General features: G+C 71.6%; 107 protein-coding genes (2 of these 107 only partly in view). 44 read left to right on the top strand and 63 right to left on the bottom strand.

The window, feature by feature from the left end; translation table 11 throughout:
• On the top strand, positions 1-432 hold the 3' portion of the coding sequence (locus ABZT74_RS23110) for a peroxiredoxin (protein ID WP_355865290.1). Its footprint begins 123 nt before the window's first position; the window shows 432 of its 555 coding nt (coding positions 124-555); the start codon falls outside the window, past its left edge; it ends in the stop codon at positions 430-432.
• A 6-nt stretch (positions 433-438) separates the two neighbouring features.
• Positions 439-972, top strand: coding sequence for an alkyl hydroperoxide reductase (locus ABZT74_RS23115; protein WP_355865293.1), 534 nt, complete (start codon positions 439-441; stop codon positions 970-972).
• Between the two features lie 104 nt (positions 973-1,076).
• Here ABZT74_RS23115 and ABZT74_RS23120 read toward each other — a convergent pair whose 3' ends face one another.
• The 4 genes from ABZT74_RS23120 to ABZT74_RS23135 all read right to left on the bottom strand — a co-directional run bounded on the left by ABZT74_RS23120 (position 1,077) and on the right by ABZT74_RS23135 (position 6,238).
• On the bottom strand, positions 1,077-2,546 hold the full coding sequence (locus ABZT74_RS23120) for an AI-2E family transporter (protein WP_356437693.1): 1,470 nt from the start codon (positions 2,544-2,546) through the stop codon (positions 1,077-1,079).
• Positions 2,547-2,682: 136 nt separating this feature from the next.
• On the bottom strand, positions 2,683-3,408 hold the full coding sequence (locus ABZT74_RS23125; RefSeq protein WP_164372028.1) for a transglycosylase SLT domain-containing protein: 726 nt from the start codon (positions 3,406-3,408) through the stop codon (positions 2,683-2,685).
• 410 nt (positions 3,409-3,818) lie between these two features.
• On the bottom strand, positions 3,819-5,144 hold the full coding sequence (locus ABZT74_RS23130) for a PhoH family protein (protein WP_355865302.1): 1,326 nt from the start codon (positions 5,142-5,144) through the stop codon (positions 3,819-3,821).
• Between the two features lie 320 nt (positions 5,145-5,464).
• Positions 5,465-6,238, bottom strand: a complete 774-nt coding sequence (locus ABZT74_RS23135) for an isoprenyl transferase (protein ID WP_355865305.1) — start codon at positions 6,236-6,238, stop codon at positions 5,465-5,467.
• Between the two features lie 733 nt (positions 6,239-6,971).
• Between ABZT74_RS23135 and ABZT74_RS23140 the strand changes: the two genes are divergently transcribed.
• Positions 6,972-7,307: a DUF192 domain-containing protein gene (locus tag ABZT74_RS23140; protein ID WP_356437696.1), complete on the top strand. Its 336-nt coding sequence runs from the start codon at positions 6,972-6,974 to the stop codon at positions 7,305-7,307.
• Between the two features lie 301 nt (positions 7,308-7,608).
• On the opposite strand, the gene ABZT74_RS23145 is transcribed toward ABZT74_RS23140, so the two are convergent.
• The 15 genes from ABZT74_RS23145 to ABZT74_RS23215 all read right to left on the bottom strand — a co-directional run bounded on the left by ABZT74_RS23145 (position 7,609) and on the right by ABZT74_RS23215 (position 21,039).
• Positions 7,609-8,376 carry a class I SAM-dependent methyltransferase gene (locus ABZT74_RS23145; protein ID WP_356437699.1) on the bottom strand — a complete coding sequence of 256 codons (768 nt, stop codon included), beginning with the start codon at positions 8,374-8,376 and terminating at the stop codon, positions 7,609-7,611.
• 78 nt (positions 8,377-8,454) lie between these two features.
• A complete protein-coding gene (locus tag ABZT74_RS23150; RefSeq protein ID WP_356166300.1) occupies positions 8,455-9,330 on the bottom strand; it encodes an LLM class flavin-dependent oxidoreductase in 876 nt (291 codons plus the stop codon).
• A gap of 40 nt (positions 9,331-9,370) precedes the next feature.
• Positions 9,371-10,012 carry an OmpA family protein gene (locus ABZT74_RS23155; RefSeq protein ID WP_356437702.1) on the bottom strand — a complete coding sequence of 214 codons (642 nt, stop codon included), beginning with the start codon at positions 10,010-10,012 and terminating at the stop codon, positions 9,371-9,373.
• Between the two features lie 2 nt (positions 10,013-10,014).
• Positions 10,015-10,605 carry a hypothetical protein gene (locus ABZT74_RS23160; RefSeq protein WP_356437705.1) on the bottom strand — a complete coding sequence of 197 codons (591 nt, stop codon included), beginning with the start codon at positions 10,603-10,605 and terminating at the stop codon, positions 10,015-10,017.
• Between the two features lie 15 nt (positions 10,606-10,620).
• Positions 10,621-11,232 (bottom strand): pilus assembly protein TadG-related protein, encoded by a 612-nt coding sequence (locus tag ABZT74_RS23165; protein ID WP_356437849.1) that lies wholly within the window; start codon positions 11,230-11,232, stop codon positions 10,621-10,623.
• Entirely contained in the window at positions 11,229-11,432 is a 204-nt protein-coding gene (locus tag ABZT74_RS23170) for a hypothetical protein (RefSeq protein ID WP_356437708.1), read from the bottom strand. Before ABZT74_RS23170 ends, ABZT74_RS23165 begins: the two co-directional genes overlap by 4 nt.
• 102 nt (positions 11,433-11,534) lie before the next feature.
• The gene (locus ABZT74_RS23175; protein ID WP_356437711.1) at positions 11,535-12,266 is read right to left on the bottom strand and encodes a response regulator transcription factor; all 732 of its coding nucleotides are present in this window, start codon (positions 12,264-12,266) and stop codon (positions 11,535-11,537) included.
• Positions 12,259-13,638 (bottom strand): histidine kinase, encoded by a 1,380-nt coding sequence (locus ABZT74_RS23180; RefSeq protein ID WP_356166309.1) that lies wholly within the window; start codon positions 13,636-13,638, stop codon positions 12,259-12,261. The genes ABZT74_RS23175 and ABZT74_RS23180 overlap by 8 nt, the downstream gene beginning before the upstream one ends.
• The gene (locus ABZT74_RS23185) at positions 13,638-14,528 is read right to left on the bottom strand and encodes a DUF5936 domain-containing protein (protein WP_081219137.1); all 891 of its coding nucleotides are present in this window, start codon (positions 14,526-14,528) and stop codon (positions 13,638-13,640) included. Before ABZT74_RS23185 ends, ABZT74_RS23180 begins: the two co-directional genes overlap by 1 nt.
• A gap of 13 nt (positions 14,529-14,541) precedes the next feature.
• Positions 14,542-15,483 carry a type II secretion system F family protein gene (locus ABZT74_RS23190; protein WP_356166312.1) on the bottom strand — a complete coding sequence of 314 codons (942 nt, stop codon included), beginning with the start codon at positions 15,481-15,483 and terminating at the stop codon, positions 14,542-14,544.
• 28 nt (positions 15,484-15,511) lie between these two features.
• A complete protein-coding gene (locus ABZT74_RS23195; protein WP_356437714.1) occupies positions 15,512-16,852 on the bottom strand; it encodes a CpaF family protein in 1,341 nt (446 codons plus the stop codon).
• Positions 16,853-16,870: 18 nt separating this feature from the next.
• Entirely contained in the window at positions 16,871-17,251 is a 381-nt protein-coding gene (locus tag ABZT74_RS23200) for a TadE/TadG family type IV pilus assembly protein (protein ID WP_356437717.1), read from the bottom strand.
• Between the two features lie 239 nt (positions 17,252-17,490).
• Positions 17,491-19,110 (bottom strand): AAA family ATPase, encoded by a 1,620-nt coding sequence (locus ABZT74_RS23205; protein ID WP_356437720.1) that lies wholly within the window; start codon positions 19,108-19,110, stop codon positions 17,491-17,493.
• A 153-nt stretch (positions 19,111-19,263) separates the two neighbouring features.
• Entirely contained in the window at positions 19,264-19,977 is a 714-nt protein-coding gene (gene cpaB / locus ABZT74_RS23210) for a Flp pilus assembly protein CpaB (RefSeq protein ID WP_081219132.1), read from the bottom strand.
• 180 nt (positions 19,978-20,157) lie between these two features.
• Positions 20,158-21,039, bottom strand: a complete 882-nt coding sequence (locus tag ABZT74_RS23215; protein ID WP_356437723.1) for a hypothetical protein — start codon at positions 21,037-21,039, stop codon at positions 20,158-20,160.
• Between the two features lie 378 nt (positions 21,040-21,417).
• Between ABZT74_RS23215 and ABZT74_RS23220 the strand changes: the two genes are divergently transcribed.
• The 3 genes from ABZT74_RS23220 to ABZT74_RS23230 all read left to right on the top strand — a co-directional run bounded on the left by ABZT74_RS23220 (position 21,418) and on the right by ABZT74_RS23230 (position 25,115).
• Positions 21,418-23,106, top strand: a complete 1,689-nt coding sequence (locus tag ABZT74_RS23220) for a glycoside hydrolase family 18 protein (RefSeq protein ID WP_356437726.1) — start codon at positions 21,418-21,420, stop codon at positions 23,104-23,106.
• Positions 23,107-23,255: 149 nt separating this feature from the next.
• Complete coding sequence (locus tag ABZT74_RS23225) at positions 23,256-23,768, top strand: SigE family RNA polymerase sigma factor (RefSeq protein WP_356437729.1); 513 nt, start codon at positions 23,256-23,258, stop codon at positions 23,766-23,768.
• A gap of 99 nt (positions 23,769-23,867) precedes the next feature.
• Positions 23,868-25,115 (top strand): hypothetical protein, encoded by a 1,248-nt coding sequence (locus tag ABZT74_RS23230; RefSeq protein ID WP_356437732.1) that lies wholly within the window; start codon positions 23,868-23,870, stop codon positions 25,113-25,115.
• 8 nt (positions 25,116-25,123) lie between these two features.
• Here the strand turns inward: ABZT74_RS23230 and ABZT74_RS23235 are convergent, their stop codons facing one another.
• Positions 25,124-26,443 carry an Nramp family divalent metal transporter gene (locus ABZT74_RS23235; RefSeq protein ID WP_356437735.1) on the bottom strand — a complete coding sequence of 440 codons (1,320 nt, stop codon included), beginning with the start codon at positions 26,441-26,443 and terminating at the stop codon, positions 25,124-25,126.
• A 299-nt stretch (positions 26,444-26,742) separates the two neighbouring features.
• On the opposite strand from ABZT74_RS23235, the gene ABZT74_RS23240 reads away from it, so the two are divergent.
• On the top strand, positions 26,743-28,113 hold the full coding sequence (locus ABZT74_RS23240; RefSeq protein ID WP_356437738.1) for a M14 family metallopeptidase: 1,371 nt from the start codon (positions 26,743-26,745) through the stop codon (positions 28,111-28,113).
• A 69-nt stretch (positions 28,114-28,182) separates the two neighbouring features.
• On the opposite strand, the gene ABZT74_RS23245 is transcribed toward ABZT74_RS23240, so the two are convergent.
• The 5 genes from ABZT74_RS23245 to ABZT74_RS23265 form a co-directional block, all read right to left on the bottom strand.
• Complete coding sequence (locus ABZT74_RS23245; protein ID WP_356437740.1) at positions 28,183-28,947, bottom strand: hypothetical protein; 765 nt, start codon at positions 28,945-28,947, stop codon at positions 28,183-28,185.
• Between the two features lie 87 nt (positions 28,948-29,034).
• Positions 29,035-30,513 carry a gluconate:H+ symporter gene (locus tag ABZT74_RS23250; protein ID WP_356166337.1) on the bottom strand — a complete coding sequence of 493 codons (1,479 nt, stop codon included), beginning with the start codon at positions 30,511-30,513 and terminating at the stop codon, positions 29,035-29,037.
• A 142-nt stretch (positions 30,514-30,655) separates the two neighbouring features.
• Entirely contained in the window at positions 30,656-31,066 is a 411-nt protein-coding gene (locus ABZT74_RS23255; protein WP_355865364.1) for a RidA family protein, read from the bottom strand.
• A gap of 7 nt (positions 31,067-31,073) precedes the next feature.
• A complete protein-coding gene (locus tag ABZT74_RS23260; RefSeq protein WP_355865367.1) occupies positions 31,074-31,829 on the bottom strand; it encodes an IclR family transcriptional regulator in 756 nt (251 codons plus the stop codon).
• Positions 31,826-32,887 (bottom strand): sugar kinase, encoded by a 1,062-nt coding sequence (locus tag ABZT74_RS23265; protein WP_356437852.1) that lies wholly within the window; start codon positions 32,885-32,887, stop codon positions 31,826-31,828. The genes ABZT74_RS23260 and ABZT74_RS23265 overlap by 4 nt, the downstream gene beginning before the upstream one ends.
• A 223-nt stretch (positions 32,888-33,110) precedes the next feature.
• Here ABZT74_RS23265 and ABZT74_RS23270 point away from each other — a divergent pair, with 223 nt between their 5' ends.
• Both ABZT74_RS23270 and ABZT74_RS23275 read left to right on the top strand, forming a co-directional pair.
• Positions 33,111-34,388, top strand: a complete 1,278-nt coding sequence (locus tag ABZT74_RS23270) for an amino acid deaminase (protein WP_355865370.1) — start codon at positions 33,111-33,113, stop codon at positions 34,386-34,388.
• Positions 34,389-34,404: 16 nt separating this feature from the next.
• Entirely contained in the window at positions 34,405-36,033 is a 1,629-nt protein-coding gene (locus tag ABZT74_RS23275) for a D-aminoacylase (RefSeq protein WP_356437742.1), read from the top strand.
• A gap of 18 nt (positions 36,034-36,051) precedes the next feature.
• Here ABZT74_RS23275 and ABZT74_RS23280 read toward each other — a convergent pair whose 3' ends face one another.
• Together ABZT74_RS23280 and ABZT74_RS23285 are read right to left on the bottom strand one after the other, a co-directional pair.
• Positions 36,052-36,936 carry a serine protease gene (locus ABZT74_RS23280; RefSeq protein ID WP_355865376.1) on the bottom strand — a complete coding sequence of 295 codons (885 nt, stop codon included), beginning with the start codon at positions 36,934-36,936 and terminating at the stop codon, positions 36,052-36,054.
• A gap of 136 nt (positions 36,937-37,072) precedes the next feature.
• Positions 37,073-38,836 (bottom strand): P-loop NTPase fold protein, encoded by a 1,764-nt coding sequence (locus ABZT74_RS23285; RefSeq protein ID WP_356437745.1) that lies wholly within the window; start codon positions 38,834-38,836, stop codon positions 37,073-37,075.
• A gap of 248 nt (positions 38,837-39,084) precedes the next feature.
• On the opposite strand from ABZT74_RS23285, the gene ABZT74_RS23290 reads away from it, so the two are divergent.
• From ABZT74_RS23290 to ABZT74_RS23315, 6 genes are all read left to right on the top strand, one after another.
• A complete protein-coding gene (locus ABZT74_RS23290) occupies positions 39,085-40,296 on the top strand; it encodes a pyridoxal phosphate-dependent aminotransferase (protein ID WP_356437748.1) in 1,212 nt (403 codons plus the stop codon).
• A 126-nt stretch (positions 40,297-40,422) separates the two neighbouring features.
• A complete protein-coding gene (locus ABZT74_RS23295; protein ID WP_355865385.1) occupies positions 40,423-40,842 on the top strand; it encodes a hypothetical protein in 420 nt (139 codons plus the stop codon).
• A 256-nt stretch (positions 40,843-41,098) separates the two neighbouring features.
• Positions 41,099-42,172 (top strand): substrate-binding domain-containing protein, encoded by a 1,074-nt coding sequence (locus ABZT74_RS23300; RefSeq protein WP_356437751.1) that lies wholly within the window; start codon positions 41,099-41,101, stop codon positions 42,170-42,172.
• A gap of 12 nt (positions 42,173-42,184) precedes the next feature.
• Positions 42,185-43,357, top strand: a complete 1,173-nt coding sequence (locus ABZT74_RS23305; RefSeq protein ID WP_355865390.1) for a toxic anion resistance protein — start codon at positions 42,185-42,187, stop codon at positions 43,355-43,357.
• Positions 43,354-44,898 (top strand): VWA domain-containing protein, encoded by a 1,545-nt coding sequence (locus ABZT74_RS23310; RefSeq protein ID WP_356437754.1) that lies wholly within the window; start codon positions 43,354-43,356, stop codon positions 44,896-44,898. Before ABZT74_RS23305 ends, ABZT74_RS23310 begins: the two co-directional genes overlap by 4 nt.
• Positions 44,885-45,493 (top strand): hypothetical protein, encoded by a 609-nt coding sequence (locus tag ABZT74_RS23315; protein WP_355865396.1) that lies wholly within the window; start codon positions 44,885-44,887, stop codon positions 45,491-45,493. Before ABZT74_RS23310 ends, ABZT74_RS23315 begins: the two co-directional genes overlap by 14 nt.
• 70 nt (positions 45,494-45,563) lie before the next feature.
• Here the strand turns inward: ABZT74_RS23315 and ABZT74_RS23320 are convergent, their stop codons facing one another.
• From ABZT74_RS23320 to ABZT74_RS23350, 7 genes are all read right to left on the bottom strand, one after another.
• On the bottom strand, positions 45,564-46,730 hold the full coding sequence (locus ABZT74_RS23320) for a hypothetical protein (protein ID WP_356437756.1): 1,167 nt from the start codon (positions 46,728-46,730) through the stop codon (positions 45,564-45,566).
• Positions 46,727-47,533, bottom strand: coding sequence for a PP2C family serine/threonine-protein phosphatase (locus tag ABZT74_RS23325; protein ID WP_356437758.1), 807 nt, complete (start codon positions 47,531-47,533; stop codon positions 46,727-46,729). Before ABZT74_RS23325 ends, ABZT74_RS23320 begins: the two co-directional genes overlap by 4 nt.
• A 26-nt stretch (positions 47,534-47,559) precedes the next feature.
• Positions 47,560-48,321, bottom strand: a complete 762-nt coding sequence (locus tag ABZT74_RS23330) for a hypothetical protein (RefSeq protein ID WP_356166366.1) — start codon at positions 48,319-48,321, stop codon at positions 47,560-47,562.
• 17 nt (positions 48,322-48,338) lie between these two features.
• Positions 48,339-49,481, bottom strand: a complete 1,143-nt coding sequence (locus ABZT74_RS23335; RefSeq protein WP_356437760.1) for a hypothetical protein — start codon at positions 49,479-49,481, stop codon at positions 48,339-48,341.
• 115 nt (positions 49,482-49,596) lie between these two features.
• Positions 49,597-50,061, bottom strand: a complete 465-nt coding sequence (locus tag ABZT74_RS23340) for a hypothetical protein (protein ID WP_356166372.1) — start codon at positions 50,059-50,061, stop codon at positions 49,597-49,599.
• Positions 50,048-51,034, bottom strand: a complete 987-nt coding sequence (locus ABZT74_RS23345; RefSeq protein WP_356437763.1) for a serine/threonine-protein kinase — start codon at positions 51,032-51,034, stop codon at positions 50,048-50,050. Before ABZT74_RS23345 ends, ABZT74_RS23340 begins: the two co-directional genes overlap by 14 nt.
• A gap of 221 nt (positions 51,035-51,255) precedes the next feature.
• Positions 51,256-53,073 carry a phosphoenolpyruvate carboxykinase (GTP) gene (locus ABZT74_RS23350; protein WP_356437766.1) on the bottom strand — a complete coding sequence of 606 codons (1,818 nt, stop codon included), beginning with the start codon at positions 53,071-53,073 and terminating at the stop codon, positions 51,256-51,258.
• A gap of 324 nt (positions 53,074-53,397) precedes the next feature.
• Between ABZT74_RS23350 and ABZT74_RS23355 the strand changes: the two genes are divergently transcribed.
• The 3 genes from ABZT74_RS23355 to ABZT74_RS23365 all read left to right on the top strand — a co-directional run bounded on the left by ABZT74_RS23355 (position 53,398) and on the right by ABZT74_RS23365 (position 55,834).
• Entirely contained in the window at positions 53,398-54,111 is a 714-nt protein-coding gene (locus tag ABZT74_RS23355; RefSeq protein WP_356437768.1) for a hemolysin III family protein, read from the top strand.
• Between the two features lie 330 nt (positions 54,112-54,441).
• Positions 54,442-55,104 (top strand): TetR family transcriptional regulator, encoded by a 663-nt coding sequence (locus ABZT74_RS23360; protein ID WP_356437771.1) that lies wholly within the window; start codon positions 54,442-54,444, stop codon positions 55,102-55,104.
• 4 nt (positions 55,105-55,108) lie between these two features.
• Entirely contained in the window at positions 55,109-55,834 is a 726-nt protein-coding gene (locus ABZT74_RS23365; RefSeq protein WP_356166382.1) for a Mut7-C RNAse domain-containing protein, read from the top strand.
• Positions 55,835-55,858: 24 nt separating this feature from the next.
• Here ABZT74_RS23365 and ABZT74_RS23370 read toward each other — a convergent pair whose 3' ends face one another.
• On the bottom strand, positions 55,859-57,898 hold the full coding sequence (locus ABZT74_RS23370) for a thioredoxin domain-containing protein (RefSeq protein WP_356437773.1): 2,040 nt from the start codon (positions 57,896-57,898) through the stop codon (positions 55,859-55,861).
• Between the two features lie 195 nt (positions 57,899-58,093).
• On the opposite strand from ABZT74_RS23370, the gene ABZT74_RS23375 reads away from it, so the two are divergent.
• Positions 58,094-61,297, top strand: coding sequence for a tetratricopeptide repeat protein (locus tag ABZT74_RS23375; RefSeq protein ID WP_356437775.1), 3,204 nt, complete (start codon positions 58,094-58,096; stop codon positions 61,295-61,297).
• Between the two features lie 72 nt (positions 61,298-61,369).
• Here the strand turns inward: ABZT74_RS23375 and ABZT74_RS23380 are convergent, their stop codons facing one another.
• Positions 61,370-61,666, bottom strand: a complete 297-nt coding sequence (locus ABZT74_RS23380; RefSeq protein ID WP_356437777.1) for a hypothetical protein — start codon at positions 61,664-61,666, stop codon at positions 61,370-61,372.
• A complete protein-coding gene (gene mca, locus ABZT74_RS23385; protein ID WP_356166395.1) occupies positions 61,659-62,540 on the bottom strand; it encodes a mycothiol conjugate amidase Mca in 882 nt (293 codons plus the stop codon). Before mca ends, ABZT74_RS23380 begins: the two co-directional genes overlap by 8 nt.
• A 151-nt stretch (positions 62,541-62,691) precedes the next feature.
• Here mca and ABZT74_RS23390 point away from each other — a divergent pair, with 151 nt between their 5' ends.
• Entirely contained in the window at positions 62,692-63,093 is a 402-nt protein-coding gene (locus ABZT74_RS23390; protein WP_356437779.1) for a DUF4307 domain-containing protein, read from the top strand.
• A 210-nt stretch (positions 63,094-63,303) separates the two neighbouring features.
• Positions 63,304-63,801 (top strand): transcription elongation factor GreA, encoded by a 498-nt coding sequence (gene greA, locus ABZT74_RS23395; protein WP_355865447.1) that lies wholly within the window; start codon positions 63,304-63,306, stop codon positions 63,799-63,801.
• A gap of 97 nt (positions 63,802-63,898) precedes the next feature.
• On the opposite strand, the gene ABZT74_RS23400 is transcribed toward greA, so the two are convergent.
• From ABZT74_RS23400 to ilvA, 3 genes are all read right to left on the bottom strand, one after another.
• Entirely contained in the window at positions 63,899-64,756 is an 858-nt protein-coding gene (locus tag ABZT74_RS23400; protein WP_356166398.1) for an ABC transporter permease, read from the bottom strand.
• Positions 64,753-65,757, bottom strand: a complete 1,005-nt coding sequence (locus ABZT74_RS23405) for an ATP-binding cassette domain-containing protein (RefSeq protein WP_355865451.1) — start codon at positions 65,755-65,757, stop codon at positions 64,753-64,755. Before ABZT74_RS23405 ends, ABZT74_RS23400 begins: the two co-directional genes overlap by 4 nt.
• 177 nt (positions 65,758-65,934) lie before the next feature.
• The gene (gene ilvA, locus ABZT74_RS23410; protein ID WP_356166400.1) at positions 65,935-67,164 is read right to left on the bottom strand and encodes a threonine ammonia-lyase; all 1,230 of its coding nucleotides are present in this window, start codon (positions 67,162-67,164) and stop codon (positions 65,935-65,937) included.
• A gap of 165 nt (positions 67,165-67,329) precedes the next feature.
• On the opposite strand from ilvA, the gene ABZT74_RS23415 reads away from it, so the two are divergent.
• The 3 genes from ABZT74_RS23415 (at position 67,330) to ABZT74_RS23425 (ending at position 68,824) form a co-directional block, all read left to right on the top strand.
• Positions 67,330-67,836, top strand: coding sequence for a MarR family transcriptional regulator (locus ABZT74_RS23415; protein ID WP_355865455.1), 507 nt, complete (start codon positions 67,330-67,332; stop codon positions 67,834-67,836).
• A gap of 239 nt (positions 67,837-68,075) precedes the next feature.
• Entirely contained in the window at positions 68,076-68,579 is a 504-nt protein-coding gene (locus ABZT74_RS23420) for a sigma factor-like helix-turn-helix DNA-binding protein (RefSeq protein ID WP_355865613.1), read from the top strand.
• On the top strand, positions 68,576-68,824 hold the full coding sequence (locus tag ABZT74_RS23425) for a hypothetical protein (RefSeq protein ID WP_355865457.1): 249 nt from the start codon (positions 68,576-68,578) through the stop codon (positions 68,822-68,824). The genes ABZT74_RS23420 and ABZT74_RS23425 overlap by 4 nt, the downstream gene beginning before the upstream one ends.
• Before the next feature lie 12 nt (positions 68,825-68,836).
• Here ABZT74_RS23425 and ABZT74_RS23430 read toward each other — a convergent pair whose 3' ends face one another.
• Complete coding sequence (locus ABZT74_RS23430; protein WP_356437781.1) at positions 68,837-69,991, bottom strand: cystathionine gamma-synthase; 1,155 nt, start codon at positions 69,989-69,991, stop codon at positions 68,837-68,839.
• Between the two features lie 232 nt (positions 69,992-70,223).
• Here ABZT74_RS23430 and ABZT74_RS23435 point away from each other — a divergent pair, with 232 nt between their 5' ends.
• The 3 genes from ABZT74_RS23435 (at position 70,224) to ABZT74_RS23445 (ending at position 72,717) form a co-directional block, all read left to right on the top strand.
• Positions 70,224-71,342, top strand: coding sequence for a hypothetical protein (locus ABZT74_RS23435; protein WP_355865463.1), 1,119 nt, complete (start codon positions 70,224-70,226; stop codon positions 71,340-71,342).
• Between the two features lie 101 nt (positions 71,343-71,443).
• Positions 71,444-72,124 (top strand): peptide-methionine (S)-S-oxide reductase MsrA, encoded by a 681-nt coding sequence (msrA, locus tag ABZT74_RS23440; RefSeq protein WP_356437785.1) that lies wholly within the window; start codon positions 71,444-71,446, stop codon positions 72,122-72,124.
• An 11-nt stretch (positions 72,125-72,135) separates the two neighbouring features.
• Positions 72,136-72,717 (top strand): hypothetical protein, encoded by a 582-nt coding sequence (locus ABZT74_RS23445; protein ID WP_356437787.1) that lies wholly within the window; start codon positions 72,136-72,138, stop codon positions 72,715-72,717.
• 53 nt (positions 72,718-72,770) lie between these two features.
• Here ABZT74_RS23445 and ABZT74_RS23450 read toward each other — a convergent pair whose 3' ends face one another.
• A complete protein-coding gene (locus ABZT74_RS23450) occupies positions 72,771-72,980 on the bottom strand; it encodes a hypothetical protein (protein WP_356437789.1) in 210 nt (69 codons plus the stop codon).
• A gap of 52 nt (positions 72,981-73,032) precedes the next feature.
• Complete coding sequence (locus ABZT74_RS23455; RefSeq protein WP_356437791.1) at positions 73,033-73,728, bottom strand: hypothetical protein; 696 nt, start codon at positions 73,726-73,728, stop codon at positions 73,033-73,035.
• 210 nt (positions 73,729-73,938) lie between these two features.
• Here ABZT74_RS23455 and ABZT74_RS23460 point away from each other — a divergent pair, with 210 nt between their 5' ends.
• Positions 73,939-74,598, top strand: a complete 660-nt coding sequence (locus ABZT74_RS23460) for a hypothetical protein (protein WP_356437794.1) — start codon at positions 73,939-73,941, stop codon at positions 74,596-74,598.
• A gap of 12 nt (positions 74,599-74,610) precedes the next feature.
• A complete protein-coding gene (locus ABZT74_RS23465) occupies positions 74,611-75,432 on the top strand; it encodes a phosphotransferase (protein WP_356437797.1) in 822 nt (273 codons plus the stop codon).
• 41 nt (positions 75,433-75,473) lie between these two features.
• On the opposite strand, the gene ABZT74_RS23470 is transcribed toward ABZT74_RS23465, so the two are convergent.
• Positions 75,474-76,079, bottom strand: a complete 606-nt coding sequence (locus ABZT74_RS23470) for a hypothetical protein (protein ID WP_356437800.1) — start codon at positions 76,077-76,079, stop codon at positions 75,474-75,476.
• 83 nt (positions 76,080-76,162) lie between these two features.
• On the opposite strand from ABZT74_RS23470, the gene ABZT74_RS23475 reads away from it, so the two are divergent.
• Positions 76,163-76,756 (top strand): DUF4291 domain-containing protein, encoded by a 594-nt coding sequence (locus tag ABZT74_RS23475; protein ID WP_356437802.1) that lies wholly within the window; start codon positions 76,163-76,165, stop codon positions 76,754-76,756.
• 67 nt (positions 76,757-76,823) lie between these two features.
• On the opposite strand, the gene ABZT74_RS23480 is transcribed toward ABZT74_RS23475, so the two are convergent.
• Entirely contained in the window at positions 76,824-77,447 is a 624-nt protein-coding gene (locus tag ABZT74_RS23480) for a hypothetical protein (protein WP_356437805.1), read from the bottom strand.
• A 127-nt stretch (positions 77,448-77,574) separates the two neighbouring features.
• Here ABZT74_RS23480 and ABZT74_RS23485 point away from each other — a divergent pair, with 127 nt between their 5' ends.
• A complete protein-coding gene (locus tag ABZT74_RS23485) occupies positions 77,575-78,492 on the top strand; it encodes a DUF5829 family protein (RefSeq protein WP_356437855.1) in 918 nt (305 codons plus the stop codon).
• 108 nt (positions 78,493-78,600) lie between these two features.
• Here ABZT74_RS23485 and ABZT74_RS23490 read toward each other — a convergent pair whose 3' ends face one another.
• A complete protein-coding gene (locus tag ABZT74_RS23490) occupies positions 78,601-79,683 on the bottom strand; it encodes an aldo/keto reductase (RefSeq protein WP_356437807.1) in 1,083 nt (360 codons plus the stop codon).
• A 233-nt stretch (positions 79,684-79,916) separates the two neighbouring features.
• Here ABZT74_RS23490 and ABZT74_RS23495 point away from each other — a divergent pair, with 233 nt between their 5' ends.
• Entirely contained in the window at positions 79,917-80,861 is a 945-nt protein-coding gene (locus ABZT74_RS23495) for an AraC family transcriptional regulator (protein WP_356437857.1), read from the top strand.
• A gap of 156 nt (positions 80,862-81,017) precedes the next feature.
• On the opposite strand, the gene ABZT74_RS23500 is transcribed toward ABZT74_RS23495, so the two are convergent.
• Positions 81,018-82,058: an NAD(P)-dependent alcohol dehydrogenase gene (locus ABZT74_RS23500; protein ID WP_356437809.1), complete on the bottom strand. Its 1,041-nt coding sequence runs from the start codon at positions 82,056-82,058 to the stop codon at positions 81,018-81,020.
• Between the two features lie 182 nt (positions 82,059-82,240).
• Here ABZT74_RS23500 and ABZT74_RS23505 point away from each other — a divergent pair, with 182 nt between their 5' ends.
• Entirely contained in the window at positions 82,241-83,155 is a 915-nt protein-coding gene (locus tag ABZT74_RS23505) for a helix-turn-helix transcriptional regulator (RefSeq protein WP_355865490.1), read from the top strand.
• 52 nt (positions 83,156-83,207) lie between these two features.
• On the opposite strand, the gene ABZT74_RS23510 is transcribed toward ABZT74_RS23505, so the two are convergent.
• The 5 genes from ABZT74_RS23510 to ABZT74_RS23530 form a co-directional block, all read right to left on the bottom strand.
• Positions 83,208-83,978 carry an antibiotic biosynthesis monooxygenase gene (locus ABZT74_RS23510; RefSeq protein WP_356166431.1) on the bottom strand — a complete coding sequence of 257 codons (771 nt, stop codon included), beginning with the start codon at positions 83,976-83,978 and terminating at the stop codon, positions 83,208-83,210.
• 69 nt (positions 83,979-84,047) lie between these two features.
• Positions 84,048-84,731 (bottom strand): ABC transporter ATP-binding protein, encoded by a 684-nt coding sequence (locus ABZT74_RS23515; protein ID WP_356166433.1) that lies wholly within the window; start codon positions 84,729-84,731, stop codon positions 84,048-84,050.
• 35 nt (positions 84,732-84,766) lie between these two features.
• Positions 84,767-86,236 (bottom strand): ABC transporter permease, encoded by a 1,470-nt coding sequence (locus ABZT74_RS23520; protein WP_355865499.1) that lies wholly within the window; start codon positions 86,234-86,236, stop codon positions 84,767-84,769.
• A 222-nt stretch (positions 86,237-86,458) separates the two neighbouring features.
• On the bottom strand, positions 86,459-87,736 hold the full coding sequence (locus ABZT74_RS23525) for an Ig-like domain-containing protein (protein WP_356437811.1): 1,278 nt from the start codon (positions 87,734-87,736) through the stop codon (positions 86,459-86,461).
• A gap of 208 nt (positions 87,737-87,944) precedes the next feature.
• On the bottom strand, positions 87,945-88,289 hold the full coding sequence (locus ABZT74_RS23530; protein ID WP_355865505.1) for a hypothetical protein: 345 nt from the start codon (positions 88,287-88,289) through the stop codon (positions 87,945-87,947).
• A gap of 110 nt (positions 88,290-88,399) precedes the next feature.
• On the opposite strand from ABZT74_RS23530, the gene ABZT74_RS23535 reads away from it, so the two are divergent.
• Both ABZT74_RS23535 and ABZT74_RS23540 read left to right on the top strand, forming a co-directional pair.
• Positions 88,400-88,744 (top strand): hypothetical protein, encoded by a 345-nt coding sequence (locus tag ABZT74_RS23535; RefSeq protein WP_356437813.1) that lies wholly within the window; start codon positions 88,400-88,402, stop codon positions 88,742-88,744.
• Between the two features lie 65 nt (positions 88,745-88,809).
• Complete coding sequence (locus ABZT74_RS23540; protein WP_355865510.1) at positions 88,810-89,562, top strand: DUF2625 family protein; 753 nt, start codon at positions 88,810-88,812, stop codon at positions 89,560-89,562.
• Between the two features lie 83 nt (positions 89,563-89,645).
• Here ABZT74_RS23540 and ABZT74_RS23545 read toward each other — a convergent pair whose 3' ends face one another.
• From ABZT74_RS23545 to ABZT74_RS23565, 5 genes are all read right to left on the bottom strand, one after another.
• Positions 89,646-91,370, bottom strand: coding sequence for a DEAD/DEAH box helicase (locus tag ABZT74_RS23545; protein ID WP_356437815.1), 1,725 nt, complete (start codon positions 91,368-91,370; stop codon positions 89,646-89,648).
• Positions 91,371-91,505: 135 nt separating this feature from the next.
• Complete coding sequence (locus ABZT74_RS23550; protein ID WP_028803001.1) at positions 91,506-91,709, bottom strand: cold-shock protein; 204 nt, start codon at positions 91,707-91,709, stop codon at positions 91,506-91,508.
• 237 nt (positions 91,710-91,946) lie between these two features.
• Positions 91,947-93,485 (bottom strand): histidine ammonia-lyase, encoded by a 1,539-nt coding sequence (gene hutH / locus ABZT74_RS23555; protein ID WP_356437859.1) that lies wholly within the window; start codon positions 93,483-93,485, stop codon positions 91,947-91,949.
• A gap of 103 nt (positions 93,486-93,588) precedes the next feature.
• The gene (locus ABZT74_RS23560; RefSeq protein ID WP_355865517.1) at positions 93,589-94,743 is read right to left on the bottom strand and encodes a sensor domain-containing diguanylate cyclase; all 1,155 of its coding nucleotides are present in this window, start codon (positions 94,741-94,743) and stop codon (positions 93,589-93,591) included.
• Between the two features lie 62 nt (positions 94,744-94,805).
• Positions 94,806-95,645, bottom strand: a complete 840-nt coding sequence (locus tag ABZT74_RS23565; protein ID WP_356170905.1) for an enoyl-CoA hydratase-related protein — start codon at positions 95,643-95,645, stop codon at positions 94,806-94,808.
• Between the two features lie 954 nt (positions 95,646-96,599).
• On the opposite strand from ABZT74_RS23565, the gene ABZT74_RS23570 reads away from it, so the two are divergent.
• Complete coding sequence (locus tag ABZT74_RS23570; RefSeq protein ID WP_356437818.1) at positions 96,600-97,304, top strand: hypothetical protein; 705 nt, start codon at positions 96,600-96,602, stop codon at positions 97,302-97,304.
• Between the two features lie 50 nt (positions 97,305-97,354).
• Here the strand turns inward: ABZT74_RS23570 and ABZT74_RS23575 are convergent, their stop codons facing one another.
• Positions 97,355-98,737 (bottom strand): adenylate/guanylate cyclase domain-containing protein, encoded by a 1,383-nt coding sequence (locus ABZT74_RS23575; RefSeq protein ID WP_356170911.1) that lies wholly within the window; start codon positions 98,735-98,737, stop codon positions 97,355-97,357.
• Positions 98,738-99,459: 722 nt separating this feature from the next.
• Positions 99,460-100,326 (bottom strand): biotin--[acetyl-CoA-carboxylase] ligase, encoded by an 867-nt coding sequence (locus ABZT74_RS23580; protein ID WP_356170915.1) that lies wholly within the window; start codon positions 100,324-100,326, stop codon positions 99,460-99,462.
• 135 nt (positions 100,327-100,461) lie between these two features.
• Between ABZT74_RS23580 and ABZT74_RS23585 the strand changes: the two genes are divergently transcribed.
• A complete protein-coding gene (locus tag ABZT74_RS23585) occupies positions 100,462-102,063 on the top strand; it encodes an acyl-CoA carboxylase subunit beta (protein WP_355865532.1) in 1,602 nt (533 codons plus the stop codon).
• Between the two features lie 32 nt (positions 102,064-102,095).
• Positions 102,096-102,305 carry an acyl-CoA carboxylase epsilon subunit gene (locus ABZT74_RS23590; RefSeq protein ID WP_355865535.1) on the top strand — a complete coding sequence of 70 codons (210 nt, stop codon included), beginning with the start codon at positions 102,096-102,098 and terminating at the stop codon, positions 102,303-102,305.
• A 9-nt stretch (positions 102,306-102,314) separates the two neighbouring features.
• On the opposite strand, the gene ABZT74_RS23595 is transcribed toward ABZT74_RS23590, so the two are convergent.
• Positions 102,315-103,454, bottom strand: a complete 1,140-nt coding sequence (locus ABZT74_RS23595) for an SGNH/GDSL hydrolase family protein (RefSeq protein WP_356437821.1) — start codon at positions 103,452-103,454, stop codon at positions 102,315-102,317.
• Positions 103,455-103,657: 203 nt separating this feature from the next.
• Here ABZT74_RS23595 and ABZT74_RS23600 point away from each other — a divergent pair, with 203 nt between their 5' ends.
• Together ABZT74_RS23600 and ABZT74_RS23605 are read left to right on the top strand one after the other, a co-directional pair.
• Positions 103,658-103,786 carry a hypothetical protein gene (locus ABZT74_RS23600; protein ID WP_266616068.1) on the top strand — a complete coding sequence of 43 codons (129 nt, stop codon included), beginning with the start codon at positions 103,658-103,660 and terminating at the stop codon, positions 103,784-103,786.
• A gap of 64 nt (positions 103,787-103,850) precedes the next feature.
• Entirely contained in the window at positions 103,851-104,471 is a 621-nt protein-coding gene (locus ABZT74_RS23605) for a nucleoside triphosphate pyrophosphatase (protein ID WP_355865541.1), read from the top strand.
• Between the two features lie 27 nt (positions 104,472-104,498).
• Here ABZT74_RS23605 and ABZT74_RS23610 read toward each other — a convergent pair whose 3' ends face one another.
• Positions 104,499-105,059, bottom strand: a complete 561-nt coding sequence (locus ABZT74_RS23610; protein ID WP_356437824.1) for a hypothetical protein — start codon at positions 105,057-105,059, stop codon at positions 104,499-104,501.
• A gap of 354 nt (positions 105,060-105,413) precedes the next feature.
• Here ABZT74_RS23610 and ABZT74_RS23615 point away from each other — a divergent pair, with 354 nt between their 5' ends.
• Both ABZT74_RS23615 and ABZT74_RS23620 read left to right on the top strand, forming a co-directional pair.
• On the top strand, positions 105,414-107,186 hold the full coding sequence (locus tag ABZT74_RS23615; protein WP_355865547.1) for a biotin carboxylase N-terminal domain-containing protein: 1,773 nt from the start codon (positions 105,414-105,416) through the stop codon (positions 107,184-107,186).
• A gap of 720 nt (positions 107,187-107,906) precedes the next feature.
• Complete coding sequence (locus ABZT74_RS23620) at positions 107,907-108,452, top strand: helix-turn-helix domain-containing protein (protein WP_356437861.1); 546 nt, start codon at positions 107,907-107,909, stop codon at positions 108,450-108,452.
• 56 nt (positions 108,453-108,508) lie between these two features.
• Here the strand turns inward: ABZT74_RS23620 and ABZT74_RS23625 are convergent, their stop codons facing one another.
• Positions 108,509-109,477: a DeoR/GlpR family DNA-binding transcription regulator gene (locus ABZT74_RS23625; RefSeq protein ID WP_355865550.1), complete on the bottom strand. Its 969-nt coding sequence runs from the start codon at positions 109,475-109,477 to the stop codon at positions 108,509-108,511.
• A 167-nt stretch (positions 109,478-109,644) separates the two neighbouring features.
• Positions 109,645-111,093 (bottom strand): NAD(P)H-quinone dehydrogenase, encoded by a 1,449-nt coding sequence (locus tag ABZT74_RS23630; protein ID WP_356170927.1) that lies wholly within the window; start codon positions 111,091-111,093, stop codon positions 109,645-109,647.
• Positions 111,094-111,199: 106 nt separating this feature from the next.
• Here ABZT74_RS23630 and ABZT74_RS23635 point away from each other — a divergent pair, with 106 nt between their 5' ends.
• Together ABZT74_RS23635 and ABZT74_RS23640 are read left to right on the top strand one after the other, a co-directional pair.
• The gene (locus tag ABZT74_RS23635) at positions 111,200-111,637 is read left to right on the top strand and encodes a gamma-glutamylcyclotransferase (protein ID WP_355865556.1); all 438 of its coding nucleotides are present in this window, start codon (positions 111,200-111,202) and stop codon (positions 111,635-111,637) included.
• 150 nt (positions 111,638-111,787) lie between these two features.
• A protein-coding gene (locus tag ABZT74_RS23640) for a purine-nucleoside phosphorylase (protein ID WP_356170933.1) crosses the window boundary here: on the top strand, positions 111,788-112,051 show its 5' end (the start). Its footprint extends 561 nt past the window's final position; only the first 264 of its 825 coding nucleotides appear in the window; the start codon lies at positions 111,788-111,790; its stop codon lies beyond the right edge, outside the window.

The following is a 112,051-nucleotide window of genomic DNA, read 5'->3' on the forward strand; positions in this document are numbered from 1 at the left end:
GCGTGGCCCAAGGACTTCACCTTCGTGTGCCCCACCGAGATCGCCGCCTTCGGCAAGCTGAACGACGAGTTCGCCGACCGTGACGCCCAGGTCCTCGGCTTCTCCGGCGACTCCGAGTTCGTGCACCACGCCTGGCGCAAGGACCACGCCGACCTGCGTGACCTGCCCTTCCCGATGATGGCCGACTCGAAGCACGAGCTCATGCGTGACCTCGGCATCGAGGGCGAGGACGGTTTCGCCAAGCGTGCCGTCTTCATCGTCGACCAGAACAACGAGATCCAGTTCTCCATGGTGACCGCCGGCTCCGTCGGCCGTAACCCCAAGGAGGTCCTGCGGGTCCTCGACGCTCTCCAGACGGACGAGCTCTGCCCGTGCAACTGGACGAAGGGCGAGACGACCCTCGACCCGGTCGCCCTGCTGGCCGGTGAGTGATCTTCCATGGCTCTCGACGAACTGAAGTCCGCCATACCGGACTACGCCAAGGACCTGCGCCTGAACCTCGGTTCGGTGATCGGCAACAGCGACCTCCCGCAGCAGCAGCTGTGGGGCACGGTGCTGGCCTGCGCGATCGCCTCGCGTTCGCCGCGCGTGCTGCGTGAGCTGGAGCCCGAGGCGAAGGCCCAGTTGTCGCCCGAGGCGTACACGGCCGCCAAGTCGGCCGCCGCGATCATGGCGATGAACAACGTCTTCTACCGCACGCGGCACCTGCTCTCCGACCCGGAGTACGGGACGCTGCGCGCCGGTCTGCGGATGAACGTCATCGGCAACCCGGGCGTGGACAAGGTCGACTTCGAGCTGTGGTCGCTCGCCGTCTCCGCCGTCAACGGCTGCGGACAGTGCCTCGACTCGCACGAGCAGGTGCTCCGCAAGGCGGGCGTCGACCGGGAGACGATCCAGGAGGCCTTCAAGATCGCGGCCGTCCTCCAGGCCGTCGGCGCCACGCTGGACGCCGAGGCCGTACTCGCCGAGTAGTCCTCGCCTCGCACAACGCTCAGGGCCCCGCTCACCACGACGGTGAGCGGGGCCCTGAGTGGTTTCCGTGCCGCCTCCGGTCGCCGGAGGCGGCACGGGACTTCCTACGGCGTGAGGCTCTTCGCCGGTGACGCGTCGAGCGCCGTGGCGCCCCGCGGCTCGGGAGAGTGCCGCAGACCCGCCTCATGGGCGTACGAACGCAGGTACGTGACAACGGTGTTGGTGACCGCGACCAGCGGGACCGCGACGACCGCTCCGCCGATGCCGGCGATCATGCCGCCCGCCGCGACCGACAGGACCACCGCGAGCGGGTGGACGCGCACCGCGCGGCCGAGGATGAACGGCTGCAGGACATGGCCCTCGATCTGCTGGACCGCGAGGACCACCGCGAGGGTCATGAGGGCGGTGAACACGCCCTGGGTGACGAGGGCGACGACGATTGCGAGGGCTCCGGAGATCACCGCGCCCACCAGCGGGATGAACGCGCCGAGGAAGATGAAGACGGCGAGCGGGACGGCCATGGGGACGTCGAGGAAGTAGATACCCAGGCCGATGAAGATGGCGTCGATCAAGGCGACTATCACCGTGCCCCGCACGTACGCCGTGAGGGTGCGCCAGGCGCGCGGGCCGGCACCCGCGACTCCGGGGCGGGCGGCGGCCGGGACGAGCTTGAGCGACCACTCCCAGATCCGCTTGCCGTCGTAGAGCAGGAAGAGCGTCGAGAACATCGTCAGGAGGATGCCGGTGAGGCCCTCGACGATGACCGTCACGCCCTGCAGTCCGGCCGAGGTGATCTGATCGGTGTTCGCGCCGACCGCCTCGCGGAGGTTCTTCGCTATCTCGTTGATCTGCTTGTCCGTCACGTGGAACGGGCCCTTGAGGAGCCACTTGCGCAGCTCGTCGATGCCGTCCTGGATCTGGCCGGAGAGGTTGTCGATGTTCTCCTGGACCTGCCAGACCACGAACCAGCCGATCAGACCCATGATGACGAAGCCGAGGATCGCCGTGAGCGCGGTGGCGAGGCCGCGCGGTACCCGGTGATGCGTGAGCCGGGCCACCGTCGGCTGGAGCAGCGCGGTGATGAGGAGCGCGGCCACGAAGGCCAGCACGACGAGTTGCACGGCGCTGATGACGCGCATCAGCACCCAGACGGTGCCGGCCAGGATGAGCAGCCGCCAGCCGGCCTCGGCGGCGACGCGCACGCCCCACGGCACCGCGAGCGCTGGGTCGGGACGGGGCGTCAGCGCGTACGAGGCCGGTGCGGACGTCTTCTCGGTGGCGGGGCGGCGAGCCGGCGGCGCGGCCGGTTCACGGTCCGCCGCCGGGTGTTCGGGGGTGCCCAGGTCGTCCAGGACGTCCAGGTCGTTCAGGTCCTCCGGGGAACCGGGCGTTTCCGGCGTGTCGGGAACCGGTCCGTCCGGCTTCTCGACGGAAACACGCACTGCGGACCGGTCCTGAAGGTCGGGGGAGCCCTGTGACTCCTTCTCGACCTCGGCCCGGCGTTCGTCCAACCGCTCTCCCAGCTCGGTGAGTCCTGCGCCGAGCCTGCCGAGCCACCCTGGTACTCGCGACATGATGCGTCCTTTTCCCCCGTTGCTCCCCACCACTCCCCCCAGGAGTCCTCGGATCCGACCGTACATGGCCGAAGCCCCTCCCCCTATGACGGGGAGGGGCTTCGAAAGGTTGAGCGCCCGACGTGGAGCGGGGGACTCAGTACCAGCTGTTCGCCTGCCAGAACGACCACGCCTCACAGGGGCTGCCGTACCGGCCGTTCATGTAGTTGAGGCCCCACTTGATCTGTGTGGCCGGGTTCGTCTGCCAGTCGGAACCGACGGACGACATCTTGGAACCGGGCAGAGCCTGGAAGAGACCGTAGGCACCGGAGGAGGCGTTGACCGCCTTGTAGTTCCAGCTGGACTCGTGGTTCACGATGTTGCTGAAGCACTGGAACTGCCCGCTCGGCACCATCTGGCGAGCCATCGCCTGGATCTGCGCGACGGAGTACGAGGACTGGACGCTGAAGGTGGTCGCGTCGCGCGTCGCGGAACGGCTGGCCTTCTCCGCCGCTTCCTTGCGCTCCTTGGCCTCCTTCTCGGCCTTCGCCGCCTTCTCCGCGGCCTTCTGCTTGGCCACGGCGTCGTCGGCCGCCTGCTTGCGGGCGGATTCCTCCGCGTCCTTCTTGGCGCTCGCGTCCGCGGCGATGGCCTGCGCGTCGGCCTGCTGCGTCAGGGACGCGGTCTGCACCTGGGCCTGCTGACCCGTGGGGATGTCCGCGAGGAGGGTCGAGTCGCTAGCCGTCGCCTCGGCGTCGATCGAGGGCTGAGCGGTGCTGCCCGAGGCAACTCCGACGACGCTTCCAACGGCGGTGACCGCGGTGGCCGAAGCCACTGCGAATCCCCGGACCGAAATCCGGCTCACACGGTTTCCTTCCAGCATCGCCCGCTTAGGTGACCCTCGCGGACGCAATCGTGCCCCTCGGCGCTGGCCTCCCAACTGCGGGGTCACGGGAGGCACGGGCCCGGTGGGCAACTCCCGCTCGGGGAGCGCCGCGTGGTGCACGGGCGGCATACGACGGCTTTATGGAGTTCTGAGGTTCCGGTGGTGCCATACCGCTGGGGGTACAGATGTGTCGTATGCGGGGCCTGACAGGAGTGAGACTCTAGCCGTATCCAGATGCCGCAAGGCAATTCCCCGTCGCGTGTGAAAGCTCACACCTCGTTTGCGGCCGATGTTTTCAGGAAACGGGCGCGCAGCAGGACGCCGCCCGGCTAGGCTCCTTCGCCTTTGCCGGACGGCGCCAACCAGCGTGTATCCACCACCCTTTGACCAGGTGGGGACAGTCGGGATCAGATCTGCCCGTCCTCCAGCATTTCGGTCACGAGTGCCGCAATCTGGGACCTCTCCGAACGATTCAGCGTGACGTGCGCGAAGAGCGGGTGGCCCTTCAACTTCTCGACGACGGCGACCACTCCGTCGTACCGCCCGACCCGCAGATTGTCCCTTTGCGCCACATCGTGGGTCAGAACGACCCGGGAGTTGGCGCCGATCCGGGACAGGACCGTCAGCAGGACGTTCCGTTCCAGGGACTGGGCCTCGTCCACGATCACGAACGCGTCGTGCAGGGAGCGTCCGCGGATGTGCGTGAGCGGCAGGACCTCCAGCATGCCGCGCGCCGTGACCTCCTCGATGACCTCGCGGCTGGTGACCGCGGAGAGCGTGTCGAACACCGCCTGGGCCCAGGGGCCCATCTTCTCGGACTCGGATCCGGGCAGATAGCCGAGCTCCTGCCCGCCCACCGCGTACAGCGGCCGGAAGACCATCACCTTCTGGTGCTGGCGGCGTTCGAGGACGGCCTCCAGGCCCGCGCAGAGCGCGAGCGCGGACTTGCCGGTGCCGGCCCGGCCTCCCATCGACAGGATCCCGATGTCCGGGTCGAGCAGCAGATCCAGCGCGATGCGCTGCTCCGCGCTGCGGCCCTTGATGCCGAACGCCTCGCGGTCGCCGCGCACCAGCCGGACGTTGCCGTCGGGGGTGACGCGGCCGAGGGCCTTGCCCCGCTCCGACTGGATCGTCAGGCCCGTGTGCACGGGCAGGTCGGCCGCTTCGGGGACGTAGACGTGCCCCTCCTCGAAGAGGATGTCCACCTGTTCGCCCGGCAGGGTCAGTTCGGACATTCCGGTCCAGCCGGAGGAGCCCGTGATGGCCAGCTCCGCGCGGTACTCCTCGGCGAGGAGGCCCACGGAGGAGGCCTTGATCCTGAGCGGCAGGTCCTTCGAGACGACGGTGACGTCGAATCCCTCGGCCTGGAGATTACGGGCGACGGCGAGGATGCGGGAGTCGTTGTCCCCCAGGCGATACCCGCTGGGCAGGACGCTGGGGTCCGAGTGGTTGAGCTCGACGCGTACGGTCCCGCCGAGCTCCCCGACCGGAATCGGGGAGTCGAGGCGGCCGTGCCGGACCCGGAACTCGTCGAGCAGGCGCAGTGCCTGCCGGGCGAAGTAGCCGAGTTCGGGATGGTGCCGCTTGGCCTCCAGCTCCGTGACCACGACGATCGGGAGCACCACTTCATGCTCGTCGAAGCGGCTCAGGGCGTTGGGATCGGCCAGCAGGACGCTGGTGTCGAGAACATAGGTGCGCCGGTCAGGCGTGCGGCGCTTTGTGCTGGTCACCACGGAAGGACGTACCCCCTCGGATGAGGTCGGGGAGCGACGGAGGAGATCTGGACCGGTCTCGGGCACCGATGCACGGGCCGAAAACCGGCCCTCCGCTTCGTCCGTACTGACCGCACGGTCGGGCTGGTGCAAAGGGCCTCCCGGGCGGACGGCCCCGTGCCGTCCGCTGAGATACGACACCCGTGGTTCGGGCGTCGACCTGCAAGCGTTATGCCCTCGAACGCGCCAAGCCATGCAGCCGGACCGGACGGCGCGTGCGTTAACTCCTGATGACGTACGCGCCCCGGGGCCCCCACCGCCTCATCGCGGGACCCCGGAAATCAGCCGCCGTAGCGCCGGTGTCGCGCCGCGTAGTCGCGCAGCGCGCGCAGGAAGTCGACCTTGCGGAAGGCCGGCCAGAAGACTTCACAGAAGTAGTACTCGGAGTGGGCCGTCTGCCAGAGCATGAAGCCGGACAGCCGCTGTTCCCCGCTGGTGCGGATCACCAGGTCGGGGTCGGGCTGGGCACCGGTGTAGAGGTGCTTGCCGATCAGGTCGACGTCGACGGCCTCGGCCAGCTCCTCCATCGAGGTGCCCTTGTCGTCGGCGTCCAGGATCATCGCGCGGACGGCGTCCGCGATCTCCTGGCGTCCGCCGTAGCCGATGGCGACATTGACCACTATCCCGTCGACGTGAGCCGTGGTCTCCTCGGCCTCCTTGAGGGCCGACTGCATCTGCGAGGGCAGGATGTCCGGCGTGCCGACGTGGTGCACCCGCCAGCGGCCGTCGGCCGCGAGAGTGCGCACGACGCCCTCGATGATGCCGAGCAGCGGAACGAGTTCCTCCTGCGGGCGGTCGAAGTTGTCGGTGGAGAGCAGCCACAGGGTGACGACCTCGACGTCCGTCTCGGAGCACCAGCCGAGGAACTCCTCGATCTTGTCGGCTCCGGCACGGTGGCCCTGGGCGGTGGTGGAACCCGCCGCCTTCGCCCAGCGCCGGTTGCCGTCCATGATGAGCCCGATGTGCTTGGGCACCTGGTCGTGGTCGAGGTGGCCTTCCACCCTGCGTGCATAGAACCTGACCAGCAGACGGCGCAGGTTGTCGCGCAAGGTCACGTGTTGTCAGCCCCTCCGTGCGGGTGGGACAGGCGCGCCCGAGCACAGTCCCTGTCCAAATGGCGGTCCCCCGGGGCGAAGCCTACCCCCGTGAAACATGGGCTCCGTCAAAGGGTGTCAGAGACCTGACAGTGCGGGCGAGCGAGCGGACCCGTGCGCTCCAGTTGCGGCGGCGGGGGCCTTGGGGGAGTTCGGACGCCACCCCCGGAAGCCGTGCCGGGAGGTTCGGGACGCCGGCGCCCGGGACCGGGTTCCACCGCCCGGGGGACGCCCGGACTCGCGCGAGGGAGCAGGTGGGGGACGGAACGTCGCACAGGGCGGCACTGCGTCACCGAATTTCCCGGCATCCACCGGCGCCTCGCCACGGGGGCGCACGGGGGCGCCCGCCGGGCGGGGCGACGCGGGCACAAAAAACGGGCCGGTCCGTGGGGGGGAGACGGACCGGCCCGAGGGGGGGTTTCCACCATAACCCTTCGTAAGTGATGCTGCGTGCATCCGCGTGCCACAACTACTCTCCGGAGTCGCCCGACGACGCCACGATGAGTGCGGAACCATCGATTCCGGGCGTGATCATGGCCGAATTCCAGCTGATTCAAAGGGAATCGCGGAGGATCGGTGGAGATCCAATGGGTTCGGAGCCGATTGAGGGGGAGCACCCCGATGCGCGGCGACGTACTCCGGGCGGGTGACGGGTGTGGCGTACTCCCTTGACGCCGTCGCTACCTTCGCAGCCATGACGACCTTCACGACGGAGCGAACGTCCGAGCCGGTGCCGCTGGAACGGGCCGCGACGGCGCGAGCCCGGCGGCGCGGACTGCTCGGACGCGACGGGATCGAGGGGGCGCTGCTGCTGGCTCCGGCGAACTCGGTGCACACGCTGGGGATGCGGTTCCCGATCGATGTCGCCTATCTGGACCGCACGTCACGGGTCCTGGCGGTGCGCACGATGCGTCCGGGGCGAGTGGGGCTGCCGCGACCGCGAGCCCGGGCGGTCCTGGAGGCGGAGGCCGGGGCGATGGAGCGGTGGGGCGTTCGACGCGGGGTACGGGTCGTGGTCCAGGACGGCTGATGTCACGTCACTCCACGAAGGCAGCACCGCGCAGCCCCCTCCACTGCGCGGTGCCACACGCGCAGCTTTGCTCACGCGAATTACCTTGGTCTGAACTTACGTCAGGCGAACAGCCCAGGCGAGCCACTCTCGATAACGATGTGGAAACCCTGTGCAGATCCGCCGGCCGACGCTCGGCACCCACCCCGCACCTCGTCCGCCATCCGGACGGTCATCTCATACTGAGTGCCCTTCATTGGGGTGTTTTCGGTCAATCCTCGCGCGGGGGTCGCGATCCCCTCTTCTCGCGCGGTCCGGCGGCCTAGTCCGGCTTGCGTGCCTCGATCAGGAAGCGGCTGCTGTGGGCGACGAACGGACCCCGCGCCTCGATCTGTCGGTGCAGGGCGCGTAGTTGGGGCAGGTGGGCCTCGACCGTGAACCCGGGGACCATCCAGATCACCTTGCGCAGGAAGTGCACGACGGCGCCGATGTCACGGAACTCGATGCGCAGCCGCTCCGAGCGCAGGTCGACGACTTCGAGCCCGGCGGCTTCGGCGGCGACGCGGGCGACCTCCGGGTCCCGGCTGCCGCGGACCTCCTCCGGCAGCGGGCCGAGGAAGTACTCGACGAGTTCGAAGACACTGGCCGGCCCGACCTGCTGGGAGAAGTAGGTGCCGCCGGGACACAGCACGCGGGCGACCTCCTCCCAGTGGGTCTCCACCGGGTGCCGGCTCGTCACCAGATCGAACGCACCGTCCGCGAACGGCAGCGGCGCCTCCTCCGGGGACGCGACGACCACGGCACCGCGGGGGTGGAGCAGCGCGGTCGCCTTGCGGACGTTCGGCGGCCAGCCCTCGGTGGCGGCGGTGAGCGCGGGCAGCGTCGGGGCGGAGTTGAGCACTTCGCCGCCGCCCGTCTGGATGTCGAGGGCGGCCCGGGCACGGCCCAGCCGCTCCCCCATCGCCCGCGCGTACCCCCACGAGGGCCGCTCCTCGGTGGCCCGCCCCTCGAACCAGGAGAAGTCCCAGCCGTCGACGGACGCGGCCTCGGCCTCGGCGACGAGGTCCTCGAAGGTGCGTGTGGTGCTCATGGGCGCATTGTCGCAACGGGCAGGACGGGCGGCGACGGGTTTTCGCCGCCCGGACATGCCGGCGGCTGGTGAAGGCGCTCAGGGGACCAGGGGGCGTACCCGCTCGGCGGCGAAGCGGACGAAGCCCTCGGGGTCCGGTTCGTCGGCGGTCGGCTGGAGGACCACGGTGTCGGCGCCCGCGTCCGCCACCCGCCGGACGGCTTCGGCGACGGCTTCCGCGTCACCCGCCACGCCATGCCCCGGCACGGGGTCCTCGCCGTTGGCGGCCATCTCGGCGCGCAGCCGGGCGGTCGCGTCGGGTCCGGTCGCGGCGTGGAGATAGACGATCACCCGGTGCCGTCCACCCGTCCGTCCGGCCGCCTTCCGTCCCTCCTCGATGAGACCTCGGGCGTGCCGCACCCCGTCGAGGGTGGTCGAGGCGGTGAGGACGGTGCCGTCGGCGGCCTCCCCGGCGAGCCGGAGTGTCCGGGGGCCGGTGGCGCCGGTGAGGACCTCGGGTGCCGATGCGGGCGGCCAGTCGAGGGCGACCTCGTCCAGCTTCACGTAGCGCCCCTGCCTCGACACGCGCTCGCCGTGCAGCAGGGCGCGCAGCGCGTCGAGATGTTCGCGCAGCAGCGTCAGGGGCGACTCGGCGCGTGCTCCGACCTGTTCCATCCAGTCCTGGACGCCGTGGCCGACCGCGACGGCCACGCGTCCCGGGAACAGCCGGTGCAGCGTGGCGGCTTCCATCGCCGTCACGGCGACGTTCCGCAGCGGGACCGGGAGCAGGCCGACGCCGACCTTCAGGCGCTCGGTCCAGGCGAGGGCGGCCGCCGCGGCGGAGACGCCCCCTTCGAGGAAGCAGTCCTCCCACAGCCACAGTTCGTCGAGCCCCGCTTCGTCCGCCGTACGCGCCACGGCACGGAGCCGCTCGGGGGGCAGTTGCGGCCGGAAGACAACACCGAGTGAGGTCATCCCGCATTCCTACCGACCGCGCGTTCCCCCGACAACCTTTTCAGGACTTGTCGCCGGCCGAACCCCTCGGGAAGGTCACCTCCACGCGCCGGTTCTTGCGGCGGCCCTGCTCCGAGGTGTTGTCGGCGATCGGGTAGTCCTCGCTGTAGCCCCGCACCTCGAACGTGATGTCCGTGTCCGACGAGCCGAGCGCGGCGGCCAGCCGGTCGTGGACCTGCTCCGCGCGGTTCTTGGACAGCGTCAGGCCGTGCGCGTACGAGCCGAGGCTGTCGGTGAAGCCGAAGACGCGGACGGTCGTCGCGTGCTGGGCCTTGATCTCGTCCGCGATCGCCTGGATACGGGACTGGGCGTCCGGGTTCAGCTTCGAGCTGTCCTTCGGGAAGAGGACCTCCGCCTGGAGCGCGAACGTCACGTCCGCGTTGGTGTCCTCCCTGCGCTCCTCGCCTCCCAGATCCTCCACGACCGACTTGATGTCCAGCACCTTGGCACCCGCGAGCGTGGCACCGTCGGCGAGCTTGAGCCCGGGGCTGTTGGCGTCGACGTCGGGGGGTGGGGAGGTGGTGACGCTGCCGGGCGGGGCGCTGGGGTCGTCGTCGGCGTGTGCGGGGCCCCCGGCAAAGACGAGGGTGGCCAGCACTGCCAGAGCCGTGAGGGTACGGGCGCTGCGAGGAGTGGCGGCCATGGCTACTCACCCTCGGCGAGGTCGACGGACGTCGGGGGCAGGGCGCCGACCTGGAAGCTGACCGTGTCCGTGCCGTCCGGCGGAGCGGGGAACTGCGCGAACCACGATGCCGTGTCCCCGGGCCTCAGCCGCGAGAACTTCGTGCAGAGGCACCGACCCGAGGTGTCCCGCAGTACGAGGTACTTCTTCTTGCCCTTCTCGTCGACAAGGCTCGCACCCGACAGAGAGCCGCCGTTGCTCGCCAACTCCGTCTCATTGCTCTGCCAGTCGGCGCCGAGCCAGGAACTGCTTCCGCCGTTGGTGACCTGCCCCGCCACCGTCACAAAGCCGCCCTGATCGCGCTGGGCGGAATTGATGGTGACGGTGATGTCGCCGTCCTTCGCCGTCGCCAGAACCTTGTCCGCGGAGGGCGACGACGACTCTTTGCTCCCGCCGTCGTCCTGGCTGGCGGTGGGCGACGAAGCGGGCGAACTCTCCTGCGACTTGTCGTCGTCGCCGCTTCCACCGCAGCCGGCCACCGTGAGGAGCAGCCCAGTCGTGATCGCCACCGCGGTCATTGCCCTGCGGCCCATCATGGCGTGCCGGAGATCCATCGGTACGGCTTCCTCTCACTCGGCCAGATGCACTGAGAACAGCACATTCGCGTCCGGCAGGTCATCCGGATTGAAATCTCCGGGGTCGATGTTCACGATCCGCCCGTCGCAGTCCAGCTCGACGGGCTTCGTGGGGTCCGAGTCCGGGGCGAAGTCGCAACGCGGTTGGATGACAGCCACGGCGTGCGCCTGTGCGTGCTTGCTCTCCGTGCCGGGAATGATCGAGTCGCCGACGGTGTAGTTGGTCCGGATGCCCACCCGGTAGCCGGGAAAGCCGTCCGAGACCGTGGGCTGTGCGCCACCCTCAACGGTCGAGTCGTTCTCGGAGGCCAACTGTTGAGCGGCTGCCGTGGCTCCGGCTCCCTGCGGTCCCTGGAGCCCCGTCAGCCAGTCCAGCCAGGTGTCGTCCTGGCCCACGGCGGCCTTAAGGCCGTCCATCAGTTCATCGCGGGCGTCCTGCGCGGCAGCCAACGCAGCAGCGTCCGCCGCGGTTTGAGCTCCATTGCGGGCGGACGCTGCTTGGGCGAAGGCAAAGAAGGCGAACGCGGCGAAGAGCAGAATCCCCGTCAGCCAGATGTAGATCGGGAGAGTCTGCCCTCGATCACCGCGGAGGAGGAGCGGGGTCAGCCGCCGCCGACCACTCGGTCCACCGCGTCGCCGATCGCACCGGAGATCAGGCCGTCGAGGCCCAACTGGTCGATCAACGTGAAGATCCCCGCGATGATGATCATCAATCCCGCGTACTCCACGAACCCCGCTCCCGCGTCCCGGTTCGTGTCCCGCATGCGGGAGATCACGGTTCGTGTCCACATGGCGAACCTGCTCATCGGCACTGCCCTCCCACCCGACGCGACTAACGACCCGTGCACCGTACGTGAGAAGGCCCTTACTCCGGGTGGGCCCAGGGGCCCAACTTCCGGGCCGGGGAGTCATCGGCCCCACCCCTCGTGGGCCGTGCCCAGCCAGTGGGCGATCGCTTCGCTGCGCGAAGAACTGTGCAGCTTCGCGAAGATGCGGTTGATGTGATTCTTGACGGTCTTCTCGGTGATGAAGCAGGTGGCGGCGATCTGGCGGTTGTTCATGCCGGCGGCGATGAGGTCCATCACCTCCACCTCCCTCGAACTCAGGCCGAAATCCGGATGGTTGGGGGCGCGGCGGTGAAGTCCCGCCACCACTGCGGGCCGAGCTTCCGACGACTGTCCCACAAACGGTTGCAGGTGCGAAGAGAATGGCTCTGGTTGGTAGGAAACTCCGAGTGAATCCGGGACAGCGGAGCGGCCGTCGCGGACGTCCCGTACGGCGGAGATCAGTTCGGCCGCCGTGAACTCGCCATGGACGAGATAGCCCGCCGCGCCCTTGCGTAGGGCCTCCGCCACCACCTCGGGTTCACGGCTGTAGGTGAGCATCATGACCGGGGCGATCCTGGTCAGTTCGGGCAGGGCCGTGAGGCCGTCGGTGCCGGGCATGCGGACGTCGAGGAGGACCACGTCGGGTGTGTGGCGCAGGGCGCAGGCCAGCGCCTCCTGGCCGTCACGGGCCGCCGCGACCACCACGGTGTCGGGGTGCGACTCCAGCAGCGCGGTCAGTCCGGCCCGGACGACGGGATTGTCGTCGGCCACGAGGACGCGCAGGGGCGGGCCGGGAAGTGCCTGGTCAGGCATGTGCGGCCTCCTCTTGGTTGGTGGGGGGAGCGAGGCGTGCGGCCTCGCGGAGGGGAACGGTGAGGCGGATCTCGGCGCCTCCCTGCGGGGCCCGGTCCAGCGCGAGCCGGCCCCCGACGCAGGCGGCCCGCTCCGTCATGCCGAGCAGGCCGAAATGGCCGGATCTCGTCCAGGTGGCGAGCAGGGCCGGGGTGGCGGCCTCCGGGAGGCCCGTTCCGTCGTCCTGCACGCGCACCGAGAACTCGTGCTCGGCGACGCCCACTTCGACGGCGGCCCGGGTCGCGCCGGCGTGACGGTGGGTGTTCTCCAGGGCCTCGGACACGATCGCGAGGACGTGGTGGGCCGCCGCGCAGGGCAGGACCGGGGCGCTGCCCCGGTGCCGTACGGAGACGGGGATACGGGTCCGGGTCTGGAAGTCGGCTGCCAGGGAACGTAGTTCGGGCAGGAGGTCGGTGTCCGGGGCCGTGAGGTCGGTGTGGCGGCGCAGGTCCGACAGGAGGGTGCGGGACTCGGTGGCGGCGCGCCGCGCGGCGCCGGCCACGACGGTCGCCTGACGTCGCAGTGCCTCCGGGTCCGCGGCGTCCGCGGAGCCGGCGAGGGCGTCGGCGGCGAGCGCGAGGCCGTGCAGGGTCTTGGCCACCGAGTCGTGCATCTCGCGTGCCAGGCGCGCCCGTTCCGACTCGACGGCCTCGGCGACGGCGAGCCTGCTGGTCGCCTCCGACAGCGCCTGGCTCGCGGTGCCGAAGCGGAACATCAGGTTGCGCAGGGTGACGCCGATGATGCCCGCGCCGACGCAGAAGCCCGCGATGAGCAGGGTGTTGGCGCCGGCTCCGGGCCGGTGTTCCCAGGCCCGGAACACCGTGAGGAGCACGATGAACTGGAGGCCGGTGAAGACGCCCGCGCCGCGCCAGCCGTAGAGGAGGCCGGAGAGGAGCGGGGTGCAGACCGTGGCGTAGGCGAGGGGGGAGGCCGGGGACGCGGTGAGGAGCAGGACCGCGCCGAAACCGAGGTCCAGCGCCATCAGACTCGGGTGGGCGAGGAGGCGGGGGCCGAAGCGGTCCCAGTCCCGGAGCATGGCGTAGGAGCCCATGACGCCGAGGACGGCCGCGGCGAGGACGGCGTAGCGCGCGAGGCCGTCCGTCGCGTTCGTCATCGCGAAGGGCGCGCCGACGGCGATGGCGGCGAGGCGGACGCCGAAGGCCTGGCGGCACAGCGCCTGGAGCGCGTTGAGCTGGAGGCGGATGCCGCCGGGTGCGGGGACGTCGTCGGCGAGGTAGCCGGTGCCCCGTGCGCGGCTTCGTCCGGTGCGGGGGAACGAGCCGCGCCCGAGCGGGCCGGCGGTCTTCGCGAGGCGGCGCAGGATGCCGTTCATCAGCGCCCCAGGATCGAGCCGAAGTTCGTTCCCGAGCCCAGGAACATGCCGGTGGCGATGAGGATCATCGTCGCGGGGAGCATGAAGACGAGGGTGACCATCGTCGCCTTGGGGATGGTCTTGGCGGCCCGGCGGCGGGCGTTCTGGGCGTCGGTGCGGCGCATGTCGGTGGCGAGCTGGATGAGGGTCTCGGCGATCGGTGAGCCGAGTTCCTCGCCCTGCTGGAGGGCCGAGACGAACTGGGCGACCTGCTCGGAGGAGTTGCGCCTGCGCAGCTCGTCGAAGGCCTGCCGGCGGCTGACGCCCATGTCCATCTGGCGCAGGGTGATGCGCAGTTCGTCGGCCCAGGGTCCCTCGTACTTCTCGGCGACCCGGTCGAGCGCCTGGCGGAAGCCGAGGCCGGCGGAGACGACGACCGCGAGGACGTCCAGGAAGTCGGGCAGGGTGCGGTCGATGACGTCCTTGCGTTCGCGGACCGCCTGCCAGATCAGGGCGTCGGCGGCGACCAGCCCGAAGGCCAGGGTGAGCACGGCGAACAGGAGCTGGCCGTTGGAGAGGAAGACCAGACCGAGGACGACGCCGAAGATGCCGTACACCGCGCGGCGGGCCGCGTAGCGGTTGAGCGTCAGGCCGCCGGGGTTGCCCGCCATGTCGATGCGGCGGCGCTTGGCGTCCACCCGGCGCGGGCCCATCAGGCGCAGCACGGTCGGCGCGAAGCGCATGCCGAGGCGGTCGACGGCCGAGTCGGCCGTGGAGACACGGGTGCCGCCGACCTCCAGGGCGAGCTGGAGGTCGCTGGGGAGCTTGGCGTCGGCGCGGATCATCCGGACGCCCAGGAGGACGCCGGCGACGGCCGCGCCCATCAGGACGGCGAGCAGCAGCGGCAGCATGGTGACCCCTCCCTCACACTTCGATCTTGCCGAGCCGGCGGATGACGAAGAAGCCCACGGTGTAGAGGCCGAGGGCCAGCAGGACGAGTCCCTGGCCGAGCGGGGAGCCGGTGACGCGGGCGAGGGCTCCCTCGTTCGAGGAGTTGATCAGGACCAGCGAGCCGATGCCGAGGAACGGGACGGTGAAGGCGGTCGCGTTGACCTCAGAGAGCATGGTGCGGACCTCGCGCCGGGTCTCCTTGCGGTCCTCCAGGGTCTGGGTGAGGTTGCGCAGGGAGTTGACCACGGAGCCGCCCGCCTTGTTGGCGAGGACGAGCGTGGTGACGAGGACGATCAGCTCGCGGGAGGGCAACCGCTCGGACAGCTCGCCGAGCGCGTCGTCGATGGTACGGCCCAGCATCAACTGGTCGGCGACGTGGGCGAGTTCCTCTCCGGCCGGGGCCTCCAGCTCCTCGGCCGCCATAGCGAGTGCCGTGCGCAGGGCGAGGCCTGCCGCGGTGGCGTTCGCCAGCAGGCGTGCCACGTCGGGGAGTTGGCTGATGAATGCCTCGATGCGCTTCTGGCGTTGCCAGTTGAGGAAGACGGCCGCGCTCCACACGCCGAGGACGGCGGCGATCGGGCCGAAGAAGGGGGCGAGGGAGGCGGCGGCGATCAGCCAGAGGGCGACGACGACGAGGGCGACGTAGGTGAAGAACTCCCCCGCCGTGAGGTCGAGTCCGGTGGCGGAGAGGCGGAGGTGGATCGCGCGGCCGAGCCGGGTGCGGCGCAGCCTGCGGTCGACACCCGCGAAGCGGCGTACCCGCCCGGCGGCGGTGCGCAGCGGGCCGCCGCCGGAGAGGCGGTCGACGAGCGCCTGGCGCTGGGCGCGGCCCGAGGCGTACGTGTGCACGCCGGCGACGGCGAGTGTGCCGCCGAGGACGGTCCCGCCGAGGGCGAGGAGGGCGGGGTCGTTCATGGCAGCCTCCCTTCGGAGGTGGGCGGGGTCATCCGATGGCCTGCCGGGTGGTGAGGACGTCGATGGCCTCGGTGACGCCGAAGGCGGGCGGCAGCGGCTCGTTGGCGACGTACAGCTTCTCGGCGACCGAGCGCGGCAGCGGGAGGTGCTCGAAGTGGCCCCGGACGACGCGGTCGGGGCCCACGGGGCGGGGCACGAACCGGGTGACGGGACTGACGCGGAACTGTTCGCGGCCGTGCGAGACGAGCAGGGCGATCTCGGTGACCTTGCGGGAGCCGTCGGCGTGACGGGAGAGCTGGACGACGACCTCGACGGCGGAGTTGATCTGGTCCTTCAGCGCCTCGAAGGGGATCTGCACCTCGGACATGGAGCCGAGGGTCTGCAGGCGCATCAGGGCGTCCTCGGCCGAGTTCGCGTGGACGGTGGCGAGCGAGCCGTCGTGGCCGGTCGACATGGCCTGGAGCATGTCGAGGGTCTCGCCGCCGCGGACCTCGCCGACGATGATGCGGTCGGGGCGCATGCGCAGGGAGTTGCGGACCAGGTCGCGGATGGTGATCTGGCCCTTGCCCTCCACGTTCGGGGGCCGCGATTCGAGGCGGATGACGTGTTCCTGCTGGAGCTGGAGTTCGGCGGAGTCCTCGATGGTGATGATGCGCTCGTGGGACGGGATCAGTCCGGAGAGCGCGTTCAGCAGGGTGGTCTTGCCGCTGCCGGTGCCGCCGCTGACGATGACGTTGAAGCGGGCCCGGACGAAGGCGGCGAGGAGCATGAGCATCTGCTCGTCGAGGGAGCCGAGGCCGATCAGTTCGGGGAGCGTGTAGGCGCGGGGGAAGCGGCGGATGGTGAGGGTGGGGCCGGTCAGGGCGAGCGGCGGGATGATGACGTTGACGCGCTCGCCGGTGGGCAGCCGGGCGTCCACCATCGGGTTGGACTCGTCGACGCGGCGGTTGACCGTCGAGACGATGCGTTCGATGGTCTGCATGAGCTGTTCGTTGGACGCGAAGCGCAGCGGCAGCTGTTCGACGCGGCCGGCCCGCTCGACGAAGATCGAGTCGGGGCCGTTGACCATGATCTCGGTGATCGAGGCGTCGGCGAGGAGCGGTTCGAGGACGCCGAGTCCGAGGGCCTCGTCGACGACCCGGCGGATCAGCTGGGAGCGTTCGGCGGAGGAGAGGACCGGGCCCTCGCGGCTGATGATGTGGCCGAGGACGCGTTCGAGGCGGACGCGGCGTTCGGCCGCGGCCAGGCTGGACATCTCCGCGAGGTCGATCTCCTCCAGGAGTTTCGCGCGGTAGACGGCGACGAGGTGTCCGTCCTCACGGGCGGGTCCCCCCTCGTCGGGGGTCGCGATGCGGGAACGCAGGCTCATGGTGTCGGCTCCTCCCGGTCAGTCGTCGGTGGGCATGGTGGCCGTGCGGGACAGGTCGTAGCCGCCGAACAGCGGGATGAGGCCGGGGACGTGGACCGTGACCGTCGCGGTGGTGAGGTCGGCCCCCTGGGCGGGTGCCACCTGAGGGTCGAGCCAGCCGCTGACGGCGGCCTGTCCGGCCGCGGCGCCGTCGCCGCCCTGGGAGGCGACGCGCGCTGCGGCCCGCGCCCCGGAGCCGGCCTGGTTGGCGCCGTACCCGATGAGACCGAGCTGGATCGTCGCCATGCCGATGAGCAGCAGGATGGGCAGGAATCCGGTGAACTCCAGGATGGAGACGCCCCGGTCGTCACGGAGGCGGCGGGTGCGCCGGCCGTGGCCGGGGGTCGGGGCCACGCTCACGGCGGGGGTCCGACGGGTGGCGCGGGACGCCGGGGCGGCGGTCCTGTCCTGGCACGCTGCGGCGCCGCGGGGGCCCCGCCCGGAGCGGCGGGCGCCCGCCGCGCGGCCGATCCCGGCTCGGCGTCGGCCGGTACCGCGCGGCGCGCGGGCCGTGCCCGGACCGCCCGGCGCGCACTGCCCGCTTCGGAGTCCGGGGCGGAGGTCGAGCCGGATCCGTGGTCGTCGTCGCAGGAACGTCCTCATCCGTCGTCCCCTTCCAGTGCCGCGCCCGCCGTGCCCTTCACGTGGAAGCCCGCGTCGAAGCCGGGGAAGAACAGCGGCACGTCGACCTCGACGGTGGCCTTCATGACCGGGCCGGCCGGGGCGCAGCCGATGCCCGCGCCCTGCCAGGCGCCCGGGAGGTGCCTGCTGCCCGCCGCAGCGCAGGCGCCGCCGACGTCGCCGTTCACCGCGTACGCGGCGGTCGCGGCCCGTGCCGCCTCGTCGGCGGCGTTCCCGGCGAGGGAGTACGAGTAGCCGTACAGCACGCACTGCCACAGGATCGTCATGACGACGAGCAGCAGCGGGAACATGCCCGCGAACTCGAGGGTGACGGCTCCCCGGTCGCCGCCCCGGCGGCGCAGGCTGAGCGCGCCCCGGTCGGCCACCGGTGCCTTGCGCCGCCGGCCGCCGGCCCCGCCCTCCTGGGGGACCACGAGGCCCAGTTCGCCCGCCAGCGCCCACAGGGCCTGCTTGACGGTCGAGCGGGCGTCCAGGTCCTGGAGCCGGCCCGCGTCGACGACGGCCTGGAGTTCCTTGAAGGCGGCGGGGACGCAGGCGCGGGCGACCTTGGTGCCGGTGACGCGTTCGACGAGGGACGGCTGGATCTCCGTACCGCGGGCGAAGCGGTTGACGACCGTGGTGGTCTCCTCCGCCTTGCGGATCTGGAGGCGGTCCCACATACGGACCATCCGCTTGGCCGCACGCACGGCGACGACGTCGGGGGTGACCAGGAGCAGCGCCACGTCGGCCAGTTCGACGGCGGCGGCGGTGGCCGAGTTCATCTGGGAGCCGCAGTCGACGACCACCACGTCGTGCCGGGAGCGCAGGGCGCCGAGGACCTGGCGGGTCACCCGGTCGGTGACCTCCTCGCCGCGTTCGCCCTCGGCGGGGGCGAGCAGCAGGGCGACGCCGCTGTCGTGGGTGTAGACGGCGTCCTGGAGGACGCGCGGGTTGATGTCGGTGATGGCGGCGAGGTCGGCCACGGATCGGCGGAACTGCACGTCGAGGTAGGACGCCACGTCGCCGGACTGGAGGTCCAGGTCGAGCAGCGCGACGTCGCGTCCGGACGCCTGTGCCGCGAGGGCGAGTTGGACGGCGGTGACGGTCGCGCCGACGCCGCCCTTGGCGCCGGTCACGGTGACGACGGTGCCGCCGGGGCCCGTGTACAGGGCGGGTGCGCCGCTGTGCAGGTGGCGGCGCATGCCGGCGGACCAGGAGGCGGCGGCCTGGACGCGTTCGGCGAGGGCGTCGTAGCCGAGGGGCAGGCCGATGATGCCGCGGGCGCCGGAGTCCATGGCGGCGGTCAGGACACCGGTGCTGGTGTCGGCGGTGATGAGGACGACTCCGACGGCGGGGAAGCGCATCACCAGGTCGCGGATCAGGTCCAACGCCGGTACGGGCCCGATGCGTTCGTGGACGAGGACCACTTCGGGCAGTTCGTCCAGCGACTCGGCGGCCAGCCGGGCCAGCGTGTCGAGGAGGGCCGTGGAGTCGGGTACCGGCGGGGCGGGCTCGGCGTCGGCGAGCTGGCTCAGCAGGGTGGTGAGGGCGCGGGCCGAGTCGATGTCGCCGACGGCGGAGAGGATGCGGACGGTCATCGGCCCAGCTCCTCGTCGACGTGCCGCGCTCCGGGCCGCGGGGCCTGTGCGGCGCGCGTCCGCGGCGCCGGCCGCGGGCCGTGGTCCGTACGCGTGGGCCTCGGGCGGGGACTCCGGCAGCGCCCCGTGGGCATGGAACTCATGCGCGGCCTCCTACTTGTCCTCGTCGAGGGTGTACGTACGGTCGCCCGGCGCGACGGCCGCGTCGGAGCCTCCCGCGACCAGGGCGAGCCGGACGTGTTCGGCGAACGACTCGGCGTAGGCGACGCGTTGGGCGTCCGCGGTGCCGAGCGCGAAGGTGATGGGGACGGCCTGGTTGGCGTTGTTGCGCCGGTCGGAGCTGGACTGGCCGGGGTCGAGCGCGGTGAGTTTGCCGACGTCGATGACGCGGGCGTTCTCGACGATCACCTTGGACTGGTCGACGCCCTTGTCGTTCTCGGCCTTGAAGGTGGCGTAGATGTTGACCCGCGAACCGGGGTTGATCTTGCCCGCGACGCCGGTCGCCGCGTCGATCATGATGGCGATCTCCTGCTGCCCGGCGGCCAGTCGGGGCCGTTCGACGATCATGTCGGCCTGGAGCAGGGAGCCCTTCTCCAGCTGGGTGACGGCGATCTTGCCGCGGATCTGCGAGAGGCTGGTGACGGCGGTGGACGACAGCCAGCGCTCCGGCATCGAGATCTTCTCGAACTGGTCGGCCGTCAGCTCCTTGTAGGGCGCGATGTCGTCCTTCAGGCGGTACGCCGTGACCTCCGGGCCGACCTTGGAGTTCACGTCGCGGATCACCGAGAGGACTCCGGCGAAGGCGCCGAGGGCGCACAGGACCGAGAGGACCAGCAGGATGACGCCGCGGCGCTGGCGCGAGTTCACTGAATCTCACCTCGTGGAGCGGGACCGGGGACGGGACCGAGCTGTCTGTTCTGCCAAGGTGCCGGGGGGTGTGCCCCGGGGTGGTACAGCATGCTCCGGACAACCTCGATCTGCGGGGGACGGCGGGGTCGTGCGGTGGTGCCTGGTGCTGTTCTGATGTGCCCGGTGGTGCGGAGGGGCCTAGGTGACGCCCCGGGGAAGGGCGCGCACCGAGGAGGCTGCCCGCACGACGGTGGCCGGAAGCTCCTGTGCGGAGGGCGGTGGCAGGGGCGCGGCACAGAACCCGCAGCGGTCACCGATGAGTTCGAGGCCGCACCAGTGGCACTGCTCGCGCCGGACGGACGAGACGAGCTGGTGGAGCACGGAGACGTCGTGCAGTCCGGCGGCGAACTCGACGAGGCGCGACGTCCCCCACCAGCGGGCGGATTCGGCGGGCAGCGGGACGGTCGCGGCGCCCTGGACACGCCAGGCGGGGGCGAGGGTCTCGGTGACCCAGTCGGAGGGCGCCTGCCCCGCCGCCGAGAGCAGCCGGGTTCCGAACTCCGGTCTGGGCAGATCCTGTTGGCCGACCCGGACGATCTCGGGACGCGGGTTGGCAAGGACCGCGAACTGGGCTCCCGGCACCCACGACTTGGCGTGCGAACCGAGGGTGACCGGAACGCGGTCGAGCTTGGCGACCGAACCGAGCAGGGCGCCCGCGTAGATGTAGTGCGCGAGCAGTCGGGCGGCGGAGGCCAGCACGCCGGGACTGAAGTCGCACACGGACAGCTGGCGCAACTGCTGGGCGAGCAGGGCGATTCCGAGCGGCGGGAGGTCGAGCCCGAGGAGCGCGATGCGGTCGCTCTCCAGGACCGAGCGGACCGTGCGCAGCCGCTGGGTGACGGCGCCCTCGGCGGAGGACGGGTACAGCGCGATGACGTATCCGTGCTGCTCGATGAGGGCGTGCATCCCGGTGAGGGAGTCCTCCAGGGTGTCCAGGGGCTGGACGACCGCGGGCGGGGTCTGCCGGTCGTGCGGTGGGAGCACCAGGTCGGGACTGGTGACGGCTATCGCGGTCGGCACGCTGCACACACCCCGTTCGCTGGGGCGGGGTGGTCAACCACCGCCTCAGATCGCCCCTTTTATCGCCATGGAGCATCACGGACGACCTCGAACGGCCTCAGATCGTCACGGTGACGTCCTCTTGCATCAGCACCATATCCACGGCATGGCCCGCTCAACACCGAATCAGCGAGATCATCTCACCGAAGGTGCGGGAGTGATCAACGGAGAGTAAGACGCGCGTGGGGCAACTCAACTGCCTGACAGGGGTGTTGGGCGCTCCAGAGGTCTTGACAACCGGATTGGTCTGGACCAACTTGTATCCACCGGCGGTGGCCACCGTTCCGATCCCCCTCCCCCACCTCTCCCCCGGAGGACCCAGTGGACCGCGTCACCAGAATGCCCAGGCGGAGATGGGCGGGAACCCTCGCCGCCGCCGTCACCGCGTCCGTCCTGTCCCTCACCGGTCTGGCCGGCCAGGCCCAGGCCGCGGACGTCAACAACGCCAAGAACGGCGGTTACGAGTCCGGCCTGAGCAACTGGACGTGCTCTGCGGGCAGCGGCGCGACCGTCTCCTCGCCCGTGCACGGCGGCTCTGCCGCGCTGAAGGCCACGCCCGCGGGCCAGGACAACGCGCAGTGCACGCAGTCCGTCGCCGTCAAGCCCAACTCGACCTACACGCTGAGCGCGTGGGTGCAGGGCGGCTACTCCTACCTGGGCGCGACGGGCACGGGCACCACGGACGTGTCGACGTGGACCCCGGACTCCTCGTCCTGGACGCAGCTGAAGACCACCTTCACCACGGGCGCCTCGACCACGTCGGTGACGGTCTACACGCACGGCTGGTACGGGCAGGCCGCCTACTTCGCGGACGACCTCTCGGTCCTCGGCCCCGACGGCGGCGGTGGCGGTGACCCGGCTCCCACGGTTCCGGCGGCCCCCGGCGGCCTGGGCGTGTCCTCCACGACCTCCTCGTCCGTCTCCCTCGCCTGGAACACGGTGTCGGGCGCGACCGGCTACAACGTGTACCGGAGCGGCTCCAAGGTCCAGTCGGTGACGGGGACCTCCGCGACCGTCTCCGGGCTCGCCGCGTCGACGGCTTACTCGTTCCAGGTCACGGCCACCAACGCGGCCGGTGAGTCGGTGAAGTCGTCGGCGGTCACCGGGACGACCACCGCGTCCTCGGGCGGCGGTGGCGGGGGCAGCGTGCCCGCGCACGCCGTGACCGGCTACTGGCAGAACTTCAACAACGGCGCGACCGTCCAGAAGATCTCCGCCGTGCAGTCGCAGTACGACATCATCGCGGTCGCCTTCGCGGACGCTACGACCACGCCCGGCGCGGTGAGCTTCACCCTCGACTCGGCCGGCCTCGGCGGCTACACCGTCGACCAGTTCAAGGCCGACATCAAGGCCAAGCAGGCGGCGGGCAAGAAGGTCATCATCTCCATCGGCGGCCAGAACGGCACGATCTCGGTGAGTGACTCCGCGTCGGCCACCAACTTCGCCAACTCGGTCTACTCCCTGATGCAGACGTACGGCTTCGACGGCGTCGACATCGACCTGGAGAACGGCCTCAACGCCACCTACATGTCCCAGGCGCTGCGGTCGCTGTCCGCGAAGGCCGGCTCGTCCCTGGTCATCACGATGGCCCCGCAGACCATCGACATGCAGTCCACGTCGAACGGCTACTTCCAGACCGCCCTGAACATCAAGGACATCCTGACCGTCGTCAACATGCAGTACTACAACAGCGGTTCGATGCTCGGCTGCGACGGCAAGGTGTACTCGCAGGGCTCGGTCGACTTCCTGACGGCGCTCGCCTGCATCCAGCTCGAAGGCGGCCTTGCCCCCTCGCAGGTCGGCCTCGGCCTCCCCGCCTCCACCAGCGGCGCCGGCAGCGGTTACGTCTCCCCGACCATCGTGAACAACGCCCTCGACTGCCTGGCCAAGGGCACCAACTGCGGTTCTTTCAAGCCCTCCAAGACCTACCCGGGCCTGCGCGGCGCGATGACCTGGTCCACCAACTGGGACGCGTCGGCGGGCAACGCCTGGTCCAACGCGGTCGGCCCCCACGTCCACGCGATGTAACCCCGCCCCCACCGCCCGACACCCCTGACGCACCGCCCTTCCCCTTCACCCCGCTCCCCGCTTCCGTGGGGGGCGGGGTGAAACATTTCCGGGGCCCGGCGCATCGAGTAGGTGACGGCGTCGAGTTCACAGTCACCCGGGGGAGTCGGATGAGAAAGGATCAGGTGGACGCGTACGCGGAGTTCGCCGGTGCCCGGGCCGGACATCTGTACCGGTCCGCCTGTCTGCTGACCGGTGGGGACATCCACCTGGCCGAGGACCTCGTGCAGGAGGCGCTCGGACGGATGTACGTCAACTGGGGGCGGGTGTCACGCAGCGACAACCCGGCGGCGTACGCGCAGACCGTGCTGACCCGTACGTTCCTCGCGCACCGGCGGCTGCGCAGCAGTTCGGAACGCGCGACGGACGTGTTCCCCGACCTTCCCGACCCGGCCGGCGGTGGCGACACACCGCTGCGGCTCACCCTCGTCGAGGCGTTGCGCCGGCTGCCCCCGAAGGACCGGGCGGTGGTCGTCCTGCGCTACTGGGAGGACCGCAGCGTCGAGGAGACGGCCGAGGTGATGCGCACCAGCTCCGCCGCCGTCCGCACCCGCAGCGTCCGGGCGCTGGCCCGGCTCCGCACCGTCCTGGGCGGCAGCCTCAGCGAACACGCGGCTCCCTGAGCGGACCACCCCTCACCGCCCGCCTTCCCTCCTGGCTCTTCACCTCGTCGGCTCCTCACCTCCTCGCTTCCTCACCTTCACCGGAAAGGCTGGTTCCCCATGCCCACCGACGACCTTCCCGTCGACGACCTCCTCGAGGAGCGGCTCGGCAACGCCCTGCACCGGGCCGGCAACGGATTCGACCCCGACCGGCGGTCACTGGCCGCGAAAGGCGAGGCGCGGGGACGCCGCCTTCGGTCACGCCGCCGGATCGCGCTGACCGGGAGCGTCGCCGGGATCGCCCTCGTCGGGGTCGGCGGCGCACTGCTGATGCCCCGCACGGACGAGGGACGGGCCCCGGCGGCCACGAGCACCTCGAAGATCCGGACGGAGAAGCACGGCCGGGGGATGTCGGCCGCCGACATGATCCGCGCCCTCGAAAAGACGCTCCCCAAGGGCACGTTCAGCGATGAGGCGGGCCGCCCGAGCGATGATCCGCTGGGCCCGTACGCGTACGCCGTCCACGACGACGGGCACGGCAAGGCGGCCGTCTCGGTCGCGGTGAACCTGGTGGACCCCGCGAGCCCGCAGGCCGTGGAGGCGGTCACCTGCCCGGACCGGAGCTCCGCGGGCTACGACGCGTGCCACACCAGCACGCTGGGGGACGGCTCACGCCTGATGATCTTCCGGGGCTACGAGTACCCGGACCGGCGCGCCGACACGAAGTACTGGTACGCCCAACTCCTCACCCCGACGGGCCGGCAGGTCAACGTCTCCGAGTGGAACGCCGCCGCCGAGAAGGGGAGCCCCGTCACCCGGCCCGAACCGCCGCTCTCTCCGGCCGGGTTGAAGCGCGTGGCGACGGCCGCGGTGTGGCGCAAGGCGGCCGAGGGGCTGCCGAAGCCGCGCGACACGAGCGACCCGACGACGACGTGGCGCACCCCTGCCGACGGGGAGGCCGTCCTCGACACACTGGTCTCGCTGCTGCCCGCGGACGTCACCGTGGCGTCGCGGGGAGACGACGACCAGGAGTACGCGTGGGTGATCGTCGACGACGGCGAGGGCCGCAGCCTCGTGCAGATCAACGTGCAGCCGAACATGGGTGACGTGGAGGGCCAGTTGTTCGGCGGCGCGGAGACCCTGCCCGACGGCACGGAGGTCGTCACGAAGAAGGCCCCCGGCGAGAAGGGCGGCTCCGGCGTCGAGATGTGGACGGCCGACACGATCCGGCCGGACGGCCTGCGCGTGGTGGTCTCCGCGTTCAACGCCGACCGGCAGGACGCGGCGGCGACCCGCCCGGCCCCCGCCCTGACCCTGTCCGAGCTCAGGGCGATCGCGACCAGCGCGAAGTGGCGGAGCCTCTCGTAGCGGCTCCGCTAGAGGAAATCCGCCCACGGCTGGTCCCAGACCTGCTTGACGCACAGGACCAGGAACAGCACGCCCGCGAGCACGAGCATGGCGTTGCTCAGCGGCCCGTTGCGCCACTCACGCGGCGTGCGGGCCGAGTTGAGTAGGCGGAGCAGGGTCAGCGCGAGGAAGGGCAGGAAGGCCGCGCCCAGCACCCCGTACAGGATCACCAGGCGGAACGGCTGGCCCTGGAAGAGGAGGACGATGGGCGGGAAGGTCAGCCACAGGAGGTACCCGCGGAACGCCCAGGACCGGTCGTGCCGGCCCGCCGCGACCTCCTCGCCCCCTTCCCGGCCGCCGGCGCGGTAGTGGGCGACGAAGTCCGCGAACATCAGGCTCACGCCGTGCCACACCCCGATCAGCGAGGTGAACGAGGTGGCGAAGAACCCGATGAGGAAGAACTTCGCGGTCGCCGTGCCGTACTCGGCCGCCAGGATGTCGCCGAGCTGGATCAGCCCCTTGTCGCCGCTCGCGATGGCCACCTGGGAGGAGTGGAGCATCTCCGCGCCGACGAAGAGCATCGCGATCACGAAGATGCCGGTGGTGGCGTAGGCGACCCGGTTGTCGAGCCGCATGACCTTCATCCAGCCGGTGTCGGTCCAGCCCTTGGCGTTGACCCAGTAGCCGTAGGCGGCCAGCGTGATGGTGCCGCCGACACCGCCGATCAGGCCGAGGGTGTTGAGGACGGAGTCCTTCTCGTCGGGCAGGACGGGGAGCAGGCCCGCGAAGGCCTGCGGCAGGTTCGGCGTGACCCGGATCGCCAGGTACACCGTCACCACGAACATGACGCCCACCAGGACGGTCATGACCTTCTCGAACACCGCGTACCTGTTGAACCAGACGAAGACGAGGCCGACCAGCCCGCAGGCGACGCCCCACCACTGGAGGTCCATGACCTCGGGGAACAGGGCCTGGAGGGGCAGCGCGCTCGACGACATCGCGGCGGCGCCGTAGACGAAGCCCCAGACGACCACGTAGACGACGAAGAAGTACGTGGTCCAGCGGCCGAGGCTCGCCCAGCCGTCGAAGAGGGTGCGGCCGGTGGCAAGGTGCCAGCGGCCCGCCGCCTCCGCCAGCGAGATCTTGACCAGGCAGCCGATGACAGCGGCCCACAGCAGGGTGTAGCCGAAGCTGCTGCCCGCGATCAGCGTCGCGACGAGGTCTCCCGCCCCGACGCCCGTCGCCGCGACGACGATGCCGGGCCCGATGTACCTCCAACTGGATTTACGGGGGCGGGAGACGGCCGGGCCGGTCTCCCCTGGCGCTGACGTGCCGGTGGTCTCCGTCATGCGGTTCAAGAAAGCGCAAAGACGGGGGCGGGCACAAGGGCGCGTAGGCCGATCGCCACGCGATGTGCACAGCGTGGTACCAGAGCCCGCACCTCGGGCGGGGCGCCCGGATCGCCCTCGGGCCTGCCCTCGCCCGCGGCCGGTTCCGGTCACCCGTCCATGGGTGTCTCTTGACCTGCTCATGCCATAGCCGCACGATGAGCCCCACATCCGCACCGGCACGTCGCCATGAACCACCCCCCGCTCCACTCCACCATTCCGGAGAGACACCGGAATTCCAGGAGAATCCAGGAGATTTCATGCGACTTCGCACACGCGGCCGCGGCAGCCCCCACGGCGCGCGAAGAGGTGTGCGGCGCACCGCCGCACTCGCCGTCCTCGCGGCCCTCGCCCTCGCGGCCCCCCTCACCGCCACCGCCACCGACGCCACCGCGGGCGGCGCGCGGACCCCCGCGTCCTCACCCGACGACATCCGCCAGTACGAGATCCACCAGGCCTCGACCCCGGTGTCCCGTACGGCGATCCAGCGCTCCGGCGTCACCGTGGACGAATCCGACGAGGAGACCGTCGTCGTCTCGGGCCGCGCCGACCAGATCACCGCGCTGCGCCGCCAGGGATACACCGTCTCCCCGCTCGGCGCGGCACCCGACCGCGCCGCGGGAACCGGCGGCACCCGCCTCTTCGACTTCCCGACGGCCGACGCGAAGTACCACAACTACGCCGAAGCGAACGCCGAGATCGACCAGCGGCTCGCGGCCTACCCGAACATCATGAGCAAGCGGGTGATCGGCAAGTCCTATCAGGGCCGCGACATCATCGCCGTCAAGGTCAGCGACAACGTCGGCACGGACGAGAACGAGCCCGAGGTCCTCCTCACCTTCCACCAGCACGCCCGCGAGCACCTCACGGTGGAGATGGCCCTGTATCTGCTGCGCGAACTCGGGGCCGGCTACGGCGGCGACGCGCGGGTGACGAACATGGTGAACAACCGCGAGATCTGGATCGTCCCGGACCTCAACCCGGACGGCGGCGAGTACGACATCGCGACCGGCTCCTACCGCTCGTGGCGCAAGAACCGCCAGCCCAACGCCGGTTCCTCGTACGTCGGTACGGACCTGAACCGCAACTGGAACTACAAGTGGGGCTGCTGCGGCGGCTCTTCGGGCTCCAAGTCCTCCGAGACCTACCGGGGCGCGTCCGCCGAGTCGGCGCCCGAGGTGAAGGTCGTCGCCGACTTCGTCCGCGGCCGGGTCGTCGGCGGCAAGCAGCAGATCACCGCCGGGATCGACTTCCACACGTACAGCGAACTGGTGCTGTGGCCGTTCGGGTACACCTACTCGGACACCGCGACCGGTATGACGGCGGACGACCAGAACGCCTTCAGGACCGTCGGACAGAAGCTGGCCGCGAGCAACGGCTACACGGCCGAGCAGTCCAGTGACCTGTACATCACGGACGGCTCGATCGACGACTACCTGTGGGGCACCCAGAAGATCTTCGACTACACCTTCGAGATGTATCCGACGTCCAGCTCGGGCGGCGGCTTCTACCCGCCCGACGAGGTCATCGAGCGCGAGACCTCCCGCAACCGGGACGCGGTGCTCCAACTCCTGGAGAACGCCGACTGCATGTACCGGTCGATCGGCAAGGCGGCGCAGTACTGCGCCTAGGGCACGGACCGGTCGGTGGCCGGGGATCCGCGCGGCCGGGCGGGCCGGGCGCGCGGATACCCGTACCGGCTAACGGCTTTCGGCCTCGTCCACGGGCTTCCGGTCCGCGGGCTTCTCGACCGTCACGGCGGTCGCGGACGGCTCGTCCGCCGACTCCTCGGCCGCCTCGGACTCGTCGGGCTCCCCCGCCGGGTCGGCCGCCTCGGCGTCGTAGTCCGACAACTCCTCCTCCGGCGCCTCCTGTTCGGCTTCGGCACCGTCCTCGAAGTACGTGTCCAGGACGGCGTCGAGCTGCTCCTCCCACTCCGCGAAGCGGGAACGGGCCGCGGCCTCGATCTCGATGGGGTACCACCGGGCGTCCGGCGTGTGCACCGTGACGGTGAACCGCTTGCCGAAGCGGGGAGACTCCGTCTCCACCGCGCCGATCTCGTCCCAGCGGAACTCCGCCTCCTGATCGTCCAGACGCAGGCGGACACCGCCGTGGTCGGCCCTGATCGAGGCCCGCCGGTCGGAGGCCTCGAAGACGGGGCCGTCCGGCTCGGCGTCGCCCTCCTCGTCGGCCGCGGCGTCGGACTCCGCTCCGGCGTCGGACTCCGCCGCGGACCCGGCGTCCTCGGGGACCGCGTCGGCGGGCGCCTCGTCGGACACCGCGTCGCCGGAGGCCACCGGGTCGGAGGCGGCCGCGGAGGGGGTCTCCTCCGCGGCCGCCTCCCCGGTCTCCTCGACCGCGTCCTTCGGCTCCGCGGGCACGGGTGACGTAAGCCCGGGGATGTACGCCGGGTTCACCGCGGCGGCGTCCAGGGGCTGGCTCTTCGAACCTATGCGCTGCTCCACAGCGCGAAGTATGGTCGAAGATCCTGTGCCGGGCACAGCCAGCCCCCACTTAGCTATGCCTCTGTTACACGGGAACGCCCGTCCCCGCTACACGAACAGACTGACCACGGCGGCCACCGCGAACCCCGCGACGGACAACACCGACTCCAGAACCGTCCAGGTCCGCAGGGTGTCGCGCTCGCTGATGCCGAAGTACTTGCTCACCATCCAGAAGCCGCCGTCGTTGACGTGCGAGGCGAAGATGGAGCCCGCCGAGATCGCCATGATGACGAGCGCGACGAAGGCCTGGGAGTGGTCCCCCTCGGTGAGGAGCGGCGCCACGATGCCGGCCGTGGTGACGATCGCGACCGTCGCCGAGCCCTGCGCGACCCGCAGCACCAGGGAGATCAGGTAGGCCAGGACGATGATCGGCAGGCCGACGTCGTGGAAGGTGTCCGAGAGGGCCTGGGCGACTCCGCTCGCCTTCAGCACGGCGCCGAAGATGCCGCCCGCGCCGACCACCAGGATGATGTTGCCGACCGGCTTGAGGGACGAAGTCGACACGGTCTCCAGGGACTTGCGCGACCAGCCGCGCCGGATGCCGAGCAGGTAGTAGGCGAGCAGCAGGGCGATCGTGAGGGCCACGAAGGGGCTGCCGAAGAACTCGATGACCGAGCGCAGGGTCGACGGGTCGAGGACGATCGAGGAGAAGGTGGCGGCGAGGATCAGCACCAGCGGCGTGCCGATGATGCCGATGACCGTGCCGAGCGGGACGGGCTCCTCGCGCGGGTCGACGCCCTGCGCGCGCTGCTCCTCGACGACGGCCTGCTTGGCCTCCTCGGCCGCCTCGACCATGTCCTGCGGTACGGGGACGAAGATGCGCCGGCCGATCCAGGCGGCGTACACCCACGCGGCGAGGACGGAGGGGATGCCGCAGATGATGCCCATGAGCAGGACCCAGCCGAGCTGCACGTGCAGCAGGCCGGCGGCGGCCACCGGGCCGGGGTGCGGCGGCAGGAACGCGTGGGTCATCGACAGGCCGGCGAGCAGCGGCAGGCAGTAGAGCAGGATCGACTTGCCGGAGCGCTTGGCGGAGGCGTAGACGAGCGGCGCGAGGACGAAGATGCCGACGTCGAAGAAGACCGGGATGCCGAAGATGAGGCCGGTCAGGCCCATCGCGAGCGGGGCGCGCTTCTCGCCGAAGAGGTTGAGCAGGCGGGAGGCGAGAACCTCGGCGCCGCCGCTGACTTCGAGGATCGCGCCGAGCATGGTGCCGAGGCCGATGATGATCGCGACGTGGCCCAGGATGCCGCCCATGCCGGACTCGATGACCGAGACCGCGTCGGACTTCTGGACCGTGCCGAACAGTTCCGTGACGGAGAGTCCGGCGGCGAGGCCGACGGCTATGGAGACGGCGAGCAGGGCCACGAAGGGCTGGAGTCTGACCTTGATGATCAGGAAGAGGAGGAGCGCGATGCCGAGGGCGGCGACCGTGAGCAGTCCGGCCGTGCCGTCGAGAAGGGTCAGGAGGCCGCCGGTGTGCGGTGGCGTCTCGGGGGCTGTCGCGGCGAGCGGATACGACGACATGGGTGGAGGGCCTCGTTTTCGTGAGTCCATCGTGCTTTCGGGCAGGGGGGATCGCGGTGCGGCGCCTCCTGGGTCGGGGGCGCCGCACCGTGACGACGTACGGGGTGCGGGTGTTGAACGGGCGTGAGCCCGCGAGAGTGCGTCAGCCGAGGACGGCGAGGACGTCGATCTCGATGAGGAGCCCGGCCGGCAGACCGACGTAGACCGTCGTGCGGGCGGCGGGGGGCGCGGTGAGGCCCTGCTCCTCGAAGTACTGGTTGTAGATCTGGTTCATCTCGGCGAAGTGGTCGACGTCGGTGAGGTAGACGCGGATCATCATCGCGTCGTCCCAGCCGGAGCCGCCCTCTTCGAGGATCGCCTTGACGTTGGCGAGGGTCTGGAGGGTCTGCTCGCGCAGGGTGGGGCCGGCGGGCGTCGGGGGCTTGCCGTCCTCGGCGGGCAGGAAGCCGACCTGGCCGGCGACCTGGAGGATGTTCCCCTTCTTGACGCCGTGCGAGAACTTCGCCGGCGGGGTGGTGTGGGTCGAGGGGGTGAGAGCGGTCTTGTCGGTCATGCGGTGATCATTCCTTCGTGGGGGCTTTGCCGGAGTAGTCGCGGCTGATGGCGTCCGCCGTACGGCGCACCAGCGGGAGAAGGGTGAGGAGTTCGTCGGCGGTGACGACGACGTTGGGCGCGGAGACCGACATGGCGGCGGCGACCCGTCCGTCGGCGCCGCGGATGGGCGCGCCGACACAGTTGATGGACTCCTCATGGCCACCGAGGTCGGTGGCCCAGCCCTGTTCGCGCACCGTCGCCAGCTCCTTCATGAAGGCGGGGGCGCTGGGGGTCGAACGGGCCGTGTACATGGGGTAGTCGAGCTTGTCGGCGACGCTGCGCCGCTCGGTCTCGGGCAGGTCGGCGAGAAGCAGTTTGGCGACGGCCGCGACGGTGATGGCGACGGGCTTGCCGATCCGCGAGTACATGCGCACCGGGTAGCGGCTCTCCACCTTGTCGATGTAGAGGACCTCGTTCTCCTCGTACACCGCGAGGTGGACGGTGTGGCCGCACTGCTCGTTGAGACGGACGAGGTGGGGGTGGGCGATCTCGCGGACGTCGAGGTTCTCGACGGCTTCCTGGGCGAGGGCGAAGAGGCGGGCGCCGAGGCGGTAGCGCTGGTCGGACTGGCGGTGGACCAGGCCGTGTTCGTGGAGGGTGCGCAGCAGGCGGAGCGCGGTGGACTTGTGGACGCCGAGGCGGTCGGCGACCTGTCCGAGGTCGGCGGGGCCCTCGGCGAGCAGCGGCAGGATGCTCAGCGCTCGGTCGACGGTCTGGCTCATGGCGTACGTACCTCCTCGGCGGCCCGTGCGTCGGCTTCGGTCCAGCCGGGGCCGAGACGAAGTGTCTCCCACGCCCGGTCGTCGAGGGCGGCCAGCCGGTCGGCGTGCCCGCGGGCGGGCGGCTGCGCGAGGTCGCCGGGGACGGTGAGGGCCGCGGCGGCCATCAGGTGGCCGTGCCGGATGCGGTCGCGGACGGGCAGGCCGCGCAGGGTGGCGGAGAGGAATCCGGCGGCGAAGGCGTCTCCGGCGCCGACGGCCGCGACCACGTCGACGTGCAGGGAGGGGACGAAGGTGCCGTCGGCCCGCGCGGCCCCCTCGGGGGTTCGCCGGTCGAAGACGACGGCTCCGTCCTTGCCGTGCTTGACGACCAGGACGTCCGGTTCGGGCAGGGCGGCGCGGACGGCCCGTGCCCCGTGCAGGTCCCAGGCGTCGCTCGCCTCGTCGTCGCCGACGAAGACGAGGTCGGCGCGGCGGGCGAGGTCGAGCAGGACGCGCGGGCCTTCGGGGTGGTCGCGCCACAGGCCGGGGCGGTGGTTGACGTCGAAGGAGACGAGGGGGCGGCCGGGGCGCGGGGCGGTCAGCTCGCGCATCAGGTCGAGGCAGTCGGCGGACAGGGCGGCGGTGATGCCGGACAGGTGCAGCACGCGCGCGGACCGGGTGGCGGCCAGGTCGGTGTTCCCGGCGGTCATCGCGGAGGCGGCGGATCCGGCGCGGTAGTAGGCGACTTCGTGGGCGTCGGTGGCCCGGTCGCCCGCGGTGCGGAAGTAGATGCCGGTCGGGCGGTCGGGGTCGCGGCGGACGGCGGAGGTGTCGACGCCGTACGCGGCGACGGTCTCCACCAGGTGGTCGCCGAACCCGTCGGCGCCGACCCGGGAGACCCAGCGCGCGGAGTGCCCGGCGGAGGCGAGGACGCACGCCACGTTGGACTCGGCGCCGCCGATGCCCCGCTCGAAGGAGGGCACGTCGGCGAGGCGCCCGGCCCGGGTGGGCAGGAAGGTGACCATGGACTCGCCGAGCGCCACCACGTCAACGGCGTCGGTGCCGGTGGCGGTGTCGATGCCGGCGGTGGCGTCGGGCGACGCGGCACCCGCGGGTCCGTTGCTGGTCACGATGGTCGGGGCTCCTCGGTGTAGCGGCCGACGGCGGCGAACGGCACCGTTGACCCTGCGTTGGCTGGGATGTTAGACAGCAGTAAGCGACATACGCAATGAGCGTTGCACACCCTGCAATGCTTCTGGGGACAGCCCACCGCGCACCCGGGACACACACCAAGGAGGCCCCATGAGCGCCGACACCGCCGCCGCACCACTGGCCGCTCTCGCGGCGGAGCGCGTCGACCACCGCTTCAAGGGGCTCCCCCCGGACGCGGACGGCCTGACCGTGGGCGAGCTGGCCGCCCGGCGCCTGAACCTGTTCACGGACGGCTTCACCACTCCGGTGCTCGCCCTCTCCGCCGAGCGCCTGGCCCACAACCTCGAACTGATGGAGACGTACGCCACCCGGCACGGGCTCGCCTTCGCCCCGCACGGCAAGACGTCCATGGCCCCGCAGCTCTTCTGGAAGCAGATCGAGCACGGCGCCTGGGGCATCACGCTCGCCGTGCCCCACCAGGTGCGCGTGGCGCGTGCGTTCGGCGTCGACCGGATCTTCCTGGCGAACGAGCTCGTCGACGCGGCCGCGCTGCGCTGGATCGCCGCCGAGCTGGCCGGCGACCCGGACTTCCGCTTCGTCTGTTACGTCGACTCGGTACGCGGGGTGGAACTGATGGACGCCGCGCTGGGCGGCGGCGCCCGCCCGGTGGACGTGGTCGTCGAGCTGGCCGCCGGCGAGGGCGCCCGCACCGGCGTCCGCACGGAGGCGGAGTGCGCGGCGGTCGCGGACGCGGTGGCGGCCACCTCGACGCTCCGGCTGGTGGGCGTCGCGGGCTACGAGGGCGAGGTGCCGGACGCGGACCCGGAGCGGGTGCACGCCTGGCTGCGCCGGCTCACCGCGCTCGCGGTGGCCTTCGACGGCGCCGGACGGTTCAAGGGCCTCGACGAGGTCGTGGTGAGCGCGGGCGGCAGCGCCTGGTTCGACGCCGTCGCCGACGTCTTCGCGGAGATCCCCGAACTCTCGCTGCCCGTACTGAAGTTGCTCCGGTCGGGCGCGTACGTCTCGCACGACGACGGTCACTACCGGAAGCTGACGCCCTTCACCCGGGTCCCGGAGGAGGGCGCGCTGCATCCGGCGTTCCGGCTCTGGGCGCAGGTCGTCTCCCGCCCCTCCGACGAGCAGGCCTTCGCGAACGCGGGCAAGCGGGACGCGGCGTACGACCTCGACCTTCCCTTCGCCCAGGTGGTGCGCCGGGACGGCGTCGAGCGTCCGGCGGACGGCGTCGAGGTCACCGGGCTCTCCGACCAGCACGCGTGGCTGCGGACGGGGCCCGGGGCGGATCTGGAGGTCGGCGACTGGCTCGGCACGGGCCTGTCGCATCCGTGCACGTCCTTCGACAAGTGGCAGCTGATCCCGCTGGTCGAGGCGGACGGCACGGTCGTCGACTACATCCGCACGTTCTTCTAGAAGAGTGGGTCGTTCCATGGATCACGCCGATCTCGTCATCCGGGACGCGGACGTCGCCGACGGCAGCGGCGCCCCGTCCTACCGCGCCGACGTGGCCGTCCGCGGCGGCCGGATCGTCGGCATCGTCAAGGAGGCGGCGGCCGCCGGCTGTCTGCGGCCCCGCGGGACGCGCGAGGTGGACGCGGAGGGGCTCGTGCTCGCGCCCGGCTTCATCGACATGCACGCGCACAGCGACCTCGCGCTGCTCCGGGACCCCGACCACAGCGCGAAGGCCGCCCAGGGCGTGACCCTCGAAGTCATCGGCCAGGACGGCCTGTCCTACGCGCCGGTGGACGACCGGACGCTCGCCGAGGTCCGCCGGGCGATCACCGGGTGGAACGGCTACGGCGAGGACATCGACTTCACCTGGCGCTCCGTCGGCGAGTACCTGGACCGCCTCGACCACGGCATCGACGGCGAGGGCATCGCTGTGAACGCCGCGTACCTGATCCCGCAGGGCACCGTCCGCATGCTCGCGGTCGGCTGGGACGACCGCGAGGCCACCCCCCAGGAGCTGGACCGGATGCGGCAGTTGGTCGCGGACGGGCTGCGCGAGGGCGCGGTGGGCATGTCCTCCGGACTGACGTACACCCCCGGGATGTACGCCAAGGACGCCGAACTCACCGCCCTGTGCCGGGTGGTGGCCGAGCACGGCGGCTACTACTGCCCGCACCACCGCTCCTACGGGGCGGGTGCCCTCAAGGCGTACGAGGAGATGGTGGCCCTCACCCGCGAGGCCGGCTGCCCGCTGCATCTCGCCCACGCCACCATGAACTTCGGCGTGAACGAGGGCAGGGCACCGGACCTGCTCGCCCTGCTGGACAAGGCGCTCGCGGACGGCGCGGACATCACCCTCGACACGTATCCGTACACGCCCGGCTGCACCACGCTCGTGGCGATGCTGCCGAGCTGGGCGAGCGAGGGCGGGCCGGAGGCGATCCTCGCCCGGCTGCGGGACGACACGACCGCCGAGCGCATCCGGCACCACATGGAGGTCGTGGGCGCCGACGGCTGCCACGGCGTCCCCATCGAGTGGCGCACCATCGAGATCTCCGGGGTGAGCGACCCGGACCTCGGCGGGTACGTCGGCAGGTCCGTCCAGGAATCCGCCGACCTGCGCGGCGAGACGCCCTGGGTCACCGCGCGCCGGCTGCTCGTCGAGGACGAGCTCGGCCCCACGATCCTCCAGCACGTCGGCCACGAGGAGAACGTCCGGGCCATCATGCGGCACCCGGTGCACACCGGGGGCTCCGACGGAATCCTGCGCGGCGACAAGCCGCACCCGCGCGCCTACGGCACCTTCCCGCACTATCTCGGCCGGTACGTCAGGGAGTTGGGCATCCTCTCCCTGGAGGAGTGCGTCGCCCACCTCACCGGCCGGCCCGCCGGGCGGCTGCGGCTGCCCGACCGCGGGCTGGTCCGCGAGGGCTACCGCGCCGACCTGGTCCTCTTCGACCCGGCGACGGTGGCGGCGGGGTCGACCTTCGAGGCGCCGCGCACGCTGCCGACCGGCATCCCGCACGTCCTGATCGACGGCCGGTTCGTCGTCGAGGACGGCCGCAGGACGGACGTCCTGGCGGGACGGGCGGTCCGCCGCACGGCGTGACCGCCCGCCACCGTCGCCCTACGGCTTGGGCAGGACGCAGCCGCTCGCGGCCAGGTTGAGCTTGTTGCCGGTCGTGAAGCACGCCGGGATCTGGTAGGTCTCCTCGGCGTAGTTGATGCCCTGGCGGACGGTGACGTTGCCGCTCGCGTCGACCTCGCACGGGTTGTTCACCGTGCAGCGCTCGCCGTCCTCGTTGCCCGTGTTGTTGACGGCGACGACCTTGCCGGTGGCCTGGTCGACGACCGGGGAGCCCGAGGTGCCGCCGATGGTGTTGCAGGCGGAGGTGTAACGGAGCGAGTCCTTCCAGGTCCAGTCACCCTCCTTGAGGCGGTACACGAAGCCGTCGACGTTGCAGTTGTAGAGCCGCTTCCAGTAGCCGGAGGCCACGGTGATGGCCGTGCCGGCGGTCGGGTGCGTGTTCTGCACGGTCAGCGCGCTGATGCCGTACGAGTTCTTGATGGTCGCGTAGGTGCTGGTGAGCTGGTAGATCGTGATGTCCGTGTCGGTCATCGTGGAGTACGCGACCTTGCTGGCCCGCAGCGTGGCGACCTTCGTGCCGGCCGAGTTGAGCAGGCCGAAGGTCCGGCTGGAGCTCTGGCCGACGATCACCTCACCGGGCTCCGGGAAGCCGGTCTCCAGGCAGTGACCGTTGGAGAGCACGAGCGCCGGGTCGGTGTCGGCCGAGTTGGGGAAGCGGACGACGGATCCGGAGCAGTTGCTGAGCGCGACGGTCCCGGCGAGGCTGACGGCCTGCAGGGTCGGCGCCGCCTTGGTGTCCGCCGTGACGGCGGAGGCCGAGGTGTGCGCGGGAGCCGACTCGGGCGCGGGTGCCGCGACCGCGGGTGCCGCGCCCGCCCCGGCGATCACCAGGGCGAAGAGCGCGGCGACGAGAGGCTTTCTCATGTGGGGGTCCCCTCTTGCGACGTGGGGCGGCCGGAGGTCTTCCGGCCACCTTCTGTTTTGTCATGCGCATTGTGAGGGGGGTGGGGCGGGTGGACAAGAAGCGGTTTCCGGCCGGGGATGTCCCGAACAACACCCTTTACAGAAAGGCCTGTTCGTATGCCTCGTATGCCTCCGCGACGAACCGGAGGAGCTGCTCCGCGCTCGTGGCGACCCGCGCGTCGAGCGCCCGCGCCCGGGTCTCGCGGCTCGGGGTGACCCGGTTGGTGAAGAAGACGGCGGGCCCCGAGTGGAGGCCGCTCTCGCGCCACGCGGCCAGTTCCGTGAGCCCCGCCGAGCGGTCCGGCCCGCGCTGCACGTCGGAGACGAGCAGGTCGATCCGGTCGGCCGCGAAGGCCCGTTCCGCGCCGTCCCGGTCGGTGGCCACCCGCACGCGGGCACCCCGCTGCTCCAGCACGTCGACGAACCGGGTGTTGCGCTCGGGGTGGTCGTCGACCCAGAGGACCTCCATCCCGGCGTACGGCCGCCGCGCGGTCCCGGTGCGCGCGGGTTCCGGATCGCCGTCCGGACGGCCGGGCGCGAGCTGCGGAACACCCTGCTGCAACCGCCCCACCAGGTCGTCCGCCTCCTCCAGCGCCATCAGCTCCTCGACGAGCAGGCCGAAGTTCGCGTCGAGCGCCAGCTCCGGGAAGCCGGTGGGCAACTGCTCCTCCAGACCGGCGAGCAGTTCACCCCGGTCCTCGGCCCCGTCCCGCTCCGGCGCGACCAGGCCGTACGCGCGCAGACAGCTCACCGCGACCGCCCAGTCGCCCTCGACGGGCAGGCCGAACGGCCGGCCGAGCACCCGGCGGGCCGCCCGGTAGCGGAGGAACTCACGGGCCGCGTGCACGTCGGCGCCGTCGCGGGCCAGCAGCACCCGGTAGAAGTCGGGATACAGCTGCTGGAGGAGCAGGACGCGGATCACGGCCTCGGCGCTGAAGGCCTGCCAGACGGGGTTGAGCGCGGACTCCAGGCCGAAGCCGTTGATGAGCCGCTTGATCCGGCGCGGGTTGCGGGCGGAGCGCTGGGCGATCAGCTCGGCGAGGTGGTCGCCCAGCAGGTCCTGGATGCCGGAGCGCCGGGCGCAGGCGTCCACGTACGCGCGGACCTCGGACAGCGCCGGGACCGGCACCCGGTAGCTGGTCTGGAAGACCTTCTCCATGAAGGCCGACCCGGCCGGGGACAGGTCGCGCAGGAGGCCGCTCGGTCCGAGCGCGGAGCGGTCGCAGCCGATCACGAAGGCGAGCCCCGGCACGTCGAGGTAGACCTTCACCGCCTCGCAGACCGCGAGCACCGTCTCCTCGGAGCAGCGGTCGAGGTCGTCGATGAAGACGACGAGCAGGCGCCGGGTGTCGTGCGGCGCGGACGCGGTCCACTCCGCGGTCAGCTCGCGCAGCGCGTCGCGCATGGCGTTGCGCGAGCGGGCGTCGACGGACAGGTCCTGCCAGAGCCGGTCGACGAGGGCGGCGGCACCGAGCGGTCCGGACAGGACGGTGAGCGCCGCCCGGAACACGCCGACGAGCGCCCGCCGCTCGGAGACGCGCTGCAGGGCCCGGCGCAGCACCCGCCGGTCGAACCGCACGAGGACGGACTTGATCAGCCCTTCCAGCGCGTCGGCGCCGGTGGAGGTCCAGGCGTTGTACCAGACCGTGTGGACGCCCTGTCTGGCCCGCAGCTCCGCGTCCACGAGCCGCATGAGGCTGCTCTTGCCCATGCCCCACCCGGCGTCCACGGCGAGGGTGAAGGGGGTGGCGGCGCGCGAGCCGTGCAGCAGCCGGGCGAGTTCGCGGGCGGCCCGGCCGGCGCCCAGCAGATCGTCCCCCGGCCCGGTCACCGGCTCGTCGTTCAACAGCGAGAACTCCATGGCCTGCCTCCCCCTGCGGCAGGGGTCAACCTACTGGGCGGAACGGCCGGCCGGTGGCCTCCCGTCGCCCTGAGGGAGGAACCTCCCCGGCCGGGCTTCCCGGCCCGCGTCCCCGGGCGCCCGGGGACGCGACGTGGCGATCACCAGGGCTTACGGAGCGCCGGGCGGACAAAGCTGTCCGAATCGTCACGTCTCACGTGGTGGAAAACACCCCCCGGTCCTCGTTACGCGGCCGTAAGCTCACGGACATGCAGGTGATCCAGTCCACGAAGCTCGCCAACGTCTGCTACGAGATCCGGGGTCCGGTTCTTGAGGAGGCGATGCGGCTGGAAGCGGCCGGTCACCGCATCCTCAAGCTCAACACGGGCAACCCGGCCGCCTTCGGGTTCGAGTGTCCGCCGGAGATCCTGGAGGACATCCTCCGCAACGTCTCCTCGGCGCACGGCTACGGCGACGCCAAGGGCCTGCTCGCCGCCCGGCGCGCGGTGGTCATGCACAACCAGACCCTCGGCATCGAGACGGACGTCGAGCACGTCTTCATCGGCAACGGCGTCTCCGAGCTGATCGTGATGGCGATGCAGGGCCTGCTGGACGACGGCGACGAGGTCCTCGTGCCGGCGCCGGACTACCCGCTGTGGACGGCGGCCGTCTCGCTGTCCGGCGGCACGGCCGTGCACTACCGGTGCGACGAGCAGTCCGACTGGATGCCCGACCTCGCGGACGTGGAGCGGAAGGTCACCGACCGCACCAAGGCGATCGTCATCATCAACCCGAACAACCCGACCGGCGCGGTGTACGACGACGAGATGCTGCGCGGGCTCACCGACATCGCCCGCCGCCACAACCTGCTGGTCTGCTCGGACGAGATCTACGACAAGATCCTCTACGACGGTGCCACGCACACCGCGACCGCCAAGATCGCCCCCGACCTGCTCACCCTCACCTTCAACGGCATGTCGAAGGCGTACCGGGTGGCGGGCTACCGCGTCGGCTGGATGTCGATCTCGGGGCCGCGCGGGCACGCGGACTCCTACATCGAGGGCCTGACGATCCTCGCGAACATGCGGCTGTGCGCGAACATGCCGGGCCAGCACGGTGTGGTCGCGGCGCTCAGCGGGCGGCAGACGATCAACGAGCTGGTGCTGCCGGGCGGACGCCTCAAGGAACAGCGCGACGTCGCGCACGAACTGCTGACGCAGATCCCGGGCGTGACCTGCGTGAAGCCGAAGGGGGCGCTGTACCTCTTCCCGCGCCTCGACCCCAAGGTGTTCAAGGTCAAGGACGACCGGCAGATGGTCCTCGACCTGTTGCAGCGCGAGAAGATCATGGTGGTTCAGGGGACGGGCTTCAACTGGCCCGAGCCGGACCACTTCCGGGTGGTCACGCTCCCGTCGGTCGGGGACCTGACGGACGCCGTCACGCGCATCGGCAACTTCCTGGACGGCTACAGCCAGCCGTGACGGAGGGCTGCGGGAAGGGCACGGCGTTCACCCTCCGTGCGTGACCCGTCCAGTTCCGCGAACCGGCTCAACTTTAGACCAGATCCAAGCTAGGATGGTTTCCTGTCAGGCACAGGAGGCCATCCCATGTACGAACCGATCCGCACGAAGTCGGTCCACACGGTGGCCGGCACCCCCTCCTCCGACTTTCCCCACCGGTCGCGCGAGGAGGAGCTGGACATCCAGCTCGCCGGTCACCTCGCGGCGCTGCTCGCCGTGACGGACGAGATCCGCACGGTGGCGCCGTCCGCGGATCTCGACACCGCGGCCGAGCGACTGGCCGGTCAGGTGACCCGCCTGCGCGGCGGCTCCACACCGGTCCGCGCCCCGGCCGCCGCCGTCGGCGAGGCCCTGCTCGTGACCCTGCACCAGCGCGCCCACGACCTCGCCGGCCGCGCCCTCGTCGTGGCGGCCTCCCGCGCCGACACGTCCGCGGCGATCCTCTCCGCGGAGCGCATGGACGCCCACGCGGCGGCCACCGGCGCCCGCGAGCTCGCCACCCGCTGAGCCCCGCGTCACCGGGCCCGGGGCCCCTTGATCGGCCTCGGTCCGCGCGCTCCCGCAGCGACGCGCGGACCGGGTGCCATGACCACCGCGCCCCGTGCGACGGCACGTTTCACGCGTCCACCGTCCGCCCGCCACGACACCCCGCGCACCCCAGGAGCGGCAGCGTCCCCTCCGGTTGCGTACCGGGACCCGGTCGTCACCCCGCGTTCACCCTCCGAGACGGGGAACGTTGGATTCCGAGGTGCACTCTCCAGGCGTGAGACGTATCGCGGGCATCGTCCTGGCGGTCCTGTTGATCGGCGGAGTGGCAGCAGCCGTCGTCGCGGGCCGCAATGGTCAGGACAAGGGCACGGCAACGAAGACCGTGCAAGGTGTGATCGGTTCGGAGAAGGCGGAGTTCTTCGCCGACCCCGACGTGGTGAAGGCCCTCGCTGCCAAGGGCTACACCGTGAAGACGGAGACCTCCGGGTCCTGGGCCATGGAAGGCCTCGACCTCAAGGGGTACGACTTCGCCTTCCCCTCGAGCCAGGCGCCGGCCGACGAGCTCGCGGACAAGTACCACGTCCGCCAGCCGCTCCCCCGGCCCTTCTACTCGCCCCTCGTCGTAGTGGCACACCGCAGCGCGGCCCAGGTCCTCGCCGCCAACGGACTGGCCACCCTCGACAAGAACACCGGCACGCTGAAGATGGCCGCCTACCTGGACGCGGCCCGGCACGAACGGACCTGGCAGCAGCTCAAGGGCACCTCGGCGCACGGTGAACTGACCGGCACGCTCTTCATCGCCAGCACCGACCCGGAGACCTCCAACTCCGGCGCCCTCTACCTCGCCGCCGCGTCCTACGTCGCCAACGGCGGGAACGTCGTCGCCGACGACGCCGCGGTCGGCCGGACCGCGCCCCTGCTGCACCGGCTCATCAGCGTCCAGGGCGCCCAGCAGTCCAGCACCGACGCCGAGTTCCGGGACTTCGTCAGCGGCGTCGGCAACCCCCTCGTCCTGGTCTACGAGTCCCAGGTCGCGGCCCTGCTCGCCGAGGGCCAGGACACCGGCGACCTCACCGTGCTCTACCCGGACACCACCGCCAACAGCGACCACACGGTCGTACCGCTCACGCCCGCGGGCCGGGCACTCGGTGAACTCCTCAGCACGGACCCGACGTTGCGCAGGCTCGCCGTGCGGCACGGCTTCCGGCCGCAGGGCGCGACCGGCGAGTTCACGGCGGCGACCGCCGCCCACGCCACCTATCTCAACCAGAAGCTGACCGGCGTCCGGCAGGCGCCCGTGCCCGCCTCCAAGGTGCTGCACGAGATGGCGCGCCGGGCCGGAAACTAGGGGGAAGCGCACATGACCACCGAAGACACGTTCACGCTCACGCCGCCCGAGGCCGTGGCGCCCGTGCCGCGCGAGAAGGCCGGCGGGCTCGTGCCCGTCGACGCCGCCGTGCAGGACGAGATGGCCCGGCGGGCCGCGGAGTACATCGACGGACTCGCCCTCCTGGACGCCCGCTCGCCCGAGTTCGCCGGCAAGGTCGGCGAGATCGCGGGCCTGGGCACCAGCGAGATGCGCGGCGCCGCCGCCCAGTCCAACCGCATGCTGGAGCGGACCATCCGCAGCCTGCCCTCCCGGGGCGAGGACGCCCAGTCGCACGTGGCGGGCTCGCTCGTCGAACTCCGCCGCGTGGTCGAGGACCTGGACCCGCGCGACCTGTCCGCGAGCAAGGGCCGCAAGTTCCTCTCCAAGCTCCCCGGCGGCAACAGACTGCGCGACCACGTCGCCAAGTACGCGTCCGCACAAGGCACGTTGAACAAGATCGTGGGCTCGCTGCGCGGCGGCCAGGACGAACTGCGCCGGGACAGCGCGGCACTGCAGACCGAACGCGTCCGGCTCTGGGAGACGATGGGCAAACTCCAGGAGTACGTCGTCCTGACCCAGGCCCTGGACTCCGCGGTCGAGGCCCACATCGCGGGCGTCGACACCACCGACCCGGCGCAGGCCGACACCCTCCGCTCCGACGTCCTCTTCCCGGTCCGGCAGAAGCAGCAGGACCTGCTCACCCAGCTCGCCGTCTGCGCGCAGGGCTATCTCGCGATGGACGTGGTCCGGCGCAACAACGAGGAACTCATCAAGGGCGTCGACCGCGCGGCCACCACCACCGTCTCCGCCCTGCGCATCTCCGTGATGCTCGCCTCCGCGCTGGACAACCAGCGCAAGGTCGTCGACCAGGTCAACGCCCTGCGCGGCACCACCGAGGACCTCATCCGCGGCAACGCCGAGATGCTCTCCACCCAGAGCGGCGAGATCCAGCGCATCGCCGCCGACCCGGCCGTCGGCGCGGAGACCCTGCGCAACGCCTTCCAGCAGATCTACCGCACGCTCGACGCCATCGACACGTACAAGGTCCGGGCGACCGAGACGATGGCCGCGACGGTGGAGTCCCTCACCTCCGAACTCCAGCAGGCGGGCACCTACCTGGAACGCAGCCGCAGCCAGGGTGCGCTGGAGGGCGGGCTCGGATGAGACGCCTCCGGCAGGCGGCCTGCGCGGCCGTGGCGCTGCTCGCCGTCAGCGCGTGCACGGCCCAGGGAAAGGGGAAGTCCGGGGACGACAGCGCCCCCGAGCCCGGCACCCTCCGTATCCTCGCCTCCAGCGAACTCAGCGACATGAAGCCGGTCCTCGACCGGATCAGGCAGGACACCGGCATCACGGTCAAGCCCACCTACATGGGCACCCTCGCCGCCGTGGACCTGCTCGCCCGCGGCACGGCGGACGACGCCTACGACGCCCTGTGGCTCTCCTCCGACGACTATCTGCACCTGCGCCCCGAGGCCGCGAAGAAGGTCGTCTCCGAGACGCCGGTCATGTCGAGCCCGGTGGCGATCGGGGTCAAGCCGGCCACCTTGAACACGCTCGGCTGGAAGGCCGACGACGTGACCTGGTCCCAGGTGGAGAAGGCCGTGGCGCAGGGGAGGCTGACGTACGGCATGACCGATCCGGCGCGCTCCAACTCCGGTTTCTCCACGCTGATCTCGGTGGCCTCCGGACTCTCCGGCGCCCAGTCGGCCCTCACCGACGCCGACGTGGACAAGGCGACGCCCCAGCTGCGGGAGTTCTTCAAGGGACAGAAGCTGACGTCGGGTTCGTCCGGCTGGCTGGCCACCGCCTACGAGCGCCGCGGCACGGTGGACGCGCTGCTCAACTACGAGTCCGTCCTCAAGGGCGTGAAGGGCCTGACGGTCATCCGCCCTCGGGACGGCGTGGTGACCGCCGACTACCCGCTCTCCTCCCTCGCCGCGTCCTCCAAGGACACCCGCGAGACGGTCCGGCGTCTCGCCGAGGCGCTGCGCGCACCGGACAGCCAGCGACGGATCACCGAGACGACCCACCGCCGCCCGGTCGTCGCCTCCGTCGCCCCGGCCGCGGGACTCGACACCGGACGCCGGCGCGAACTCCCCTTCCCCGGCAGCCGGTCCGTCGCCGACAAGCTCCTCGACGCCTACGAGAACAAGCTCCGCCGGCCGTCCAGGACCGTATACGTCCTCGACACCTCCGGCTCGATGGACGGCGACCGGCTCGACCGGCTGAAGAAGGCGCTCGGTGATCTGACCGGCGACTTCCGCGACCGCGAGGAGGTGACCCTGATGCCGTTCGGATCGGACGTCAAGAGCGTCCGCACGCACGTCGTGCGGCCCGAGGACCCGAAGGCCGGACTCGACGCCATCCGCGCGGACACCCGCTCGCTGAGCGCCGACGGCGACACGGCGATCTACACGTCCCTGGAGAAGGCGTACGAGCATCTCGGCGCCGACGACGACACGTTCACCTCGGTCGTGCTGATGACGGACGGCGAGAACACCCGGGGCGCGAGCCCCTCCGACTTCGACGCCTTCTACCGACAGCTGCCGGACGGACAGCGGGAGATCCCCGTCTTCCCGATCCTCTTCGGCGACTCCGACCGCGGCGAGCTCCAGCACATCGCCGACCTGACCGGCGGCCGTCTCTTCGACGCCCACAAGGGCTCGCTCGACGGCGCCTTCGAGGAGATCCGTGGCTACCAATAGGCTCGTCGGCTTCCTGGAGTCCCGCAAGAACCTCACCGGCAGCGTCTGCGGGATCGCCGGGATCGCGCTCACCTTCGCCGGGATCGCCGGCCCGTACTGGCCGGTGGTCGTCGCGGGCCTGTACGGCGCGGGTGCGCTGATCGCCCCGCCGGAGCGCCCGGCCGCCCCCGACTTCCCCGATCCCTCCGCTCAACTGGAGGCGCTGAGGGGTGACTTCGGCACCCTGCGGGAGTATCTCGACGGGGTGGAGCTGCCGCCCGCGGCGGCCGGCCGGCTCACGGAGCTGACCGAGGTGCTCACCGCGCTGCTCGACCCCGGCTGGGTCGCCGAGGTCCTCGCACAGGACCCGGAGGGCGTGCACGCCCTGTCGCGCGCCGTGCGGCAGGACATCCCCGAGGCGGTCGACACCTTCGTCCGCACCCGGTGGTGGACCCGGCTGGCCCCCGGCACCGAGCCGCCGGAGCGCCACCTGGAGCGCCAGCTCGCGGCGTTGCGGGAGGAGGCCGACCGGCTCGCGGCGGCGCTGCGCGAGACGGAGGCCCGGCGCCAGGAGTCGCACACCCGCTATCTGGAGGAGCGCGGCCGCTCGCAGTGACGGCGTTCCGCCCGGCCGCCCCGGGTGCTCAGCGCCCGTGCCGGCCGCCGGTGTTCACCCGGCCGGCGGGTCAGGCGTTCGCCGCGATCACCACCAGGATCAGGACCACCGCGATCAGCAGCGCCACCTTGAGTGCCTTGGCCCACGGTTCGCCCGTCGTCGGCGGCCGGGACGGCGGGTCCGGCACCGGGGCGGCGACGGGCACGGGAACGTTGAACACATCGTGCCGGGTGACCGCCGCCCGCGCGCACCACGGGCACGACGTCAGATGCGAGCCGTACGCGTGCAGCGGGCGGTCCGGGCAGCGGCGTACGTGGGCGCGCTCGGTGTCCAGCGCGCGCAGCCAGGCCTCCGCCGGGGGCCGCGCCGCGGGCTCGTGGACGCCCGGGCCGAAGGCGGCGAGGGCCAGGGTGAGGAGTTCGGGCGGCAGGACGGAGGGGTCGATGGTGCCGCGCGGGATGACGACCCGCTCGGGCCGGACGACGTAGGAGCAGCTGGCGGCGATGTTGTCCTTGACGGTCGACTCGGAGGCGCTCTCGTGCGGGACCCCGCCGAAGGGGTGGTTGCCCGCGGTCAGCAGCTGGTAGACGAGGACGGCGAGGGCGAAGTCGTCGGTGGCACGGGTCGCGGGGCCGCCGGCCTGCCGTTCCGGTGACGAGTAGTCGGCGGTGTGCATCAGGCAGGGGAAGAGTTCCCCGGTCACCGGGTCGTTGAAGGCGATGGAGTCGCAGTCGAGGAAGGTGACGAAGCCGTTGGCGTCGACGACGACGTTGCTGCTGGAGAAGTCGCCGATGACGAGGTTGTCGTAGTGCATGCGGGCCGTCATGAAGGCGAGGTTCCAGGCGACGCCGAGCAGGAAGCGCCAGTCCGCCCGGTCGGTGAACAGCTTGAGACGCTGGGCGCGGGTGAACAGGCCGATGAGCTGGACGTGCCCCGGTTCGCCGAAGCGGTGCATGGCGTACCCGAGGAACTCGCCGCCCGCACCGCGGGCGAGCGCGGTCGGCCAGGCCAGTTCGGGCGGCTGCGAGGCGTCGGTGGGGCGCGCGGCGAGCGGGGACATGGTGAGCATCCGGGTCAGGCGCCGTTCCTGCTCGGGGCCCGGGGGTTCCCGGTACAGCTTGACGACGGTGGTGTCGTCGCCGACGACGGGGTAGACGGCCGCCTGGCCGCCGCCCTTGAGGGGCAGTTCGGCGAGGAGGACGGGCTCGCCGTCGAGGTACACGGTGAGGCCGCTCACGGCCGCGCCTTGAGGACGGCCCGCAGCAGGGTCTTGTCGTCGGCGTTCAGGGCGGTGAGCCGGTCGGAACGGAGCAGGGTGGCGAGGCCCTCGTGGGCGCTGTCGGTGACGGGTCCGGGCACGTCGAGGGAGCGGAAGACGGCCTCCACGAACGAGGGGTTCGGGGACGGCGCACCGCTCGCCGAGCGGTTGAGCGCGGCCTGCGCGAGGCCGTCCGTGGAGAGCAGCACGCCGTCGACGCCGTCGTCGGACAGGCAGTCGGTGTGCACCCAGCGGGCGGCGTCCGGCGAGGTGAGGAAGACCGTCTCGTTGCTGTACTCGCCGGCCGGCGGCGGCTGGGGCAGCAGATGGAACTGGCGCTCCCCGTCCTCCGTACCGGCCCGCAGGACGACGAATCCGTCGCCCACGCTCAGATGGCCGACCCAGCCCCGGGCGAGGACGACCACGGTGAGCGTGGTCGCGAAGTCCGCCGCGTCGGCGCCCGTCCGGTCCAGGAATACCTTGCTGACGTCGTGGAAGGCCTCCTCCAGGACGGCGTGCACGGCCTCGCCGGGGCGGCGGTCGGCGGTTGCCCCCGCCCTGCGCGCGAAGTGTTCGACGGCCAGCTCGACGGCCAGCCGCGAGCCCTCCTCCGAACGCGGCCTGCTGCCCGCGCCGTCCGCGACCGCGAGGACGGCGACGGACGCGGTCACCGCGTACGCGCAGGCGTCCTGGCAGGGCAGTCCCTGGCGGCGGTGGCGGTAGCCCTCGACGCTCATGCCGTGGATCCGCCACGGCGTCTCGTGCTCGTCGGCTCCGGTCATCGCTCAGCCGTCCCGTCCGGTCATCGTCACGACTCCCAGGCCGGGCGCTGTGTCTTGAACTGGCTGAAGATCTTCTCGAAGACCTCGTCGCCCGCGCCCTTCTGCTCGGCGCCCGCGCTCGCGGACATCATCTGGAGCAGCTCGCGGAACGGGAACCCCTGGAGACGGGCGTTGAACTTCGGCGCGAACGCCTGGAGCACCTGCTCGCCGCGGTCGGTGATCCCGCCGACGCCGATCGCGTACAGCCGGAAGCGGCGGGCGCGCTGTTCCTCGGCGAGGACCGGGATCAACCGGTGCCAGGAGTCGGAGAGATGGCCCGTGGCGTCGGTCGGCAGTCCGTCGGTGACGAGGCAGATCTGGGGCCGGTAGTACTGGAGTCCCGAGGCGCGCAGCTCGGCCTTGCGGGCGGCGACGATGTGCATGGCCAGGTCGAGGGCCTCGGTCATCAGGGTGACGCCGGCGGCGACGAGCTGCGGTGGCTGGAACATGTGGGCGGCCACGAAGGGGCTCACCGGGACGCCCGGGGCGAGGAGTTGGGGACCGCGCCAGGCGGCGACGCCTTGGCCGCCGAAGGTGACGACGGCGACCTCGACGCTGTAGCTGAGGCTGACGTCGTCGTGCAGTTCACGGGTCCACTCCATGAGCGCGTTGTTGAGCGTCTGGATGGGCCGGCCCGCCATGGAGCTGGACGTGTCGAGGCACAGGACGAGCGGCAGCCGCTGCGCGTTGTTCTCGAACTCGATGTCGGCGTACTCCGCCGGCAGGGTGGGCGGGTATTCGCTGTGCATGGAGGTCTCTCCTGGTCTCAGGGCCGGGCGGCCCGGGCGTGCCGTCCGGTGGTCGGCGGGAACGCGTACAGGACGTCGGCGTCCTGCTCCCGCGCGTCGGTGACGTCGACGAGCGCGCCGGGAACGGGGGGCGGGCGGCCGGGTTCGGCCCACACCGCCCGGTACAGCACGCGGTCGAGCTCGACATAGCCCTGCGGGTGCAGCTCGGTGCGGACGACGGCGGAGCGGGCGGGGCCCGGTACGTTGCCGACCCGCCGGTAGCGGTGGGCGGGCGCGGCGACCCGCAGGCGGGTGGTGCCCTCGTCCGCGGCCCGGCCGCGGCCGGCCGGGTCCGGGGTCCTGATGCGGGTGGTGCTCTCGTCGGCGGCCCGGGGAGGGGCCGACCCGGCGGCGTCCGGCACGGCTCCGACGACGGGGGCGGCGAGCGCGCGCCGGGACAGGGAGCCGACCGCGTGGGAGGAGCGGCGCACGAGGAAGAGGAGGGCGCCGAGCAGGACGACGAGCACGGCGCACAGGACGGCGAGGATCCGGGTGGCGGTGTCGGAACCGCCGGAACCGGAGTCGCCGCCGCTCTTGCCGTCCCGCGCGCCCTGCTCGCTCCTGGCCGTCCCGGTGGTGCGGGACGGGGTGGCGACCGGCGGGTCGACGGAGTCCGCGACGGCGTACGTGTGGCGGGCCAGGTCGGCGGCCTGGCCCTGGGCGATGAACGCGGCGCCGGTCAGGGAGCCCTTGCCGAGCACGGCGCACGGGTCCTTGGGGTTCTCGGGGTGGCAGGCCCGCAGGTCGGCCAGTTCGGCGACGGCGCCTGGGGTGAGCCGGTCGATCGTGGCGTCCTTCGCGACGAGCCGGCCCCCGCGGTCGGCCAGCAGGAGGAGCGCGGTTCCGCCCGGTCCGGTGCGGCCGCCCGCCGGGACCTCGACGACGAGGTTCTCCCGGCCCTCCCACAGCGTGCGTTCGACGCCCCTGCGGTCGTCCGCGTCGCCGTCGAAGGGCACGGCCCGGTCGAGGGTGACGTGGACCGTCCCCTCGTCGATCCACCGGGACCAGCACCGCAGTCGCCGGCCGAGATCCGTACCGCACGTCGCTCCGGCCGCCGACGCCGCGGGAGCGAGAACGGCCAGCAGTCCAAAGAGCGCGATGACCGAGAAAGAACGCCGCATGGGCAACCCCCCGTGGCCCAAAGGCACACCCCCGTGGCCCTGAAAGGCACGTGCTCATAGTGGCGGTAACCGGCCGTCGGCCGAAAGGGTTTGGGAAAGCCGGCGGAATTCACTTCTACAACGCGAACACCTGGTGGCACCGGGTGAACATCTGTCTCGCCCGTTCCACCCAGTCATTGGCCAAAGCATCGAAATCCGCTTGGGTCATCCGGCAGGTCAGCGGAAGGTCGCACACACCCGCGAGGCACGGGCGGGGCCCGCGGACGTCCCACACGGACAGCATGGGATTCAGCTGTTCGGTGTTCCAGGCATTCGACGCGGCGGCGGCGACGGCGAGTTGGTCCTGGCGCAGATAATGCCCGTCGGTCGCGAAAGCGACCAGAAGCCTCTTGGTCGTCATGAAGCGCACGGTCACCGTCCGGCCCGTCTCCGGGAGATCGAACCCCATGGAAACGGAATCGGGATCGGCCGTGGTGTGGTAATTCCGCCCGGCCACCCAGTTCCGCACCAACTGCCGCCAGTGCGTGCCGATCTCCAGGATCTCGTGGCCGCCGCCGGGAAGGGAGTCAGGCGCCGGCACGGCCCACCGCCCCGGCGACCATCGCGTCGGTCAGACCGGCGTCCAGCAGGGCCTGGGCGTGCAGCAGCAGACAGGAGGGCACGGACGCCGTGCCGCTCTCCTGACGGCGCTTCGCGAGGTCCCTGGTGCGCACCTTGATGCTGTGGGCCACCGCGGGCGGCGGCCAGGCGGCCGGGCGGCGTTCCGGCTCCAGGAGGCCGGCGAGCAGGTCGTCGAGACGGGGCCGGTCCTCGGGCCGCTTGGCCAGGCAGCGCGCGATCAGGGCCCGCAACGCCGGCGGGATGCCGTCCAGTTCGGGTTCGGCGAGGGCGACCCGGTAGCGCACCGCCTCGCCGCTGCCGTGCGGGGGCCGGCCGGTGAGGGCGTACACGAGGACCCCGCCGAGGGAGAAGACGTCGCTCGGCGGGCCGACAGGGGCCCCCTTGATCTGTTCCGGCGACATGAAGGGCGGGGTGCCGACGACGACGCCGACCTGGGTGAGTCCGGGGGCGCCGTCCACCCGGGAGATCCCGAAGTCGATGACGCGCGGGCCGTCGGAGGCGAGGAGCACGTTGGCCGGTTTCAGGTCACGGTGCACGACGTGGGCGGCGTGGATCGCCTGGAGTGCCTCGACCAGCCCCGCGCCGAGGCGTCGTACCTGTGGTTCGGGCAGCGGTCCGTCGGCGCGGACGGCCTCGGCGAGCGAGGGCCCGGGCACGTACAGCGTGGCGAGCCAGGGCAGTTCGGCCTCGGTGTCGGCGTCCACGACGGCGGCGGTGTAGGCGCCGCTGACCACGCGTGCCGCCGCGACCTCGCGGGCGAACCGCTCCCGGAACTCGCGCTCCGCGGCGAACTCGGGCCGCACCACCTTGACGGCGACCTCACGCCCCGCGGGCGAACGGCCGAGATACACCCATCCCATGCCGCCGGAGCCGAGCCGCCCCACGATGCGGTACGGGCCGATCCTCAGGGGGTCACTGACCGGTGTGCGCACCCCGCCCACCTCATTTCGGGGTTCACTGCTGGATGTCAGGAGTGTCCCCCGAAATCCGCGCTTTTTCAGCCGTTCCGGCACGGGCGGGGACGCCGGGACGAAAGAGGCCGGGGCCCCGCACAGTGGTGTGCGGGGCCCCGGCGGGGTGCTGTCACCGCGGCCGGTCCGGACGACGTCGCGGGTCAGGGCGACGGGACCGGCCGCGGAGCGGCGGGCGGGCGTCAGCCCAGGCGCTGCACCAGCGCGCGGTACTCGTCCCACAGCTCCGTCGGGGTGTGCTCGCCGAAGGTGTTGAGGTGCTCGGGGACCAGCGCGGCCTCCTCGCGCCAGACCTCCTTGTCGACCGTGAGCAGGAAGTCGAGGTCGGAGTCGGCCAGTCCGAGTCCGTCGGTGTCGAGGGACTCCCGGGTCGGCAGGACGCCGATCGGGGTCTCGACGCCCTCGGCCTTGCCTTCGAGGCGCTCGACGATCCACTTCAGGACACGGCTGTTCTCGCCGAAGCCGGGCCACACGAACTTGCCCGCGTCGTTCTTGCGGAACCAGTTCACGTAGTAGATCTTCGGGAGCTTCGCCGGGTCCTTGTCCTTGGCGACGTCGACCCAGTGGCCCATGTAGTCGCCCATGTTGTAGCCGCAGAACGGCAGCATGGCGAACGGGTCGCGGCGCAGCTCGCCGACCTTGCCCTCGGCGGCGGCGGTCTTCTCGGAGGCGACGTTCGCGCCGAGGAAGACCCCGTGGTTCCAGTCGAAGGACTCCGTCACCAGCGGCACCGCCGTGGCGCGGCGGCCGCCGAAGAGGATCGCCGAGATCGGCACGCCCTTCGGGTCCTCCCACTCGGGCGCGATGATCGGGCACTGCGAGGCGGGCACCGTGAAGCGGGCGTTGGGGTGCGCGGCGGGCGAACCGGACTCGGGCGTCCAGTCGTTGCCCTTCCAGTCGGTGAGGTGGGCCGGAGTCTCCTCCGTCATGCCCTCCCACCAGATGTCGTTGTCGTCGGTGAGCGCCACGTTGGTGAAGACGGAGTTGCCCCACAGGGTCTTCATCGCGTTGGCGTTGGTGTGCTCACCGGTGCCGGGCGCGACGCCGAAGAAGCCGGCCTCGGGGTTGATGGCGTACAGCCGGCCGTCCTCGCCGAAGCGCATCCACGCGATGTCGTCACCGATGGTCTCGACGGTCCAGCCCGAGACGGTGGGCTCCAGCATGGCGAGGTTCGTCTTGCCACAGGCGCTCGGGAAGGCCGCGGCGACGTACTTCGACTCGCCCTGCGGCGGCGTCAGCTTGAGGATGAGCATGTGCTCGGCGAGCCAGCCCTCGTCGCGCGCCATCACGGACGCGATGCGCAGGGCGTAGCACTTCTTGCCGAGCAGGGCGTTGCCGCCGTAGCCCGATCCGTACGACCAGATCTCGCGGGACTCGGGGAAGTGCGAGATGTACTTCGTGGAGTTGCACGGCCACGGCACGTCCGCCTCGCCCTCGGCCAGCGGCGCTCCGAGCGTGTGCACAGCACGCACGAAGAAGCCGTCGGTACCGAGTTCGTCGAGGACGGGCTGTCCCATGCGGGTCATGGTGCGCATGGAGACGGCGACGTAGGCGGAGTCGGTGATCTCGACGCCGATCGCGGAGAGGTCCGAGCCGAGGGGACCCATGCAGAACGGGACGACGTACATCGTCCGGCCCTTCATGGAGCGGCGGAAGACGCCCTTCTCCCCCGCGAAGATCTCCCGCATCTCGGCGGGAGCCTTCCAGTGGTTGGTCGGGCCCGCGTCCTGCTCCTTCTCGGAGCAGATGAAGGTCCGGTCCTCGACCCGGGCGACATCGGTCGGGTCGGAGGCCGCGTAGTACGAGTTGGGGCGCTTGATCGGGTCGAGCTTCCTGAAGGTGCCCTTGCGGACGAGCTCCTCGCTCAGTCGCTCGTACTCGGCCTCGGATCCGTCGCACCAGACCACGTTGTCCGGCTCGGTCAGTTCGGCGATCTCGTTGACCCACGAGATCAGTTCCTTGTGGTTGGTCGGGACGGGAGCCGCGATGTCGCGCGCCACGATTGCTCCTAAATGAGGGTTTTGTTGTTGTGCCCCGTGGGGGCTGCGACCCGGATGCTTCACGGTGGTTGACCCCCTGGCGCTCATCCGGTGCCGACCGCACTCATTTGATCATCCGACTGAACCGCCCATATGTCCAGAGGGCCTCACACCTGAGCGGAGTGAGCATCGCCACTCGCCGGAGGGTTTCCCCCCGCTTGCTTCGGGTTCACCGCGAGTACCCCCGCGCCGTCCGGCCAGCCGCGTGAGACCATGACCACTATTGGGTGGCTCCTTACGCCGGACTGACGCGTAACTTACGGTTCCGTAGGTACGATTCGGCCCATGACTGCGTCCGTCCCCGACGCGCCCACGGACTCGCCGGCCGCCGGCCCCGCGTCCATCGCGCACACCCTGTCGGAAGAGATCAAGCCCAAGCTCCGCGGCTGGCTGCACCTCGGCATGTTTCCGGCCGCCCTCGTCGCCGGACTGATCCTCACCGCACTGGCGGACTCACCTCGCGGTCGCGTCGCCTGCGGGATCTTCGCCCTGACGGCCTGCCTGCTGTTCGGCGTGAGCGCCCTCTACCACCGCGGCGACTGGAGCCCGCGCATGGACGGCGTCCTGCGCAGACTCGACCACGCGAACATCTTCCTGATCATCGCGGGCACCTACACCCCGCTCACGATGCTGCTGCTCCCGGACGCCAAGGGGAAGTGGCTCCTGTGGAGCATCTGGGCCGCCGCGGCGGCCGGCATCGCCTTCCGGGTGTTCTGGGTCGGCGCGCCCCGCTGGCTCTACACCCCCTGCTACATCGCGATGGGCTGGGCGGCCGTCTTCTTCCTCCCGGACTTCATGCGCACCGGCGGCATCGCCGTCCTCGTCCTGGTCGTCGTGGGCGGCCTGCTCTACAGCGCGGGCGGGGTCATCTACGGAATCAAGCGCCCCAACCCGTCACCGCGCTACTTCGGCTTCCACGAGGTCTTCCACTCGCTGACCCTCGCGGCGTTCGTCGTGCACTACGTCGGCATCTCCCTGGTGGCCTACCAGCACGGCTGACCCCTCCGGGGCGCCACCAGCGCCCCCGGACCCCCTTCTCCAGCGGTGGCCGCGGCTTTCGAGCCGCGGCCACCGCGCGTTCCCCGGACGGACAGCGAGCCCCGATCGACCGGGGCTCAATGAATTGACAGTCACCACCTTTTAAAAGTCACTCTCATCAGATGGTGGCGATCAGCTTAGATACTGGCGATCAGCGATCACAGGCGACGACATCGCCCGGCGCGACCACGCCGCTGACGGCCCCAGGCGCCCGGCGCCCTGGTCGCGGGCACACTCGTGCCAGGACACCACCACGGCGCCGGCCCCGTCAGATGCCGGACAATGAGGGCCATGGCCGCCACCGCACAGAGTTCCCCTCCCGCCGCGGAGCCCCGGCCGGGGCTCCGCGAACGGAAGAAGACCAAGACCCGCATCGCGATCCGCGAGGCGACGTACCGGCTCATCGAGACGCGGGGGTACGACGCGACGACCGTCGAGCAGATCGCGGAGGCGGCCGAGGTCTCCCCCTCCACCGTGTTCCGGTACTTCCCCACCAAGGAGGACATCGTCCTCACCGACGAGTACGACCCCCTGCTGGAACAGGAACTGCGAGAGCGCCCGGCCGACGAACCCTGGTCCGATTCCTTGCGCCACGTGCTCCGCGAGGCCATCGGCCTCGGTCCGTCGCAGGACCCCGAGGTCTGCCGGCTGCGGACACGGCTGATGGCCGAGGTCCCCTCGGTGCGGTCCCGGATGATGGAGAGCGCCTCGGTCACCGGGAGAATCCTCAGCCGGGCCATCGCCGAACGCGTCGGCCGCGACCCGGACAGCCTGGAGGCCCGCGTCCTCGCCATGTCGCTGATCGGCGCACTGATGGAGACCTCCCTCTACTGGGCCGAGACCGGCCACCGGGAAGACTTCGCCGACCTCGTCGACCGGACCGTCAGCGTCCTGGAGCACGGTCTGCCGCCCGGAAACCCGGAGGCCACGGGCGCGCCCCGCATGTCATCCTGACCGCGTGAACGGACCGGAGATCCACATCGAATTCGCCCCCGAACTGGGGCTGTTCGTCCCACACGCCCGCCGCACGGGAGCCACCCCCGCCGCCACCGACGGCTCCTCCACCCTCGGCCACGTCGTCGAGTCGCTCGGCGTCCCGCTCACCGAGGTCGGCGCCCTGGTCGTGGACGGCACGGACGTGCCGTTCTCGCACATCCCGGCAGCCGGCGAGTCGGTACGGGTCTGCCCGGTCGAGCGACCGCAGCACGTCCCCGGGGCACCACTGCGCTTCCTCCTCGACGTCCACCTCGGAACCCTGGCCCGCAGGCTGCGCCTCCTCGGCGTCGACACGGCCTACGAGTCCACCGACATCGGCGACCCCGCCCTCGCCGCACGGTCGGCGGCCGAACGACGCGTCCTGCTCAGCCGCGACCGCGGACTGCTGCGCCGCCGGGAACTGTGGGCGGGCGGCTTCGTCTACAGCACCCAGCCCGACGACCAACTCCGCGACGTACTGGGCAGGTTCGCACCCGAGCTGAAACCGTGGACCCGCTGCACCGCGTGCAACGGCCCCCTCGCACCGGCCACCAAGGAACAGGTCGCCGAACAGCTTCGAAGCGGCACCGAGCGGTCGTACGACGTGTTCGCGCAGTGCGGGGAGTGCGGGCGCGCCTACTGGAAGGGCGCGCACCACGACCGTCTGGAGGCCGTCGTGGAACGCGCCCTCGCGGAGTTCGGAAGCTGACACCCCCGACACCGGCCCCGCCCCTCAGGCGTTCGGGCTGACCAGGGTCTCGCGCAGCTCCTCGGGGTCGGTCGTCGGGGCGTCGCACACGAAGTGACGGCAGACGTAGGCGGCGGGCCTGCCGTCCACCAGGGGCCGCCCGGCGAGCAGCGGCAGTTCGTCGCTCTCCGGCACCCCGGTCGCCACCACCGCACCCGGCGCGGTACCCAGAAGTGCCGTACGGCGCAGGGCCGTCATGGCGGGATCGCCGCTCTCACCGACGACCGCGACCTCCCGGGGACCGTCGAGCAGCGCCTCGGCGACCGCGAGGCCCCAGCCGATGAAGCGGGGCGCCCGCGGACCCAGCGACTTCACCACGCCCAACGCCCGCTCCGCCGCGGCGCGATGGGGCTCGGCGCCGGTCTGCGCGGCATACGAGAGCAGCGCACCGGCGGCCGCGCTCCACCCGGAGGGCGTCGCGTTGTCGGTGGGGTCCTGCGGGCGGCGGATCAACTGCTCGGCGTCCGCCGCCGTGTCGTACAGGGCGCCCGACTCCGCGTCCGTGAACTGCGCGAGGACGTGGTCGAGCAGGAATCCGGCGAACTCCAGCCAGACGCCCTCCCCGGTCACGGACGCCAGCGCGAGGAAGCCCTCGGCCACGTCCGCGTAGTCCTCCAGCACCCCGGCGTTCGCGCCGGCCCGGCCGTCCTTGCTGGTCCGGGCGAGCCGCGCGTGCTCGTCCATGTGGAGGCGTACGAGGAGGTCGGCGGCGCCGATCGCGGCCTCCACCAGGTCGGGGCGGTCGAAGTAGGCGCCGGTCTCGGCGAGAGCGGCCACCGCGAGGCCGTTCCAGGCCGCGACCACCTTGTCGTCCCGTCCCGGAGCCGGCCGCCCGGCCCGCGCGGCGAGCAGCCGCTCCCGCAGCGACGTCACCTTCTCCGCGTCGACGGCACCTTCCTGCCGGGGCAGTTGGAGCACCGAGGCACCCTCCTCGAAGGTGCCCTCCTCGGTGACTCCGAAGTACCGGGCGGCGAGTTCGGCGTCCGCGTCCCCGAGCACCTCGCGCAGCTGCGCGGGCGTCCACACGTAGTACGCGCCCTCGACGTGCCGCCCGCTCCCGTCATCGCTGTCGGCGTCCAGCGCCGAGGCGAACCCGCCCTCGGCGGTGCGCAGTTCACGCACCAGGAAGTCGGCGGTCTCCAGGGCGACCCGCCGGGCGAGTCCCGACCCGGTGGCCCGCCAGAGATGGGCGTAGACCCGGCAGAGAAGCGCATTGTCATAGAGCATCTTCTCGAAATGCGGGACCACCCAGTCACGGTCGACGGAGTAGCGGGCGAAACCGCCGCCGAGCTGGTCGTACAGGCCACCGCGGGCCATCCGGCCGCACGTGTCCACGGCCATCTGGAGCGCACCCTCCGAGCCGGTCCGCGCGTGATGGCGCAGCAGGAACTCGATCACCATGGACGGCGGGAACTTCGGCGCCCCGCCGAAGCCGCCGCGCGTGGCGTCGTACTCCCGGGTGAGGCCGAGCAGCGCGCCGGCCAGATCCTCCTCGCCGGGCACACCGCTGTCCCCGAAGTTCATCTCCCGCTCGGCGAGATCGCGGGTGATCTTCCCGGCGACCTCCGCGACCTCGTCGCGCCGCTCGGTCCAGGCGCCGGACACGCCCTCCAGTACCTGCCGGAAGGAGGCCATGCCGTGGCGGGGCTCGGGCGGGAAGTAGGTGCCGAAGTAGAACGGCTCGGCGTCCGGCGTGAGGAAGACCGTCATGGGCCAGCCGCCCTGCCCGGTCGCCGCCTGCACGGCCTCCATGTAGACGGCGTCGACGTCGGGCCGCTCCTCCCGGTCGACCTTGACGCTCACGAAGTGCTCGTTCAGGTAGGCGGCGGTCGCCTCGTCCTCGAAGGACTCGTGGGCCATGACATGGCACCAGTGACAACTGCTGTACCCGACGCTCAGCAGGACGGGCCGGTTGGTCCGGCGTGACTCCTCGAAGGCCTCGGCCGACCAGGGCCACCAGTCGACGGGGTTGTCGGCGTGCTGGAGCAGGTAGGGGGACGTCTCATGGGCCAGTCGGTTCGGCATGCTTCCATCCTGCCTGACCGGTCCCCGCCCGTGGCGGGACGGCCTGCGCGCCCGGCGTGGACGCACCACCCGATCCGCCCAACGCGCGCCGCACCGCAGCCGGCGGCCGAACGGTGATCGTCGGCCCTCTCGCGCTCAGGTCGCTCCCGAAGGACACTCATAGGCCAAGGAGTTGCTGCCGGAGGGGGACGTGACATGCGGGAGAGCCACCGGGCGGAGGCCGAGCGCCTGTTGGCCAGGGCCGTCGAGGAGGAGGTGCGCCGCTCGGGAGGGCGTGTCGACGGCGGAGTGCTGCTGTCGCGGGCTCGGGCCGCGCTCGACGCGATGGCGGAGACGGCCGCGGAGGAGTACGAGACGTACACACGGGCCCTGGACGAGGCGGCGGCGGGGCAGCAGACGTTCGGGCAGCGCTATGCCCGTGAGGGATCCGGAACTCCGTTGCTGGTGGCCGCCGTTGCCGCGTTAACGGCTGTCGTCGCCGACCTGGCGCTCGGTACCGGCGCGGGTACGGCCGTCGGCACCGGGGCGACGGTGGCGGTGGCGGGCGCAGCGGCCACCGTCCTCAAGGTGACGGCCACGCACGTGCCGGCCGCGAGCCGCCGGGCCGGGGCGCTGGGCCAGCCCGGCGGCCCCGAGCAGCTGCGGCTCCAGTGGCTGACCGCCCTGGAGGTGCGGGGTATCCGGCCGTTCCTCGACCAGCAGCGGGTACTCAACGCGTCGACCGGGGCGAAGAAGGGCGCGCCCCAGTTGCGGCGTACCGACAAGAGCGCGGCGGCCCGCAGACGCAGTGTCCTGGAGCAGTCCTTCGGTCAACTGCCGGAGTCGGAGGGCCCGTTCGCCGGGCGCCGGACCGAGCTGTCCCGGGTCGCGCAGTGGGTGCAGGCGGCCCGGGCGAGCACGGAGACGAAGCCGACGGTCGTCGTGCTGCACGGCGCGCCCGGCTCGGGCCGCAGCACGCTCGCGATCCGTGCGGCGCACACCCTGAAGGACCAGTTCCGCGGCGCGTGCGTGGTGGACCTGCGGGGTGACAGCCCGGACGATCCGCCGCTCACCACCCGGGACGCGCTGCTCCACCTGCTGAACCGGCTGGGCGCGCCCCGTGAACAGCTCCTGTTCCGTGAGCGTTCCTCGCAGGACCAGCAGGCCAGGCGGCTGAGCGAGCTGTACCACCAGCATCTGACGGGTCTGCCGGTGACGATCGTGCTGGACGACGCGAGCGACGCCGAGCAGGTGCGCACCCTCGTGCCGGAGCGTTCGGAGAGTCTCGTCCTGGTCACCGCGCGCAAGCCGCTCGACCTGCCCGCCGATCTGGCGGCCTGGGTGCACCAGCTGCCCGTCGAGGCCTTGGACGCGGCGGGCGCGGAGGAACTGCTCACCGCGTCGGCGCAGGACAGGTCCGGCCCGTACGACGCCGAATCGACCGATCGGGTGCGGGAGTTGTGCGGTGGGCTGCCGCTGGCGCTGCGCGTCGCGGGGTCGTCGCTCGGCCCGCGTACCGCTCGTCTGCTGGCCACCGATCTGGCGGCGTACGGGCCGGTGGAGCCCGTGGAGCGGGTGCTGTGGCTGCGGTACACGGACCAGTCGGACATGGGCCGCCGACTGCTGCGCCGGCTGGCGCTGGCCGGCCGGGCCTCGCTCGGCGCGGCGGCGGCGGCCTCGCTCCTCGCGACCGACGAACCGGAGGCGACCCGGCATCTGACCGCCCTGTCGCAGGCGGGTCTGATCGACCATGTTCGCGGCAGCCGCTACCGCCTGCACGATCTCGTCCGGGCGTTCGCCGCCGCGCGCCTGCACGACGAGGAGGAGGCGTCGGAGCGTACGGCGGCGCAGGAGCGGCTGATCGTGAACTACGCGGAGCTGGCCGACTCGGTGATCCGCCTGGTCGACGGGAAGACGTCGACGCGCGCCGACCAGTTCGGGCCGCACGGCTTCACGTCGCTGGACGCCGCGCTGCGCTGGCTGGACGACGAGTCGAGCTTCATCACGGCGGCCCTGCGGCACGCCGAGGGGGTGAACCAGGCGGCGGTCCTGAACCTGCTGGGCGCCCTGTGCGACTACTGCCTGCTGCGCGGCGACCTGTACCGGCTCGGCGAGATCAGTGAGCTGACGCAGGCCGTGGACCAGGGGCTGCTGGTGCGTTCGGTGCAGTGGCGTACCGGTATCGCGGCCCGTCAGCTGGGTGAGCTGGACAAGGCGCGGACGACGCTGGCGTCGGTGGTGGACCTGTACTTCGAGGCGCACCACGACGCGGGTGCGGCGCGGGCGCTGTGCTCGCTGGGCATCACGCTGCACCACCAGGGCAATCTGACGGAGGCGGCGGCCAAGCTCCAGGAGGCCATGGACCTGCAGGCGTCTCCCGAGCTGGCGGCCGACCGGGCGTGGACGATGCACGCGCTGGCGGCGGTGGAGCGCGATCGGTCCCGGCTCGCCCAGGCGCTGGACCTGCTCACCGAGGCGCTGGTGCTGCACCGCGCGAGCGGTTCGGTGCACGGCGAGGCGTGGGCGCACTTCCAGCTGGGGCAGCTCGGGCTGCGGATGGGCGACGTGCCGCGCGCCGACCGGGAACTGCGTGAGGCGCTCGATCTGTACGGTCGTACGCGCGATGCCCGTGGTGAGGCCTGGGCGCTGACCCAGCTGGCCCGGGCCCGGCTCGTGGAGGGCGATCCGTCGTCCGCGGTCGACGGGCTGCGCCAGGCGGCTTCCCGGCACCGGGAGAACGAGGACGCGCGCGGCGAGGCCTGGACGGTCTACTACCTGGGCCAGGCCCTGGAGGAGACCGGGAATCTCGACCAGGCGGTGCGCGAGCTGGAGCGTTCGCGGACGATGTTCTCCCGGATGCGGGACGTGTACGGGCTCGCCTGTGCCCGTCACCATTCGGCCCGGGTGACCCGCGACCAGCGGGCCGCGCAGACGGGTTCGCTGCGCAACTCCGGCTTCGCCCGTCAGCTCCTGGTGGACGCCCGGGCGGACTTCCAGCGCATCGGGGTGGCGCACGGCGAGGCCTGGACGTGTCTGGAGCTCGCCGTGGTCGACGCGGGCAACGGCCGTGCGCAGCAGGCCATGGGGCTGTGCGACGAGGCCGTCGGCCTGTTCGCCTCGTACGGCGACCACCGCGGCGAGGACTGGGCGCGTTTCCTGCGCAGCACCCTGCTCCCCTACGCGGCGCCGGGTGGTTACGAGGTGGGGGCGGCGGTGGCCCAGGAGGAGCTGGCGCAGTTGTCGCGGACCGGCCATGCGACGCGGGACGGGAAGCTGGACGACTGCATCGAGGCCTACCAGCTCCTGCTGGAGCGGGGCGTGGATCTGGACGCGGGCTGGCAGGCGTGGCGTCTGGGCATGGTTCCGGGCCGCCACGCCCGTGACGTGATGGGCGTGTCGATGGGGGCGGGCCGGGGCTGAGGAGGCACCACGCCGGGCGGGCCGCTCATGGCGGGCCGCCCGGGTCCCGGCGTGCGGGACCCGGGCTCAGCCTTAGCCCTTGGCGGGCGCGGCTCCGCCGGAGCCGGAGCCCGCGGTGCCGGTGCCGGTGGCCGCCGGGGCGGAGGCCGTCCGGTCGGCGGTGCCGGGGCCCGCCTCGGTGTCGGCGTCCTCGGGGAAGGTGACCTTGCCCATGTGGCGGTTCATGGACTTCATCAGGCCCCAGACGGCCAGGGCCATCACCGCGAAGACGATGAAGCCGAGGACGCCGGGGGTGACCTTGTTCTCGTCGACCTCCTTGGCGAGGGGGGCGAGGTGCGTCAGTGCCAGGCTTGCGCTCATGTCAGGCATTGTCGCGGATGCCCGCAAAGAGGTCGTCCTCGGGGAGGGATGTATCGACGAGGGACTTCGCGAGCTCGTACTCCTCGGTCGGCCAGACCTCTCGCTGGAGGTCCATGGGGACCTTGAACCAGCCGCCGTCGGGGTCGATCTGGGTGGCGTGCGCGATGAGCGCCTTGTCCCGGATCTCGAAGAAGTCCGCGCAGGGAACGTGGGTGGTCAGGGTGCGCTCGGTGCGCTCGAACTCGCTCCAGCGCTTCAGCCAGTCCCCGTACGGCGACTCCATGCCCCGGTCGAGGAGCGCGTGGTGCAGGGCCTCGGTGCGGGGGCGGTTGAAGCCCTGGTTGTAGTAGAGCTTCTGCGGCTGGAAGGCCGGGCCGAACTCCGTCTCGGGGTACTTCTCGGTGTCCGCCGCGCCCTCGAACGCCACCATCGTGATCTTGTGGGTCATGATGTGGTCGGGGTGCGGGTACCCGCCGTTCTCGTCGTAGGTGGTGATCACCTGCGGGCGGAACGAGCGGATCTGCCGGACGAGCTCGCCGGCCGCCTTGTCGACGTCCTCCAGGGCGAAGCAGCCCTCGGGGAGCGGCGGCAGCGGGTCGCCCTCGGGCAGGCCCGAGTCGACGAAGCCGAGCCACTCCTGCTTGACGCCGAGGATCTCGCGGGCCTCGTCCATCTCCTTCTTGCGCACCTCGTGGATGTGCTCCTCGATGTACGTGTCACCCTGCAGCTTGGGGTTGAGGATGGAGCCGCGCTCCCCGCCCGTGCAGGTCACGACCAGCACGTCCACCCCCTCGGACACGTACTTCGCCATGGTGGCCGCGCCCTTGCTCGACTCGTCGTCGGGGTGGGCGTGCACGGCCATCAGTCGCAGCTGGTCAGTCAAGACTCAATCCTCGGTCGGTCGGCTGTCGCCTGGGTAGGTCGGCTGTCGGCGCCCGGCGTGAATCAGCGCGATGGGCGGCTTCTATAGTGACGGAATCGGGGGGCGAATAATTCCGGGGTCCCCGTTCGGGGGCCCGGCCGAGAGGACGATCATGACCACGGCGAGCACGCGGCTGCCCGAGGGCCGGTACGGCCGCTCCGCGGACGAGCGCGCGGACCGCAGGCTCAAGGTCATCGGGGGTGTCCTCGGTGTCGTCCTCATCGCCCTGATCGGCTGGTTCGGCTACGACTACATCGGCGGGACCAAGATCAGCGCCCAGGTGATCGCGTTCAAGGCCGTCTCGGACACCGCGGTCGAGGCGCACCTGGAGGTGCACAAGGACGCCGGTTCGAGCGGCTACTGCACCGTGCGGTCCCAGGACGCCGACGGGGTCGAGGTGGGCCGCGCGGACTTCCGTTTCGCCCGGGACGCGTCCCGCGTCGACAAGGTGGTCACGCTGCGGACGACGGGCCGTGGCACCACGGCGGAGCTCCTCGGCTGCCACAGCGGCTGAGCGGTCCCCGGCCACGCGGCGCCGGCGGTACGGACGCGGCCCGTGATCACTGTCGGTATCCGACGCTGACCTGCGTCGACGTAATTCTGATGTCTTATGTCCTCCCCTCCGGGCCACTGAATTGTTAGGCTCGTGGTTTCGCCCACCCGTGAAAGCACATTCTTCTGGGTAGGGCGATGCTTTGTATCCCAGTACCTACGAGGAGCACCTGTGACCCAGACCAGCGAGAACGTCACCTGGCTGACCCAGGAGGCGTACAACCAGCTCAAGGCCGAGCTGGATCACCTGTCTGGTCCCGCGCGCACGGAGATCGCCGGCAAGATCGCGGCCGCGCGCGAGGAGGGCGACCTGCGCGAGAACGGCGGGTACCACGCGGCCAAGGAGGAGCAGGGCAAGCAGGAGCTCCGTGTGCGCCAGCTGACCCAGCTCCTGGAGAACGCCAAGGTCGGCGAGGCTCCCGCGGCGGACGGCGCGGTCGCACCGGGCATGGTCGTCACCATCGCCTTCGACGGCGACGAGGACGACACCCTGGACTTCCTGCTCGCCTCCCGCGAGTACGCGAGCTCCGACATCGAGACCTTCTCCCCGCAGTCCCCGCTGGGCTCCGGCGTGAGCGGCAAGAAGGTCGGCGAGGACGCCCAGTACGAGCTGCCGAACGGCAAGCTCGCCAAGGTGAAGATCCTCAAGGCCGTGCCCTACCAGGGCTGAGCCCCAGGACCAGCGACGACAGCGATGCCCCCGGCCGGAAGCCGGGGGCATCGCCATGTCCGGACGCGCTCACACCGGGCGGGTCAGCGGGTACGGCTCATGCCGTGGCCGAGCGGTACTTGCGGACCGCGAGGGTGCGGAAGATCAGCACGATGAGGACGGAGTAGATGACCGAGGCCCACACCGAGTGCTGCATGGGCCAGGCGCCGGATGTGGACTGCCCGGGGTTGGCGAACAGGACACGGCAGGCCTGCACCGTGGCGCTGAACGGGTTCCAGTCCGCGATGTGCCGCAGCCAGGGGGTCATGTTGCTGGTGTCCACGAACGCGTTCGAGATGAAGGTGACCGGGAAGAGCCAGATGAGCCCGCCGGAGGTGGCCGCCTCGGGCGTCCGCACGGACAGGCCGATGAGCGCCCCGATCCAGGTGAACGCGTACCCCAGCAGGAGCAGCAGCCCGAAGGCCCCGGCGACCCGGAGCGCGTTGGTGCTGCCGAACGAGCCGACGCGCCAGCCGACCAGCAGGGCGACCCCCGCGAGGACGAGCAGGGTCAGCGCGGTCTGTACGAGGTCGGCCAGGGTGCGGCCGGTCAGCACGGCGCCGCGCGCCATGGGCAGTGAGCGGAAGCGGTCGACGAGGCCCTTGTGCATGTCGTCGGCGATGCCCGCGCCGGCGCCCGCGGTGGCGAACGTGACGGTCTGCGCGAAGATGCCGGCCATCAGGAAGTTGGTGTAGGCGGAGGAACTGGTGCTGCCGCCGATCTTCATGGAGCCGCCGAACACGTAGGTGAACAGCACCACGAACATGATCGGCTGGATCAGCCCGAAGATCACCACCTCCGGGATCCGGGACATCCTGATCAGGTTCCGCCTGGCCATGACCAGGGAGTCCCTGACGGACTGGCCGATGGCGCTCCCGCGCGGCATGACCTGCACGGTGTCGGTTGCGGCGGTCATTTCGCGGTCTCCTTGCTGCGCTGGTCGGCGCCGTCTTCCGGGTCGCCCTCCGCGGTCTCCTGCTCGGCGGCGTGGCCGGTGAGGGAGAGGAAGACGTCGTCGAGGGTGGGGCGGCGCAGGCCGATGTCGTCGATCTCGATGCCGCGCGCGTCCAGTTCGCGGATGACCTCCGCGAGGAGCTTGGCGCCGCCGCTGACCGGCACGGTGAGTTTGCGGGTGTGCTGCTCGACCGTGGTCTCGCCCTTGCCGAAGCCGCGGAGCACCTCGGAGGCGCTCGCGATGCGGTCGCGCTCGTGCACCACGACCTCGACGCGCTCGCCGCCGGTCTGCGCCTTGAGCTCGTCGGCGGTGCCGCGGGCGATGACACGGCCGTGGTCGACCACGCAGATGTCGTGCGCCAGGTGGTCGGCCTCTTCCAGGTACTGCGTGGTCAGCAGCAGGGTCGTGCCCCCGGAGACCAGCTGCTTGATGACCTCCCACAGCTGCTGGCGGTTGCGGGGGTCGAGGCCGGTCGTCGGCTCGTCCATGAACATGACCGGCGGCGACACCACGAGGGCGGCCGCCAGGTCGAGCCGGCGGCGCATACCGCCGGAGTAGGTCTTGGCGGTGCGGTCGGCCGCGTCCGCGAGGTGGAACTGGTCCAGCAGCTCGGTCGCCCGGACCTTCGCGGCCTTGGCCCGCATCTGGTAGAGCTGGCCGACCATCTGGAGGTTCTCCCGGCCGGTCAGGTACTCGTCGACCGCGGCGAACTGTCCGGAGAGGCCGATGCTGCGGCGGACCGCGTCGGGGTTCTTGAGGACGTCGATGCCCGCGACCACGGCCTTGCCGCTGTCGGGGCGCAGCAGGGTCGTGAGACAGCGGACGGCGGTCGTCTTGCCCGCGCCGTTCGGCCCGAGGAGGCCGAGGACGGTGCCTTCCGGGACATCGAGGTCGACGCCGTCCAGAGCCTTTACGTCACCGAAGGTCTTCACCAGGCCTTCGGCGTAGATGGCGCCTGGCATAAGAGTTCTCCACGTCTTTGGGGATTTCTCGGATTTTTACCCAATGAGCATAGTTTTCTCGGTTCGATCCCACCCGGGCGTCGAGCCGATCCGCCACACACACCATAACGCGATGTATCGCGTCTCTCAAGAGGTTTCTCTACGGAGAGCGACCGGACCGTGACAGCGGCGCCGACCTCAGTCGATGACCGTGTAACCCGCCTCGCGCAGCGCCAGATTGACCTCGGCGCAGTGCTCGGGCCCCTTCGTCTCCAGCTGGAGCTCGACCTCCACCTCCGTGAGCCCGAGCCGCGGATCGGTCCGTACGTGACTCACATCGAGAACATTGGCATCCGCCACTGACAACACCCCGAGAAGCGTGGCCAGGGCGCCGGGCCGGTCCGTCAGCCGCAGCGTGACGGCGAGGTAGCGGCCGCCTGCCGCCATGCCGTGCCGCAGGATCCGCTGCATCAGCAGCGGGTCCACGTTCCCGCCCGACAGCAGGGCCACCACCGGGCCCTCGAAGGCCTCCGGATCGGCCAGCAGCGCCGCGACGGGGCTCGCGCCGGCCGGCTCGACGACCAGCTTGGCGCGCTCCAGGCAGAGCAGCAGCGCGCTGGACAGGTTGCTCTCGGAGACCGTGCGGACCTCGTCGACCAGGTCCTCGACGAGCCGGAAGGGCACGTCGCCGGGGCGGCCCACCTTGATGCCGTCGGCCATCGTCGCCGGACGCTCGATCGACAGCGGCCGCCCGGCCGCCAGCGAGGGCGGGTACGCCGCCGCGCCCTCGGCCTGCACCCCGACGACCCGTACGTCCGGGCGCAGCGCCTTCACCGCGACCGCGACACCCGCCGCGAGACCGCCGCCGCCGACGCCCACGACGATCGTGCGCACCTCGGGGCACTGTTCGAGGATCTCCAGGCCGACGGTGCCCTGCCCCGCGATGACGTCGGGGTGGTCGAAGGGATGGATGAAAACGGCCCCCGTACGCGCCGCGTACTCCTGCGCGGCGGCCAGCGTCTCGTCGACCACCTGACCGTGCAGCCTCACCTCGGCGCCGTAGTGCCGGGTGGCCGCCACCTTCGGCAGCGGGGCGCCCGTCGGCATGAAGACCGTGGACCGCACTCCGAGCAACGAGGACGCGAGCGCGACGCCCTGCGCGTGGTTTCCCGCACTCGCCGCGACGACACCCGCGGCGCGCTCCTCCGGAAGCAGGCCCGCGATCCGCACGTAGGCACCGCGCAGCTTGAAGGAACCCGTCCGCTGGAGGTTCTCGCACTTGAGGTGCACCGGCGCCCCCACCAGCCGCGTCAGGTACCGGCTGCCCTCCATCGCGGTCGTCCGCGCCACCCCGGTGAGCATCTTCTGCGCGCCGCGCACGTCATCCAGAGTCACACTGGGAAAGGAGTCAGCCGTGCTGTAGCTCATGACCCCCAGTCTCGCAGTTCACGCGGGCGCACTCCCGTCGTGACCACCCTCCGAGACCGGGTTTGCGCAGCCCCGGTACGGCCCGCTCCCCAGCCGCGTACCCTGTCCCCCAACCCAGCTCCCCACGCATGAATTGAGCCCCCGGCCATGCCCACAACACCAGAAATGTCGATGGACATGACGACCGTCGGTGACACCGGTCTCCTCGAAACCCTCCAGCACGAGGTCGCGGTCTTCGCGCGCCGTGCGGAACAGACCCGGCTCGGCGGGGTGGGGCAGGTGCGCAACTCCATGGACCGCGCCGCGTACCTGCTGCTCAACCGCCTCGACAAGGAAGGCCCGATGGGCGTCAAGGCGCTCGCCGCGAGCATGGGGATCGACTCCTCGACGGTCACCCGGCAGGTCGCCCCGCTCGTCGACACCGGACTCGTCAAGCGCACCTCGCACCCCGAGGACGGGCGCGCCGTGGTGCTCCAGCTGTCGCCGCGCGGCCAGTCCCGGCTCGATGAAGTGCGCACCTCCCGGCGCCAGTTGATGGCCGAACTGACCACCGGCTGGGAGCCGGAGGAGCGCGAGGCGTTCTGCTCCCTGCTCACCCGCTTCAACACCGCGCTCTCCGCCCGCCAGGCCTCCCAGGGCGTACCGGCGGCGGACTCCGAACCGTCCTCCTGACCCTCGCGGGCGCCATGCGCCGTTCCGGGCTTCCCCGGTCTCCGTTGACCTTCACGCGCGCGTGCGTACACGCGCGACGCGCGCGCGAGGGCCCCGGTTCACCCGCGGGTGTACGCGGGACTCTTGACCGGAAGGCCGCGGCTGCCCTCATATGAGACCGGGTCCTCGTCGCACGCGGTGCGGCGGGCCGCACGCGGCCGCGGACCCGCTTCCACAGTCGCCCTGAGGCGGGAGGCATGGTGCGAGAACGGCATGCGTCCCAAGGCGTTCGCCGGGCCCGGGAGTTCGAGGCGTTCGTCGCGGGCGCGGCAGGACGGCTGCTGCACACCGCCACCCTTCTCACGGCGGAACCCGGGGACGCCAACCCGCGCGCGCGGCGCCTGCTCACCCTGTCCCTCGCCCACACGTACGCCACCTGGGACCGGCTGCACGGCGAGGACCCCTACGACAGCACCCGCCAGCAACTCGCCGTGCGCTTCCAGCGGGCCGCCTGGCACCAGTACGGCGGGCTCGGGCGGCTGCGCCCCTCCCCCGCCCCGGACAGCGTCCTGGCCCGGCTCACGCCCCACGAACGGCTGATCCTCGTCCTGAGGCTGTACGAGGGCGTCGCCGAGGAACAGACGGCGGCCCTGCTCGGCCTCCCCGTGGAGCGCGTACGGGTGATCTGCGCGCGGGCGACGGCGACGCTGCTCCATCCGCCGCGCGGCCCGGCGCCCGCCCGGATGGAGGTGGCTCCGTCATGAACCTGCCGGAGCGCGAGGCGGCCGTACGCCACATGCTGGAGCGGACCCCGCCCGCGGTCCCGCCCGACCTGTACGGCGAGGCCGTACGCCGTGGCGGGCGCATGCTGCGCCGCAGGAGGGCGGCGCGGCGCGTCATGTGGGTGCTGCTGTGCGCCGCGGCCGTGGTCTTCGTGATCTGGGCCGTGACCGTTCAGCCGTGGGTGGAGCCGCCGTCGGAGACGACTCCACCCCTGTCGAACTGGTGACGGCGCCGTCCGTTATCCGAGGGCCTGCTGCAGGTCCTGGAGCAGGTCGTCGATGTTCTCAATGCCCACGGAGATGCGGACGAGGTCACCGGGGACCTCCAGGGCGGAGCCGGCCACCGACGCGTGCGTCATGCGGCCCGGGTGCTCGATCAGCGACTCCACGCCGCCCAGCGACTCACCGAGCGTGAACACCTTGGCGCGGTTGCAGACCTCGACGGCCGCCTCCTCGCCGCCCGCGACCTGGAAGGACACCATGCCGCCGAACGCCCGCATCTGCTTCGCGGCGATCTCGTGACCGGGGTGCTCCGGGAGGCCCGGGTACAGGACGCGCGTCACGCGCGCGTGCCGGCTGAGCATGTCCGCGACCCGGCCCGCGTTCTCGCTGTGCCGGTCCATGCGCACGGACAGTGTCTTGGTGCCGCGCAGCACCAGCCAGGAGTCGAAGGGCCCGGCGACCGCGCCCATCGCGTTCTGGTGGTACGCCAGCTCCTCGCCGAGTTCCTGGTCCCCGGTGATCAGCGCGCCGCCGACGACGTCCGAGTGACCGCCCATGTACTTGGTCAGGGAGTGCACGACGACGTCCGCGCCGAGCGCCAGCGGCTGCTGGAGGTACGGCGTGGCGAAGGTGTTGTCGACGACGAGCCGGGCGCCCGCGTCCCGCGCGACCTGCGCGACCGCGGCGATGTCCGTGATGCCGAGGAGCGGGTTGGAGGGCGTCTCGACCCAGATGACCTTCGTCTTCGGGGTGATGGCCACGCGCACCGACTCCAGGTCGCTGGTGTCGGCGACGGACCACTCCACGCCCCAGCGGGAGACCACCTTCGCGAAGAGACGGAACGTGCCGCCGTACGCGTCGTTCGGGATGACCACGTGGTCGCCCGGGCTCAGCAGCGTACGCAACAGGCAGTCCTCGGCCGCCAGTCCGGACGCGAACGCGAGGCCGCGGCGACCGCCCTCCAGGGCGGCGAGGTTCTCTTCCAGGGCGGTCCTGGTGGGGTTGGCGCTGCGGCTGTACTCGTAACCGCCGCGCAGCCCGCCGACGCCGTCCTGCTTGTAGGTCGAGACCTGGTAGATCGGCGGGACGACCGCGCCGGTCAGGGGATCGGCGGTGTTGCCCGCGTGGATCGCGAGGGTCTCGAAATGCTGACTGATGTGCCTGTCGCTCATGGGTCCCGAGCGTAGTGCTCCCGCGGGGGTGGTGACGGCGGACGCGGTGACGCGGGTGGGGCGGCGCGGCTGCGGCCGGGGTGGCGGCGCGGCTGCGGCCGGGGTGGGGGCGGGCCGCGGGCCCGGCGTGAGGGGTCCGCCGGGGTCCGTGCGCCCGGTCCGGGAACCCGCGGGCCGGTGCACCGGGGAACCGGGTTCGCCAATTGTCGGACCCGTCTGGTTCGCTTGTGGCATGGAGATTCTCTGGGTCCTGATGGCGCTGGCCATGTTCAGCCTGGTTCTGCTGCCGGTGCTGCGGCGCAGGCGTGCCGGTGTGCAGCTGGTGTCGCCGGGGGACCCGGACGCCGCGGACCCGGCGAACTACGGGTTCCTTCGGCAGGAGGAGCTGGACATCCGCATGCCGGGTCCGGACACGGACCTGCTGGACGTGCTGGACGTCGTACAGCGCGGCGGGCCCCACCGAGCGGCCTCGCAGCTGCTGGCCGGCACGCCGGTCGAGGGCGAGACGCGCTGGCAGCGGGTGCAGGCGTTCGCGGGGGCCGCGTCCTTGGAGCTCCAGCAGCGGCCCGGCGGGGTCAGCGAGACGCCCGGCGGGCAGTGGCTGCGGGTGTGGCGCGCCGAGGCCCCCAAGGACGCGGGCGGCGCGGCGGTGCACGCCGAGTTCCTGGTGCAGCAGGCGTGGCGGACGTCGACGCCGGGCACGGACGATTTCCGGATCATCATGGAGGAGGCGCGGGCCGCGTGCGGCGAGGCGGCGCTGCTGTCCCCCGGTGACCCGATCCCGTACATCATCGAGCTGTCGGTGGCGCGCGGACTGGCCTACTCGCAGCCGGAGTTCGAGAAGGTCTGGCTGAAGATCCTGGACCGCGCCCCCTCCCACATGGGCGCGCATCTGGCTGCCCTGCACTACTGGTGCGAGAAGTGGCACGGCTCGCGCGAGGTGGCGTACTCCTTCGCGGAGGCCGCGGCGGCCCGCGCCCCGCAGGGTTCGCTCCTCGCGGCGATGCCCCTCTTCGCGGTCTTCGAGCACCTCCCCGAGGTGAACCTGGTCCGCGCCTTCTACCAGAGCGAGGTCGTGACGAAGGCCGTCCACGGCGCGCTCTACGCGGTCCACGCCGCCCGCCCCGACGACCCGATGCTCGCCCACGTCCGCCATCTGCTGGTCTTCTTCCTGGTCCGCGGTGAGCGCTGGTCCGAGGCGATGGACCAGCTGGTGCACGTGGACGGCCACGTCGGCGCCCTGCCCTGGACCCTGACCCGGGACCCCGCCGGGGACTACGCGATATACCGCGCCATGGCGGTGGCGGGCTACGAGGCGAACGGCGGCAGCCCGGCGACGCTGGCGCACTGAGGCCATCGCGCTCCCGGAGGGGCGGTCGCCGGAATGCCGTACCGGGCCGGGGCGTTGGCGTGACGCGTGATGTGGCCCCTCCCCTCCGAGCTGGAGAGCGCATGTTCCCAAACAGCACCAACGACAGCCACTCGCCGCGTCTCCCGACCGCCGAGCAGGCGCTGCGGGGCCGCCCCGAGCCGTTCTTCACGATCCCCGAGCGGCACATCCTCCTCGGCACCCCGCTGGGCGGCCCCTACCCCGAGGGCCTGGAGATCGCCGACTTCGGCATGGGCTGCTTCTGGGGCGCCGAGCGCAGGTTCTGGCAGCTCCCGGCGGGCGTGTACACGACTCTGGTCGGCTACCAGGGCGGCTACACGGAGAACCCCGCGTACGAGGAGGTCTGCTCCGGCCTGACCGGCCACGCCGAGGTGGTCCGCGTCGTCCACGACCCCGGGGTGCTGCCGTACGAGCGCCTCCTCCAGGTCTTCTGGGAGTCGCACAACCCGACCCAGGGCTTCCGCCAGGGCAACGACGTGGGCACGCAGTACCGCTCGGCCCTCCACACCCACACCCCGGCCCAGGAAGCGTCCGCGAAGGCGTCCCGCGACGCCTACCAGAAGCTCCTCACCGCCTCCGGCCACCGCACGATCACGACAGAGATCCTCCCGGCGACAACCCGCCCCTTCTACCCCGCGGAGGCCCACCACCAGCAGTACCTGGCCTCCAACCCGGCGGGGTACTGCGGGCTGGAGGGGACGGGGGTCTCCTGTCCGGTCGGCGTGGCCGGGGCCGCGGGATGATCCTCGGTGCGGTGCCTGATCGTCTGGCGACTCTGTGGAGGGAACGGCACCCGTCGGGCCCTCCCGTCGCCCACACGTTCCGCACCATGTATCCGGACCGCTGGGTGCGCTTCCACAGCCTGCCCGGCTCGCGGCGCCATCCGCGGTCCGAGGACGAGTACGCGATCGTGCTGGACCGGTACAACACGGTCCTCGACGAACTGTTCGCGGGCACGGACGTGTTCGTGGTGACCATGGACTGGTCGACCACTCCGACCGGCCCCGCCGGCCACTCGGCATCACGACCGGCACTGCACCCCGAGGGTGTCACCTGGTGGACCGAGTCGGACGAGGACGACCCCGACCCGGAGTTCCACACGCACACACGTCTCTACGCCGACCGGCGCCCGTGGCGACGCGGCTGCGCCGATGCCCTGTTGCGTGCCGTCGCGGACGAGACACTCGTCGAAGTGTTCTTCACCGACACGGAACTACGACGCATCCACGCTCCGTACGACGGTGGCGCGGACGTCATCGCGACGAGCCCCGAGGAGCGCAGCCGACTGCGCGCCGGCCACACCGACTGGCTGCCGCGCAATGCGGCCGGCCTCTGACCCCGCGACCTCTCGCCCCGGGAGTGAAGACCCGGCGCCTCGGCCCTGAGAACTCACCGATCGGGCTGAGCGTCACGGTCGGCGGCGATGGCCCGCACGGCAGGTGCGCACGCCGCCCATCGCGCGCCGTCCCGGGTGCGTACGACCTTGACGGGTGGTTCGGCGCAGGGTGTGCCGTGCCAGGTGCAACGAGCCTCCCGGAACGACACGCTCTGGGGATCGAGGCCGATCGGGAAGTCCGGCCACTCTTCATCCGAGGTCATGCCCTGAAGGTATTGAGTGACGCCGACCGCCGCCGCGGGTTCGCGGGCACCGTTACACAGACGACCGCACGCCGCCGTCCACGCTCCGCTCGGGGCTGACCGGCACAATGAGATACCTGAACTCCCCTCCTGCTCCGCCCAGTTCCGAGTACGTCTCCCAGTCGAGGCGATAGCTGCCGCGCAATGTGCACGTGTTCGGCTCATAGGCGCCCTCGGCCCAGAGCAGTCGGCCGGTGAGCTCGCGCCCCTGGTGGATCCTGAACTCATGATCCCGGGTCCGCCCTCGACCGCTGCCCGGCGGAGTCCAGAGGGACGCGTCGTTGGTGAGCATCACGGCGAGTCCGTTCTGGTCGGGCCTGTCGCAGAACCGCTCCAGCCTGACCAGGTCCCGCACGAAGTGGAGGCGGGCGAGGTCCGCGGCAGCATGGCCCTTCACGTCGAAGTCCTCAGCGGGAGTACCCGCAGAGCCCGCCCATCTCCGAGTGAAGTACTTGAACTCGATCGCGGTACGCGCCGACGGGCCGGTACACAGGAGATCCAGGTATTCCCTCCGGCCCTCCGCGCGCTGAGGTACCTCAAGCCTGGAGTTCACTTCCGGTGCCAGGTGCCACAGGGCGCGTGCGAATCCGTGCTGGAGATCGGCCTCCGAGTGGAAAACGGGCCTGCTTTGCGCCAGTTGGGCAAGGACATCGCCGACCGGGATGCGTCCGGCGATCATCCTGTTGGCGTCCATCGCTGCTTTCGTCACGGCGTCATTCAAGTCGCCCGCCCTCGGAGGGTTCAAGGCGACCGGGGGAGCACCGACTGGGAGAGGTCACCGTTCACGGACCTCAGTCGGTGACGGACCTCGGTTCACCAGGCCACCGCACCAGTCTCGCTCCCACCCGAACCGCGTTCTACGGAAACCGCGTTGGGGTGTGAGCGTGCTGGGGTGGACCATGGAGCGGTGACGAGAGCGATGGCAGACGTGGACCCGGTGGAGGGGCGGGACCCTGCGTCCAGGCTCTCCGCTTACCAGCGGGCGATGCGGGACCGCATTCTCGCGGCGCCCGTGGTGCCCGCGCCCTGGCCGTGGAGGTCCGTTCCCCTCATCCCCGTGGGCGGGCTCCTCGGAATCGGTTTCGCCGCCCATCCCGATGACGGCCACGATCTGGTGATGGTCGTCTCCAGCACGGGTCACGGCCTCTTCGACGCCGTCAACGGGGAGAAGATCGCCCGGGAGTACGACCCCGGTCCCGAGGACGAGACTCCCGACGCGACACCGGACCTGTCCTGCCCCGGTCTCGGGCCCATCGCCGGTCAGCGCGTGCACATCGCGGGACTGTACGGCGGGGGACTTCACACCACCACCGACGGCTGGGCGCTAGAGGTCGTCGCGCCGGCCTGGCCGAACGACCGCGTCCTGCTGTCCCGCGACGGCGGGCTCCCGCACGCCGGTGCCCATGGCGAGCAGTGGTGGCACATCTTCCACTCCCACTACTCCGAATTCCGGGCGGCCGGCTTCTCACCCTCGGGGCGGACACTGGCCGTGGCGACGAGCAGCGACCTGTCGCTGTGGACGCGCGGGACGGATCACGGCAGCTCCGGCGGAGGCCCTCGGCCTCATGCGACCGGTTGATATCGTCGGCCCATGACCAGTCGCGGGCGCGACCGCGTCGCGGACGTCCGCAGCGTCGTGGTTGCGCACATGCCCGGCTGCCGGATCGAGTCCGTCGCTCTGCTCGGCGAGGGCTTGGACAACCTGGTGTACGAGGTCAACGGTGAGCTGATCGTGCGCTTCGGCAAGGATCCCGACCTGGCACGGCGGGCGACCCTGGTGGACCACGAGGCCCGCGTGCTTGCCGCCGTCTCCGACATCTCGCCGCTGCCCGTCCCCCAACCCGCTTTCACGGTTGCGGAGCAGGGATGCCTGGCCTACCGGAAGCTCTTCGGCACACCGCTGTTGGACATGCCACCGCACCAGCGCTCGGCCCACGGCACGTCGATCGCCGCCACGCTCGGCGAGTTGCTCACCGCGCTGCACGCTGTTCCGGTCGACCGGCTGACCGATCTGGTGGACGAGGACCACCGGCCGATGGCCGAGTGTCGACATGAGGCCACGGAGAACTATGTACGGGTGGCCGGGCGGGTACCGACGGCGCACCGCCCCTCCGTCGAGGCGTTCCTGGCTGCCGCACCACCACCCGACGGCTACACCCCGGCGTTCTCCCACAACGATCTGGGGATCGAGCACGTTCTCGTCGACCCGGTCTCCTGGACGGTGACCGGCATCATCGACTGGAGCGACGCAGCCGTCGTCGATCCGGCCGACGACCTCGCGGCTCTCAGCGAGCGTGCCGTGTTCCATGGCAGGTGCAGTGTCTTCGAGGACCTCGCGTTCGGCATGGAGACGGAGCAACGCACGTACGTGGACAAGAGCCTTGCCGCGATGGAATGGCTCTTCCCGCCGTAGTCGCCTCACCGCCGCCGGTCGGTCCGCACCGATCGACTGCTTCAGAGCGCCCCAGCCACCCCCACCCCTCCCCCCACCAACGCGCTGACCAGCGCCGTGGTCGCGAGGGTGCCGATGATGAGGCGTAAGGGGCGGGGTGTTCGGCGGGGGCCGCGCCTGTTGCGGGCGGCCAGGAGTACCAGGAGCAGGGTCAGCAGGCCGAGTTGGGTGAGGGCCAGCCAGCCGCAGGAGGCGGGGAGACCCGGCTGCTCGTACGTGCCGTGGGATGTTCGTCGCAGCGTGACCGTGCTGCCGACACGCAGCTCGGTGTCGATCGTGGCGCCCGGGTCCACGACCGCTCCGTCCGTGGAGCGGAACGTGCCGTGACAGTGGGGGTATCGGTGGCCCCCGGCGCGGGTCCACGAGCACGATGCGACGTGGAGGTGTCCGGGCTTCCCCGCCAGGCCGGCCGCGTAGGCGAAGTGCGTCGCCGCGAACCAGGTCAGGATCGTGCCCGCCACCAGCAGCCCGGCACTCACGAACAGCGGGCCGCGACCGACGCCCTTTCCCCGCCGGAGCCGGGGTCTGTCCCTGCGCTTCAGCTCTCCCCCGACCCCATCAGCGATCCCGACGGGACGGTAGCCGGAGTGCCCCTCGGCGTCGCTCATGGCGCGGCAAAGATCGCCGGAGTCCGGACGGCCCGCCGGAAATCCGATGGCCCTCCCGAGTCCGCCGGCCGCACCCTGTACCCATGGAAGAGCCCCAGCACCGCGTCCGCGCCCTCCACACGGCGGACACGATCACCGTCTACCAGGCGTATCCCCCGGAGATCGGCGGTCCCGCCGTGCGGAAGGGGCGGTTCCCCACGTCGTGGAAGCGGGACCGGATGACGTGGGTGAAGCCCAGTTTTCTGTGGATGATGTACCGCTGCGGCTGGGGAACGAAGGCGGGGCAGGAGACCGTGCTCGCCGTCGAGATCAGCCGGGACGGCTTCGCGTGGGCGTTGCGCAACGCCTGCCTGTCCCACTACGTGCCGGGGCTGCACGTCGACCAGGCGGACTGGAAGCGGCAGTTGAGGCAGGCGCCGACGCGCGTGCAGTGGGACCCGGAGCGCGACCTGAGGCTCGCTCCCCTGCCGTACCGGTCGCTCCAGCTCGGCCTGGCGGGCGAGGCCGCGACCCGGTACGCCGACGAGTGGATCGTCGGCATCGAGGACGTGACCCCACTCGCCGAGCAGGTGCACACCCTGGTCCGGGCCGGTGAACTCGACCGGGCCGCGGAGCTGTTGCCCGCCGAGCGCCCGTACCCACTGACCGAGGACGTACTGGCACCCCTGCGGGCCTAGCCATGCCCGACCGTGCGCGGCCGCACCGTGCTGACCGTGTGGCGCGGGGGACGACGGCTCCGCATGGTCAGTCGAAGGCGACGACCAGGCGGACGCCGTCGTCTCCGAAGCGTCCCGCCAAGGCCTTCATCACGGCGAAGACGTGGGGCCAGTGCGTCTCATGGCCCAGTACCGCGCCGACCGTCAACGGCTCGTATCGGTAGGTCAGTTCGTCGGTGGTCCACTCCACGCGCCCCGTCGCCTCGCGCAGGTCGGTCGGCGGCGCGTCGGTCGCCGACCGGAACTCCGGCAACCGGGCTTCCGACACGCACTGTCGGTTCATGGTCGACGGCAGCGATCTCGTGTGCCAGGTGAGCCGGCCGATGAACTGATCGGACGGTGTCGTGAGGTCGATCGCGGCGAGTTCCGCCCAGCTGACCCAGCTCGCGCCGTGCAGGCCGTTCGATTCCGTCCCCGTGCCCAGCTGCGCGCGCATCCCGGCCGACAGATCGGCGGGAAGGCCACGGCCCGGTGCGAGGGGCCGGAAGCCCGCCTGGCCGCGCACCCCGAAGAGACAGCCGAAGGCCGCGTAGTCCGTCTCGTCGTAGAGCGGCCAGAGGTCCATGGCCGCCACCCACGGCTCTCCGTCGTAGGAGTCGGTACCGGCACCGGGATGGCGGAACTCGATACCGCCGTGGATGTCCGTACTCACGGCCCCGCACCCTAGCAACGCCCGTACCCCACCGCCCGGTTGTTCGTTTCGGCCTGGTTCGAAAGGAGGGGTGGTCGCGGGTCCCCCGGCCTACGATCCCCGCATGCTGATTCGCCGGACATTACGGATGATCCTCGTGCTCGCGGTGGCCCTCGCCGGTGCGATCGGGGGTGGGGTGGGGACGGCGCAGGCCGCGGGGGGCCGGTCGGCGCACGACCGGCAGTTGCTGTTCTTCAACCACACCTACGGTGTCTTCGACCGGGAGACCGCCGACGCCATCGAAGACTCCGACTATCTGCGGGAATTCGCCAACTTCCAGGTCCGCACCACCACGGGTGCCGACGGACAGACCTGGACCGGCCGCTATCTGATGGGCCGGGAGACCTACCTGGAACTGTTCGGGGTCGGTGACGTCGCGGGCCAGGACGGCGCCCTCGGCTCCGCCGGGACGGGCCTGTCGACCGAGCGGGCCGGGGACATCGCCACGGTCACGCAGCGGCTGAAGGACGCGGGAGTCGCCCCCGTCGAGTTCCTGCAGACGCGTGACTTCGGTGACGGCGTCCCCGTTCCGTGGTTCGACGCCGTCCTCACCACCACCGAGTACGACGCCTACGGAGCCTGGGCGATGGAGTACCGGCCGGAGTACTTCGCGGACCCGCGCGGCAACACCGAACCGGCGGGTTTCCCCGGTGACGTCGGCCGGGAGCGCTACCTGTCCGACGACTACAGCACCCACCTCATGCGTGACGTGACCTCCGTCCGGATCGCCGTCACCCAAGGGGACCTCGCCGACACCGTCCCGCTGCTGCGCGCCGGCGGGTTCGCCGTCCGGACCGTGCCGAACGGCGGCGTCGTCGCACAGGGCGGCGGGACCTCCGTCCGGTTCGACACCGTCCCGCGCGACGAGGCGGGCCTGCGGCGGATCGAACTGTCGCTCAACCGGCCGGTGAAGGCCCGTCACGTGGAACGGATCGGGAACTCGACGCTCGTCGTCGGCCCGGGCGACCACGCCGTGTGGACGTTCGCGGACAACGGCACCGAGTAGAGCACCGGGCGGGCCGGGAACCAGCGGGGTGCGCCTTCCACGAGGGCGCACCCCAGCGCACCCCCACCCCCGCCTCCGCTCCGCCTCCAGGAAGACCGAGGCCCCGTCTCAGTACCGCGCCGCGTCGGCCAGCAGGGGCGGGTACACCTGGCTCGGCCGGCCGTCCACCGTCGCGCCCGCGTACTTGAGCATCGCGCCGACCTGGTGGTTGAGGGCGTACGGGAAGTTCAGTACCGGAGCCGACACCTCGTCGAGTACGGCCGTCTGTTCCGGGGTGAGCCGGAGGTCGAGGCCCGCCAGGTTCGCTTCGAGGTGGTCCAGGGTGCGCGGGCCGATCAGCGTCGAACTGACGCCCGGGCGAGCCTGCACCCACGCGAGAGCCACGGCCGCCGATGTCGCGCCGACCTCCTGCGCCACCGCCGCCAGGGCGTCGATCACCTCGAACTGGTCGTCGGTGGGGCCGCCGAGGACCGCCGAACGCCTGGTGTCGGCCGGGGTGCGCCGGTCCCGGGTGTACTTCCCGGACAGGAAGCCGCTCTTCAGCGGGCTCCACGGCAGCACACCCATCCCCGCGTCGTCCGCCAGCGGAATCAGCTCGCCCTCGATGGTGCGTTCCAGCAGGGAGTACTCCATCTGCAGCGCGGTGACCGGGGTCCAGCCGCGCAGGAGCGCGGTGGTGTGGGCCTTGGCCGTGAACCAGGCCGGGGTGTCCGAGAAGCCGACGTAGCGGATCTTGCCGGCGGTGACGAGGTCGTCCAGGGTTCGCAGGGTCTCCTCGACCGGGGTGGACCAGTCGTGGTTGTGCAGCCAGTACAGGTCGACGTGGTCGGTGCGCAGCCGGCGCAGCGAGTCCTCCAGCTGGCCGATGATCGCCTTGCGTCCCGCGCCCCCGCCGTTGGGGTCGCCGAGGTGGAGGTTGCCGAAGAACTTGGTGGCCAGCACCAGCCGGTCGCGCAGGCCGGGGCGGCCGGCGAGGAAGTCGCCGAGGATCGCCTCGGAATGACCGTTCGTATAGAAGTTGGCGGTGTCGACGAAGTTGCCGCCGCGGTCGAGGTAGCCCTGGAGGATCTTCTCGGACTCCTCGACCCCGCAGCCGAAGCCGCCGTCCTCGCCGAAGTTCATCGCGCCGAGGCAGAAGGGGCTCACCTTGAGGCCGGACCGGCCGAGGCTGACGTACGAGTCGAGTGCCATGGAATGCTCCCTGGAAGAGTGGGTGGGTATCCGGCTCTTCGAGCAAACCACCGTGAGCTGCGCGATCGTTAGGGCGATCCGACCGGCCTCTTGCACGATCCTGTCCGATCGGCCGGAATCGGCGTTGCCCCCCGCCCCCTCCGGTGTTTGGATCGAACGTGTACCCCGACGAACCCCTCCGGACGCTCGAACCGCCCGACAGCCGTCCCGCTCCCCCGGAGAGCCTCCGGACGCTGCGGGACCTCGTCCTGCGGCACGTCGACCGGGCCGGCACCGCGCCGTACGGGATCATGCTGTCCCGCGTGGACAGCCCCTCCGCCCCGACGTCGAGCATCGCCGACCCGGTGCTCGCCGTGGTGGCGCAGGGCGCGAAGCGGCTGACGCTCGGCGACCGGATCCACGACTACGGGGCGGGCCAGTACCTCGTCGTGTCGGTGGACCTGCCGGTCACCGGCCACTACACGCGCGCCTCCCCCGAGGAACCGTTCCTCGCCTTCGGGCTCACTCTGAGGCCCCCGGACATCGCCTCACTCCTCCTCGCCGAGGCCGGGGCGGGGACAGGGACGGGGACAGGGGCGGGCCGTACGGTGAGCCGTCCCCCGTCCTCCCGCACCGCTCCGCCCGGCCTCGCCGTCAGTGAGACCTCGCCCGACCTTCTCGACGCGGTGGTGCGTCTGGTCCGGCTGCTGGACCGGCCCGCCGACCTGCCGATCCTCGCGCCGATGATCGAGCGGGAGATCCTGTGGCGGCTGATCACCGGTGAGCAGGGTGCCCTGGTCCGCCAGATCGGGCTGGCCGACAGCCGGCTGCGGCACATCAGCCGGGCCATCCGCTGGATCCGGGACCACCACGCCCAGACGCTGCGGGTGGAGGAACTGGCCGGGCTGGCCGGGATGAGCGCCTCGCCGTTCCACCGGCACTTCCGCGCGGTGACCGCGATGACACCGATCCAGTTCCAGAAGCGCATCCGGTTGCAGGAGGCCCGGCTGAGGCTGATGAGCAGCACGGACGACGTGGCGGGCGTCGGGTACGCGGTCGGCTACGACAGCGCGTCCCAGTTCAGCCGCGAGTACCGCCGCCAGTTCGGCAGCCCGCCGGGCCAGGACGCCGCCCGCCTGCGCGGACAGGCCGCCGCCCGCACCGAGCGGCGCGGCGACGTGTCGACCCCGTCCCTCTAGACCCGCGCCGGGACCACCGCCCCGTCCCGGGGTGGTACCGCCGCGCGTAGGCAGCGCAAGGGCGCCGATCCAGTCGTACGACGGGATCGGCGCCCAGGCTCACGGGGTCAGGAACGGCGACGGGTCCGACCGGGCCCGTCGCCCCTCGGGACACGGCTAGATGGTGGCCGTGTCGATCACGAAGCGGTAGCGGACGTCGCTCGCCAGCACCCGCTCGTACGCCTCGTTGATCTCGGACGCGGCGATCAGCTCGATCTCCGCGCCGAAGCCGTGCTCGGCGCAGAAGTCCAGCATCTCCTGGGTCTCCTGGATGCCGCCGATGCCGGAGCCCGCGAGGGTCTTGCGGCCGCCGATCACGGAGAACAGGTTGAGCCGGACCGGCTCCTCGGGCGCGCCCACGTTCACGAAGGCACCGTCCGTGCGGAGCAGGGAGAGGTAGGCGTCCAGGTCCAGCGGCGCGGAGACGGTGGAGAGGATCACGTCGAAGGTGCCGCGCAGTTCCTCGAAGGTCTTCGGGTCGCTGGTCGCGTAGTAGTGGTCGGCGCCCAGCTTCAGGCCGTCGTCCTTCTTGCGGAGCGACTGGGAGAGGACCGTGACCTCGGCGCCGAGCGCGTGCGCGATCTTGACGCCCATGTGGCCGAGACCGCCCATGCCGAGGACGGCGACCTTCTTGCCGGGGCCCGCGTTCCAGTGCTTGAGCGGGGAGTACGTGGTGATGCCGGCGCAGAGCAGCGGCGCGGCCACGTCGAGGGAGATGCCCTCGGGGATGTGCAGGGTGTACTTCTCGTCGACGACGATCTTCTCGGAGTAGCCGCCGTAGGTGGGCGTCCCGTCCTTGCCGACGGCGTTGTACGTGCCGACGTTGCCGTTGAGGCAGTACTGCTCCAGGCCTGCCCGGCAGTTCTCGCACTCGCGGCAGGAGTCGACCATGCAGCCGACGCCGACCCGGTCGCCGACCTTGAACCTGGTCACGGCGGAGCCGGTCTCGGAGACGATGCCGGCGATCTCGTGGCCGGGGACCATCGGGAAGATGGCCTCGCCCCAGCCCTCACGGGCCTGGTGGATGTCGGAGTGGCAGATGCCGGCGAACTTGATGTCGATCAGGACGTCGTGCTCGCCCACCTCGCGACGCTCGATGGTGGTGCGCTCCAGCGGAGCCTTGGCGGCGGGAGCGGCGTACGCAGCGACTGTGGTCATGCCGGGGTTCTCCTCGGGAGTGGTCTGTACGGTGCCCGGCCGTCCGGTTCTCTGGCATCGGGCACGGCTTCAAGCCTGCCCGATCCCTCGGGATTCACCCAGGTCACGGCTCTGCGTACGTTCGCTGGTCCTACTACTGACGGGGTCAGGCTCCTCGGCGTACGACCGGGAATACTGGACGTATGGATGAACAGCCCTCTGCGGGGTCCGCCGGTGAGGCGGGCCTGCCGCTGGACCGACGTGCCGAACTCAGCGAGTTCCTGCGCACCCGCCGGGCCCGGCTCAAGCCCCAGGACGTCGGGATGCCGGACTTCGGGCGGCACCGCCGGGTGCCCGGACTGCGCCGCGAGGAGCTGGCGCAGCTCGCGGGGGTGTCCGTGGCGTACTACACGCGCCTGGAGCAGGGCAACGGACGGAACGTGTCGGCGGAGGTGCTGGACGCGATCGCGCGGGCCCTGCGCCTCTCGGACGCCGAGCACAACCACCTGACGCACCTCGCGAAGCCCAAGCAGCACAAGAAGAAGCAGACCGCGCGTCCGCAGCAGGTGCGGGGCGCGCTGCGTCAGCTGCTGGACACGATGGACGGCGTTCCCGCGTACATCACCGGCCGGCGCTCGGACCTGCTCTGCTGGAACCGGATGGCCGCCGCCGTCTTCGGGGACTGGTCGGAGCTGCCGGCGCAGGAGCGGAACTGGGCGCGGATGGTGTTCCTGCGGCCCGAGTACCGCGACCTGTACGTGGAGTGGGAGCAGAAGGCGATCGACATCGTCTGTCATCTGCGGATGGACGCGGGCTGCCATCCGGACGACCCGCGACTGTCGGCGCTGGTCGGCGAGCTGTCGGTGAAGAGCGAGGACTTCCGCCGGCTGTGGGCGACGCACGACGTGAAGGAGAAGAGCCACGGCGTGAAACTGCTGCGGCATCCACTGGTCGGCGATCTCGCTCTGCAGTACGAGTCGTTCCGGCTGGTGGACGACACGGAGCTGGCGCTCGTCACGTATCACGCGGAGCCGGGGTCCCCGTCGGCCGAGGCGCTGCGGCTGCTGGCGTCCTGGGGCACGGACGCGACCCGCGCGGGCGCCTCCTCACCCCAGTAGGCCGTCGGCTCGGGGGTCCACCGCCCCGGCCGGCACCCCGGCCGTCGCGCGGTCACGGCTGGTACGGCGGTGCGGCACCCCAGTTCCACTTCGGTACGGGCTGTTCCGCGGGCGCGCTCGCGTCCGGGGCGGAGAAGAGGACGGCCAGCCTCGTTCCCCACTCCACGTAGGCGAGGAAGGCGGAGCGGAACTCGGCGTCGGCGGGCAGCCCGGCGTCGTCGGCCGCGTCCTGGATGAGGTTGACCCAGCGGCGGCGCTGGATCTCGGTGATGCCCTTGCCCAGGTGCTTGGCGACCATGTGGCCGTGCCCGCCCTGGGTGTCGGAGTAGTCCGTGGGGCCGCCGAAGACCTCGGCGAGCCAGGCGGCGACATGGGCGGCGTGCTCGGGCGCGAGGTCGGCGAAGAGGGGTGCGAGGAGGTCGTCCTTGAGGACCTTGTCGTAGAACGCCTCGGTGAGGCGGGTGAACGCCTCGGTGCCGCCCGCCCAGGCGTACAGCGTGGGAACCGCGGCGCCCCGGCCGCGTACGGCCGTCGGCTTGTAGTGGCGCATCTCCTCGATGTCGCCGACGAAGGGCCCGATCTCGGCGAGGAAGTCCTGGAAGCGATCGGACTGACGGAAGCCCTCCAGGTGGGCCTCGGTCGACGTCCAGGTGATCCGCAGGATGAAGTTCTCGAAGTTGTCCTCGCAGCGGGCGAGTTCGTAGTCCACGCACTCGGGGGCGGCGGCGAGCTGGGCCGCGGCGCGGGTGTAGGCGGCCAGGAACGGGCCCGACTGGTCCTCGGGGATCCGGTAGCGGATGTATTCGACTGTCGAAACGGTCATGCTCCACACAAACACGAACGGGCCGCCGGAAGCGTCGCTTCCGGCGGCCCGTTCGCTGCCGGCACAGTCCTACGCCTTCGCGTTCTCCTTGACGGTGATCCTCCCCTTGCGGATCGTCGCGACGCGCGGGGCCTTCTTCGCGATCGAGGAGTCGTGCGTGACCATGATGAACGTCAGCCCGTGCTCCTTCCACATGGCTTCGAGCACGTCCATGATCTCGTCGCGCATGGACTCGTCGAGGTTGCCGGTGGGCTCGTCGGCGAGCAGCACCTTGGGCTGCTTGACGAGGGCGCGGGCGATCGCCACCCGCTGCTGCTGGCCGCCCGACAGTTCGGCGGGCAGGTGGCCGAGCCGCTCGGCGAGTCCCACCGACTCCAGTGCGGCGGCGGCGCGTTCACGCCGTTCCTTCGTCTTCACGCCGAGGGGCACGAGCGCGGTCTCGACGTTCTCCTGAGCGGTGAGCGTGGGGATCAGGTTGAAGCTCTGGAAGACGAACCCGATGTTCTCGCTGCGCACCCGGGTGAGCTTGGCCTCGGACAGCTTCGCCATGTCCGTGCCGTCGAGTTCTATGCTCCCGGCGGTGGGACGGTCGAGTCCGCCGAGCATCTGGAGGAGGGTGGACTTCCCGCCGCCGGTGGGGCCCTGGATGACGAGCCGGTCGCCGTCCCCGATGGTCAGGTCGATTCCGTCGAGCGCGTCGATGGTCTCCTTGCCCCGCGTATAGCGCTTGGTGACGCCTCTGAGTTCGTACATGGTGCAACTCCTGGGATACGTGAGTACGGCGGGGCTTATTCGACGCGGCGCAGGGCGTCCGCGGGGCGCAGCCGGGAGGCGCGCCAGCCGCCGAAGGCGCCGGCGATCAGACCGCCGGCGACGGCCAGGGCGACCGCGACGACGATCGTGTTGACGCTGACGGGCGCGGTGAGCGCGACGTCGAGGGCCTTGGACGCGGTCTGCCGGCCCGGGCCGCCGAAGCCACCGCCGCCACCGCCGCCACCGAAGCCGCCGCCTCCGCCGCCGCCACCCGTGCTCCCCAGCTGTGCCTGGAGGTTGGGGCTGATCTCGGTCACGACGTAGGCGCCCGCGAGACCGAGGGCGATGCCGAGGACACCGCCGACGAGGCCGTTGACGACGGCTTCCCCGACCACCTGGCGGGTGACGCGGCTCGACTTCCAGCCGAGCGCCTTGAGGGTGCCGAACTCGCGGACGCGGCGGGAGACCGCGGAGGAGGTGAGCAGCCCCGCGACCAGGAACGCGGCCACGAGCACCGCGATCGAGAGCCACTTGCCGACGTTCGAGGCGAGGTCGGAGGCGGTGGACAGGGAGCCGGAGACGGTGTCCGCGAGGTCGGCGGAGGTGGTGACCGTGGTGCCCGTGATGTTCTTCTGGATGGTGCTCTTGACGCTGGAGATCTGCTGCGAGTCCGAGGCCTTGACGTAGATCGTCGTGACCTTGTTCTTGGAGTCGCTGAGCGTCTGCGCCTGCTGGAGCGGCATGTAGAGGTTGGCCGCCGCGTCACCGCTGTCCGGCGTCGCGATGCCGATGATCGCGTACTTGACGCTCTTGACGGTGACGGTCCCGCCGACCTTGAGCTTCTTCTCCTTGGCGTAGGAGGTGTCCGCGACGACGACCTTGGCGTTCGTCTCGGAGGTCTTGAACGTACGGCCGCTGGTGATCTTCGACGACGTCAGCGGGCCCAGGGCGGGCTTGGTGACGTCGGTGCCGTAGACCGAGTAGTTGTTGACGTCGAAGTCGGCTCCGCCGCCCTTGACGGTGCCCTGCGGCGAGGGCTGGGCGCCACCGCGCCGGTTGCCGCCCTGCTGGCCCGGGGCCTGCTGGAACTGACCGCGCGTGAACTGGCCGTTGACCCGGATGACTTGGAGACTCAGCCCGCCGACGGCGTCCGACACGCCCTGCTGGGTGTCGACCTTGCCGACGGTCGAGGAGGCGAGGGTCTGGAAGCCCTGGACCATGACGCGGTCGCTGCTCTGCTTCTTGTCCGAGCCGTTGTCGTTCGCGTCGAAGTTGAAGCGGGGGCGCTGGCTGGTGCTGGTGGCCGGTTCGGCCGCCTTGGTGACCGTCATGTCGGTGCCCAGCCCGTACAGCGACTGGAGGACCTTGCCCTGGGCCTTCTCCATGCCCGAGGAGACGGAGCTGACCACGATGACCAGGGCGATACCCAGCGCGAGCCCGGAGGCGACGACGAGGGCCGCCTTTCTGCGGCGGCGCAGTTCGCGCCTCAGGTAGGTGAAGAACATGGCCGCAAGCTAGGTACGGCGCGTGATGAAGGGATAAGGCCGAAATAAAAGAACGATGAGAAGGCTGTGGCCGGGCCCAGAAATCTTTGAGAACGCCGCATGCGTACGCCCTGCGGGCCTCGCCCGGGGGTCCCGCGGGCCCACCCGGGAGCGCGGGAACGCCGATGCGGCGGCGACCCCGTGGGGTCGCCGCCGCATCGGCGTGTGCTGCGTCGAGCGGGATCAGACGGCCGAACCGGCCTTCCAGGCCGCCCAGTCCAGGTTCCAGCCGTTGAGGCCGTTGTCCGGGGCGACCGTCTTGTCGCCGGTGTTCTTGACGACGACGACGTCACCGATCAGCGAGTTGTTGTAGAACCACGCGGCAGGCGTGTTGGGGTCGCCGGCACCCTTCGTGTCGGACATGCCGACACAGCCGTGGCTGGTGTTGGCGGAGCCGAAGATGGACTTCGCTCCCCAGTAGTTGCCGTGGATGAACGTGCCGGAGTTCGACAGACGCATCGCGTGCGGCACGTCCTTGATGTCGTACTCGCCCTTGCCGTCGTCGTTCTTGAAGCCGACGGTCGAACCGTCCATCCGGGTCTCCTTGAACTTCTCGGAGATCACCATCTGGCCCTGGTACGTCTTGTTCTCGGGCGAACCGGCGGAGATCGGGATGGTCTTGATCGTCTTGCCGTCGTGCATGACCTTCATCGTCTTGGTCTGGGCGTCGACGACGGAGACCTGGTTGCGGCCGATCTTGAACGTGACCGTCTTCTGCTGCACGCCGTAGACGCCGTTCGCGCCCTGGACGCCGTCGAGGTTCAGCTTCAGGGTGACGGTGGAGCCGCCGGCCCAGTAGTCCTCGGGGCGGAAGTCCAGGCGGTTGGCGTTGAACCAGTGCCCGACGACCTCCTGGCCGCTGCTGGAGGAGACGGAGATCCCCTTCTGCACCTCGGCCTTGTTGGTGATCGCCTTGTCGAAGTTGATCGAGACCGGCATGCCGACGCCGACGGTGGAACCGTCCTCCGGCGTGAAGTTGCCGATGAAGCTGTTCGCCGGGGAGACGGTGGCGAACGACGCGTTCTCGTGGGCGACGCGGCCCGAGGAGTCGGCGGCCTCGGCGGCGATCTTGTACGACGTCGCGCGGCTCAGCTGCGCGGTGGGCTTCCAGCTCTTCTTGTCCGCGGATATCTGACCGGCGACGGGGGCGCCGGCCGCGGTCTGCATCGTGACGGACGTGAGCGAGCCCTTGCTGACCGTGACCGCCGTGCCGTTGTTGATCGAGGCGTTGTCGGAACCGTCCTTCGGCGTGATCCTGATCTGGGCCTCGGAGGTCTTCTTCGCCGCGGCCTCGTCGACCTTGGCCTGCGACGAAGCTCCGTCGCCGCCCGACGCGCCGGCCTTGTCGCCACCGTCGTCGCCTCCGCTGCACGCAGAGAGCACCAGCACCCCGCCGAGCAGTGCGGACGCGGCCATCAGGCCCTTGCGCCGCTTACTGTCCGTCATCACACGCTTCTCCATCGTTGCCGAATCCCGAAAAGACACGAGAGCCCCGTAAGGACTGTCAACGCTACGACCGGTTCGTCCCGTTCCATTTCCCGCGGAAATGTGGGGCACGCCACGTCCAGGCGTGCGGACGGAGCGGTACGCAGGTGGCCCGTGCGTCTACGGAGACGAAGAAACCCCGGGCGGCGGTTGCCGCCCGGGGCCGTTGATCGCCCGAACCGCGTCAGCCGCGCACGTCTTCCTCGTCGTCCTCGTCCGCATCATCCTCGTCGAGGTCCCACTCAGGCGAATCGGGGTCGTAGTCGGTGGGCTCGCTGCTCCACGACGCCTGGGCCAGTTCCGTCCCCGGCACCTCGCTGACCAGGTCGAACGGATCGACGAGGTACGCGATGGCCTCCGCCGTGTCTTCCGTCACCGCGCTCTCGGCCTGCGCCCGCTCGTCGGCCGGCATGGCCGGATCCTCGGCGATCCGGGCGAGCGCGGCCTTGGCGACGGCGTCGGCGTCACCGATCTCCAGCACCAGTTCGACACGAATCCGGACAAACTGTGATGTCTCAGGGGTACTCATGGGAGGGAGCGTACGGCCCGTGGGTTACGCGACTTTCCCACGACCCGCGCCTTTCATTAGCATCGCCCCACACGGCCAATTCGCCAGCGCCACAAGGGGATCGATATTTCGTGTCCGCCGCACGTCGATCGTTGCTGACCGCCACCGCAGCAGGGACCCTCCTGGGTGCCCTCTGGTTCGTCCCGTCCGCCAACGCGAGCCCGGACGTGCCCTCCCCGAGCGGGTCGGCACCCGCGTCCGCCCCTGCCGACACCGCGCCGACCGGGACCCCCACGGGGCCGGAGCCCCTGTCCGACACCGCGCAGGACACGTCCTCCACCGGTACCGGGCCCCAACTCGCCGACACCGGCGCCGTGAACACGACGCCGTACGTCGTCGGCGGCACGCTGTTCCTCGGCCTCGGGGCCGGATTCGTGGCGTACTCCGTGCGCCGCGAACGCACCCTGCCCCACTGACGGCACGACGGCACGACGGCCGACCGAGCAAGCCCACCGCGTTCCGGACAACCCACGGGGAAGCCATGCGAGAGCTGAGCGAGCTGACCGACGTCGAGGAGCCTGCCTGGCCGCTGCTGGCCAAGGCGCTCGACGCCAGCGGTGTGTCCATGGAGGTGCTGCCCGTGGACCCCGCGCTGGGCCGCGCCTGCCTCCTCCAACTCCAGGTCACCGCCCGGTCCTGGCTGGGCGGGATGGTGCTGAACTGCGGCGGGGTGGTGCTGGACAGCGGCTGGGTGCGGATCTACGGCAGTCCGGCCGAGGACGCGTCGGCGGGGCTGCCGGGAGGCTCCACGGACCTGCCCTCGCTCGCCGAGGTCAACGGCTTCCCCGAGCGGTTCGATCCGGCCTGGCGCCCCCAGGACGGCGGGCTCGTCGTGGGCCACGACGTCCTGGGCGGGGTGTTCGTCCTGAACGGCGCCGACCCGGAGTCGGTGGGGCGTCCCGGGCATCCCGGCGAGATCGTGTACTTCGCGCCGGACTCCCTGAAGTGGGAGGCACTCGAAGTCGGCCACGGGGCATGGCTCCAGTGGCTCCTGACCGAGGGCACGGACCAGTTCTACGACACGTTGCGATGGCCCGGCTGGCGGGCGGAGTCCGGCGCCCTCACCGGCTCCCAGGGGCTGTCCGTCGTACCGTTCCTGTGGTCGGCGGAGGCCCGCCGCGACCTCATGTCCACCAGCCGCCGCGCGGTCCCGCTCGCCGAACTCCTCGATCTGCACCGGGACTTCGGCCTGAAACTGGACAAGATCGACCCCGGCTTCCTCGGCGACCTCTGAGCCCGCGTCCCGGCCCGCACACGGCGGCGGCCCCGCACCCCGGGGAAGGGGTGCGGGGCCGCCGCCGTACTGCGTGGGTCCGGTCAGGCCGCCCTGCGGCCGCCGCCGGTCTGGCCGCCGCCGCGCTGCTGGGCTCGCCCGCGGCCGGTGCCGCCGGAACGGCCGGTGCCCGCGCCGCCCTCGGAGCGACGCGGTGCCGCGCCACCCTCGGCGCGACGGCCACCCGCTCCGCCGCCGCCTTCGGCGCGCCGGGGTGCGGCTGCTCCTCCGCTCGTGCGACGGCCGCCACCCGCGGCGCCCGTGGCCGGGCGGCCACCGCCGCCGCGCTGCTGACGCGGCTGGCCGTCCGCACCGGTGCCGGCGGTGGACGGACGCCTGGCGCCGCCACCGGTGGCACGCCGTGCCTTGGGCCGCTGCTTGGGCTGTTCGGCCTGCTGCGGGACCTCGATCACGACCGGGACGCCGGAGGGCTCGCGGGCGCCGGTGATGCGGGCGAGTTCCTCGTCGCTGGACTTGACGCGGGCGGTGTTCGGCGTGATGCCGGCGTCCGCCATCAGCCGGGTCATCTCGCGCTTCTGCTCGGGCAGCACGAGGGTGACGACGCTGCCGGACTCTCCGGCGCGGGCGGTACGGCCGCCGCGGTGGAGGTAGTCCTTGTGGTCGGTCGGCGGGTCGACGTTGACCACGAGGTCGAGGTCGTCGATGTGGATGCCGCGCGCCGCCACGTTCGTGGCGACGAGCGCGGTGACCTGACCGTTCTTGAACTGGTCGAGGGTGCGGTTGCGCTGCGGCTGGCTGCGCCCGCCGTGCAGGGCGGAGGCCCGGACACCGCTGGCGAGCAGCCGCTTGGTGAAGCGGTCGGCACCGCGCTTGGTGTCGACGAAGAGGATGACCCGGCCGTCACGGGCGGCGATGCGCGTGGCGACGGCCTTCTTGTCGGTCTCGTCGGCGACGTGCAGCACGTGGTGCTCCATGGTGGTCACCGCGCCCGCGGACGGGTCGACGGAGTGCACCACGGGGTCGGTGAGGAACATCCGGACGAGCCGGTCGATGTTCTTGTCGAGCGTGGCCGAGAAGAGCAGCCGCTGGCCGCCGGGCTCGACCTGGTTGAGCAGGGCGACGACCTGGGGCATGAAGCCCATGTCGGCCATCTGGTCGGCCTCGTCGAGGACGGTGATCGCGACCTGGCCGAGCGCGCAGTCACCGCGCTCGATGAGGTCCTTGAGCCGGCCGGGGGTGGCCACGAGGACCTCGGCGCCGCGGCGCAGGGTGCCGGCCTGGCGGCCGATCGACATCCCGCCGACGGCGGTGGCCACGCGCAGGTTGACGGCGGTGGCGTACGGCGTCAGCGCGTCGTTGACCTGCTGGGCGAGTTCGCGCGTGGGGACGAGGACGAGCGCGAGGGGCTGCCTCGGCTCGGCGCGGCGGCCGGCCGTGCGGGCGAGGAGCGCGAGCCCGAAGGCGAGCGTCTTGCCGGAGCCGGTGCGCCCGCGGCCGAGCACGTCGCGCCCGGCCAGGGAGTTCGGCAGGGTGGCGCCCTGGATCGGGAAGGGATCGGTGACGCCCTGGGCCGTGAGGGTCTTCGTCAGGGCGGCGGGCATGTCCAGAGCGTCGAAGGACTCGACGGCGGGCAGCGCCGGGGTGATGGTCTCGGGGAGCGAGAACTCCTGAGGCGGCGTCACCTTGCGGACGGGGCCGCGGCCCGCGCCCCGGCCGGTGGCGCGGCCGGCGCTCTGCGCGGAGCCGCCGGACTGTGCGGCGCGTGCGTTTGCCGGCCGCTTACGGACGGGACGTTCGGATCGAGTCATGCTGGATCTGGATTTCCTTCCTGGGCCCCACGGACTGCACACACAAGCGCTCACCACCTGCATGAGCTGTCACAGCGCGAGCCGGGACCCGCACCCGAAGGCGCGGGACCCGGCTCTGGAAAAGCGCGTCGCGAACTAGGCGGGGATGATGTTCTCCGCCTGCAGGCCCTTCTGGCCCTGCGCTACGTCGAAGGAGACCTTCTGGCCCTCGAGGAGCTCGCGGAAGCCGGAGCTCGCGATGTTCGAGTAGTGCGCGAAGACGTCGGGGCCGCCGCCGTCCTGCTCGATGAAGCCGAAGCCCTTTTCCGAGTTGAACCACTTCACGGTGCCGGTAGCCATGTTGTTCTCCTGAACAGGTAGTGGGCCCCCATCCGGAGCATGCACCGGGTAATGCCGGAGATGCCGGTAAAACAAAACGCGCCTGCGGAGGATTCCGATCAGGCGCACAAAGTAAATGGGTACCAAAAACGTATCAATGAGACAGTAGCACACACTGATGCGCGGGTGCGAGGCGGGGTGTGTGGGCCGGGAACCGCCCGGCCCACACACCGGCCGCCCCGAGGGGCGCGCCTGCGGCTAGGCGAGCGGCCCGGTCACCGGCTCGACCGCGGTCACGACACCGCCGGCCCGCACGAACACGTCCGCCGCCTCCAGGTCGGGGGCGAGGAAGCGGTCGGGGCCGGGGCCCTGGACGCCGGCGGCGCGGACGGCGGCGATGACCGCCTGCGACGCCGGGGCCGGGGTCAGGCCCGCCCGGAGTTCGATGGCGCGGGTGGCGGCGTACAGCTCGATCGCCACGATGCGGGCCAGGTTGTTCACCGCGGTCCGCAGCTTGCGCGCGGCCGACCAGCCCATGGAGACGTGGTCCTCCTGCATGGCGGAGGAGGGGATGGAGTCGGCGGACGCCGGTACGGCGAGCCGCTTCATCTCGCTGACCAGCGCGGCCTGCGTGTACTGGGCGATCATCAGGCCCGAGTCGACGCCGGCGTCGTCCGCGAGGAAGGGCGGCAGCCCGTGCGAGCGGTTCTTGTCGAGCAGCCGGTCGGTGCGACGCTCGGCGATCGAGCCGAGGTCGGCCGCCGCGATGGCGAGGAAGTCGAGGACGTAGGCGACGGGGGCGCCGTGGAAGTTGCCGTTCGACTCGACGCGTCCGTCGGGGAGCACGACCGGGTTGTCGACGGTGGAGGCCAGTTCGCGCTCGGCGACCGTGCGGGCGTGGGCGAGGGTGTCGCGGCCGGCGCCCGCGACCTGCGGGGCGCAGCGCACCGAGTAGGCGTCCTGGACGCGCGGGGCGTCGTCCTGGTGGTGGCCGGTGAGCTCCGAACCCTTCAGCACGGCCAGCATATTGGCGGCGCTGGCACCCTGGCCGGGGTGCGGGCGGATGGCGTGCAGCTCGGGGGCGAGGACCTTGTCCGTACCGAGCAGGGCTTCGAGGGAGAGCGCGGCGGTGACGTCGGCCGACTTGTAGAGCGTCTCCAGGTCGGCGAGGGCCATGACCAGCATGCCGAGCATGCCGTCGGTGCCGTTGAGGAGGGCGAGGCCCTCCTTCTCGCGCAGTTCGACGGGGGCGATGCCGTGGGCGGCGAGGAGTTCGCCGGCCGGCCGGACGACACCGTCGGGGCCTTCGGCGTCGCCCTCACCCATCAGGGTCAGCGCACAGTGGGAGAGCGGGGCGAGGTCGCCGGAGCAGCCGAGCGAGCCGTACTCGTGGACGACCGGGGTGATGCCCGCGTTGAGGATGTCGGCCATGGTCTGCGCGACCTCGGGCCGTACGCCGGTGTGGCCGGAGCAGACGGTCTTGAGCCGCAGGAACATCAGCGCGCGGACGACCTCGCGCTCGACGTGCGGGCCCATGCCGGCGGCGTGCGAGCGGACGATGTTGCGCTGCAGCTGGGCGCGCAGTTCCGGGCTGATGTGCCGGGAGGCCAGGGCGCCGAAGCCGGTGGAGACGCCGTAGACGGGCTCCGGCTTGGCCGCCAGCGCGTCGACGATCTCGCGGGCCGCGGCGAGCGCCGCCACCGCTTCGCCGGAGAGTTCGATCCGGGCGCCGTCGCGGGCCACGGCGAGTACGTCGGACGCGGTCACCCCGGACGTCCCCACCACCACAGTGTGCATATCCATATTCAGGAGCGTACGCAGTGAATTCGATGATGTCACTAGTGGACGGCGGGTTGACCCCTTACTCCGGCGTACGTCACAACCGCCTCCCCGTGGACCATCAGGAGGGGGGCGGGTCGTGCCGTCCCCGGAACCTGCGGCGCTCGCCCGCCGGGGGCGCGGGGGTGTCCGCGAGGCGCACGACGGGATCGTCGGGGCCCTCGCGCCCGGCGACCACCGGCTTCGCCGCCCGGACGGCCTTCGCCCGGTACTGGGCCGCGTCCGCCAGCCGGAACAGCCGGCGCGCCGACCGTACGGGCCCGATCGGGTCCTCGGTCGAGGCGACCCCGCACGCCACCCCCTCCCCCAGCTCCAACTCGGCGGCGCGGCGGCAGAGTTCGTCGGCGATCCGGACCACCTCGTCCGCGGCGGGCCCGATCGCGAGGAGGCAGAACTCGTCGCCGCCGAGCCGCGCGGCGAGAGTGCCCGGCAGCATGGCCCCGCAGAGCGAGAGCACGGACCCGAACCGTTCGAGGAGCCGGTCCCCGACGGCGTGGCCCCGGGTGTCGTTCACGCGCTTGAGTCCGTTGAGGTCGCAGACGACGAGACTGACCACGGTCCCCTCGCTCCGGTGCAGCTCGACGGCCTCGTCGAGGCGCACGTCCACGGCGCGGCGGTTGGCGAGTCCGGTCAGGGCGTCGGTGTAGGCGAGCCGCCGGGCCTCCTCCAGCCGCTCGGTCTGCGCGATCCCGGCGGCGACGACGGAGGCGAGGACGGTCGCGAAGTCGGCGTCGGAGCGGGCGAAGACGGGGGCTCCGGCCCGCCGGGCCACGTAGAGCTCACCCCACGCCCGCCCGTGCAGCACGATCGGCGCGACGACACAGCAGCCGCGCCCTCGTCTGCGCAGTGCGGCGACCCGCTGGTGGCAGTACCCGGCGGGGCCGGCCGCCGGGCCGTCGGCGGTCTCCACCCAGGCGTTGGGCTCACCGCCGCCCGCCCACCGCTCGTGCAGGAACTCGGTGATCTCGGGAAACTGGTGCACGGGGTAGGCCTCCCCGTCGGGAAACTCCGCCTCGTCCGGCGCGCGGTCGCCGACGTTGACGAGGACGCGCAGCCGGCCGAGCTCCCGCTCCCAGACGGAGAGCGCGGCGAAGCTGCCGGTCAGCGCGTGACACGCGCCGAGCGCCGCGGCCCGCCACGACTCACGCGGCGTGTGCGCCGCGGCCATGCCCTGCGCCAGCGTCACCACGGCCCTCAGCCGCCTGTCCTCTCCCATCGCTCCAGGTTAGGGACATTTACTTATATTCGGGATATTTGCGGGGCGAACAGGGGGCCGGACTACTCCCCGGGCCAGTCCGGTGTGCGCTTCTCATTGAAGGCGGCGACGCCCTCCGCGCGGTCGCCGGAGAAGGCGACGGAGCGCCAGGCGGCGTCCTCCACCTCCAGGCCGGCCCGCAGGTCGAGCCCGTGCCCGAGGCGCAGGGCGCGCTTGGCGGCGCGCAGCCCGACCGGCGAGTTCGCCGCGATCCGGGCGGCCAGGGCGAGCGCCTCCGTACGGTCCTGCCCCGCCTCCACCAGCTCGTCCACCAGCCCCAACTCCCGCGCCTCGGAAGCCTCCAGGCGCCTGGCCGAGAAGATCAGCTCCGCGGCGCGGGCGGCACCGACCCGGCGCGGCAGCAGCTGCGTGCCGCCACCGCCGGGGATCACCCCGACGGACACCTCGGGCAGCCCCACGACCGCCGTGCGGTCGGCCACGATCAGGTCGCAGGACAGCGCCAGCTCGAACCCGCCGCCCAGCGCGAACCCGTGCACGGCGGCCACGGTCGGCATCGGCAGCTCCAGGACACCGGTGTAGGCGGCCCGCGCGACGGGCCGCTGCCGCACCAGCTGGGCGTCCGTGAAGGAGTTCCGCTCCTTCAGGTCGGCACCGACGCAGAAGGCGCGCTCATGGGTGGAAACCAGCACGACCACCCGGACGTCCAGGTCGGCGGCCAGCGCGTCGCAGGCCCCGGCGATCGACCGGGCCATCTCGGTGGACACCGCGTTCATGGCCTTGGGCCGGTCCAGGACGAGCTCGGCGACATGCCCGTGCCGCCGTACGGCGACGAACTCGCCGAACCTGCGCTCACCCTGCTCCCCGCCCTGGTCCGCGGGTCGCTCCGCCCCTTGCTCCGCCATGACACCCTCCCGGTTAACGCGGGTTAACAATCGACGCCCCGATCATCGCAGCCGACGCCGTCCGGCGAAACCCACCCCTTCGTCGCGCACCTCCTCGTTCGGGTGACATCGGGCCCAACTCCCGTACCCCTGAACCGTGCCCGTGCTTAACCTGCGCACCGCCACAGCGCATGCGGGGCATCGGCACACCGGGGAGGGACGGCCATGACAGACCGCGAGACGCCGCAGGCCGGCGACGCCCGCCCGGGCCCGGGGGCGGTACGCCGGACACCGCCCGGAGCGGCTCCGGCCGCACCGGTCCCGCCCGCGCCGGCCCGCGCCCGCTGGGTGCGGGCGACCTCCCTCGGGGTGGCGACGAACGCCCCCACATCGTTCGCCGCCGGCGCCATCGACCCCGTCGGGTCGGGCACGGTACGGGCGCCCGTGAGGACCACCGCGGCGGCACGGCCCGCGGCCGACACCCCGGCCGCCGGAGCTCCCGGCGGGCCGGACTCCCGCGCCGTCCGGGACAAGCCGGGCAGGGCGGCCAAGGTGTGGGCCACGCCGCCCATGACCGTGCCGCCACATCCCGCGCCCTCCGTTGCGGCCCGGGAAGCCGGGAGCGGCGGGATTCCGGCACCGAGGACAGCGGGAGCGGCCGGTGCGACGGGCACGGCCAACCCGACGGGCCGAGGTCCGGGAGGCCCGGCCGGTGTCACGGCGCCTCGGCCCGCCGACAAGGCCGGGGCCGGCACCGTACGGCCGCCGAAAGAGGTCGCGAAGCCCGGCGGGACGGTCGCTCCGGACGCCGTTCCGTCGACGGGAGGCCGCGCCCCGGGAGTCTCCAGGAACGTTTCCGCCCCCCACGGAGCCGAGCCGATCGAGCGCCCCGATGAGCGGGCCGGCGTTGCGGCGGCGCGCGGCCGACCCGTCGGGGAGCGGCCCGGAGCCGTCCCGGCGCCGAGGACCGTACCGATGCCCCAGGGCAGGCCGGACGGGCCTCCGCGGATCCCCGGTGCCATGGCCGCGGCCGGGACCGGAGACGCGGGTGCCGGTGTCGACCCGCTCCCGGGTTCCGGACGGGGACGGCACCGCAGGCCCCGACGACGGCGGGTGCTGTTCGCCACGGGGGGACTCGCGCTGGCGGCAGGGGTGCTGAGTCTCGCGCGCATGGCGCCGGAGTCGATGACCGGGATCGGCGGAGGCGGCGGGCCCGCGGACGCGGAGCCACGGGGCGGGACGGCCACCGCCGCGGACACGGACCCGGAGGACGACGCCGTCACCACCGTGGAGGCCGTACCGCCGCCCGCGCGTCCCGGTGTCGCCACGGCGACCGCCGTGATGGGCGGCGAGAGTCCGGCCCCCACCCCGGGGGTCAGTCTGATTCCCGGTCCGTCCCCGACAGCGTCGGGCGGCGCCGCCCCGGCGGGCCACGCCGACGGCCCGGACATCGGCGGCCCGGACACCGACGGGCCGGGCGCCACCGGCATCCCCACGGACACGTCCACGACCCGGCCCCCGCAGGCGCCGGACCCCGCTCCCACCGCGACGGCTCCGCGCCACAGCCCGACGCAGGCCCCGAGCACCCGGGCACCGGCGCCGACGCACCGGCCGGGCGTGTGCGTACCGATCGTCGGGATCTGCGTGGACGGACTGCTCTCACCCGGGCAGCAGGGGTGACCCCACGGGCCGGCCCCGGTCGGACCGGGGTGGGCTGCGGCGAGGAACGGCTACGCGTCGGTGTCCCGGCGGGCCAGCAGCCAGGGTTCGATGACACCGAGCCCACGGACCGGCCGCTGCCACATGGGCTGGAGCGCGAAGCGGTACGAGGGGGGTTCCTCGCCCTCCTTCTCCGCGGCGGCCGCAGCCTCCGCGGCCTCGGCCTCCGAGGCGGGGGCGTCACCGGTCCGGGTCAGCTCCTCCGCCAAGGCACCGTCGACGAGGACGGCGTCGCGCGGCGCTATCGACGTGAGACGGCTCGCCAGGTTCACGGTGGTGCCGAACACGTCGCCCATCCGGGTGGTGACCGTGCCGAAGGCGATGCCGACACGCAGCTCCGGCATCGTCTCGTCGTTCGCCATCGTCTCGATGAGCCGCAGCGCGATCTCGGCGGCCACACCGGCGTCGTCGGCGGAGTAGAGGACCTCGTCGCCGAGGGTCTTGATGAGCCGGCCGCCGTGGGCGGCGACCAGGTCCGCCGCGGTGGTCTCGAAGGCCTCGACGAGTTCGCCGAGCTCCTCCTCCTCCATGCGGCGCGTCAGCCGGGTGAACCCGACCAGGTCGGCGAAACCGACGGCGAGACGCCGGTCGACCATCTCCTCGTCGTCGGCGGCCTGCACGACGCGGCCGGTGGCGGCGGCGAGCTGGCGGCGCCAGACGTAGACGAGGAACTCCTCCAGCTCGGGCAGCAGCAGCTCGATCAGGGGGTACGTGACCTCGGTGCGGGTCATCCCCGGTTCCGGGGGCTCGGTCAGGCCCTCCAGGAAGGAATCGATCTGCCATTCGGCCAGACGGGCGGTGGTCTGGCCGGTGGAGCGGGCGACCTGGACGGCCATGGCCTCGCTCAGCAGGCCCGCCTCGACGAGACCGGCGAGCCGGCGCAGGGCAAGGACGTCCGCCTCCGTGAGCGCCTTGGCCTGGCCGATGTCGGCGAAGCCCATCGCCCGCCAGAACCGGGACGCCAGCTCCATGGAGACGCCCGCGCTACGGGCCGCCTGGAACGGGGTGTAGCGCCGCTCGGCGCCCAGGATGAGCCCCTCCAGGCGCAGTGCGAGGGGGTCCTCGTCGGAGTCCGGGTCGACGGGCGCGTCCACCCGGCCGTTCGCCTCGTGCCGCGCGTCCGACCTCAGCTCGGGCCGTCCGTCGGGCCTGGCCTGCGCGCGCGTGTCGGTCGGGTCGTCCTCGCGGACACCGCTCGGCTCGCCGCGGTGGCCGTCGCCAAGGGGGCCGGGATCCGCGTCCGTGGGGTCGTCCGGCCGGACCTCCTGCCCGGTCTCGCCGCTCGCGGCGGTCCGTGCGGAGCTCTCGTCCGTGACCGGCCCGGCGGTACGGCCCGGCTCGCCGTCGGGGGCAGGGTGAGCACCCGTGCCGGAGCCGGTGTCGTCGACGGTCACGCCTGCTGCCCTTCCGATCTGCCGAGGTCAGGTATCGACCGCGCTCAACTCTACGGCAGGTGTGCGCTGGCTCACTCCCGATGGCGCGACCTGCCTGGAGACGGTGTCCGCAGGGGCTGTGCGGCGGCTTTTCCCAGCCCGCCACGGGCCCCGCACACCCGCCGTACGGCACCGGTGACCACCCGTGTCCGCGGTCCCGGACCCGCCCGCCCGAACCGCTCCCTCCCCGGGACCGTCCCCGCGGCGCAAGCACGACAGCACCAGCCCTCGACACCCCACGTGACCCCGCCGACGCGCCGACCGCCCGTGGGCAGCCGGCCCGCGGACAGGCGGCCCCCGAGCCCGGCAGACGCGAGCACACCGCTCGCGGAAAGCTCGGGCCCAGACAGGTCGCCCGCGGGTCCGCCGTCCACGGCCACACCGCACGCGAGAAGGCCCGGCGTACGCAGGCAGAGTTCGGGCACAGCGCTCACGGAGGGACCGGGCGCGGACAGGCAGCCCGCGTGTCCGCCGTCCACGGCCACACCCCACGCGAGAAGGCCCGGCGTACGCAGGCAGAGTGCGAGCGCAGCGCTCATGGAGGGACCGGGCGCGGACGGGCAGGGTGCGAGCGCGCGGTGCCTGGGCGGCCCGGCGGCGGACTGGTCGCCCGTCGGCGAGCCGGGCGCCGGCAGGGCGCTCGTGGGTGCGGCCTCCGTGGACGGGTCCCCGTCCCGCGCCGCTCAGACGGCCCGCAGGTGGACCACGTCGCCCGCGCCCACCGGCTCCTGCACGCCGTCCTCCGTGGCGATCACGATGCGGCCGTCGCCGTCCACGGCCACCGCCTCGCCGACGATCGAGCGGCCGCCGGGCAGCTCGGCGCGGACCGCACGGCCGAGGGTCGCGCAGGCGGCCGTGTACGCCTCCTGGAGGCCCGAGGCGACGGGGTCACCGGACGCGTCGCGCCAGCGTCCGTACCACTCCTCGAGCGAGCGCAGCACCGCCCGCAGCACGGTATCCCGGTCGGTGGTCGTCGCGCCCGCCAGGGCCAGCGATCCGGCGCCCGGCACAGGCAACTCCTCGGCGCGGAGGGTGACGTTGATGCCGATGCCGACCACGACCGCGTCGGCGCCCGCGCGCTCGGCGAGGATGCCGCCGACCTTGCGCTCCTCACCGTCCACGGTGACCAGCAGGTCGTTGGGCCACTTCAGAGCGGTGTCGACACCGGCGGTGCGCGCGAGCGCGGCGGCGACGGCGACTCCGGTGAGCAGCGGCAGCCAGCCCCAGCGTTCGACGGGGACGCCGGTCGGCTTGAGCACCACGGAGAAGAAGAGTCCGGAGCGGGCGGGCGCCGTCCAGCGGCGGTCCAGCCGGCCGCGCCCGGCGTTCTGCTCCTCGGCGACGAGGACCGCGCCCTCGTCGGCGTTCTCCTTGGTGACGAGGCCGGCCAGGTCCGTGTTGGTCGACCCGGTGCGCTGCACGACCTCCACGTCGGCCCACAGGCCGTCTTCGCGGACCAGCGCCCGCCGCAGGGCGGCGCCGTTGAGCGGCGGTCGGCCCAGGTCGGACCAGCGGTTGTCGTGCGCGTCTGAAGCATCTTGCGGCGTCATGCAACCCAGCCTAGGTGTGGTAAACGCCGCACTGCTGAACGGTAGCCACAGCACTACGCTACGGATGAGTAGCAAGTCCCCCTTCTGAGCACCGCCCCTCACGTCCCCTTAGAGCAGGCAGGGAGCCGCATCCCGATGTCCGAGCCGGAAGAGCTGCACCACCCCGACATCCACACCACCGCGGGCAAACTCGCGGACCTGCAGCGCCGCATCCAGGAGGCGACGCACGCCGGCTCGGAGCGCGCCGTCGAAAAGCAGCACGCCAAGGGCAAACTGACGGCCCGTGAGCGCATCGACCTGCTGATGGACGAAGAATCCTTCGTCGAGTTCGACGAGTTCGCCCGGCATCGCTCCACCGACTTCGGTCTGGAGCAGAACCGTCCGTACGGCGACGGCGTCGTCACGGGCTACGGCACGGTCGACGGCCGCCCGGTCGCCGTGTTCTCGCAGGACTTCACCGTCTTCGGCGGTGCGCTCGGCGAGGTCTACGGGCAGAAGATCATGAAGGTGATGGACTTCGCCCTGAAGACCGGCTGTCCGGTCATCGGCATCAACGACTCGGGTGGCGCGCGGATCCAGGAAGGCGTCAGCGCGCTGGGCATGTACGGCGAGATCTTCCGCCGGAACACCCATGCGTCGGGCGTCATTCCACAGATCAGCCTGGTCGTCGGCCCCTGCGCCGGCGGGGCGGTGTACTCCCCCGCCATCACCGACTTCACGGTCATGGTCGACCAGACCTCGCACATGTTCATCACGGGTCCCGACGTGATCAAGACGGTGACGGGCGAGGACGTCGGCTTCGAGGAGCTGGGCGGCGCCCGCACCCACAACGCCGTGTCGGGCGTGGCCCACCACATGGCGGGTGACGAGAAGGACGCCATCGAGTACGTCAAGCAGCTGCTGTCGTACCTGCCGTCCAACAACCTCAGCGAGGCGCCGGCGTTCCCGGAGGAGGCGGACCTCACCCTCACGGACGAGGACCGCGAGCTGGACACGATCGTGCCGGACAGCGCGAACCAGCCGTACGACATGCACACGGTGATCGAACACGTCCTGGACGACGCCGAGTTCTTCGAGACGCAGCCGCTGTTCGCGCCGAACATCCTGACCGGCTTCGGCCGGGTCGAGGGCCGTCCGGTGGGCATCGTCGCGAACCAGCCGATGCAGTTCGCCGGCTGCCTGGACATCGACGCGAGCGAGAAGGCGGCGCGGTTCGTCCGCACGTGCGACGCGTTCAACGTGCCCGTCCTCACGTTCGTGGACGTGCCCGGCTTCCTCCCGGGTGTCGACCAGGAGCACACGGGCATCATCCGGCGCGGCGCCAAGCTGATCTACGCGTACGCGGAGGCGACCGTCCCGCTGATCACGGTCATCACCCGCAAGGCCTTCGGCGGCGCGTACGACGTCATGGGCTCCAAGCACCTGGGCGCCGACCTCAACCTGGCCTGGCCGACCGCGCAGATCGCCGTCATGGGCGCGCAGGGCGCGGTGAACATCCTGCACCGCCGCACGATCGCCGCCGTCAAGGACCCCGACGAGGCAGAGGGCACCCGTGCCCGGCTGATCCAGGAGTACGAGGACGCGCTGCTGAACCCGTACACGGCGGCCGAGCGCGGTTACATCGACGGCGTGATCATGCCGTCGCAGACCCGCGCGCACGTCGTCCGCGGTCTGCGTCAGCTGCGGACGAAGCGGGCATCCCTTCCTCCGAAGAAGCACGGCAACATCCCGCTCTAGACCGCCACAGGCCCCGACCCCTGGGAGCAGACATGACGATCAAGGTCGTACGGGGCAATCCGACCCCGGAGGAGCTGGCCGCCGCCCTGGCGGTGGTCCGGGTGCGCGCCGCGGCGGCGGCGGCCGAGCCGTCGGGCGCGCCCCGGCCGCGGGACTCCTGGTCCGACCCGGCCCGGGTCGCCGCGCACCGGCTCCCGCAGCCGGGCGCGACGGCCTGGGGGCGCACGTACTGGCCCGGCTAGGCCCTGCCGCTAGAGGACCCGCGCCACGGCCTCGGCCATCACCGCGTATCCGGCGTCGCCCGGGTGCAGGTGGTCGCCGATGTCGTACGCGGGGTGCGGCCGGTCCGGGTCCGCCGGATCGGCCAGGGCGCGATTCAGGTCGACGACCGCGTCCCACTCGCCGTGTGCCGGGTCGCGCATCCACGCGTTGACCTCGTGGGCGACCTTCGCCGCGTGCTCGCCCCAGTGGTCGGAGCCGCCGAAGGGCAGCAGGGTCGCGCCGATCACCCGGAGTCCGCCGGCGCGGGCCCGCTCGATCAACCCGCGGTACCCCGCGACGAGTTCGTCGGTCTCGACGACCGGGGCGGGCCGGTAGGTCGGCTGGTCGTCCGTCTCGCTGAAGCCGATGTCGTTGACGCCCTGGAGGACGACGAGGGTGTCCACGCCCGGGTGGCGGAGGACGTCCCGGCCGAGCCGGTGGATGCCCTTCTCGCCGTACCAGGCCGAGTCGTTGAGCAGCAGGTTGCCGCCGATCCCGGCGTTGAGGACGGGCCGGCCGATGCGTTCGGCGAGCCGGTCGGACCAGCGCCGGTTCCCGCCCGGCGTGGAGCCGAAGCCGTCCACGATGGAGTCCCCGAAGAGCGCGACCCCGTCCCCGCGTCCGCCCGCGTCGACCTCGACGGCGGACAGGAAGTACCAGGACTCGGTGGTCTCCGTGAAGCCGCGTCCGCCCACGTCGTGGAGACGGTCCCCGGCGCCTCGGTGACTGGTCGCGAAGGCCTGCGCGTGGAAGGTGGCGGGCCCGGTCACGGCGTCGAGGTGCAGGGTGACGGTCACCGACTCCAGCCGCTCCAGGCGCAGTTCGACGGGATCGCTGACGAGGTCGCCGCGTGCCGGGATCTCGGTGTCGGCGGCCCCCGCGAAGGTGAGCCGGCGCACCGAGTCCGGCTCGACGGCGGCCCCGCCCGCGGTCCGGGCGACGGTGGCGCCCGCTATGCGCAGGGGCGAGGCGCCGTACGCGTTGGAGAGCCGGACGCGCAGTCGGTGGCCGCCCGCGGTGAGCCGGACGGCCTGGCGCAGCGACTGGCGCCAGAAGCCCTCGCGCGACCAGTTCGGGGTGAAGCCTTCCGCGGGGAGCTGGGGTGACGCGGTCCAGGCGGTGGTGAACATGACGGTTCCCTCTCCCGAGACGACTAAAGGGGACTGGAGTCCCTTTAGCTACGCCCCCGACTGTAGCAGCGTCGCCGTCACTAAGGGAACTGGAGACCCGTTTGAGCCGGGCGGGTGGGGAGACGGATTCGAGCAAGGGGCGGGCGCAACTTGAGTACGCGTACTCAGGCGCCCGGCCGCGCGGACGTCGCACGATCGAGGACATGCTGTGGTCCGACCCGGAGAACGAGCCGCCCAAGGAGCTCCGCGACATGCAGACCATGTTGCGGCGCCTGGGCGTTCTCATGGCGCTGGCCATGGTGGTCGCGATGATCGTGCTGGGCGTGCGCTGAGCGCTCGGGAGCGGATGAACGGCGGCCGGCGCGCGGGCCGATCGGCGCCGATACCCTGAACGGCATGACCGATCAGCCGCGCCGCCGTCTCGTGCTCGCTTCGCAGTCCCCCGCCCGGCTCAACCTGCTGCGGCAGGCCGGACTCGCCCCCGAGGTGATCGTGAGCGGGGTCGACGAGGACGCCGTCACCGCGCCCACCCCCGCCGAACTCGCCCGCGCGCTGGCCGAGGCGAAGGCCTCCGTCGTGGCGGCCCGCCCGGAGGTCCAGGGCGCGCTGGTGATCGGCTGCGACTCTGTGCTCGACCTGGACGGCGAGGCGCTCGGCAAGCCCGCCGACGCCGAGGAGGCGACCGCCCGCTGGAAGGCGATGCGCGGCCGGGCGGGCACGCTCCAGACGGGGCACTGCGTCTGGGACACGGCGAGCAAGCGCTGGGTGTCGGCCACGGCGTCCACCGTCGTCCGCTTCGGCGAGCCGACGGACGCGGAAGTCGCCGCGTACGTCGCCTCGGGCGAACCCCTCCACGTGGCGGGCGCGTTCACGCTCGACGGCCGGTCGGCCCCGTTCATCGAGGGCATCGACGGCGACCACGGCAACGTGATCGGCATCTCGCTGCCGCTGGTGCGCAAGCTGCTCGCCGAACTGGGCGTGGGCATCACCGAGTTGTGGGCGCCCCAGGACAAGTAGGGCACCCGGCGTGCGGCGGGCGCCCGGTCAGGAGGCCGAGGGAGCGGGGGGCGGGGTGACCGCGGGTCCCCCGTCGGCACGCTTCCCCAGGTCGACGGCGCCTCCCTGATCGACGCCCTGTCCGGCACCGCTCCCGTGGCCGAGGCCCTCGTCGCCGCCTGGGCCGCCCGGCGGCACGGCGTCGACCGGGCCCGTCCCCCGGCGGTCGTACGCCAGCAGGGTGAACACGATCAGCCCGAGCCCGATCATCATGAAGGCGAAGGCGCCCCAGCCGACCAGACCCACCGTGAAGGCGCCCAGCAGGGCGTGCACCACCGCGGCGCTGATCAGCAGGACACGCCCGACGAGACCGGGTGCGCGGTCGCGCACACCGACCAGCAGCGCGGACACGGCGCACGCGGCGAAGTACAGGCCGAAGACCAGGCCTCCGATCTTCGACGACACCGCCATCGTGTCGGAGTCGAGCCCCGCCAGGGACATGTCCTGACGGTCCACGACCACGCCGAGGAACCAGTTGAGGAGCGCGATGCCGATCGCCTCCGCGAAGAGCACGAGCGCCGTCACCCATGCCACCGGTCTGCGCACCACCGGTCCCACCCACTTCCGCGTGCTGTTACCCCAAGTACGTTCGAGACATCCCGAACGCTACTAACGGGTAAACCCCGGGACAAGGGTTCTGCCGAGGGCAAAGAATCGTTGGGCCATTCGTAGGGACTCCACAAAGAATCGATGTGGGCCGCAGCACGGAGCCACAGAGACCTTGGCCACATCGGAGGGCTAGGGTTCAGCCAAGGACTCCCGCGTGCTGCGGTGCGACAAGGGATTTCGCGGGTCGGGCGAGCCTCGTATCACGCTCCGTGTGGGCAAGCTCACCACTGGGGACGGGTCGAAACGTCGTGTTGGCTGTCCCTAAACTCGGCTTGTTTCAAGGAGGGAGCCATCGTGCGCAAGGTGCTCATCGCCAACCGTGGCGAAATCGCTGTCCGCGTGGCCCGGGCGTGCCGGGATGCCGGGATCGCGAGCGTTGCCGTGTATGCGGAACCGGACCGGGACGCTCTGCATGTCCGTGCGGCGGACGAGGCGTTCGCGTTGGGCGGTGACACCCCGGCCACCAGTTACCTGGACATCGCCAAGGTGCTGCAGGCCGCCAAGGACTCGGGTGCGGACGCCATCCACCCCGGATACGGATTTCTCTCCGAGAACGCCGAGTTCGCGCAGGCCGTTCTCGACGCGGGCCTGATCTGGATCGGTCCGCCGCCGCAGGCCATCCGCGACCTCGGTGACAAGGTCGCCGCCCGGCACATCGCGCAGCGCGCCGGAGCGCCGCTGGTGGCCGGCACCCCGGACCCGGTCTCGGGCGCCGAGGAGGTCGTCGCGTTCGCCGAGCAGCACGGCCTGCCGATCGCCATCAAGGCCGCCTTCGGCGGTGGCGGGCGCGGCCTGAAGGTCGCCCGCACCCTCGAAGAGGTCCCCGAGCTCTACGAGTCGGCGGTCCGCGAGGCCGTCGCGGCGTTCGGCCGGGGCGAGTGCTTCGTCGAGCGCTACCTCGACAAGCCGCGGCACGTGGAGACGCAGTGCCTGGCCGACACCCACGGCAACGTGGTCGTCGTGTCGACGCGTGACTGCTCCCTCCAGCGCCGCCACCAGAAGCTGGTCGAGGAGGCCCCGGCCCCCTTCCTCTCGGACGCCCAGGTGCAGGAGCTGTACGACTCCTCGAAGGCGATCCTGAAGGAGGCCGGCTACGTCGGCGCGGGCACCGTCGAGTTCCTCGTCGGCACGGACGGCACGATCTCCTTCCTGGAGGTCAACACCCGTCTCCAGGTGGAGCACCCGGTCACCGAGGAGGTCGCCGGCATCGACCTCGTCCGCGAGATGTTCCGTATCGCCGACGGCGAGGCACTCGGTTACGGCGACCCCGAACTGCGGGGTCACTCTTTCGAGTTCCGTATCAACGGCGAGGATCCGGGCCGCAACTTCCTGCCGGCCCCCGGCACGGTCACGACTTTCGCGCCGCCCTCGGGCCCCGGTGTCCGCCTGGACGCGGGTGTCGAGTCCGGCTCGGTCATCGGCCCGGCCTGGGACTCCCTGCTCGCCAAGTTGATCGTCACCGGCGCCACGCGTGAGCAGGCGCTCCAGCGGGCCTCGCGTGCGCTCGCCGAGTTCGACGTCGAGGGCATGGCGACGGCGATCCCGTTCCATCGCGCGGTCGTCACGGACCCGGCGTTCGCTCCCGAACTCACCGGCTCCAGCGACCCGTTCACGATCCACACCCGCTGGATCGAGACCGAGTTCGTCAACGAGATCAAGCCGTTCGCCGCTCCGGCCGACGCCGAGACCGACGACGAGCCGGGCCGCGAGACGGTTGTCGTCGAGGTCGGCGGCAAGCGCCTGGAGGTCTCGCTGCCGGTCTCGCTCGGCATGTCCCTGGCCCGTACGGGTCTCGCCGCGGGCGCCAAGCCCAAGCGCCGGGCCGCGAAGAAGTCCGGCCCGGCCGCCTCCGGCGACACGCTCGCCTCTCCGATGCAGGGCACCATCGTCAAGGTGGCGGTCGAGGAGGGCCAGGAGGTCAAGGAGGGCGACCTCGTCGTCGTCCTGGAGGCGATGAAGATGGAGCAGCCGCTGAACGCGCACCGCTCCGGCACCGTCAAGGGCCTGCTCGCGGAGGTCGGTTCGTCCGTCACCTCCGGTGCCGCGATCTGCGAGATCAAGGACTGAACAAAGCGAACCGGGTGACCACCCGGCTCACCCCGGCGCCCGGCGACCCGCACCCGCGACCCGCCGGGCGCCGCCCGTTCCCCCGGAAACCCGAGGAAAGCGCCGGGGGGGTCCAAGGGGCGCGGGGAACTGCGCGCCCCACCCCCACCGGCCGCCGGGCAAACAACAACCGCAAGCCGGCCCCAGGGGCGAAGCCCCAAAGCACCCGGGGGGGCCGAGTTCTCAGGGGCGCGGGGAACTGCGCGCCCCACCCCCACCGGCGGGCAGCCACCCGACTACCGGAAGCCGACGCAGGGGGCGAAGCCCCAAGAGACACCGGAGGCCCCCTAGGGGCGCGGGGAACTGCGCGCCCCCCCCACCGGCCGCCGGGCAAACAACAACCGGGAGCCGGGCCCAGGGGCGAAGCCCCAATACACCCCGGGGGGCGGGGTTCTCAGGGGCGCGGGGAACTGCGCGCCCCACCCCCACCGGCGCCCAGCAGAGAAGCAACCGCGAGCCGGGCCCGGAGCGGGGGCAAAGCCCCGGGGACGCGTGCCGCGGGCGCGGCCGGAGGGCCCGTCCGACGACGGCCGGTGGCATGCTGGGACCGGCCGGACGACGGGAGTCGGATCCGGCGGCAGAGGTCAGGGAGAAGCGATGGTCGGCGCGACCGCACAGGAGCGGGCCGGTGCAGAGGACATGTCCGGGCCCGCCGGAGAAACGGCCGCGACGCCACGCGTCATGCGCGCGGACGCGCGACGCAACTACGGACGCCTGGTGGCAGAGGCACGGTCCGCGTTCGCCGAACACGGCACGGACGCGTCCCTGGAGGACGTGGCCCGACGCGCGGGCGTCGGGATCGGCACGCTCTACCGCCACTTCCCGAACCGGCACGCGCTGCTGAGCGCGGTCTTCGAGGAGGCCGTGAGCGACCTGCTGAGCCGCTCACGCGAACTGCTGGACGCCCCGCAGCCGTGCACCGCCCTGGTGGACTGGCTGCGCGCGATCGTCACACACGCGAGTGAGTACCGCGGACTCGCGCGCGCCCTCATGTCGGCGGCGCGGGACGACGGTTCACATCTGGCCCGGTGCAGCGGCCCGATGCGGGAGGCGGGCAGCGCCCTGCTGCTCCGCGCCCAGGAGTCGGGGGCCGTACGCGCCGACGTGTCGATCGGTGACCTCCTCCAGCTGACCAACGCGATCGCGCTGGCGGCGGAGGAAACCCCGGACGACTCCGGACTGGCCGACCGTCTGCTGAACCTGACACTGCGTGGTCTGAGGCCATGAGCCGGACGGGGCGGGAAAGCTGCCCCGCTGTCCGTTCCACGGACCGCCGGCACCGCTCAGCGGCGTCGGAGGTCGGCCACCCGTGCCCTTTCGGCCGGGGGCTGGTCCCCCATCACCGTCGCGCTGCGTAGTTGTGGCCCCGAGCCCGGTCCGACCTGACCGCGGCGCGGACCCGGGAGGGGTACCTCCCGGCGTTGCTGGCGCCCCGCCGGGAGAGGGTCCCCTCCCGCACCGCCCGATGCCGATGACCCGGCCACCGCGATCTGGACACCCTGATCGGCCAGGGCCTGCAGTTCGGTGGCCGCGCGGTCGTCGTGCGCGGGCGGCTCGTCGGTGACCAGACGGGTGATCAGGTCGGTCGGCACGGTCTGGAACATGGTGTCCGCGCCGAGCTTCGTGTGGTCGGCGAGGACCACCACCTCCGCGGCCGCCTGGACCAGAGCGCGGTCCACGGACGCCGAGAGCATGTTGGACGTGGAGAGCCCGCGCTCGGCGGTCAGACCGCTCCCGGAGAGGAACGCCCGGGAGACGCGCAGCCCTTGGAGCGACTGCTCGGCACCCGATCCGACCAGGGCGTAGTTGGAACCGCGCAGCGTGCCGCCGGTCATCACGACCTCGACACGGTTGGCATGGGCCAACGCCTGGGCCACCAAAAGGGAGTTGGTGACGACGGTCAGGCCGGGGATCCGTGCGAGCCGGCGGGCCAGCTCCTGTGTGGTGGTGCCCGCCCCCACCACGATGGCCTCGCCCTCTTCGACGAGACCCGCGGCAAGATCGGCGATGGCCGTCTTCTCGGCGGTCGCGAGATGTGATTTCTGCGGAAAGCCGGACTCTCGCGTGAACCCGCCCGGCAATACCGCACCGCCGTGCCGGCGGTCGAGGAGTCCTTCTGCCTCCAGTGCGCGCACGTCCCGCCGTACGGTCACTTCGGAGGTCTGGACGACGCGGGCGAGCTCACGGAGCGACACGGCCCCATTCGCTCGCACCATTTCGAGGATCAATTGGCGACGTTCTGCAGCGAACACGAAACTGACAGTAACCCCAACGACCGTCTGCTTTCAGCAGTTTGCGCCGAATAACAGAAGTTGTTCGCATGGCAGGGCACGAAGTGGTATACGCGCCTAGTCGGTCCGCCTATGCCGCGTGAATGGGCCCCGACTCCCTGTGACCAGCGAAGAGTCGCCCGCCGGGGTCAGCCCTCGCCCGCGGTCTTGCGGGTGTGCAACTGCCGGGCGACCTCGGCGATCGAGCCCGACAGGGACGGATACACGGTGAAGGCCTTCGCGATCTGTTCGACCGTCAGATTGTTGTCGACCGCGATCGAGATGGGGTGGATCAGTTCCGAGGCTCGCGGGGCGACCACCACACCGCCGACGACGATGCCGGTGCCGGGGCGGCAGAAGATCTTGACGAAGCCGTCGCGGATGCCCTGCATCTTGGCGCGCGGGTTGCGCAGCAGCGGCAGCTTGACGCCCCGGGCGTCGATCTTGCCCGCGTCCACGTCCGCCTGCGAGTAGCCGACCGTGGCGATCTCGGGGTCGGTGAAGACGTTCGACGACACCGTCTTCAGGTTCAGCGGGGCCACCGCGTCGCCGAGGAAGTGGTACATCGCGATCCGGCCCTGCATGGCGGCGACGGACGCGAGGGCGAAGACGCCGGTCACGTCGCCGGCCGCGTACACGCCGGGCGCGGTGGTGCGCGAGACCTTGTCGGTCCAGATGTGCCCGGAGTCCCGGACCTTGACGCCGGCCTCCTCCAGGCCCATCCCGCTGCTGTTCGGGATGGCGCCGACCGCCATCAGGCAGTGCGTGCCGCTGATCACGCGGCCGTCGGCGAGGGTGACCTCGACGCGGTCGCCGACCCGCTTGGCGGACTCGGCGCGGGAGCGGGCCATCACGTTCATGCCGCGGCGGCGGAAGACGTCCTCCAGGACGGCGGCGGCGTCCGGGTCCTCGCCCGGCAGCACGCGGTCCCGGCTGGAGACGAGGGTCACGCGGGAGCCGAGCGCCTGGTAGGCGCCGGCGAACTCGGCGCCGGTGACACCGGAACCGACCACGATGAGCTCCTCGGGCAGCTCGTCGAGGTCGTAGACCTGCGTCCAGTTCAGGATCCGCTCGCCGTCGGGCTGCGCGTCGGGCAGCTCGCGGGGGTGACCGCCGGTGGCGATGAGGACGGCGTCGGCGGTGAGGGTCTCCTCGTTGCCGTCGGCGGCTCGCACGACGACCTTGCGGGAGCCGTCCAGGGCCTGCATGCCCTCCAGCCGTCCGCGGCCGCGCAGCACACGGGCGCCGGCCCGGGTCACCGAGGCCGTGATGTCGTGCGACTGGGCGAGCGCGAGGCGCTTCACACGGCGGTTGACCTTGCCGAGGTCCACGCCGACCACCCGGGCCGCCTGCTCGTCGGGCGGGGTGTCGTCGGCGACGATGATGCCCAGCTCCTCGTACGAGGAGTCGAAGGTCGTCATCACCTCGGCCGTGGCGATCAGGGTCTTCGACGGCACGCAGTCGGTGAGCACCGACGCCCCGCCCAGACCGTCGCAGTCGACGACGGTCACCTCCGCGCCGAGTTGCGCTGCCACCAGGGCAGCTTCATATCCGCCGGGTCCGCCACCGATGATCACGATCCGAGTCACGTACTCCATTGTCCCGCACGCTTCAAGGTGCTTCCGCCCAGGGGGTCCCGGTGCGGGCATCCGGGTCACTTTGTTACGCGAGAGACGTACGTTTCGCTGCCGTACCCTCGACCCCATGTCGCTCTACGCCGCGTACGCCGGCAATCTCGACCCGCGGCTCATGACGCGCCGCGCCCCGCACTCGCCGCTGCGCGCCACGGGCTGGCTGAACGGCTGGCGGCTGACGTTCGGCGGCGAGCACATGGGCTGGGAGGGCGCGCTGGCGACGATCGTCGAGGCACCGCGGTCCCAGGTCTTCGTGGCGCTGTACGACGTGGCGCCGCTGGACGAGGACTCCATGGACCGCTGGGAGGGCGTCGGCCTCGACGTCTACCGGCGGATGCGCGTACGGGTGCACACACTGGAGGGCGAGGAGCCCGCCTGGGTGTACGTACTGAACGGGTACGAGGGGGGACTGCCCTCCGCGCGGTATCTGGGGGAGCTGGCGGACGCCGCGGAGTCCGCGGGGGCGCCGCACGACTACGTCATGGAGCTGCGCAAGCGCCCCTGCTGAGCGCGGCCCCCTCCCCGGCACCCCTTCGTCGCGCGGGCGCTCCCGCGGGCACCCCTCCGCTGTTTTCGTCGGAAACGACAAGACAACGATCGCAAGACCGTGAGCTCTGTCATCTACGCGCGTAGGCCCAGACCGGCTACCCTCATGCGCGTGAACGCATCTCTTCTTCCGGACGACATCCAGGGCGACCCTCATGCCGCCGCTGACGCCGCCGCCACGCGCCTGCGCGAGCTGACCGGCGCCGACACCCATGACGTCGCCCTCGTGATGGGCTCCGGCTGGGCTCCCGCCGCGGACGCCCTCGGCACCCCCGAGGCCGAGTTCCAGGTCACCGAGCTGCCCGGCTTCCCGGCCCCGGCCGTCGAGGGCCACGGCGGCAAGGTCCGCTCGTACGTGATCGGTGACAAGCGCGCC

The organism is Streptomyces sp. NPDC005302 (genome assembly GCF_040607345.1).
Classification (GTDB): domain Bacteria; phylum Actinomycetota; class Actinomycetes; order Streptomycetales; family Streptomycetaceae; genus Streptomyces.

What these genes read in the sequence shown, in the direction of transcription:
- ABZT74_RS23630 (WP_356170927.1), bottom strand. Translation starts at nt 111,093, where the DNA reads ATGGAGTACGTGACTCGGATCGTGATCATCGGTGGCGGACCCGGCGGA.
- ABZT74_RS23285 (WP_356437745.1), bottom strand. Translation starts at nt 38,836, where the DNA reads ATGGAGTTCTCGCTGTTGAACGACGAGCCGGTGACCGGGCCGGGGGAC.
- ABZT74_RS23560 (WP_355865517.1), bottom strand. Translation starts at nt 94,743, where the DNA reads ATGGGAGAGGACAGGCGGCTGAGGGCCGTGGTGACGCTGGCGCAGGGC.
- ABZT74_RS23465 (WP_356437797.1), top strand. Translation starts at nt 74,611, where the DNA reads ATGACCAGTCGCGGGCGCGACCGCGTCGCGGACGTCCGCAGCGTCGTG.
- ABZT74_RS23220 (WP_356437726.1), top strand. Translation starts at nt 21,418, where the DNA reads ATGCCCAGGCGGAGATGGGCGGGAACCCTCGCCGCCGCCGTCACCGCG.
- ABZT74_RS23590 (WP_355865535.1), top strand. Translation starts at nt 102,096, where the DNA reads ATGACGATCAAGGTCGTACGGGGCAATCCGACCCCGGAGGAGCTGGCC.
- ABZT74_RS23500 (WP_356437809.1), bottom strand. Translation starts at nt 82,058, where the DNA reads ATGACCACAGTCGCTGCGTACGCCGCTCCCGCCGCCAAGGCTCCGCTG.
- ABZT74_RS23280 (WP_355865376.1), bottom strand. Translation starts at nt 36,936, where the DNA reads ATGAGAAAGCCTCTCGTCGCCGCGCTCTTCGCCCTGGTGATCGCCGGG.
- ABZT74_RS23490 (WP_356437807.1), bottom strand. Translation starts at nt 79,683, where the DNA reads ATGGCACTCGACTCGTACGTCAGCCTCGGCCGGTCCGGCCTCAAGGTG.
- ABZT74_RS23170 (WP_356437708.1), bottom strand. Translation starts at nt 11,432, where the DNA reads ATGAGCAGGTTCGCCATGTGGACACGAACCGTGATCTCCCGCATGCGG.
- ABZT74_RS23185 (WP_081219137.1), bottom strand. Translation starts at nt 14,528, where the DNA reads ATGCTGCCGCTGCTGCTCGCCGTCCTGATGGGCGCGGCCGTCGCCGGC.
- ABZT74_RS23515 (WP_356166433.1), bottom strand. Translation starts at nt 84,731, where the DNA reads ATGTACGAACTCAGAGGCGTCACCAAGCGCTATACGCGGGGCAAGGAG.
- ABZT74_RS23470 (WP_356437800.1), bottom strand. Translation starts at nt 76,079, where the DNA reads ATGAGCGACGCCGAGGGGCACTCCGGCTACCGTCCCGTCGGGATCGCT.
- ABZT74_RS23400 (WP_356166398.1), bottom strand. Translation starts at nt 64,756, where the DNA reads ATGACCGCCGCAACCGACACCGTGCAGGTCATGCCGCGCGGGAGCGCC.
- ABZT74_RS23125 (WP_164372028.1), bottom strand. Translation starts at nt 3,408, where the DNA reads ATGCTGGAAGGAAACCGTGTGAGCCGGATTTCGGTCCGGGGATTCGCA.
- ABZT74_RS23115 (WP_355865293.1), top strand. Translation starts at nt 439, where the DNA reads ATGGCTCTCGACGAACTGAAGTCCGCCATACCGGACTACGCCAAGGAC.
- ABZT74_RS23240 (WP_356437738.1), top strand. Translation starts at nt 26,743, where the DNA reads ATGCGACTTCGCACACGCGGCCGCGGCAGCCCCCACGGCGCGCGAAGA.
- ABZT74_RS23485 (WP_356437855.1), top strand. Translation starts at nt 77,575, where the DNA reads ATGATCCTCGTGCTCGCGGTGGCCCTCGCCGGTGCGATCGGGGGTGGG.
- ABZT74_RS23425 (WP_355865457.1), top strand. Translation starts at nt 68,576, where the DNA reads ATGAACCTGCCGGAGCGCGAGGCGGCCGTACGCCACATGCTGGAGCGG.
- ABZT74_RS23620 (WP_356437861.1), top strand. Translation starts at nt 107,907, where the DNA reads ATGCGCGCGGACGCGCGACGCAACTACGGACGCCTGGTGGCAGAGGCA.
- ABZT74_RS23175 (WP_356437711.1), bottom strand. Translation starts at nt 12,266, where the DNA reads ATGCCTGACCAGGCACTTCCCGGCCCGCCCCTGCGCGTCCTCGTGGCC.
- ABZT74_RS23580 (WP_356170915.1), bottom strand. Translation starts at nt 100,326, where the DNA reads ATGACGCCGCAAGATGCTTCAGACGCGCACGACAACCGCTGGTCCGAC.
- ABZT74_RS23205 (WP_356437720.1), bottom strand. Translation starts at nt 19,110, where the DNA reads ATGACCGTCCGCATCCTCTCCGCCGTCGGCGACATCGACTCGGCCCGC.
- ABZT74_RS23635 (WP_355865556.1), top strand. Translation starts at nt 111,200, where the DNA reads ATGTCGCTCTACGCCGCGTACGCCGGCAATCTCGACCCGCGGCTCATG.
- ilvA (WP_356166400.1), bottom strand. Translation starts at nt 67,164, where the DNA reads ATGAGCTACAGCACGGCTGACTCCTTTCCCAGTGTGACTCTGGATGAC.
- ABZT74_RS23355 (WP_356437768.1), top strand. Translation starts at nt 53,398, where the DNA reads ATGACTGCGTCCGTCCCCGACGCGCCCACGGACTCGCCGGCCGCCGGC.
- ABZT74_RS23525 (WP_356437811.1), bottom strand. Translation starts at nt 87,736, where the DNA reads ATGGAGAAGCGTGTGATGACGGACAGTAAGCGGCGCAAGGGCCTGATG.
- ABZT74_RS23260 (WP_355865367.1), bottom strand. Translation starts at nt 31,829, where the DNA reads ATGAGCCAGACCGTCGACCGAGCGCTGAGCATCCTGCCGCTGCTCGCC.
- ABZT74_RS23545 (WP_356437815.1), bottom strand. Translation starts at nt 91,370, where the DNA reads ATGACTCGATCCGAACGTCCCGTCCGTAAGCGGCCGGCAAACGCACGC.
- ABZT74_RS23375 (WP_356437775.1), top strand. Translation starts at nt 58,094, where the DNA reads ATGCGGGAGAGCCACCGGGCGGAGGCCGAGCGCCTGTTGGCCAGGGCC.
- ABZT74_RS23430 (WP_356437781.1), bottom strand. Translation starts at nt 69,991, where the DNA reads ATGAGCGACAGGCACATCAGTCAGCATTTCGAGACCCTCGCGATCCAC.
- ABZT74_RS23380 (WP_356437777.1), bottom strand. Translation starts at nt 61,666, where the DNA reads ATGCCTGACATGAGCGCAAGCCTGGCACTGACGCACCTCGCCCCCCTC.
- ABZT74_RS23290 (WP_356437748.1), top strand. Translation starts at nt 39,085, where the DNA reads ATGCAGGTGATCCAGTCCACGAAGCTCGCCAACGTCTGCTACGAGATC.
- ABZT74_RS23230 (WP_356437732.1), top strand. Translation starts at nt 23,868, where the DNA reads ATGCCCACCGACGACCTTCCCGTCGACGACCTCCTCGAGGAGCGGCTC.
- ABZT74_RS23180 (WP_356166309.1), bottom strand. Translation starts at nt 13,638, where the DNA reads ATGAACGGCATCCTGCGCCGCCTCGCGAAGACCGCCGGCCCGCTCGGG.
- ABZT74_RS23270 (WP_355865370.1), top strand. Translation starts at nt 33,111, where the DNA reads ATGAGCGCCGACACCGCCGCCGCACCACTGGCCGCTCTCGCGGCGGAG.
- ABZT74_RS23330 (WP_356166366.1), bottom strand. Translation starts at nt 48,321, where the DNA reads ATGCACAGCGAATACCCGCCCACCCTGCCGGCGGAGTACGCCGACATC.
- hutH (WP_356437859.1), bottom strand. Translation starts at nt 93,485, where the DNA reads ATGCACACTGTGGTGGTGGGGACGTCCGGGGTGACCGCGTCCGACGTA.
- ABZT74_RS23145 (WP_356437699.1), bottom strand. Translation starts at nt 8,376, where the DNA reads ATGAGCACCACACGCACCTTCGAGGACCTCGTCGCCGAGGCCGAGGCC.
- ABZT74_RS23530 (WP_355865505.1), bottom strand. Translation starts at nt 88,289, where the DNA reads ATGAGTACCCCTGAGACATCACAGTTTGTCCGGATTCGTGTCGAACTG.
- ABZT74_RS23585 (WP_355865532.1), top strand. Translation starts at nt 100,462, where the DNA reads ATGTCCGAGCCGGAAGAGCTGCACCACCCCGACATCCACACCACCGCG.
- ABZT74_RS23360 (WP_356437771.1), top strand. Translation starts at nt 54,442, where the DNA reads ATGGCCGCCACCGCACAGAGTTCCCCTCCCGCCGCGGAGCCCCGGCCG.
- ABZT74_RS23370 (WP_356437773.1), bottom strand. Translation starts at nt 57,898, where the DNA reads ATGCCGAACCGACTGGCCCATGAGACGTCCCCCTACCTGCTCCAGCAC.
- ABZT74_RS23310 (WP_356437754.1), top strand. Translation starts at nt 43,354, where the DNA reads ATGAGACGCCTCCGGCAGGCGGCCTGCGCGGCCGTGGCGCTGCTCGCC.
- ABZT74_RS23390 (WP_356437779.1), top strand. Translation starts at nt 62,692, where the DNA reads ATGACCACGGCGAGCACGCGGCTGCCCGAGGGCCGGTACGGCCGCTCC.
- ABZT74_RS23255 (WP_355865364.1), bottom strand. Translation starts at nt 31,066, where the DNA reads ATGACCGACAAGACCGCTCTCACCCCCTCGACCCACACCACCCCGCCG.
- ABZT74_RS23275 (WP_356437742.1), top strand. Translation starts at nt 34,405, where the DNA reads ATGGATCACGCCGATCTCGTCATCCGGGACGCGGACGTCGCCGACGGC.
- ABZT74_RS23450 (WP_356437789.1), bottom strand. Translation starts at nt 72,980, where the DNA reads ATGACCTCGGATGAAGAGTGGCCGGACTTCCCGATCGGCCTCGATCCC.
- ABZT74_RS23605 (WP_355865541.1), top strand. Translation starts at nt 103,851, where the DNA reads ATGACCGATCAGCCGCGCCGCCGTCTCGTGCTCGCTTCGCAGTCCCCC.
- ABZT74_RS23415 (WP_355865455.1), top strand. Translation starts at nt 67,330, where the DNA reads ATGTCGATGGACATGACGACCGTCGGTGACACCGGTCTCCTCGAAACC.
- ABZT74_RS23570 (WP_356437818.1), top strand. Translation starts at nt 96,600, where the DNA reads ATGCCCCAGGGCAGGCCGGACGGGCCTCCGCGGATCCCCGGTGCCATG.
- ABZT74_RS23150 (WP_356166300.1), bottom strand. Translation starts at nt 9,330, where the DNA reads ATGACCTCACTCGGTGTTGTCTTCCGGCCGCAACTGCCCCCCGAGCGG.
- ABZT74_RS23600 (WP_266616068.1), top strand. Translation starts at nt 103,658, where the DNA reads ATGCTGTGGTCCGACCCGGAGAACGAGCCGCCCAAGGAGCTCCGCGAC.
- ABZT74_RS23505 (WP_355865490.1), top strand. Translation starts at nt 82,241, where the DNA reads ATGGATGAACAGCCCTCTGCGGGGTCCGCCGGTGAGGCGGGCCTGCCG.
- ABZT74_RS23475 (WP_356437802.1), top strand. Translation starts at nt 76,163, where the DNA reads ATGGAAGAGCCCCAGCACCGCGTCCGCGCCCTCCACACGGCGGACACG.
- ABZT74_RS23295 (WP_355865385.1), top strand. Translation starts at nt 40,423, where the DNA reads ATGTACGAACCGATCCGCACGAAGTCGGTCCACACGGTGGCCGGCACC.
- ABZT74_RS23305 (WP_355865390.1), top strand. Translation starts at nt 42,185, where the DNA reads ATGACCACCGAAGACACGTTCACGCTCACGCCGCCCGAGGCCGTGGCG.
- ABZT74_RS23120 (WP_356437693.1), bottom strand. Translation starts at nt 2,546, where the DNA reads ATGTCGCGAGTACCAGGGTGGCTCGGCAGGCTCGGCGCAGGACTCACC.
- ABZT74_RS23225 (WP_356437729.1), top strand. Translation starts at nt 23,256, where the DNA reads ATGAGAAAGGATCAGGTGGACGCGTACGCGGAGTTCGCCGGTGCCCGG.
- ABZT74_RS23190 (WP_356166312.1), bottom strand. Translation starts at nt 15,483, where the DNA reads ATGAACGACCCCGCCCTCCTCGCCCTCGGCGGGACCGTCCTCGGCGGC.
- ABZT74_RS23405 (WP_355865451.1), bottom strand. Translation starts at nt 65,757, where the DNA reads ATGCCAGGCGCCATCTACGCCGAAGGCCTGGTGAAGACCTTCGGTGAC.
- ABZT74_RS23140 (WP_356437696.1), top strand. Translation starts at nt 6,972, where the DNA reads ATGACGACCTTCACGACGGAGCGAACGTCCGAGCCGGTGCCGCTGGAA.
- ABZT74_RS23325 (WP_356437758.1), bottom strand. Translation starts at nt 47,533, where the DNA reads ATGACCGGAGCCGACGAGCACGAGACGCCGTGGCGGATCCACGGCATG.
- ABZT74_RS23510 (WP_356166431.1), bottom strand. Translation starts at nt 83,978, where the DNA reads ATGACCGTTTCGACAGTCGAATACATCCGCTACCGGATCCCCGAGGAC.
- msrA (WP_356437785.1), top strand. Translation starts at nt 71,444, where the DNA reads ATGTTCCCAAACAGCACCAACGACAGCCACTCGCCGCGTCTCCCGACC.
- ABZT74_RS23595 (WP_356437821.1), bottom strand. Translation starts at nt 103,454, where the DNA reads ATGTTCACCACCGCCTGGACCGCGTCACCCCAGCTCCCCGCGGAAGGC.
- ABZT74_RS23195 (WP_356437714.1), bottom strand. Translation starts at nt 16,852, where the DNA reads ATGAGCCTGCGTTCCCGCATCGCGACCCCCGACGAGGGGGGACCCGCC.
- ABZT74_RS23435 (WP_355865463.1), top strand. Translation starts at nt 70,224, where the DNA reads ATGGAGATTCTCTGGGTCCTGATGGCGCTGGCCATGTTCAGCCTGGTT.
- ABZT74_RS23335 (WP_356437760.1), bottom strand. Translation starts at nt 49,481, where the DNA reads ATGCGGCGTTCTTTCTCGGTCATCGCGCTCTTTGGACTGCTGGCCGTT.
- ABZT74_RS23550 (WP_028803001.1), bottom strand. Translation starts at nt 91,709, where the DNA reads ATGGCTACCGGCACCGTGAAGTGGTTCAACTCGGAAAAGGGCTTCGGC.
- ABZT74_RS23540 (WP_355865510.1), top strand. Translation starts at nt 88,810, where the DNA reads ATGCGAGAGCTGAGCGAGCTGACCGACGTCGAGGAGCCTGCCTGGCCG.
- ABZT74_RS23460 (WP_356437794.1), top strand. Translation starts at nt 73,939, where the DNA reads ATGGCAGACGTGGACCCGGTGGAGGGGCGGGACCCTGCGTCCAGGCTC.
- ABZT74_RS23155 (WP_356437702.1), bottom strand. Translation starts at nt 10,012, where the DNA reads ATGGCCGCCACTCCTCGCAGCGCCCGTACCCTCACGGCTCTGGCAGTG.
- ABZT74_RS23565 (WP_356170905.1), bottom strand. Translation starts at nt 95,645, where the DNA reads ATGGCGGAGCAAGGGGCGGAGCGACCCGCGGACCAGGGCGGGGAGCAG.
- ABZT74_RS23520 (WP_355865499.1), bottom strand. Translation starts at nt 86,236, where the DNA reads ATGTTCTTCACCTACCTGAGGCGCGAACTGCGCCGCCGCAGAAAGGCG.
- ABZT74_RS23250 (WP_356166337.1), bottom strand. Translation starts at nt 30,513, where the DNA reads ATGTCGTCGTATCCGCTCGCCGCGACAGCCCCCGAGACGCCACCGCAC.
- ABZT74_RS23235 (WP_356437735.1), bottom strand. Translation starts at nt 26,443, where the DNA reads ATGACGGAGACCACCGGCACGTCAGCGCCAGGGGAGACCGGCCCGGCC.
- ABZT74_RS23160 (WP_356437705.1), bottom strand. Translation starts at nt 10,605, where the DNA reads ATGGATCTCCGGCACGCCATGATGGGCCGCAGGGCAATGACCGCGGTG.